102 protein-coding genes and 1 pseudogene (2 of these 103 only partly in view) are annotated in these 113068 nt (G+C 61.9%); 50 read left to right on the top strand and 53 right to left on the bottom strand.

From position 1 onward, the window contains the following. The 4 genes from ACQKEK_RS19445 to ACQKEK_RS19430 form a co-directional block, all read left to right on the top strand. Positions 1–571, top strand: partial view of a peptidylprolyl isomerase gene (locus tag ACQKEK_RS19445; protein WP_499143244.1) — the 3' portion only. 386 nt of this gene lie to the left of the window's left edge; 571 of the gene's 957 nt are visible here — the last part of the coding sequence; the start codon falls outside the window, past its left edge; it ends in the stop codon at positions 569–571. A gap of 162 nt (positions 572–733) precedes the next feature. Then, on the top strand, positions 734–1723 hold the full coding sequence (gene moaA / locus ACQKEK_RS19440) for a GTP 3',8-cyclase MoaA (RefSeq protein WP_499143246.1): 990 nt from the start codon (positions 734–736) through the stop codon (positions 1721–1723). Positions 1724–1953: 230 nt separating this feature from the next. Next, a complete protein-coding gene (gene moaB, locus ACQKEK_RS19435) occupies positions 1954–2499 on the top strand; it encodes a molybdenum cofactor biosynthesis protein B (protein ID WP_014821507.1) in 546 nt (181 codons plus the stop codon). Then, on the top strand, positions 2496–3728 hold the full coding sequence (locus ACQKEK_RS19430) for a molybdopterin molybdotransferase MoeA (RefSeq protein WP_499143248.1): 1233 nt from the start codon (positions 2496–2498) through the stop codon (positions 3726–3728). Before moaB ends, ACQKEK_RS19430 begins: the two co-directional genes overlap by 4 nt. Positions 3729–3781: 53 nt before the next feature. Here the strand turns inward: ACQKEK_RS19430 and ACQKEK_RS19425 are convergent, their stop codons facing one another. The 8 genes from ACQKEK_RS19425 to ACQKEK_RS19390 all read right to left on the bottom strand — a co-directional run bounded on the left by ACQKEK_RS19425 (position 3782) and on the right by ACQKEK_RS19390 (position 10923). Next, positions 3782–4330, bottom strand: a complete 549-nt coding sequence (locus tag ACQKEK_RS19425; protein ID WP_463288182.1) for a cytochrome b — start codon at positions 4328–4330, stop codon at positions 3782–3784. A gap of 201 nt (positions 4331–4531) precedes the next feature. Beyond that, positions 4532–5944, bottom strand: a complete 1413-nt coding sequence (locus ACQKEK_RS19420) for an ATP-binding protein (protein ID WP_499143250.1) — start codon at positions 5942–5944, stop codon at positions 4532–4534. Further along, positions 5938–6597 carry a response regulator gene (locus ACQKEK_RS19415; RefSeq protein ID WP_159969057.1) on the bottom strand — a complete coding sequence of 220 codons (660 nt, stop codon included), beginning with the start codon at positions 6595–6597 and terminating at the stop codon, positions 5938–5940. Before ACQKEK_RS19415 ends, ACQKEK_RS19420 begins: the two co-directional genes overlap by 7 nt. Positions 6598–6647: 50 nt before the next feature. Then, positions 6648–7298 (bottom strand): tetratricopeptide repeat protein, encoded by a 651-nt coding sequence (locus ACQKEK_RS19410; protein ID WP_499143252.1) that lies wholly within the window; start codon positions 7296–7298, stop codon positions 6648–6650. Then, positions 7295–8131 carry an SDR family oxidoreductase gene (locus ACQKEK_RS19405; protein ID WP_499143254.1) on the bottom strand — a complete coding sequence of 279 codons (837 nt, stop codon included), beginning with the start codon at positions 8129–8131 and terminating at the stop codon, positions 7295–7297. Before ACQKEK_RS19405 ends, ACQKEK_RS19410 begins: the two co-directional genes overlap by 4 nt. Further along, a complete protein-coding gene (locus ACQKEK_RS19400) occupies positions 8118–8789 on the bottom strand; it encodes an iron-containing redox enzyme family protein (protein ID WP_499143255.1) in 672 nt (223 codons plus the stop codon). Before ACQKEK_RS19400 ends, ACQKEK_RS19405 begins: the two co-directional genes overlap by 14 nt. Before the next feature lie 15 nt (positions 8790–8804). Then, positions 8805–10250: an AMP-binding protein gene (locus ACQKEK_RS19395; RefSeq protein ID WP_499143257.1), complete on the bottom strand. Its 1446-nt coding sequence runs from the start codon at positions 10248–10250 to the stop codon at positions 8805–8807. Further along, positions 10234–10923 (bottom strand): thermostable hemolysin, encoded by a 690-nt coding sequence (locus ACQKEK_RS19390; RefSeq protein WP_499143259.1) that lies wholly within the window; start codon positions 10921–10923, stop codon positions 10234–10236. The genes ACQKEK_RS19395 and ACQKEK_RS19390 overlap by 17 nt, the downstream gene beginning before the upstream one ends. Positions 10924–11114: 191 nt before the next feature. Between ACQKEK_RS19390 and ACQKEK_RS19385 the strand changes: the two genes are divergently transcribed. The 4 genes from ACQKEK_RS19385 to ACQKEK_RS19370 all read left to right on the top strand — a co-directional run bounded on the left by ACQKEK_RS19385 (position 11115) and on the right by ACQKEK_RS19370 (position 14582). Beyond that, positions 11115–11798 (top strand): response regulator transcription factor, encoded by a 684-nt coding sequence (locus tag ACQKEK_RS19385; protein ID WP_148926928.1) that lies wholly within the window; start codon positions 11115–11117, stop codon positions 11796–11798. Continuing rightward, positions 11788–13065, top strand: coding sequence for a sensor histidine kinase (locus ACQKEK_RS19380; protein ID WP_499143261.1), 1278 nt, complete (start codon positions 11788–11790; stop codon positions 13063–13065). The genes ACQKEK_RS19385 and ACQKEK_RS19380 overlap by 11 nt, the downstream gene beginning before the upstream one ends. 81 nt (positions 13066–13146) lie before the next feature. Next, the gene (locus ACQKEK_RS19375) at positions 13147–13824 is read left to right on the top strand and encodes a class I SAM-dependent methyltransferase (RefSeq protein ID WP_499143263.1); all 678 of its coding nucleotides are present in this window, start codon (positions 13147–13149) and stop codon (positions 13822–13824) included. 2 nt (positions 13825–13826) lie between these two features. After that, entirely contained in the window at positions 13827–14582 is a 756-nt protein-coding gene (locus ACQKEK_RS19370) for a lipopolysaccharide kinase InaA family protein (RefSeq protein ID WP_499143265.1), read from the top strand. A gap of 4 nt (positions 14583–14586) precedes the next feature. Here the strand turns inward: ACQKEK_RS19370 and trmA are convergent, their stop codons facing one another. Both trmA and ACQKEK_RS19360 read right to left on the bottom strand, forming a co-directional pair. Continuing rightward, on the bottom strand, positions 14587–15675 hold the full coding sequence (gene trmA / locus ACQKEK_RS19365) for a tRNA (uridine(54)-C5)-methyltransferase TrmA (RefSeq protein WP_499143267.1): 1089 nt from the start codon (positions 15673–15675) through the stop codon (positions 14587–14589). 251 nt (positions 15676–15926) lie between these two features. Continuing rightward, positions 15927–17222: an NCS2 family permease gene (locus tag ACQKEK_RS19360; protein ID WP_499143269.1), complete on the bottom strand. Its 1296-nt coding sequence runs from the start codon at positions 17220–17222 to the stop codon at positions 15927–15929. 358 nt (positions 17223–17580) lie between these two features. On the opposite strand from ACQKEK_RS19360, the gene ACQKEK_RS19355 reads away from it, so the two are divergent. The 4 genes from ACQKEK_RS19355 (at position 17581) to ACQKEK_RS19340 (ending at position 22101) form a co-directional block, all read left to right on the top strand. Next, positions 17581–18183, top strand: coding sequence for a nucleotidyltransferase family protein (locus ACQKEK_RS19355; RefSeq protein ID WP_499143271.1), 603 nt, complete (start codon positions 17581–17583; stop codon positions 18181–18183). A 200-nt stretch (positions 18184–18383) separates the two neighbouring features. Further along, a complete protein-coding gene (locus tag ACQKEK_RS19350) occupies positions 18384–18917 on the top strand; it encodes a (2Fe-2S)-binding protein (RefSeq protein WP_499143272.1) in 534 nt (177 codons plus the stop codon). Further along, positions 18914–19900 (top strand): FAD binding domain-containing protein, encoded by a 987-nt coding sequence (locus ACQKEK_RS19345; protein ID WP_499143274.1) that lies wholly within the window; start codon positions 18914–18916, stop codon positions 19898–19900. The genes ACQKEK_RS19350 and ACQKEK_RS19345 overlap by 4 nt, the downstream gene beginning before the upstream one ends. Then, positions 19897–22101, top strand: a complete 2205-nt coding sequence (locus tag ACQKEK_RS19340; protein WP_499143276.1) for a xanthine dehydrogenase family protein molybdopterin-binding subunit — start codon at positions 19897–19899, stop codon at positions 22099–22101. Before ACQKEK_RS19345 ends, ACQKEK_RS19340 begins: the two co-directional genes overlap by 4 nt. Before the next feature lie 109 nt (positions 22102–22210). On the opposite strand, the gene ACQKEK_RS19335 is transcribed toward ACQKEK_RS19340, so the two are convergent. The 4 genes from ACQKEK_RS19335 to ACQKEK_RS19320 all read right to left on the bottom strand — a co-directional run bounded on the left by ACQKEK_RS19335 (position 22211) and on the right by ACQKEK_RS19320 (position 25657). Then, the gene (locus ACQKEK_RS19335) at positions 22211–23437 is read right to left on the bottom strand and encodes an MFS transporter (RefSeq protein ID WP_499143278.1); all 1227 of its coding nucleotides are present in this window, start codon (positions 23435–23437) and stop codon (positions 22211–22213) included. A 272-nt stretch (positions 23438–23709) separates the two neighbouring features. Beyond that, entirely contained in the window at positions 23710–24099 is a 390-nt protein-coding gene (locus ACQKEK_RS19330; protein WP_499143280.1) for a carboxymuconolactone decarboxylase family protein, read from the bottom strand. A 56-nt stretch (positions 24100–24155) separates the two neighbouring features. Beyond that, positions 24156–24533 carry a MerR family transcriptional regulator gene (locus ACQKEK_RS19325; protein ID WP_499143282.1) on the bottom strand — a complete coding sequence of 126 codons (378 nt, stop codon included), beginning with the start codon at positions 24531–24533 and terminating at the stop codon, positions 24156–24158. Beyond that, positions 24530–25657, bottom strand: a complete 1128-nt coding sequence (locus tag ACQKEK_RS19320; protein WP_499143284.1) for a methyltransferase — start codon at positions 25655–25657, stop codon at positions 24530–24532. Before ACQKEK_RS19320 ends, ACQKEK_RS19325 begins: the two co-directional genes overlap by 4 nt. A 223-nt stretch (positions 25658–25880) precedes the next feature. On the opposite strand from ACQKEK_RS19320, the gene ACQKEK_RS19315 reads away from it, so the two are divergent. Continuing rightward, on the top strand, positions 25881–26657 hold the full coding sequence (locus tag ACQKEK_RS19315) for a ferredoxin--NADP reductase (RefSeq protein ID WP_499143285.1): 777 nt from the start codon (positions 25881–25883) through the stop codon (positions 26655–26657). Between the two features lie 335 nt (positions 26658–26992). Here the strand turns inward: ACQKEK_RS19315 and ACQKEK_RS19310 are convergent. From ACQKEK_RS19310 to ACQKEK_RS19280, 7 genes and pseudogenes are all read right to left on the bottom strand, one after another. Next, positions 26993–27291: pseudogene (locus tag ACQKEK_RS19310) on the bottom strand (choline dehydrogenase); the annotation flags it as partial. A gap of 79 nt (positions 27292–27370) precedes the next feature. Next, on the bottom strand, positions 27371–28843 hold the full coding sequence (gene betB / locus ACQKEK_RS19305; protein WP_499143287.1) for a betaine-aldehyde dehydrogenase: 1473 nt from the start codon (positions 28841–28843) through the stop codon (positions 27371–27373). A 40-nt stretch (positions 28844–28883) separates the two neighbouring features. After that, positions 28884–29471 (bottom strand): transcriptional regulator BetI, encoded by a 588-nt coding sequence (gene betI, locus ACQKEK_RS19300; RefSeq protein WP_499143288.1) that lies wholly within the window; start codon positions 29469–29471, stop codon positions 28884–28886. Between the two features lie 296 nt (positions 29472–29767). Further along, positions 29768–30622 carry a glycine betaine ABC transporter substrate-binding protein gene (locus ACQKEK_RS19295; protein WP_499143289.1) on the bottom strand — a complete coding sequence of 285 codons (855 nt, stop codon included), beginning with the start codon at positions 30620–30622 and terminating at the stop codon, positions 29768–29770. Between the two features lie 217 nt (positions 30623–30839). After that, a complete protein-coding gene (gene choX, locus ACQKEK_RS19290) occupies positions 30840–31787 on the bottom strand; it encodes a choline ABC transporter substrate-binding protein (protein WP_499143291.1) in 948 nt (315 codons plus the stop codon). Positions 31788–31828: 41 nt separating this feature from the next. After that, positions 31829–32704 carry an ABC transporter permease gene (locus ACQKEK_RS19285; RefSeq protein WP_499143292.1) on the bottom strand — a complete coding sequence of 292 codons (876 nt, stop codon included), beginning with the start codon at positions 32702–32704 and terminating at the stop codon, positions 31829–31831. A 2-nt stretch (positions 32705–32706) separates the two neighbouring features. After that, positions 32707–33903 carry a quaternary amine ABC transporter ATP-binding protein gene (locus ACQKEK_RS19280; protein ID WP_499143294.1) on the bottom strand — a complete coding sequence of 399 codons (1197 nt, stop codon included), beginning with the start codon at positions 33901–33903 and terminating at the stop codon, positions 32707–32709. 1009 nt (positions 33904–34912) lie between these two features. Here ACQKEK_RS19280 and ACQKEK_RS19275 point away from each other — a divergent pair. Then, entirely contained in the window at positions 34913–36289 is a 1377-nt protein-coding gene (locus tag ACQKEK_RS19275) for an L-serine ammonia-lyase (RefSeq protein WP_064481444.1), read from the top strand. Between the two features lie 394 nt (positions 36290–36683). Next, entirely contained in the window at positions 36684–37781 is a 1098-nt protein-coding gene (gene gbdR / locus ACQKEK_RS19270; RefSeq protein WP_499143296.1) for a choline metabolism transcriptional regulator GbdR, read from the top strand. A gap of 183 nt (positions 37782–37964) precedes the next feature. Here the strand turns inward: gbdR and ACQKEK_RS19265 are convergent, their stop codons facing one another. The 7 genes from ACQKEK_RS19265 to ACQKEK_RS19235 all read right to left on the bottom strand — a co-directional run bounded on the left by ACQKEK_RS19265 (position 37965) and on the right by ACQKEK_RS19235 (position 46334). After that, positions 37965–38213 carry a hypothetical protein gene (locus tag ACQKEK_RS19265; protein ID WP_064481446.1) on the bottom strand — a complete coding sequence of 83 codons (249 nt, stop codon included), beginning with the start codon at positions 38211–38213 and terminating at the stop codon, positions 37965–37967. A gap of 40 nt (positions 38214–38253) precedes the next feature. Further along, a complete protein-coding gene (etfB, locus tag ACQKEK_RS19260) occupies positions 38254–39027 on the bottom strand; it encodes an electron transfer flavoprotein subunit beta (protein WP_499143299.1) in 774 nt (257 codons plus the stop codon). Between the two features lie 113 nt (positions 39028–39140). Then, a complete protein-coding gene (gene etfA / locus ACQKEK_RS19255) occupies positions 39141–40376 on the bottom strand; it encodes an electron transfer flavoprotein subunit alpha (protein ID WP_499143300.1) in 1236 nt (411 codons plus the stop codon). Further along, positions 40376–42355: a dimethylglycine demethylation protein DgcB gene (gene dgcB / locus ACQKEK_RS19250; protein ID WP_499143302.1), complete on the bottom strand. Its 1980-nt coding sequence runs from the start codon at positions 42353–42355 to the stop codon at positions 40376–40378. The genes etfA and dgcB overlap by 1 nt, the downstream gene beginning before the upstream one ends. 169 nt (positions 42356–42524) lie before the next feature. Beyond that, positions 42525–44585 (bottom strand): dimethylglycine demethylation protein DgcA, encoded by a 2061-nt coding sequence (gene dgcA / locus ACQKEK_RS19245; RefSeq protein ID WP_064481450.1) that lies wholly within the window; start codon positions 44583–44585, stop codon positions 42525–42527. A 96-nt stretch (positions 44586–44681) separates the two neighbouring features. Continuing rightward, entirely contained in the window at positions 44682–45212 is a 531-nt protein-coding gene (locus ACQKEK_RS19240) for a 4-vinyl reductase (protein ID WP_064481451.1), read from the bottom strand. Positions 45213–45356: 144 nt separating this feature from the next. Next, positions 45357–46334, bottom strand: a complete 978-nt coding sequence (locus ACQKEK_RS19235) for a dipeptidase (RefSeq protein WP_499143305.1) — start codon at positions 46332–46334, stop codon at positions 45357–45359. Positions 46335–46599: 265 nt separating this feature from the next. Between ACQKEK_RS19235 and ACQKEK_RS19230 the strand changes: the two genes are divergently transcribed. Then, positions 46600–47064 carry a thioesterase family protein gene (locus ACQKEK_RS19230; protein WP_499143307.1) on the top strand — a complete coding sequence of 155 codons (465 nt, stop codon included), beginning with the start codon at positions 46600–46602 and terminating at the stop codon, positions 47062–47064. Positions 47065–47231: 167 nt separating this feature from the next. On the opposite strand, the gene fdhA is transcribed toward ACQKEK_RS19230, so the two are convergent. The 8 genes from fdhA to gbcB all read right to left on the bottom strand — a co-directional run bounded on the left by fdhA (position 47232) and on the right by gbcB (position 57825). Next, complete coding sequence (gene fdhA, locus ACQKEK_RS19225) at positions 47232–48431, bottom strand: formaldehyde dehydrogenase, glutathione-independent (RefSeq protein ID WP_064481454.1); 1200 nt, start codon at positions 48429–48431, stop codon at positions 47232–47234. A gap of 87 nt (positions 48432–48518) precedes the next feature. After that, the gene (gene purU, locus ACQKEK_RS19220) at positions 48519–49376 is read right to left on the bottom strand and encodes a formyltetrahydrofolate deformylase (protein ID WP_499143309.1); all 858 of its coding nucleotides are present in this window, start codon (positions 49374–49376) and stop codon (positions 48519–48521) included. A gap of 124 nt (positions 49377–49500) precedes the next feature. Then, positions 49501–50130 (bottom strand): sarcosine oxidase subunit gamma, encoded by a 630-nt coding sequence (locus tag ACQKEK_RS19215; protein WP_499143311.1) that lies wholly within the window; start codon positions 50128–50130, stop codon positions 49501–49503. Between the two features lie 83 nt (positions 50131–50213). Further along, entirely contained in the window at positions 50214–53246 is a 3033-nt protein-coding gene (locus tag ACQKEK_RS19210; RefSeq protein ID WP_499143313.1) for a sarcosine oxidase subunit alpha, read from the bottom strand. Then, positions 53243–53569 carry a sarcosine oxidase subunit delta gene (locus ACQKEK_RS19205; protein WP_101152642.1) on the bottom strand — a complete coding sequence of 109 codons (327 nt, stop codon included), beginning with the start codon at positions 53567–53569 and terminating at the stop codon, positions 53243–53245. Before ACQKEK_RS19205 ends, ACQKEK_RS19210 begins: the two co-directional genes overlap by 4 nt. A gap of 55 nt (positions 53570–53624) precedes the next feature. Then, positions 53625–54875, bottom strand: a complete 1251-nt coding sequence (locus tag ACQKEK_RS19200) for a sarcosine oxidase subunit beta family protein (protein WP_064481459.1) — start codon at positions 54873–54875, stop codon at positions 53625–53627. A 120-nt stretch (positions 54876–54995) separates the two neighbouring features. Continuing rightward, positions 54996–56249 (bottom strand): serine hydroxymethyltransferase, encoded by a 1254-nt coding sequence (gene glyA, locus ACQKEK_RS19195; protein WP_499143315.1) that lies wholly within the window; start codon positions 56247–56249, stop codon positions 54996–54998. Between the two features lie 475 nt (positions 56250–56724). Next, the gene (gbcB, locus tag ACQKEK_RS19190) at positions 56725–57825 is read right to left on the bottom strand and encodes a glycine betaine monooxygenase reductase subunit (protein WP_064481461.1); all 1101 of its coding nucleotides are present in this window, start codon (positions 57823–57825) and stop codon (positions 56725–56727) included. Between the two features lie 396 nt (positions 57826–58221). On the opposite strand from gbcB, the gene gbca reads away from it, so the two are divergent. Beyond that, a complete protein-coding gene (gbca, locus tag ACQKEK_RS19185) occupies positions 58222–59511 on the top strand; it encodes a glycine betaine monooxygenase oxygenase subunit (RefSeq protein ID WP_499143317.1) in 1290 nt (429 codons plus the stop codon). A gap of 196 nt (positions 59512–59707) precedes the next feature. Here gbca and siaD read toward each other — a convergent pair whose 3' ends face one another. The 5 genes from siaD to ettA form a co-directional block, all read right to left on the bottom strand. Then, positions 59708–60493, bottom strand: a complete 786-nt coding sequence (gene siaD / locus ACQKEK_RS19180) for a biofilm regulation diguanylate cyclase SiaD (protein WP_499143319.1) — start codon at positions 60491–60493, stop codon at positions 59708–59710. Between the two features lie 9 nt (positions 60494–60502). Beyond that, positions 60503–60880: a biofilm regulation phosphoprotein SiaC gene (gene siaC / locus ACQKEK_RS19175; RefSeq protein WP_499143320.1), complete on the bottom strand. Its 378-nt coding sequence runs from the start codon at positions 60878–60880 to the stop codon at positions 60503–60505. Between the two features lie 20 nt (positions 60881–60900). Beyond that, positions 60901–61446, bottom strand: a complete 546-nt coding sequence (gene siaB, locus ACQKEK_RS19170) for a biofilm regulation protein kinase SiaB (RefSeq protein WP_499143321.1) — start codon at positions 61444–61446, stop codon at positions 60901–60903. A gap of 28 nt (positions 61447–61474) precedes the next feature. Then, a complete protein-coding gene (gene siaA, locus ACQKEK_RS19165; RefSeq protein ID WP_499143323.1) occupies positions 61475–63466 on the bottom strand; it encodes a biofilm regulation protein phosphatase SiaA in 1992 nt (663 codons plus the stop codon). A gap of 152 nt (positions 63467–63618) precedes the next feature. Next, the gene (gene ettA / locus ACQKEK_RS19160; RefSeq protein WP_499143325.1) at positions 63619–65286 is read right to left on the bottom strand and encodes an energy-dependent translational throttle protein EttA; all 1668 of its coding nucleotides are present in this window, start codon (positions 65284–65286) and stop codon (positions 63619–63621) included. 218 nt (positions 65287–65504) lie between these two features. Here ettA and ACQKEK_RS19155 point away from each other — a divergent pair, with 218 nt between their 5' ends. The 6 genes from ACQKEK_RS19155 (at position 65505) to ACQKEK_RS19130 (ending at position 73095) form a co-directional block, all read left to right on the top strand. Continuing rightward, positions 65505–68510 (top strand): sensor domain-containing protein, encoded by a 3006-nt coding sequence (locus ACQKEK_RS19155; RefSeq protein ID WP_499167674.1) that lies wholly within the window; start codon positions 65505–65507, stop codon positions 68508–68510. Between the two features lie 139 nt (positions 68511–68649). Beyond that, positions 68650–69903 carry a serine hydroxymethyltransferase gene (gene glyA / locus ACQKEK_RS19150; protein WP_128120931.1) on the top strand — a complete coding sequence of 418 codons (1254 nt, stop codon included), beginning with the start codon at positions 68650–68652 and terminating at the stop codon, positions 69901–69903. A gap of 174 nt (positions 69904–70077) precedes the next feature. After that, positions 70078–71430, top strand: coding sequence for a cache domain-containing protein (locus ACQKEK_RS19145; RefSeq protein ID WP_499143328.1), 1353 nt, complete (start codon positions 70078–70080; stop codon positions 71428–71430). 34 nt (positions 71431–71464) lie between these two features. Next, the gene (locus ACQKEK_RS19140; protein ID WP_499143330.1) at positions 71465–72103 is read left to right on the top strand and encodes a response regulator; all 639 of its coding nucleotides are present in this window, start codon (positions 71465–71467) and stop codon (positions 72101–72103) included. A gap of 100 nt (positions 72104–72203) precedes the next feature. Beyond that, entirely contained in the window at positions 72204–72665 is a 462-nt protein-coding gene (locus tag ACQKEK_RS19135; protein WP_499143332.1) for a methyltransferase family protein, read from the top strand. A gap of 58 nt (positions 72666–72723) precedes the next feature. Further along, positions 72724–73095, top strand: a complete 372-nt coding sequence (locus tag ACQKEK_RS19130; RefSeq protein WP_499143334.1) for a PilZ domain-containing protein — start codon at positions 72724–72726, stop codon at positions 73093–73095. 8 nt (positions 73096–73103) lie between these two features. Here the strand turns inward: ACQKEK_RS19130 and radA are convergent, their stop codons facing one another. After that, the gene (gene radA / locus ACQKEK_RS19125; protein ID WP_499143336.1) at positions 73104–74465 is read right to left on the bottom strand and encodes a DNA repair protein RadA; all 1362 of its coding nucleotides are present in this window, start codon (positions 74463–74465) and stop codon (positions 73104–73106) included. Positions 74466–74580: 115 nt separating this feature from the next. On the opposite strand from radA, the gene ACQKEK_RS19120 reads away from it, so the two are divergent. Continuing rightward, positions 74581–75015 (top strand): CopD family protein, encoded by a 435-nt coding sequence (locus tag ACQKEK_RS19120; protein WP_128120928.1) that lies wholly within the window; start codon positions 74581–74583, stop codon positions 75013–75015. Positions 75016–75171: 156 nt separating this feature from the next. Here the strand turns inward: ACQKEK_RS19120 and ACQKEK_RS19115 are convergent, their stop codons facing one another. Then, positions 75172–75441, bottom strand: a complete 270-nt coding sequence (locus tag ACQKEK_RS19115) for an HP1242/YdcH family protein (RefSeq protein WP_045430358.1) — start codon at positions 75439–75441, stop codon at positions 75172–75174. Positions 75442–75651: 210 nt separating this feature from the next. On the opposite strand from ACQKEK_RS19115, the gene mscL reads away from it, so the two are divergent. Continuing rightward, positions 75652–76062, top strand: coding sequence for a large-conductance mechanosensitive channel protein MscL (mscL, locus tag ACQKEK_RS19110; protein ID WP_128120927.1), 411 nt, complete (start codon positions 75652–75654; stop codon positions 76060–76062). Positions 76063–76092: 30 nt separating this feature from the next. Here mscL and ACQKEK_RS19105 read toward each other — a convergent pair whose 3' ends face one another. The 6 genes from ACQKEK_RS19105 to ACQKEK_RS19080 all read right to left on the bottom strand — a co-directional run bounded on the left by ACQKEK_RS19105 (position 76093) and on the right by ACQKEK_RS19080 (position 83011). Next, the gene (locus ACQKEK_RS19105) at positions 76093–78147 is read right to left on the bottom strand and encodes a nitric oxide reductase activation protein NorD (protein WP_499143339.1); all 2055 of its coding nucleotides are present in this window, start codon (positions 78145–78147) and stop codon (positions 76093–76095) included. Between the two features lie 77 nt (positions 78148–78224). Further along, on the bottom strand, positions 78225–79040 hold the full coding sequence (locus ACQKEK_RS19100; protein WP_128120925.1) for a CbbQ/NirQ/NorQ/GpvN family protein: 816 nt from the start codon (positions 79038–79040) through the stop codon (positions 78225–78227). A gap of 7 nt (positions 79041–79047) precedes the next feature. Beyond that, positions 79048–80418, bottom strand: coding sequence for a cbb3-type cytochrome c oxidase subunit I (locus ACQKEK_RS19095; protein ID WP_499143341.1), 1371 nt, complete (start codon positions 80416–80418; stop codon positions 79048–79050). A gap of 45 nt (positions 80419–80463) precedes the next feature. Then, a complete protein-coding gene (locus ACQKEK_RS19090; protein WP_045430347.1) occupies positions 80464–81333 on the bottom strand; it encodes a c-type cytochrome in 870 nt (289 codons plus the stop codon). Between the two features lie 224 nt (positions 81334–81557). Then, positions 81558–81863, bottom strand: coding sequence for a cupin domain-containing protein (locus ACQKEK_RS19085; RefSeq protein WP_499143343.1), 306 nt, complete (start codon positions 81861–81863; stop codon positions 81558–81560). 116 nt (positions 81864–81979) lie between these two features. Further along, positions 81980–83011, bottom strand: coding sequence for a cytochrome-c peroxidase (locus ACQKEK_RS19080; RefSeq protein ID WP_499143345.1), 1032 nt, complete (start codon positions 83009–83011; stop codon positions 81980–81982). Between the two features lie 422 nt (positions 83012–83433). Between ACQKEK_RS19080 and ACQKEK_RS19075 the strand changes: the two genes are divergently transcribed. From ACQKEK_RS19075 to bamJ, 5 genes are all read left to right on the top strand, one after another. After that, positions 83434–85884, top strand: coding sequence for a Lon protease family protein (locus tag ACQKEK_RS19075; protein WP_499143347.1), 2451 nt, complete (start codon positions 83434–83436; stop codon positions 85882–85884). A gap of 175 nt (positions 85885–86059) precedes the next feature. Beyond that, positions 86060–86395 (top strand): PA4575 family protein, encoded by a 336-nt coding sequence (locus ACQKEK_RS19070; RefSeq protein ID WP_499143348.1) that lies wholly within the window; start codon positions 86060–86062, stop codon positions 86393–86395. 165 nt (positions 86396–86560) lie between these two features. Continuing rightward, positions 86561–87049: a TIGR00645 family protein gene (locus tag ACQKEK_RS19065; RefSeq protein ID WP_045430332.1), complete on the top strand. Its 489-nt coding sequence runs from the start codon at positions 86561–86563 to the stop codon at positions 87047–87049. 112 nt (positions 87050–87161) lie between these two features. Then, positions 87162–87467, top strand: coding sequence for a DUF6482 family protein (locus ACQKEK_RS19060; RefSeq protein WP_128120920.1), 306 nt, complete (start codon positions 87162–87164; stop codon positions 87465–87467). 121 nt (positions 87468–87588) lie between these two features. Next, positions 87589–88206 (top strand): BamJ family beta-barrel-assembly machinery protein, encoded by a 618-nt coding sequence (bamJ, locus tag ACQKEK_RS19055; protein ID WP_045430326.1) that lies wholly within the window; start codon positions 87589–87591, stop codon positions 88204–88206. A gap of 9 nt (positions 88207–88215) precedes the next feature. Here the strand turns inward: bamJ and ACQKEK_RS19050 are convergent, their stop codons facing one another. Together ACQKEK_RS19050 and ACQKEK_RS19045 are read right to left on the bottom strand one after the other, a co-directional pair. Next, the gene (locus ACQKEK_RS19050) at positions 88216–88443 is read right to left on the bottom strand and encodes a PA4570 family protein (RefSeq protein WP_045430324.1); all 228 of its coding nucleotides are present in this window, start codon (positions 88441–88443) and stop codon (positions 88216–88218) included. Positions 88444–88596: 153 nt separating this feature from the next. Continuing rightward, entirely contained in the window at positions 88597–89565 is a 969-nt protein-coding gene (locus tag ACQKEK_RS19045; protein WP_128120918.1) for a polyprenyl synthetase family protein, read from the bottom strand. 248 nt (positions 89566–89813) lie between these two features. On the opposite strand from ACQKEK_RS19045, the gene rplU reads away from it, so the two are divergent. The 5 genes from rplU to ACQKEK_RS19020 all read left to right on the top strand — a co-directional run bounded on the left by rplU (position 89814) and on the right by ACQKEK_RS19020 (position 93493). Beyond that, a complete protein-coding gene (gene rplU / locus ACQKEK_RS19040) occupies positions 89814–90125 on the top strand; it encodes a 50S ribosomal protein L21 (RefSeq protein WP_003281576.1) in 312 nt (103 codons plus the stop codon). Between the two features lie 35 nt (positions 90126–90160). Then, the gene (gene rpmA, locus ACQKEK_RS19035) at positions 90161–90418 is read left to right on the top strand and encodes a 50S ribosomal protein L27 (RefSeq protein WP_019339713.1); all 258 of its coding nucleotides are present in this window, start codon (positions 90161–90163) and stop codon (positions 90416–90418) included. Between the two features lie 163 nt (positions 90419–90581). Next, positions 90582–91799 carry an Obg family GTPase CgtA gene (gene cgtA, locus ACQKEK_RS19030; protein WP_499143351.1) on the top strand — a complete coding sequence of 406 codons (1218 nt, stop codon included), beginning with the start codon at positions 90582–90584 and terminating at the stop codon, positions 91797–91799. A 107-nt stretch (positions 91800–91906) separates the two neighbouring features. Continuing rightward, positions 91907–93025: a glutamate 5-kinase gene (gene proB / locus ACQKEK_RS19025; RefSeq protein ID WP_499143353.1), complete on the top strand. Its 1119-nt coding sequence runs from the start codon at positions 91907–91909 to the stop codon at positions 93023–93025. A 9-nt stretch (positions 93026–93034) separates the two neighbouring features. Then, positions 93035–93493, top strand: a complete 459-nt coding sequence (locus ACQKEK_RS19020; protein ID WP_499143355.1) for a CreA family protein — start codon at positions 93035–93037, stop codon at positions 93491–93493. 98 nt (positions 93494–93591) lie between these two features. Here ACQKEK_RS19020 and rpsT read toward each other — a convergent pair whose 3' ends face one another. Further along, entirely contained in the window at positions 93592–93870 is a 279-nt protein-coding gene (rpsT, locus tag ACQKEK_RS19015; RefSeq protein ID WP_003281567.1) for a 30S ribosomal protein S20, read from the bottom strand. Between the two features lie 216 nt (positions 93871–94086). On the opposite strand from rpsT, the gene murJ reads away from it, so the two are divergent. From murJ to ispH, 6 genes are all read left to right on the top strand, one after another. Continuing rightward, the gene (murJ, locus tag ACQKEK_RS19010) at positions 94087–95634 is read left to right on the top strand and encodes a murein biosynthesis integral membrane protein MurJ (RefSeq protein WP_499143357.1); all 1548 of its coding nucleotides are present in this window, start codon (positions 94087–94089) and stop codon (positions 95632–95634) included. Between the two features lie 84 nt (positions 95635–95718). After that, on the top strand, positions 95719–96669 hold the full coding sequence (gene ribF, locus ACQKEK_RS19005) for a bifunctional riboflavin kinase/FAD synthetase (RefSeq protein ID WP_128120913.1): 951 nt from the start codon (positions 95719–95721) through the stop codon (positions 96667–96669). Position 96670: 1 nt separating this feature from the next. Further along, positions 96671–99502, top strand: coding sequence for an isoleucine--tRNA ligase (ileS, locus tag ACQKEK_RS19000; protein WP_499143359.1), 2832 nt, complete (start codon positions 96671–96673; stop codon positions 99500–99502). 189 nt (positions 99503–99691) lie between these two features. Then, on the top strand, positions 99692–100195 hold the full coding sequence (gene lspA / locus ACQKEK_RS18995; protein ID WP_128120912.1) for a signal peptidase II: 504 nt from the start codon (positions 99692–99694) through the stop codon (positions 100193–100195). Further along, a complete protein-coding gene (locus tag ACQKEK_RS18990; protein ID WP_128120911.1) occupies positions 100188–100625 on the top strand; it encodes an FKBP-type peptidyl-prolyl cis-trans isomerase in 438 nt (145 codons plus the stop codon). The genes lspA and ACQKEK_RS18990 overlap by 8 nt, the downstream gene beginning before the upstream one ends. 169 nt (positions 100626–100794) lie before the next feature. Further along, entirely contained in the window at positions 100795–101739 is a 945-nt protein-coding gene (ispH, locus tag ACQKEK_RS18985; protein ID WP_499143362.1) for a 4-hydroxy-3-methylbut-2-enyl diphosphate reductase, read from the top strand. An 18-nt stretch (positions 101740–101757) separates the two neighbouring features. On the opposite strand, the gene ACQKEK_RS18980 is transcribed toward ispH, so the two are convergent. Further along, a complete protein-coding gene (locus ACQKEK_RS18980; protein ID WP_499143364.1) occupies positions 101758–102261 on the bottom strand; it encodes a GspH/FimT family pseudopilin in 504 nt (167 codons plus the stop codon). A gap of 137 nt (positions 102262–102398) precedes the next feature. Between ACQKEK_RS18980 and ACQKEK_RS18975 the strand changes: the two genes are divergently transcribed. From ACQKEK_RS18975 to speA, 9 genes are all read left to right on the top strand, one after another. Next, positions 102399–102968: a GspH/FimT family pseudopilin gene (locus ACQKEK_RS18975; RefSeq protein ID WP_499143366.1), complete on the top strand. Its 570-nt coding sequence runs from the start codon at positions 102399–102401 to the stop codon at positions 102966–102968. Beyond that, entirely contained in the window at positions 102958–103395 is a 438-nt protein-coding gene (gene pilV, locus ACQKEK_RS18970; protein WP_499143367.1) for a type IV pilus modification protein PilV, read from the top strand. The genes ACQKEK_RS18975 and pilV overlap by 11 nt, the downstream gene beginning before the upstream one ends. Further along, positions 103392–104435: a PilW family protein gene (locus tag ACQKEK_RS18965; protein ID WP_499143369.1), complete on the top strand. Its 1044-nt coding sequence runs from the start codon at positions 103392–103394 to the stop codon at positions 104433–104435. Before pilV ends, ACQKEK_RS18965 begins: the two co-directional genes overlap by 4 nt. A 17-nt stretch (positions 104436–104452) precedes the next feature. Next, positions 104453–104944 carry a pilus assembly PilX family protein gene (locus ACQKEK_RS18960; protein WP_052724767.1) on the top strand — a complete coding sequence of 164 codons (492 nt, stop codon included), beginning with the start codon at positions 104453–104455 and terminating at the stop codon, positions 104942–104944. 21 nt (positions 104945–104965) lie between these two features. After that, entirely contained in the window at positions 104966–109948 is a 4983-nt protein-coding gene (locus tag ACQKEK_RS18955) for a PilC/PilY family type IV pilus protein (RefSeq protein WP_499143371.1), read from the top strand. Next, the gene (locus tag ACQKEK_RS18950) at positions 109945–110397 is read left to right on the top strand and encodes a type IV pilin protein (RefSeq protein ID WP_046163874.1); all 453 of its coding nucleotides are present in this window, start codon (positions 109945–109947) and stop codon (positions 110395–110397) included. The genes ACQKEK_RS18955 and ACQKEK_RS18950 overlap by 4 nt, the downstream gene beginning before the upstream one ends. 54 nt (positions 110398–110451) lie before the next feature. Continuing rightward, complete coding sequence (gene thiO / locus ACQKEK_RS18945) at positions 110452–111540, top strand: glycine oxidase ThiO (RefSeq protein ID WP_499143373.1); 1089 nt, start codon at positions 110452–110454, stop codon at positions 111538–111540. Positions 111541–111930: 390 nt separating this feature from the next. Beyond that, on the top strand, positions 111931–112302 hold the full coding sequence (locus ACQKEK_RS18940) for a translation initiation factor Sui1 (RefSeq protein ID WP_499143375.1): 372 nt from the start codon (positions 111931–111933) through the stop codon (positions 112300–112302). 120 nt (positions 112303–112422) lie between these two features. Continuing rightward, positions 112423–113068: the beginning of an arginine decarboxylase gene (speA, locus tag ACQKEK_RS18935; protein ID WP_045430274.1), read on the top strand. Its footprint extends 1268 nt past the window's final position; 646 of the gene's 1914 nt are visible here — the first part of the coding sequence; its start codon is at positions 112423–112425; its stop codon lies off the right edge, out of view.

Raw genomic sequence — 113068 nt, 5'->3', positions numbered from 1 at the left:
CCGCACCCTGATCGAGCAGGAAGTGCCGCTGCCGCTGGCCGATGAGGCGGCCTGCCGGCAGTACTACAACGGCAACCAGCAGCGCTTCTTCAGCGCACCCTTGCTGGCCGCGCGGCACATCTTGCTGGCCTGTCCGGCGGATGACGCCGAGGCGCGCAGCCTGGCTCGCGAACAGGCGCTGCAGTTGATCGCGCAGCTGCAGGCCGAACCGCAACGCTTCGCCGAACTGGCACTGCTGCATTCGGCTTGCCCGTCGAAGGGGCAGGGCGGTGCACTGGGACAGATCAGCAAGGGCCAGACGGTGCCGGAATTCGAGCGCCAGCTGTTCCGTCTTCCGGTCGGCCTGTGCCAGCAACCGCTGGAGAGCCGTTACGGCTATCACCTGGTGGCCGTCGACCAGCGCATCGAAGGCGAGCAGCTGCCTTACGAGGTAGTCGCCGGCTCGATCCGCGCCGAGCTCAACCAGCGCGTCTGGCAGATCGGCGTCAGCCAGTACCTGCAGAACCTGGTGGGTGCGGCGCACATCGATGGCATCCATATGCAGGGCGCGGACACGCCACTGATGCAGTAACGGAGACGTAGGGTGGATGACGCTTCACCCATCCACCTTTGCGGGCTGGCGGTGGATGGAAGCGGCGACACTCGCACCACCCCACCGGGTCGCGCCACCGGGCGGGGGCTCTGGTGGATGAAACGAGTTCATCCACCCTAGGAAGCTTCAGAGGTGTTATCGATGACTCAATTACGCGATGCCCACAACCGCCAGATCGACTACCTGCGCATGTCGGTGACCGACCGCTGTGATTTTCGCTGCGTCTACTGCATGGCTGAGGACATGACCTTCCTGCCGCGCCAGCAGGTGCTCGGCCTGGAGGAACTGGAACGCATCGCGCGGATATTCGTCGGTCTGGGGGTAAAAAAGATTCGTCTCACTGGCGGCGAACCGCTGGTGCGCCAGGGCCTCGTCGGCCTCTGCGAGCGCATCGCTGCACTGCCCGGCCTGCGCGAACTGGTGATGACCACCAACGGCTCGCAACTGGTCAAGCTCGCCACTCCGCTGGCGCGCGCCGGGGTCAAGCGGCTGAACATCAGCCTGGATAGCCTGGATGCCGCAAAATTTCACGCCATCACCCGCACCGGTCAGCTGCAGCAGGTGCTCGACGGCATCGAGGCGGCGCGCGAGGCCGGCTTCGAGCGGATCAAGCTCAACGCAGTCGTGATGAAGGGCCGCAACGCCGAGGAAGTCGCCGACCTGGTGGATTTCGCCATCGCCAGCGGGCTGGACCTGAGCTTCATCGAGGAAATGCCGCTGGGTGACGTAGGTCGTTCGCGCGGCGAGAGCTTCTGCTCCAGCGACGAGGTGCGCGCGCTGATCGCCGAGCGGCACACGCTGATCGATTCGGCCGAGCAGAGCGGCGGCCCGGCGCGTTACGTGCGCCTGCCGGACCATCCGCAGACGCGTATCGGCTTCATTTCGCCGCATTCGCACAACTTCTGCGCCACCTGCAACCGCGTGCGGCTGACGGTGGAAGGGCGCCTGCTGCTGTGCCTGGGGCACGAGAACGCCATCGACCTGCGTGCCTTGCTGCGTCGTCACCCGATCAGCGATCAGCCGGCGATCGATGCGATTCACGCCGCGTTGCAGCGCAAGCCGCTGCGCCACGAATTCTCTAGTGGCGGTGAGGTCCAGGTATTGCGCTTCATGAACGCCAGCGGTGGTTGAGCCAATGCCCCATGGGCTACGAGTCGACCGCTTAATTCGCTACCATCGGCCGGCATTGCCGGCTTGACTCACATGCCAGGTGCCACAGTCGGGCCTTGTCGCAGAAACCGCTCGTGCCATCGCCTGCAACGCTCACGGCACCACTCAGCGCGCACATACCTCCAAAGGTAATGGGTTCGCATACGGCACGGGTGCAGCCTGTGCACACATCTTCAAAGGAGTTTCGAGCCATGGCTCATCTGTCCAACACCGAATTCCAGCCCCTGAGCATCGCGGTGCTTACGGTGAGCGACACCCGCAACATTGATTCCGATACCTCCGGCCAAGCGCTGATCGATGGGCTGCAGAGCGCCGGCCATACCTTGGCCGAGCGGGCCATCGTCAAAGACGACATCTGGCAGATCCGCGCCCGCGTCTGCAGCTGGATCGCCAGCGAGAATGTGCAGGTGGTGCTGATCACCGGCGGCACCGGTTTCACCGCCCGCGACAACACTCCGCAGGCGGTGCAGCCACTGCTCGACAAAGATGTTGACGGCTTCGGCGAACTGTTCCGCTACGTTTCGCTGGGCGAGATCGGCACCTCCACCGTGCAGTCTCGCGCGCTGGCCGGCATGAGCAACGGCACCCTGGTTTGCTGTCTGCCCGGTTCGACCAACGCGTGCCGCACCGCCTGGAACAAGATCCTTGTCGAGCAGCTGGACAGCCGTACCAAGCCCTGCAATTTCGTGCCGCACCTCAAGGCTAGCGCGGTCGAATACTGCGGGCCACGCTCATGAGCGCCTGTGGCTGCGACACCAGTGGCCTGAAGCCGGTCGATGAGGCCGTTGCCGAACTGCTGGCGCGGGTGCCTGCGCTGCCACCGGTCGAACAAGTGGCGCTGCCCGATGCCCTTGGTCGGGTGCTGGCCGAATCCCTCGATGCACCCTTCCCGGTGCCGGCTTGGGACAACAGCGCGATGGACGGCTACGCCCTGCGCGCGGCTGACCTGCCGGCAGACGGCGGTTGGCTGCCGCTGGCCGGGCGCATTGCCGCCGGTGATGCTGCCGACCAGCAACTGCCCGTCGGCCACGCCGTGCGCATCTTCACCGGCGCGCCGCTGCCGCCGGGCGCCGATACTGTGGTGGCGCAGGAGGATTGCCAGATCGAGGCCGATCGCGCGCATTTCCCTGGGGTCATCCCGGGTGCCCATGTGCGTCGGCAGGGCGAAGAAGTGAAGGCCGGTGAGGCCGTGCTGCAGGCCGGCAAGCGCTTGCGACCGCAGGAAATCGGATTGCTGGCAAGCTTCGGCGTGGCCCGCGTGGCGGTCTATCGTCGTTTGCGTATCGGTCTGCTCTCCAGCGGTAACGAGCTGCGCGAACCCGGCGAGCCGCTGGCGCCGGGACAGATCTACAACTCCAACCGTTACTGCCTGCTCAGCGTGCTGCGCAGCCTCGGGATGGAAGTACACGACTACGAAATCCTGGTCGACGAACTGGCTGCCAGCCGTGACGCCCTGGCGCTGGCCGCTTCTGAGTGGGACATGCTGATCACCTCTGGCGGCGTCTCGGTCGGCGAGGAGGATCACCTCAAACAGGCCATTCGCGAACTGGGCGAGCTGCACATGTGGCGCCTGGCGATCCAGCCCGGTAAGCCGTTGGCCTTCGGCGAGGTCAATGGCAAGCCGTGGATCGGCCTGCCGGGCAATCCAGCTGCGGCGTTGATCACCTCGCTGGTGGTGGCGCGGCCGTTCCTGCTCAGTGCCCAAGGTTGCACCGAGGTGCTGCCCAAGCCGCTGCGCCTGACCGCCGGCTTCGCCTGGCGTAAACCGAACAACCGCCGCCAGTACCTGCGCGCGCGGCTGGAGCAGGTCGATGGCGAGATGCGCGTGTGCCTGCACCCGCGGCAGGGCTCGGCGATGCTGACCTCGGCCAGCTGGGCCGAAGGGCTGGCTATCGTCGAGCGCAACCGCACGCTGGAAGAAGCGGAGACGGTGGAGTATCTGCCGTTCAGCGAACTGCTCGGCTGACAAACGAAAACGTCCGGTCGATGACGAGTCGACCGGGCGTCTTCGTGCCTGAGTCAGATTTGTCGCTGCGGCAGCATCCGTCGAAGGACGTCGTCGCGGCGAACGTAGTGGTGAAACAGCGCTGCTGCAGCATGCAGACCGATCAGCCAGTAACCGAGCACGGCAACGGTTTCGTGAACTTCCTTGATATCACCGGCTAAGGCCTTGTCAGGGCCCAGCAGAGCGGGTAATTCAAGACCGAAGAACGGAATGGGTTTGCCAGCGGCGCTCAAGGTCAGCCAGCCCAACAGCGGAAGGCCGATCATCAGCGCGTAGAGCGCCAAGTGCGCCAGCTTTGCCAACCGTTGCTCCCAGGCTGCGCTGGCAATGGCGAGCGGCGCCGGTCGCAGCCATCGAGCCAGCAAACGCAGCCAGACCAGCATGAACACCGACAGGCCGAGCATGAAATGCCACTGCTTGAGCAGCTCTCGCGGCTCGCTGCCCTTGGCGAAATTACCCTTCAGCTCGATCGTTGCGTAGACCGCTGCAATCAGCAGCACCATCAGCCAGTGCAAGCCAATGGACAGCCGTCCGTAGCGGATCGGCATCAGTTTATCGTTCATTTCACCTACTCCTCGTGTGGATACTTGCCGCCGAGTCTAGGCCTCGAAACTTAAGCGAAGCTTATCTGGGCAAGCGTCGCGACGATTCGACGCGGTGTTGTGCCCGGCATGTCTCAAGGCAGCGCAGCGACGGCTGATACGGGGCGCGACGATCGGATACCGGTGCTGCGCGAAGGGGATGGCGAAGGATTGGGGACAGGCTCAGGTACGCGGGATACGCACAATCGCGCGTAATCCACCCAGTGCCGAATCGAGCAATTCAACAGTCGCACCGTGCAGCTCGGCGATGCGCGCCACAATCGACAGGCCGAGCCCAGCACCCTGACCGTCGCCGAGGCGAACGAAGCGCTCGAACAGTTGCTCACGCAGCTCGGGCGCAATACCGGGCCCGCTATCCGAGACCTCAATAATCAACTTATCCGGGGTGCTGCGCAGCTGTACCTCGATCCGCCCGCCGCTGGGGGTGTAGGTCAGCGCGTTACCGACCAGGTTCTGCAACAGCGTGGCCAGGCTTGCGGCATCGCCGGTCAGTGAGCAGTCACCGTGCTCATCGATTTCCAGCGTTAGTTCCTGATCGCGGGCGATGGCCAGTGGCGTCAGCTCGGCGAGGGTGTCGCGTGTCAGCCGACGCATGTCCAGCGGTGCCAGGCGCAGTTGCTGGGCGCTGGGTTCCAGTCGCGCGAGGGTCAGCAGCTGAGTGACTACGCGTGTCGTACGGTCGACCCCGGCGAGGAGTTGCCTGAGGGCTTCGTCACGATCCGCCTCGCTGCCGGCCTGTTGTGCGTTCTGGGCGTGAATGCGCAGCACTGCCAGGGGCGTGCGCAGTTCATGAGCCGCATCGGCGATGAAGCGTTTTTCCCGATCGACCAGTTGATTGACCTGCTGCAGCAGGCGATTGAGCGAGGCGGCCACCGGCTCCAACTCCTGCGGCAGCGGTGCCAGCAGCAGCGGCGCGAGGTTGTCCGGATCGCGATTCTTCAGCAGCTGTGCCATGTGCGCCAGCGGGCGCAAGCCCCAGCCCACCGCCAGCCAGATCAGCAGCGCCAGTAGAGGCAGACCGATCAGGTCAGGCAGCAGGCTGCGCCGGGCGATCTTGCCGACCAGCTCGCCGCGCACATCGTCGCGCTCGCTGACCAGAATCCAGAGTTCGTCCTCGGGATCGTGCAACAGGAACAGGCGCCAGGCATGGCCGTCTAGCTGCACGTCGTGATAACCGCCACTCAGGTCGCTGAATGGCGACGCCGAGTCTGCCTTGGCCAATTCCTGCAAGGCGCCGTTCGGCGCACCGGCCGACTGCAGCACGCTGCTGCCATCCGCGGCGTAGACCTGAAAGCCGAGTTTGGTTTCGTAATCATGCCCGGGCACCCCCTGATTCCGCCGCGCGTTCACGGCTGCGTCCAAGGCGCTCTGCAGCGCGTGGCGGGCTGATGGCTCCATTTCGCGCATCACCAGCCCCTGCACAAGCCGCGCGCTCTGCGCCAGCTGAGCGTCGAACAGCTCCTCGATCTCGTGGCGGGCGTCGCGATAACTGCGCCAGGAGATCAGGCTCAGCGACAGCAGCAGGATGCCGAGCACCAGCACCAGGGTGCGGTTGCGGATAGAGCGCCTCAGCATTTGTCCACCAGATAGCCGACCCCGCGCACGGTGCGGATCAGCTCGGGGAAGAATTTTTTCCTCAGATGATGGATATGCACCTCCAGCGCGTTGCTCTCGACCTCCTCGTCCCAGCCGTAGAGCACCTGCTGCAGCCGATCGCGGGTCAGCACCCGGCCGGGCTGGGCGATCAGCTCGTGCAACAAGACGAACTCCTTGCGCGGCAGGTTGATCGGGGTGCCCTGGTAGCTGACCTGCTGATTGACTGGATCGAGCAGGATGCCGCGGTACTCCAGTACCGGCTCAGGGCGATTGAAGCTGCGTCGGAGCAGAGCGCGCAGGCGGGCCTTGAGTTCGGCGACATCGAAGGGTTTGACCAGGTAATCGTCGGCGCCGGCGTCCAGGCCGGCAATGCGGTCACTGGTGGCATCGCGCGCGGTCAGTACCAACACCGGTACGGGGTTGGCGCTGGCGCGCAGCCGCTTGAGCACTTCCAGCCCGTCCATACGCGGTAGGCCGAGGTCGAGGATGGCCAGCTCGAAGCTTTCGTGGCTCAGCGCATGCAGCGCGCTGGCGCCGTCCTGCAGCCAGTCCACCGTGTAGCCCTCGGGCTTGAGTGCGGTGCGGATGCCCTCGCCGAGGGCGCGATCGTCTTCCACCAGCAGAATGCGCATGTCGTTCCTGTCGTCCTGGGTTGCTTTGCATTCAACGCCGCCGCTCGCGGTTATTCCAGCTTTTCCTTGACCTTGGCCAGCAGCGCGCGAGCTTCGTCGCGGCGGCCGGCATCGGCGGCCTCACGACCGGGGCGGGCAGGCGCCGCGAGGGCCTTTTCCAGCGCGGTGCGCGCTTCGTCATAGCGTTTCTGGCGCAAGAGGAAGTCTCCGTGGAAGTAATTCGGGTCGATGCCGTTCGGGTTCAGCGCCAGCGCCTGCTTGAACAACGCCTCGGCCTTGTCCTCGTCACCGAAGCCGATCGGCCAGCCAGGCACCTGATAGTAGAGGCTGGCGAGGCTGGTGTAGGCAGAGCCGTCCAACGCCTGTGGCTCAAGTTCGATGGCTTTTTCCAGTTCCGCCTTGGCCTGTTTGACCAGCCCCAGGGCGCCAAGCCCGCCCTTGGCGCCGGCCCAGGTGCTGAGCACGATGCCATGCCAGATGTGCAACTCGGCAGCCTGGGGTTCGCCGGCCACCGCGCTTTCAGCCTCCGAGGCGAGCCTGGCGAAGGCCGCCTGGCGCTGTGCTGCGGGCAGCTGGTAGTTGATCTCCGCCCAGCGCGTCTGGATATGGCGCAGCGACGATTCGCCGGCCGGGCTGAGGGCGAAGGAGGGTTGGCTGGTCAGGGCCAGCATCAGGGCGCAGAGGCCGAGCAGACGCTTCATGGGAGTTCTCCGGTAGAGGTAGGTTGCGATGCGGGTGGCGTTGGCTGTTCGGCGCGGGCGAAGCGCTTGATCACCGGCAGCTGCTTGCGCAGCGCCTGATCGACCAGGCGCGGCAAGAGGCCGTTAAGGCGCACGAAGAGTTTTTCCGGCCAGCCAAGGTAGAGCTCCTCCCGCTCGGCGGTGATGGCGTGGACGATCTGCCGCGCGACTTCTTGCGGATCATCCATCTCCACCTTCAGCTCGTTGTTCATCGCCACCACATCCGCGCTGTTCATTGCCGTACGGGTGGCGCGCGGTGCGACGTAGAGCACCTTGATGTGGCTGTCGGCCAATTCGCGCCGCAGCGCTTCGGAGAAGCCGCGCAGGGCGAACTTGCTCGCGCAGTAGGCGGTGAAACCCGGGTAGCCGATGGAGCCGAAGGTCGATCCGAGGTTGACCAGGAGCGCCTGCGGTTGCTGGCGCAGCAGCGGCAGCAGCAGGTGGGTCAGCTGCAGCGTGGCGGTGACGTTTACGCCGATCAGGCGGGCGATGGCGTCCTCGTCCTGCTGTTCGAGCAGGCTGAACTGGTTGATTCCGGCGGCATTGATCACGCAGTTGAGGCCGCCGAAACGCCGCGCGGCATCCAGCACCGTGTACCGGCCGCTGCGCTGGGCGAGGTCCGCGCAGACCAGGCTGACCTGCCCTGGATAGCGGCGCGCCAGCGCTTCCAGGGCAAGACTGTCGCGTCCCACCAGTAACAGCCGTGCGCCGTTCGCGCAGAGCCGCTCGACCAGCACCTGGCCGATGCCGCCGCTGGCGCCAGTGAGCAGGATGCGCGCGTCACGCAGTTGCATGGCTGTGCTCCGGCGCGCTCAGGTTGCGGAAGATGTCGCCGTAGAGTCGGTAGACGACGCGAGCGGTGTGCACCACGGCGGCCTTGTCGTCCTCGTCGCCGAGGCGGTTCATCAGCTTCTTGAAGAACTCGATGTGCTCCATGTCCAGGCTGCCGTGGGAGGTCAGGTAGCTGAATGCCTTGGTCGGCAGCTGAAGTTTGTCCTGCAGCACGCCGGCGGCCTGGGTCGCCAGCGCGATGCTGGTGCCTTCCAGCACGTTGACCATGCCGAAGAAGCTCGCCGGGTTGTGCCGCGCGATGCGGTCGTAGACGTAGGCGACCATCAGCTCAGTGGGCAGCGCCGGTTGGCCGTGGCGCACCGCTTCGGCATCGCCGCGGCAGGCGCGGATATCGTTGAGGATCCATTCCTGATGGCCGATCTCTTCCTCGATGTACTCGGCGATCGCCTCGCGCAGCCACTCCAGCCGTTCCGGCAGGCGCGCACCGCAGGCCATCAACAGCGGCACGGTGTGTTTGACGTGGTGGTAGGCCTGGGTGAGAAAGGCGATGTACTGCGCGCGGGTCGCGGTGCCGGCGAGCGCGGCGTGGATGATCGGCGCGCCAAGCAGGTATTCGCGCTCGGCATTGGTCTGGTGTTGCAGCCGGTCGAAGAAATCCATGATGAACCTCGAAAGTCAGGACAGAAGGGCGTTGATCGCCGATTGGTAATGGTTGAAGAGGGCGTTGCGACGCAGCCGGCCGTTGGCGGTGGCCAGGCCGTTGCCGGCGGTGAAGGGCTCGGCGGCGCGCAGCCAGTGGTGCACGCGGGCGTAGTCCGGCAAGCCGGCGTTGACCCGCTCGACCGCCGCCTGCAGCTCGGCATCGCTCAGCTCGGGGCGGCGAGGTACGAGCACGGCGACGTTCTGCGCCAGCGCCTCGCCATGCAGCCAGGCCTGGGCGATCGGCGCCTGCTGCACCAGCTCGGCCTCCACCCACTCGGGATTGACGTTGCGTCCGTAAGCGGTGACGAATTGATGCTTCTTGCGTCCGTGCAGCACCAGGAAACCGTGCTCGAAATGGCCGAGATCGCCGGTGGCCAGCCACTCACCGGTCAGCGGCGGTTCGCCGAGGTAACCGAGCATGTGCGGGCCGCGCACCAGTACCTCGCCATCGTCGGCCAAGCGCAGCCCGACGTGTGGCAGCGGCCGGCCGACCGTGCCGATGCGCCGCGCCTCGGGTGTGTTCAGACAAACCACCGAGGCGCACTCGGACAACCCGTAGCCCTCGAACACCGGCAGGCCGAGACGCTCGGCGCGCTCTAGCAGTTGCGGCGCCACGCGACCGCCACCGACGGCGATGAAGCGCAGCGAAGTCGGCAGCGGCGCGCCCTGTTCGGCGGCGCTGACCAGCGCCAGCAACAGCTGCGGCAGCAGGATCAGGCTGTGCGGCTGGCTTGCCTGCAGCGTGGCCAGCAAACGTGGCAGTTCGAAGCCCGCCGCGCCGCTGAAGCCGATCTCCGCCAGCGGGCGCAGCTCGACCCGTGCACCCGCCAGCAGCGGCGCATAGAGCCCGGCGATGTTTTCCAGCAGGGTCGCCAGCGGTAGCACGCACAGGTGCTGGCGCACATCACACGGCAGGCTGGCCCGCCGCAGGCTCTCGGCCACCGCCAGCTGCGCTTCGGCATCCAGGCAGACGCCCTTGGGCTGGCCGGTGGTGCCGGAGGTATAGGTGATCTTCAGGGTGCCGTCGGGCACCGGCGTGACGGTATCCGGCTGGCGCTGTAACAGGTCGCCGGCGGTCGGACGAAAGCCGCAGCGCTCGCTGAGCGGGCTGACTGCGCCGATCAGGCAGTCGATGCCGGCATGGTTAAGCACATGCTCCTGCTGCGCCGGGGAAAAGAAATCCGGCAGCGGCACGCAGACCAGACCGGCGCGCAGCAGGGCCAGATCCCACAGCGCCGACTCCAGACCGTTGTCCAGCGCCAAGGCGACGCGCTGCACGCCGAGCCGTTGCAACTGGGCGGCACGCGCCGCGACCTCGTGGCGCAATTCGGCATAGCTCAGCTGACGCGGCCCTTCGCTCAGCGCGATGCCGGCGTGCTGGTCGAGCGTCGTCCAGAAGCGTTCAGCTGCAGGCTGCATGGGGCACCTCCGTGGCATCGAATAACGGCTGGTAGCCGAGTCGCGCATAGAGGCCGAGTTGCAGCAGGCGCTGGTGGCCGGGCAGGATCTCGCCGGCCATCAGCTGCGGGCGGCTGGCGTAGTAGCTGCCCCAGTCGGCCAGCTCATCGCCCATGCGCGCCGGATCGGCCAGGCCCAGTGGCAGCGGATCGAGCGCGAGGCGCTGAAAGCTGTTGAGCAAGGCCGGCGTGCCGGTGAACACCACCCAGCGAAATCCCTGGGCGACCAGCAGATCGGTCAGCGCGACGATCAGCAGGCGCGCCGAGGCATTGCCGAACGCAGCCAGGTTGCCGACCTCGACGATCTCCTCGCGCGGCACCGTACGCCCATGGCGCTGGCTCACGGCCTGCTCGATGGGTTCGTCCAGATAACGCTCGAGAAACAGCGGCCGACGCTGGGCGCTGCGCAGACCGACCGCGCCCTGCACCTCGCCGTTCTGGTCATGCAGGCCCAGCAGGCAGGGCATGAAGTGCCGCACCCGTGCCTGATAGTGCTCGGCGAACCGTTGGTGGATGAAGCGTTCCAGTGCTGCGCGCCGCTCGCCTGCATCGGCCTGCGCCAGTTGCAGGGTCAGCGCCGGCTCACGGCCGATACACGCCAGTACGTCAGTTTGATCAACCCAGGGCAGTTCCATCGGGGAACCTCGGTTAGAAGCCTGGGGCGATTGTTGGGCGGCAAACTTAAGGCAGCCTTAAGCCGCACGGCGCTAAATGCGGGGCTGGCGAGGCGACGTTTTTTTCACATCGTCTCGGCTATGTTCTGCGCCGCGCGCAGGCGTAATACGCAGCGTCTGCCGTTCCGAAACTTCTAGCGAGTACCCCAGCGATGCGCATCCTGGTCATCGAAGACAACCGTGACATTCTCGCCAACGTGCTGGATTACCTCGAGCTCAAGGGTTACGTGGTCGACTGCGCGCAGGATGGCCTCAGTGGCCTGCACCTCGCCGCCACTCAGGACTACGACCTGATCGTGCTGGACCTGATGCTGCCGGGCATCGACGGCCTGCAGGTGTGCAAGCGTCTGCGCGACGATGCCGGGCGCGACACGCCGATCATCATGCTCACCGCCCGCGATGCCCTGCCTGACCGCATCAAGGGTCTGCAGGCCGGTGCCGACGACTATCTGATCAAGCCGTTCGCGCTGTCTGAGCTGGTTGCCCGTATCGAGGCGATCCTGCGGCGCTGCCAGGGATCGCGGCGCCGGCAGCTGCAGGTGGCCGATCTCTGCTACGACCTGGATACCCTGGAAGCCACCCGTGGCGGCCAGCCGATCCGCCTCAATCCCATCGGCCACAAGCTGCTGGCGATTCTCATGCAGCGCAGCCCGGCGGTGGTGCGCCGCGAAGCGCTGGAAGAAGCCGTCTGGGGTGATCACGTGCCGGACAGTGACGCTCTTCGCAGCCATATCCACCAGCTGCGCCAGGTGCTCGACAAGCCCTTTGCCAAGCCGCTGCTGCATACCGTGCACGGCCTCGGATTTCGCCTGGCGGAGGACTGCAATGCTCGCTAAGCAGCCGCTGGCGCGGCGGATCGTCATCGCATTCACGCTGATGACGCTGATGGTGAGCGGTGCGTTCGCCCTCGGCATCGTCGGCGTGGTGCACTTCATCGAAGAGCAGCTGGTCACCGAGGAGCTGAGTCGCGACCTGGACATCGTGCTCAACGAGGACCTGCCAAAGGGACGGACACCGCAACTGGATACCAGCACCCACTTCTTCGCCTCGCATCTTCCCGAGCACCCGATGCCGGAGGCATTCGCCGGACTCGGCGAGGGGTTCACCGAGCTGGTTCGCGGTGACGATGCCTACTACGTCTATGTGCGCAACGTCGGCGCTGACCGCTACGTGCTCGTGCAGGAACAGCACGAGTTCGAGGCCCGCGAGGATGCGCTGTTCAACGTCGTGCTGGCCGGCTTTCTGCTCAGCGTGCTCGGCGCCTGGGCGCTGGGGCGGCTGATGGCCAACCGGGTGTTGGCACCGGTCAGCCGCCTGGCCAACCAGGTGCGCCACCGCGACCAGTTGCATCCGTTGGCGCCGCCGCTGGCCTTGCAGTATCCCGATGACGAGGTTGGACATCTGGCTGCGGCATTCGACAGCACGCTGGGCCAGCTGCGCCAGACCCTGGAGCGCGAGCGGCTGTTCACCGCCGATGTCAGCCACGAACTACGCACCCCGTTGATGGTGGTGCTCGGCGCCTGCGAGCTGCTCGAGCAGCAGGCCGCGCTATCGCCAGCCGCGCAGCGACCGCTGGCGCGCATCCAGCGCGCCGCGCGGGAAATGCACGAGCTGGTGGAAACCTTCCTGATGCTGGCGCGGGCGCGTCCGCAACAGACGTCCTTGGCCGGCGACGCCAGCTTGCGGAGCGTGGCGACCGAGCAGAGCGAGCGCTGGGCACCGTTGCTGGCGGAGAAGGGCCTGGCCTTCGAGCTGCTGGAGGAGGGCGAGGACCGCGGCGTCTACAACCACACCCTGCTCGGCACGGTGATGTCCAACCTGCTGCGCAACGCACTGCATTACACCGACCGCGGCACGGTGCGGCTGGTCCTCGACGACGGTGGCTTTCGCGTCGAGGACAGCGGCGTCGGCATTCCCCTGGCGGAGCAGGAGCGCATGTTTCAGCCTTTCGTGCGCGGCGCCGAGGGGCGCGGCGAAGGGCTGGGGCTGGGGCTGTCGCTGGTCAAGCGGATCTGCGCCCAAAAGGGCTGGCAGGTAGGCGTGGTGCCGCGGCAACCGCAGGGCAGCTGCTTTCAGGTGCGCTTTCATGACGGCGTGGTTTGACGTTTTTTTCACATCCCGTTGACGGGCCCTTGATGTCTGTCTGGTTAGTTTGGCGTTTCGTTTCCAACCGGAATGCCCGCCATGACCACATCGAGCCCCATCGAACTGGAGTTCTCGCGCAAGTACGACCGCCAGCACGCCTACGAATACCTGCACAAGCATCAGGATGGCTTGGCCCGGCGGCTGTCGCACTGGCGTGACGAGCAGATGGCGCGCCGCGCACTGAAGATCGCCCGCGAGCCTGATCTGGTGCTCGACCTGCCGTGCGGCGCCGGGCGCTTCTGGCCGCTGCTGGCCGAGCACCCGAGCCGGATGATCTTCGCCGCCGACAACTCCGCCGACATGCTGGCGATCGCCGAATCGGCGCATTCGCTGGAAGTGCTCAAGCGGGTCGAGACCTTTCAGACCTCGGCCTTCGCCATCGACATGGGCGACAACGCGGTAGACAACATCTTCTGCATGCGCCTGCTGCACCACATCGCCGACCCGGCGCATCGCCTGGCGATGCTGCGTGAGTTCCACCGCGTCACCCGTGACACGCTGATCGTCTCGCTGTGGGTCGATGGCAACTACAAAGCATGGAAGCGCAAGCGCCTGGAGCGCCGCCGGCCGGCCAAGGACAACCAGAACCGCTTCGTCGTCGCGCGCTCGCTGATCGAGGCGGAATTCGCCGAGGCCGGTTTCGACATCCTCGACCGTAATGACTTTCTCCCGGGCTACGCCATGTGGCGGGTCTACGTGCTGCGCAAGCGGGGCTGAACATGAGCCGACCACTCGTACTGCCGGCCCGCGAAGCGCGTACCAGCACCTTCCAGCGCTGGTGGAGCACGCAGGGGGAATGGGTCGAGGAACCCAACCAGCGCCGTGCCGGCGAAAGCGGCGTGCAACGGATACGCCTGCGCGATCTGCAGCAGCCTCTGCTGTACTGCAAACGGCAGATTGGCCACCTGTATCGCTCGCCGCTGCATCCTTTCGGCCGGCCCACGGTGCTGCGCGAACTGCAGGCGCTGCAAGCATTCGGCCGGCTCGGCGTGCAGGTGCCGGAACTGGTCTACTGCGGCACGCGACAACAGGCCGGGCAGTGGCAGGCGCTGCTGGTGACGGCGGAGCTGGAAGGCTTCGTCAGCCTGGAGGACTGGTATCAACAGGACTTGCGGGAGCGCTTCGGTCCGACGGTACAGGAGCGCATGCTCGCGGCGGTCGGGATCACCCTGGCGCGCATCCATCAGGCACGCTGGCAGCATGGCTGCTGCTACCCCAAGCACATCTTCGTCAGGGTTCAGGGTGAAGATGACGCGGCCGAAGTCGAAGTCGCTCTGCTCGATCTGGAAAAGAGCCGTCGCCGGCTTCGTCGCAGCGCCGCGGCACGGCATGACCTGCGCCAGCTCAAGCGCCATCGCCAGACCATGCCGGAGCAGGACTGGCAACGATTGCTGGCTGCCCATGATGCGTTCAGCGACCTGCGGGATTCCTGTCTCGATCAGGGGCGTCAGGCTCGACACCCGGCGTTCAGTTAGCTCTTCACCTGCGAACCAGCAACACGCCCGATTCCATGTGATGGGTGTAGGGAAACTGGTCGAACAACGCGCAGCGCTCGATGCGGTGGGTGTCGTGCAGCTGGGCGATGTTTGCCGCGAGGGTTTCCGGGTTGCAGGAGATGTAGAGGATGCGCTCGAAGCGGCGGGTCAGTTCGCAGGTGTCCGGGTCCATGCCGGCACGGGGCGGATCGACGAAAACGCTGCCAAAGTTGTAGCTCTTCAGGTCGATCCCGGCCAGGCGGCGGAACGGACGCACCTCGTTCAGCGCCTGGGTCAGCTCTTCAGCCGAGAGGCGTACCAGGGTGACATTGTCGATGCCGTTGTCGTCGAGGTTGGCCAGCGCCGCGTTCACCGAGGATTTACTGATCTCGGTTGCGAGCACCTTGGGCACACGGGTGGCCAACGGCAGGGTGAAGTTACCGTTACCGCAATAGAGTTCGAGTAGGTCGTCGTTTCGCTCGCCAAGAACGTCGTAGGCCCAGTTCAGCATCTTCTGGCATACGTCGCCATTGGGCTGGGTGAACGCGCCTTCGGGTTGCCGGTAGCTGAAGGTGCGGCCGGCAACGGTCAGCCGCTCAGTCACGTAGTCGCGGCCGATGACGATGCGCTTGCCTTTAGAGCGGCCGACGATGCTGGCGCCCAGCGCCTCGGCTAGCTTTTCTGCCTCCTGCTGCCAGGCATCGTCCAGCGGCCGGTGATAGGCGAGAGTGATCAGCGCATCGCCGGAGAGCGTGGTCAGAAACTCGACCTGGAATAGCTTGAAACTCAGGGTCTCGCTGGCTTGCCAGGCGGCCTTGAGCTGCGGCATCAGGTCGTTGATACGACGGCTGGCGATGGGGAAGCTATCGATCAGGATCGGGGTGTGCTTGTCGCCCTGCTCGAACATCGCGTAGTGGCGTTGGCCGTCCTCGCGCCACAGGCGGAATTCCGTGCGAAGCCGGTAGTTTTCACGTGGCGAGTCAAAAACTTCCGGCGCGGGTGCGTCGAAGGGCGCCAGCAGTTCCACCAGCCGCGCGGCTTTCTCGGCGAGTTGGGCGTCGTAGGTGGCGGGGTCGAATTGCGGAGCGCTCATGAAGACTCTTGGAATGGTAGGTAAATCGTAGGGCGCGGATTGTACGGTCGTCAGCTGTGGTTGTCAGGAGCGGGCTGGTGCCGCTCTGGGCTGCTTTGGTGGGCTGAAGCCCACCCTACAAAACTCATGAACACTCTTGGAAGGGCAGGTCAAAACGTAGGGTGGATCGGGGCGCGCAGCTGACGCTTCACCCATCCACCGTTACCGCACGGCAGGTGAATGATGGAAGCGTCATCGTGCCCATGGCGGCATCAGCCGGCGAACCAGCCCAGCTTGACCACGAACAGGATCGAGAGGATCCACATCGCCGGGCTCAGCTCACGCCAGCGGCCGGCGAGCAGCTTGATCGCGGTCCAGGCAATGAAGCCGAAGGCGATGCCGTTGGCGATGGAGAAGGTCAGCGGCATGGCCAGCGCGGCGATGGCAACCGGTGCGGCGACGGTGAGGTCGTCCCAATCGATGTTGGCGAGGCTGCTCATCATCAGCACGGCGACGAACAGCAATGCCGGTGCGGTCGCATAGGCGGGCACGGCACCGGCCAGCGGGGCGAAGAACAGGCTGAGCAGGAACAGCAGCGCCACCACACAGGCAGTCAGGCCGGTGCGGCCCCCAGCGCTGATGCCAGCTGCCGATTCGATGTAGCTGGTGGTGGTCGAAGTGCCGAGTGCGGCGCCAGCCATGGTTGCGGTGCTGTCAGCCAGCAGCGCGCGGCCCAGGCGCGGCATGCGACCGTCCTTGTCCAGCAGGTTGGCTTTCTGCGCGACACCGATGAGGGTGCCGGAGGTGTCAAACAGGTCGACGAAGAGGAAAGCAAAGATCACGCTGAGCAGGCCGATATCCAGCGCGCCCATGATGTCCAGTTCCATGAACGTCGGCACCAGCGATGGCGGCATCGACACCACGCCGTTGAGCTCGGAAAGGCCCAGCAGGATCGACAACCCGGTCACCACCAGAATGCCGATCATCACTGCACCGGTGACCTTGCGATAGGCCAGCGCGGCGATCAGGAAGAAGCCGAGGCAGGCGAGCAGCGGGCCGCCGGCAGTGAGGTCACCCAGACCGACGAGCGTGGCCGGATTGTCGACGACGATGCCGGCATTTTTCAGCGCGATGATCGCCAGGAACAGGCCGATACCCGCCGCGATGCCGGAACGCAATGCCAGCGGAATGCTGTGAATGATCCACTCGCGGATCTTGAAGATCGACAGCAGGAAGAAGATTGCGCCCGAGAGGAACACCGCACCCAACGCCGTCTGCCAGGTGTAACCCATGGTCAGCACCACGGTGTAGGTGAAGAAGGCGTTCAGGCCCATGCCCGGAGCCAAGGCGATCGGGTAGTTGGCAACCAGGCCCATGATCGCCGAGCCGATGGCGGCGGCCAGGCACGTGGCGACGAAGACCGCGCCGTGATCCATGCCGGTTTCAGCAAGAATGCTCGGGTTGACGAAGAGGATGTAGGCCATCGTCAGGAAGGTGGTGAGACCGGCCAGGATCTCGGTGCGCAGCGTGGTGTTGTGCGCCTTGAGTTGGAACAGCTTCTCCAGCATGGTGATTCCTCTTCTTGCCGGTCTTTCGTGCGGTTGGGGTACAGCAAAGCTTATCCGGGCGAAGCCCGCAAAAAGCGGGGCATCTTACACCGTCGCTCGAGCGGGTTGAATTTCCATTCGGTGACTTGTGAGTTCTGCTTTTCATGGTGGGATCGCCCCGGCCTGTACCCAGCACCGGGCGAGATTGTGAAGCAGGCGCGCAACGGTTGTACTCGCGACGGTGTCTGTGTGACTGACGGCCCGATTGGCACGGTTCTGCGAGGAGGGAACATGACCGAACACCAGACCGACCGGCGGCTGGGTGGAAGCCACAGGCGCCTCGGCATGCACAGCTCGCTGCGCATGAGGGAACACCCGCATGGTTGAACCCGTACGCGGTGTATGCGCGCTGGTGCTGGCGGCGGGGCAGGGCAGCCGTTACCGCGAGCATGCCGATCAGGACAAACTGCTCGCTCCCTGCAATCGCACGGCTGATGCCCCGCCCGTGCTGGCGGCGACGCTTGGCGCGCTGTGCGGGGTCGCCGAGCGGCTGGTCGTCGTGACCCGTGACGACAACAGCGAGCTGCTTGCCTGGCTTGGGCAGCAGGCTGACCGGTACGGTGCCGAGGTGCTCGCCGTGCACACCCAGGGGTTGGGCCACAGCCTGGCGCAGGCGGTCAGGCAGTACCCGAGCGACAAGGGCTGGCTGGTCGCGCTCGGGGACATGCCCTATGTGCGGCCCGCCACCTTCCGTCGCATCGCTGAGCAGATCGAGCCACCGCACCTGGTGGTGGTAAGTCATCAGGGGCAGCGCGGCCATCCGCGGGGGATCGGTCGCGACCACGCGTTGCAGGTGATGTCGCTGGACGGTGAGCGCGGTGCTCAAGTGCTGTTTTCGAGTGGTGCCGCCTGGGCAGTCGAGGTCGATGACTCCGGCGTGTTGCAGGACATTGATCGCCCCGATGATCGACGCAACAGCTGACCGGCTGTAGCTGCCTGCCGGTGGGGCGCCCCGGCGGCTCTATAGCGCGCCTTGCATGGCCATGTATGCGCTCGGCTGAACGATTTTTCCGCGTGGGCAGTCGTACTTCCTAGGCGCACGGAAAGCGCATCGAATGCCTGAGGTCTTCGGCGATCCTGCATAGAACAGGCATCCGAAGCCCCCCAAACCGTGAGGCTGCCATGAGCGAAACGTCTTCCGTCCCAGGTGGGATTACCGCCTGTTCCATTTCCCTCCAACTGAACGGCCAGCGCCGTGAAGTCGAGGTCTATCCCTGGACCACCTTGCTCGATCTGCTGCGTGAGCAACTGCACCTGACCGGCACCAAGAAAGGCTGTGACCACGGCCAGTGTGGCGCCTGTACCGTGTTGCTCAACGGCAAGCGGATCAATAGCTGCCTGACCCTCGCCGTGATGCACGACGGCGCGGAGCTGACCACCATCGAAGGGCTGGCGCAGGGCGAGGAACTGCACCCGATGCAGGCCGCTTTCGTCAAACACGACGCCTTCCAGTGCGGCTATTGCACGCCCGGGCAGATCTGCTCCGCTGTGGGCATGATCGCCGAAGGACGGGCAGAAACCCGTGATGATCTGCGCGAACAGATGAGTGGAAATGTCTGCCGTTGCGGCGCCTACCCGAACATTGTCGCCGCCATCGAGGACGCGACGGTGGACACTCGCGAACGCCTGGCCGGTGCGAAGGAGGTGACGCCATGAATCCCTTCAGCTATGCACGCCCGAGCAGCGTCGAGGAAGCCATCGGCCAATTCCGTCCGGACAGCCGCTACATTGCCGGTGGCACCAACCTGCTCGACTTGATGAAGGAAAACGTCACCCGTCCTTCCCAGCTGATCGACATTACCCAACTACCGCTGGCCGACATCGAAGAGACGGCGGATGGTGGCCTGCGCATTGGTGCGTTGGTGAGCAATGCGGATCTGGCCTGGCACCCTCTGGTGGAGCAGCGCTACCCGCTGCTGTCACAAGCGATCCTGGCCGGCGCCTCGCCGCAGCTGCGCAACATGGCCACCACAGGCGGCAACCTGCTGCAGCGCACCCGCTGCTACTACTTCTATGACAGCACCACGCCGTGCAACAAGCGTGAACCGGGCACCGGCTGCTCTGCGCGCGATGGGCTCAATCGCATCCACGCGATTGTCGGCCACAGCGACGCCTGCATCGCCGTTCATCCCTCCGACATGTGCGTGGCGATGGCGGCACTAGAGGCAGTGGTGCATATACAGGGGCCGCAGGGCGAGCGGCAGATCGCCTTTGCCGATTTCCATCGGCTACCCGGCGATGCTCCCGAGCGTGACAACACGCTGAATGACGGCGAGCTGATCACCGCGGTCGAGTTGCCGCCCCAAGACTTCTCCGCCCACAGCAGCTACCTCAAGCTGCGTGATCGCGCGTCCTATGCGTTCGCGCTTGTTTCCGTTGCCGCTGCACTGGAGATGGACGGCAGCAACATCAGCAGTGCCCGTATCGCCATGGGCGGGGTGGCGCACAAGCCCTGGCGCAAGGCCGAAGCCGAGGCGGCGCTGGTCGGCAAAACGGCTGACGAGGCCGCGTTCACGACCGCTGCGAACATCCTGCTCGAGGGAGCCAGTGGCTTCGAACACAACGCCTTCAAGATCGAACTCGGCCGTCGCGCCATCGTTCGCGCCCTGACCGACGCCGCCAGAGGAGCCGCTCAATGAAACCCGCCACTTCCCCTTTTGGCCAGCCCCTGAATCGCGTCGACGGTCCCAAGAAGGTTACCGGCCAGGCCCAATACGCCGGTGAGTTCGATGTGCCCGGCCTGCTCTACGGCAGCGTGGTCAACAGCAGCATCGCGCGTGGTCGAATCATCAGCATCGATGCCAGTGTGGCCGAAGCAGTGCCTGGCGTGGCGCTGGTGCTGACCCACCAGAACCGTCCGCCCATTGCCAGCTATGACGAGCCCTACGAGGACGACGATGCTGCCGATGGCTCGCCGTTCCGGCCGCTGTTCAACGACCGTATTCTCTACAGCGGCCAGCCGATCGCGCTGGTGGTGGCGGAAAACCTCGAACTGGCCCGCTACGCCGGCAGCCTGGTGCGCGTCGAATACGAGCCCGAGCCCCATCACACCGACCTGCTCAGCGAGCTGGAAACCATGCACAAGGCACCGGCCGACCTGCCGGAGCCCCGCGGTGATGTGGACAGCGCCCTGGCCAGCGCGCAATTCAAAGTGGATGTGCAGTACACCACGCCGGTCGAGCACCACAATCCGATGGAGCCGCATGCCTCGACTGTTCACTACTTTCCCGAAGGCAACCTGGAGATCTACGACAAGACCCAGGGCGTGCAGAACTGCATGCGCTATCTGGAAGGCGTGTTCGACATGGAGGGCAAGATCCGCATCCTCTCGCCGTTTGTCGGCGGTGCCTTCGGTTCCGGCTTGCGTCCTCAGTATCAGCTGACGCTAGCAGTGATGGCGGCGCTCAAGCTCAAGCGCTCGGTGCGTGTCACCCTCAAGCGCCAGCAGATGTTCACCTTTGGCTATCGTCCGCGCACCGTGCAGCGGCTGTCGATCGGCGCAAACGCCAGCGGAGAACTGCAGGCCATCACCCACCAGGCGATCGGTCAGACCTCCAGCTTCGAGGATTTCACCGAGCATGAGGTCGAGTGGTCCGGGATGCTTTACAAGTGCCCGAACGCAAGGCTCGACTACCAACTGGTGCCGCTGGACGTCTACACGCCGCTGGATATGCGCGCACCGGGCGCGACCATTGGTGTCTACGCCCTGGAAAGCGCGATGGACGAACTGGCCTACGCAGCGAATGTCGATCCGCTGCAGTTGCGCCTGACCAACTACTCCGAGCGCAACGCCAACGAGGACAAGCCTTATTCGAGCAAGGAGCTGCGCCAATGCTACGAGCAGGGTGCTGAGCGCTTTGGCTGGTCGCGCCGCTCGATGGCGCCACGCTCTATGCGCGACGGCAACCAGCTGATCGGCTGGGGCATGGCCACCGGAGTGTGGGAGGCGATGCAGATGCCGGCCGCCGCCAAGGCGTGCCTGGAGCCCGACGGACGCCTGGTGGTCAGCAGCGCCACCTCCGACATTGGCACTGGCACCTACACGGTGATGACCCAGATTGCGGCGGCGGCCATGGGCCTGCCGATGGAGCAGGTCGAGTTTCGCCTGGGTGATTCGAACCTGTCGCAGGCGCCGCTGGAAGGCGGCTCCTTCACGGTGTCGTCCGTCGGGACAGCCGTGCAGCAGGCATGTGAGGGGCTGCAGGCCAAATTACTCGACGCGGCTCAGCAGTCGCCGGTATCGCCGTTCACCGGGGCCAAGCTCGAGGATGTGGAGTTCGTCGACGGCCAGATGCGCTTGAAGGCCTCGCCCGAGCAGCGGGTCGAGCTGGCGAAGATCGTCTCCGCCAGCGGCGTGCTCGAAGCGGAAGTCAGCGCCAAGCCGGGCGAGAAACGCAACGAGTATTCAATCTCTACTCACTCGGCGATATTCGTCGAGGTGCGTGTGGACGAATCGCTGGGCACGGTAAAGGTGAGTCGCGTGGTCAGTGCTGTGGCCGCTGGGCGCGTGGTTAATCCGAAGACCGCGGGTAACCAGATCGCGGGTGGTGTGGTCTGGGGCATCGGGCAGGCGCTGCATGAGGAAACCATGATCGACCACAACCTGGGTCGTTACATGAACCACAACCTGTCCGAGTACCACGTCCCGATCAATGCCGATATCAACGACATCGACGTGTTCTTCGTTGAGGAGAAAGACGAAATCGTCAACGCGCTGGGCTCCAAGGGCGTGGGCGAGATTGGCATCGTGGGTGTGGCGGCGGCGGTGGGTAACGCCATCTTCCACGCCACCGGTAAGCGGGTCCGCGATCTGCCGATCACCATGGACAAGGTGTTGTAACCGACTAGGCGCGTGGAAAAGGCGTTGCCGTTTTCCACCCTACGGGTGCGCGACTTTCGAGTGTGCGGGAGTAGGGTGGAAGACTGCGGAGCGTCTTCCACCGAAACCGCTAATCCAGATCCCGATGCAACTGGTCGCGGTTGGCCAGCGTCGGGAAGACTTTCATCCAGGTGCCGGTAACTATCAGCGTTCCGACGCCACCGATCACCACCGCAGGCACCGTGCCGAACCAGTGAGCCGTCAGCCCTGACTCGAATTCACCGAGCTGGTTGGACGCTCCGATAAACAACCCATTCACCGCACTCACCCGGCCGCGCATCGCGTCCGGCGTTTCCAGCTGCACGAACGCGCCGCGGATCACCATGCTGATCATGTCCGCCGCGCCCAGCACTACCAGCACGCCCATGGACAGCCAGAACGATGTCGACAGACCGAAGGCGATGGTTGCCAGGCCGAACACCCCGACAGCCGCGAACATGACCCGGCCGACCCTTTTGTTGATCGGATAGCGCGCAAGCCACAGCGACATCAGCAGCGCACCCACCGCCGGTGCCGAACGCAACAGCCCTAGGCCCCAGGGGCCGGTGAGCAGGATGTCCTTGGCGAAGACCGGCAGCAGTGCCGTGGCGCCGCCGAGCAGCACGGCAAACATATCCAGGGAAATGGCGCCGAGAATGTCCGGCCGGCTGCGGATGAAGCGCATACCCGCGAGCAGGTTGTCCATCGCCGGGCCGGTTTGCTTGGGCGGCGCCGGGCGTTTCGGCAGGCTCAGCATCAGGCTGCAGGCCAGGGCGAACAGCAGCGCCACCGGGCCATAGACCCACAGCGGGCCGATGGCGAACAGCAGACCGCCGAGCGCCGGTGCGACGATAGTGGCGGTCTGCATGGCCGACGACGAGGCAGCGACGGCTGCCGGAAATAACTGCGCAGGCACCAGACTCGGCAGCAGCGCCTGAGTCGCCGGCCCCTCGAACGCCCGCGCCGTGCCCAGCAGGAACGCAAGGACAAAGATCATTTCGCGCGTCACCCCCAGCCCACCAGCGCCAAGCACCAGCGACAGAGCGATCAGCCCCTGCAAACCCTGACACAGCGCCGCCACTCTTCGACGGTCGAAGCGGTCAGCGACATGGCCGGTCCAAAGAATGAACAGCAGGCGAGGGAAGAATTCGGCCAGGCCCACGAGACCGAGGTCGAGCACGCTGCCGGTCAGCTCGTACATGTGCCAGCCGATGGCGACCGCCAGCATCTGGAAGCCGCTGGCGGTGAACACGCGGGCGAACCAGAATTTGATGAAGGGGCGTTGGTGGCGCAGCAATAGTTTAGCGTGGGTGGACATCAGGTCGAGGCGCAAGGTGGGCAGTGGGGCAGATTAGCATTCAGCCCCGGTGGCGCTGAGGCAATCTGCCTGCAGAAAGCCGAACGGAGTGGACGAGCGGCGTTTTGCTTTGGCCCGCCAGCAGTCGAGACATGGTGCTCTGGTGGGCTGAAGCCCACCCTACATAGAAGGATATGCGTTGGCTTTCCCCGTAGGGTGGGCTTTAGCCCACGGTGGACGCGTGTGGTGTCGCGGGCTGGCCCCGCCGTGCGTACGAAGTCAGGCGTCGGGCTTCATTCAGGCAACAACCCGCGCTCGGCAAACACCGCCTTGGCGGTCGCCATGCCGTTCAATGCTGCAGGAAAGCCGGCATACACCGCCATCTGGATGATCACCTCGACGATCTGCTCCGGCGTGCAGCCGACGTTCAATGCGCCGTGGATATGCACCGCTAATTGCGGCTGGCAATGCCCGAGTGCGGTCAATGCTGCGACGGTCGCAAGCTCACGCTGTGGCAGGTCGAGGCCAGGACGCTGGTAGATATCGCCGAAGGGAAACTCGATGACGTAGCGGGCCAGGTCCGGTGCGATGGCTTGCAGGCTCTCGATAACCTTACGGCCGGCCTCGCCGTCGATCTCTTCGAGTTTGGCCAGGCCTTCGGTGTAGCGGGTGGATGCGGACATGGAGCGTTCCTCTTGATTGGGTAGAGGAAAGCCTGAGGGTTGGAGTGGACTCCAGGTCAAGGGGTTGTTTGTTGGCGGTACAGCTCGATCTTTGCCTGCAGCGCGGCCAGATGCTCGCGGTCGCGCTCGAGGCGATCTTGCAACTTGGCGGCATGGGCTTCCAGCAGGGACTGTCGTGCCGCAAGGGTAGATTCGCCGCGTTCACGCAGATCGGCGTAGCGAATGATGTCGTCCAGCGCCATGCCGGTGTCTTTGAGACGCAGGATGAAGCCGACCCATTCCAGATCGCGCGGGCCGTAGACGCGAAAGCCGCTGACGTCCCGTGGGACGTGGCGCAACAGGCCGATCTTTTCGTAATAGCGCAGAGTGTCGGCGGAAAGGCCGGTTCGCGTGGCGAACTGCTGGATACTCAGCCGAACCGGCGCTTCGCTCACGGCTTGATGGCTCGCAGGATGACGAACTTGGGCGTGGCCGCGACCTGCTCGACCTTGCCGAACAGGCGCTTGAGTTTGAGGTGATAGCCAAGGTGGCGGTTGCCGACGATCCACAGCTCGCCGCCCTTGGCCAGCGCCGTCTTGGCTTGGGTGAACATCCGCCAGGCGAGGAAGTCACCGACCACCTGCTGCTGGTGGAAGGGCGGATTGCACAGCACCAGATCCAGCGAATCCATCGGCTGTTCGGCCAGCCCGTCGCCGGCACGGATATCGGCAGGGCGCTCGCCAAGGATGGCCAGCCAGTTCTCGCGTGCCGATTGCACTGCCATGTAGCTCTCGTCCACCAGTGTCATCTGCGCTTGCGGATTGCTAAGGGCGTAGACGATACCGAGCACGCCGTTGCCGCAACCCAGGTCCGCGACACGCAGGTTGCCGAGCGCCTTGGGTAGGTGCGGGAGAAAGGCTCGGGTGCCGATATCCAAATCTTCCCGGCAGAACAAGTTGGCGTGGTTGACGAGTTCCATGCCCGGCTGATTCAGGCGGTAGCGGGTCGGATAGGGCGAGCGCGGTGCCGGCTTTTCGCTCGGAGTCGCGGTCAGCAGACGCGCTTTCTTCACCGCCAGCGAGGCTTGCATTGGGCCGATGTACTTCTCCAGCAGATCGCCCGCTGCACGCGGCAGATGCTTGATCATCGAGCCGGCGATCACCTGGGCACCTGGCGCGAGTTGGCCATGCAGGCGGATCAGCTGTTCCTCCAGCAAGGCGAGCGTCTTGGGGACGCGAATCAGCACCCGGTCGAACGGCCCTTGCGCCACCTCACTGGCGGGAAGGAAGGTCACCGCGTCAACCGGCATGGCGTTGCGCTGCAGGTTTTTTTCCAGCGCCAGGTGCGCCAGGTGAGAGTCGCCGCTGCTGGTGACCTGCACCTGCTTCGCCAGCGAGCAGGCCAAGGCGCCAAAACTGTCGTTGAGGATCAGCACCCGCGTTGTCGCAGCCAAGCCTTGCTCGTACAGCTGCGCCAATAGGTATTCGTCAGCCGCATCGAACGCCTGCAAGGGTTCGTTGGGCTGTTCCGGCTGGCGGATCAGATCGAGGCGTGCGTAGGCGGATTCGAGAATAGGCATAAGAACTGGCGGTGTTTACATGCGTCAGAAAGGAGTATCAAGGGTCCAGGCCGCGGAAAACTACCTGCGTTGGCAATACTGCGTTAGAAACAGCCTCAGAATGCTCATTTAGAACGCCTAAACTCCGCTTCTTCGGCTGTTTCTGCCTTGTCTTGCCTGCCTCGCCTACGTTTTCCGCGGCCCGGACACGCTGGTGTCCCCCGATGTCCGGAAGGAGCGAAGTATGACCGTCAGCGAAGAGAAGTTCACCCGCCAGCGTCTGCTCGAGGTGCAGACGCTGACGCCCAGTCTGTTTACCCTGCGCACCACCCGCGACCCCGGCTTCCGCTTTACTGCCGGCCAGTTCGCCCGCCTCGGCGTTCGTAAGCCCAGCGGCAGCATCGTCTGGCGGGCGTACTCGATGGTATCGGCGCCCCATGACGAGTTTCTCGATTTCTTCTCCATCGTGGTGCCGGATGGTGAGTTTACCAGCGAGTTGAGCCGGCTTAAGCCCGGCGACGAGTTGCTCATAGATAAGCAGTCGTTTGGTTTTCTGACCCTCGACCGGTTCATCGACGGGCGCGATCTCTGGCTGCTGGGCACCGGTACCGGCATCGCGCCGTTTCTCTCCATTTTGCAGGATTTCGAGGTCTGGCAGCGCTTCGAGCGGATCATCCTGGTGTATAGCGCGCGCACCGCATCGGAGCTGGCCTATCAGAACCTGATCCGCGAGCTGCCGCAGCGCGACTATCTGGAAGGGCTCGGCTCGAAGCTGACCTACCTGCCGGTAGTAACCCGCGAGCAGATCCCCGGCGCGCTGCACGGTCGTATCACCACGCTGATCGAAAACGGCGAACTGGAGCGAGCGGCGGATCTGCAGCTCGAGCCCGAACACTCGCGGATCATGCTCTGCGGCAATCCGCAGATGATCGAAGACACCCGCACCCTGCTCAAGACACGCGACCTCAACCTGAGCCTGACCCGGCGGCCGGGTCAGGTGGCGGTGGAGAATTATTGGTGAAAAGTCTCGCTCTGAGGCTGTGCTGCATGCTGGACAGCGGCGTAAGGCGTAAGGCGGACAAGCGGGGCTCGGTATTGAAAGCCGCCCCGGCAATGTCAGCTTCGTAGGGTGGATCACGCTTCACCGATCGACCGAGCGGTGGCAAAGGTGGATGAAAAAAGCGTCATCCACCCGCCATTTGCGCGCTAACTGGCTGTGCGACACGTTGCGCGCCGGGGCGTTTGCGGCGACGTAGTTGGGCGCGGTGCTGCGCGGTAACGGCGTGTGCCGTAGTAGTTAATCGCCACCGGCAGGAAGTGGTACTGGATGTTCGGCTATTCGAACTTGCCGCGCGAGCGAATGAAGCCGCCGGCCTCGAACCTGTTGCTGGCGCCGACACCCTTGCCGAGAAACAGCCACTCGGCGCCGATCAGCGGCTGGTTGTGCATCTGCAGGGTGGGATAGAGATCGGTCTCGTAGGCCCAGTTATAGCGCCGGCCCTGCAGCGGAAAGGCGAGCGCGGCGGGCATCTGGGTGCGGTAGTCCGCCCTCTCGCTTCGAGGAGCAGCACGCTGATATCCGCGTCCTCGGTCAGGCGGGTAGCCAGCACGTTACCGGCCGAGCCGGCACTGATGATGCAGTCGTATTCCTTCAAAGCAGTATCCTCCCGAATGGACACCGCCAGTCTCGAGCCATCAGCAGCACGAGAGCACCGCCGTTGCTTGCGTCGCCCGTCAGAACGCCGAGACGAATTCGCCCAGTTCGACCTGGATCGACTTGGTGCGTGTGTAGTGCGCCAGGGTCGTCAAACCGTTCTCGCGGCCCACGCCGGATTGCTTGTAGCCGCCCACAGGCATTTCGGCTGGCGATTCGCCCCAGGTGTTGATCCAGCAGATGCCCGCTTCGAGCTGATGAATGACGCGGTGGGCGCGGGCCAGATCCTGGGTGACGATGCCTGCAGCGAGGCCGTAGTCGGTGTCATTGGCACGGCGGATCACTTCCGCTTCGTCGTCGAAGATCAGGATGCTCATCACCGGGCCGAAGATTTCCTCACGCACGATGCGCATGTCATCCCGGCAGTCGCTGAACACGGTCGGTGCAACATAGGCGCCCTTGGCGTATTCACCTTCGGTCACCCGCGTTCCGCCGCAGAGCATCCGCGCGCCCTCGGCACGGCCCGACTCGATGTAATCGAGCACGCTGTCCATGTGTGCGTAGCCCACCAGCGGGCCGAAGTTGGTCCGCTCGTCCAGCGGATCACCCAGGCGGATACGCTTGACCCGCTCGAGGACCTTGGCTTCGAACCGCGCCTGCAGCGAACGCGGGATGAACACGCGGGTGCCGTTGGTGCACACCTGGCCGGAGCTGAAGAAGTTGGCCATGACCGCGATGTCTGCAGCACGGTTGAGGTTGGCGTCTTCGAAGATGATCAGCGGCGACTTGCCGCCCAGCTCCATGGTCACGTCCTTGAGCGAGGAGCTGGAGGCGCTGGCCATGACCTGCTTGCCGGTGCGGGTGCCTCCGGTGAAGGATATCTTCGCTATGCCCGGGTGCTCGGTGAGCCAGGTGCCGACTTCCCGGCCGCTGCCGGTGAGGACGTTGAACACGCCGTCTGGCAGGCCCGCTTCGGTATAGATCTCTGCCAGCTTCAGCGTGCTCAGAGAGGTCATTTCGCTGGGCTTGAAGATCATGGCATTGCCGGCTGCCAGTGCCGGCGCGGACTTCCACAGGGCGATCTGGATCGGGTAGTTCCAGGCGCCGATGCCCGCCACCACACCCAGCGGCTCGCGGCGGGTGTAGACGAAACTGGTGTCGCGCAACGGGATTTGTTCGCCTTCGATGGCCGGTACCAGGCCGGCGTAATACTCCAGTACATCGGCCCCGGTGACGATGTCGACCGCGCGGGTTTCAGTCAGCGGCTTGCCGGTGTCGAGGGTTTCCAGTTCGGCCAGTTCGTCGTTGCGTTCGCGCAGGATGTCCACCGCGCGGCGCAGGATGCGTGATCGCTGCATGGCGGTCATGGCGGCCCAGACCTTTTGTCCGGCCGCGGCGCTGGCGACCGCCTTGTCCACGTCGTCACGCGAGGCTCGCTGCAGTTCGGCGAGCACTGCGCCCGTCGCCGGGTTGACCGTCTCGAAGGTCGTGCCGCTGGTGGCGTCGACGTAACGGCCATCGATATAGAGTTGCTGGTGCTCGAAACGGGGCATGGTCATCCTCGCGCGGTGCGTGTGGGGGGTGGGGAGCAGCTCAGCGGTTGGCCAAGAGCTGATCCAGGTAGTCGTCGGCCAATTGCAGCGCCTGCTCGATATCGAAGTCATCGCCGGCCAGCGCGCCGCGCAGCCAGAGGCCGTCGATCAGTGCTGCCATGCCGCGTGCGGCCGAACGTGCCTTATCCTGCGGCAGGACGCGGCGGAACTCGCAGCAGAGGTTCGAATACAGGCGGTGGTCATTGATTCGCTGCAGGCGGTGCAGAGAGGGCTGGTGCATGCTGAATGCCCAGAACGCCAGCCAGGTTTTCATCGCCGGGCCATTGACCTGGCTGTCGTCGAAGTTGCCTTCGATGATGGCTTTCAGATGAGCGCGAGGACTGTCGTCGGCAAGCTGCTCGCGCCGCGTACGAACGGCCTGGTTGAGAGCTTTCATCAGGTGCCGCATGGTTGCTTCGAGCAGGCCGTTCTTGTCCTGGAAGTAGTGCGCGATGATGCCGTTCGACACGCCTGCCAGGCGCGCGATCATGGAAATGCTGGCGTCGCTCATGCCGACCTGGTCCACCGCCTCGAGCGTCGCGTGTATCAGCTGCTTGCGCCTTATAGGCTGCATACCAAGTTTGGGCATTTTTTGAGAATCCGGTCAGGTTTAGACTTGCAGCCAGACTAGAGTCTTCTTATTGAACGCTCAATCAATAAAGGAGCGGTTGTCGATATTCGGTATATGCGTGTCGCGCATCGAGTGCGGTGGACAAATGCACGGCCGATGTCACCAGCGCACCCGCGCGCAATGGCGTAGCGCATGCCGCAAGAGAGGTTATTGATATCGCCATACCCCATCTGACTGCGTGCCTGTATACGACTGCAGGGTGTCGAGCGACGCCCGCCAAAGGCATCGCTCGTGATGGGTAAAGAGCGGGGCGGTTATTCGAGCCACTCGGCGACGCGGTCCGGATGCTTTTCCACCCACTCGCGGGCGGCAGCTTCAGGCTTGGCGCCGTCGCGGATCGCCAGCATCACCTCGCCAACTTCCTCGGCGCCCCAGCTGAATTTCTTCAGGAAGGCCTCGGCTTCGGGAGCCTTGCTGGCGAGCCCCGGGTTGGCGACCGTATCGACGTGCTCGTCGTCACCGAAGACCTTCTTCGGGTCTTCCAGGAAGCGCAGATTCCACTTGGCGAACATCCAGTGCGGGATCCAGCCGGTGACGACGATCGGTTCTTTGGCCTTTTCCGCACGGGTCAGCGCGGTGGTCATGGCTGGGCCCGAGCTAGGCATCAGGCGCAGGTCCAGGTCGTATTGCTTGATCGCGTCCTCGGTGCGCCGCATGACACCGGCCCCGGCATCGATACCGGTGATCTTGCTGCCGAATGCCTCGCTGTACTGGTTGAGGTCCTCGATGCTTTTCGCCTCAACGTAGTCCGGCACGATCAGGCCGATCTTGGCGCCTTCGTAGTTGGTCCCGAGCACCACGATCTTGTCCTTCAGTTTCTCGAAGTATTCGCCGTGGGTGGCTGGCAGCCAGGCGGAGAGGGTGGCGTCGAGGTCACCGCGCGCCACGCCCTGCCACATGATGGCCGGTTCCACCGGTTGCAGCTTGACGGTGTAGCCCAGCTTGCTTTGCAGGATCTCGCCCGCCACGTGGGTGGCGGCGACGCTGTCGTCCCAACCGTTGACGTAGCCGATTTTCAGCGCGGGCTTATCCGCCGCCATGCTGGCCGCCATGCCGAGCGCCATGCTGGCGGCGCCGAGACCGCAAAGGAAATGCTTGATCAGACTCATGCGTGTTAGCTCCATGTCAGGAAAAGTGGCAGTGATGCCGACCGGGGCCCATACCAGGGCTCAAGGTTGTTGCCGGAGCCACACTTGCTAAGTGAGGCCCCACGCGCGGTTCCGATGCGCAGTCTGCGCACCGATAAGGGTGAAGCGGAGTGGGTTGGCTCTAGCCGAGCAGGGGCCTGGCGTGTCTGCCGAGGCGTCCTGGCTGGCTAGGTTCCGGTCAGAGACCGACGAACTTCTTCACGGCAGGGACGCCGTCCTGACCGTCCCGGGTGGTCACCCCGGCCAGCCACTGGTCGAGGGCGTCCGGATTGGCCTTGATCCATTGCTTCGCGACGGTCTGCGGATCGTCACGCTCGAGTGCCATCTGCATCAGCTCGCTTTCCATCGGCACGCTGAAGTGCAGGTTCTGCAGCAGCTTCCCGACGTTCGAGCAGCGCTCCAGATAGTCCTGCGGCACCACGGTAAACACCTTGGCGGCACCAAAGTCAGGCCCGAACACCTCGTCGCCACCGGCGAGGTAGGTCAGGTCATACTGGGAGTTCATCGGGTGAGGCGCCCAGCCGAGGAAGACCACGAGCTCCTTCTTCCGAATGGCGCGTTGCACCTGGACCAGCATGCCGGCTTCGCTGGACTCAACCATGCGGAAGTCACCAAGGCCGAACTGATCGCTCTTGATCATCTTCTCGATCAGCAGATTGCCGTCGTTGCCCGGCTCGATCGCATAGATCCGGCCGCCCAGCTGATCCTTGAACTTGGCGATGTCCTGGAAGCTTTTCAGCCCCGCGTCGGCCGCATAGGTGGGCACCGCCAGGGTGTATTTGGCGCCCACGAGGTTGGGCGATTCGAGCACCTTGACGCCACCGTCCTTGGCGAACGGCTCGATGACCGCGTCCATCGAGGGTGACCAATAGCCGAGAAACGCATCGATCTGCTTGTTCTTCACGCCGGTGAAGGCGATCGGCACGGACGCCATCACCTTGCTCGGGTCATAGCCCAGGCCTTCGGTCAGGACCATCGCCACGCCGGTGGTGGCAGCGATGTCCGCCCAGCCGATTTCAGCGAAACGCACCTTCTCACAGCTCGCCGGTTCCTGGCCCCATGCGCTCTGCAGCGCCGCGCAGGCGAGCAGGCCCACAGCCGTCGATATCGTCTTGAACGTCTTCATTCCGATTGCCTTATCTAGGAGTTGTGGGGCTATTGGCGCTGTTACTTGAGCTTGGCGCTTACCCAGGAATACCAGGTGGTCTTGTGCGTCACTTGCCTAGCGGTGCCAAAGCTTTCGGTGATGCGGTCCAGGATGATCGCCAGCAGAACCACCGCCATGCCGCTTTCGAAGCCGAGGCCGATGTCCAGTCGCTGAATGCTCGCCAGCACGTCATTGCCCAGGCCTCCGGCACCCACCATCGAGGCAATAATCACCATCGACAGCGCCATCATGATGGTCTGGTTCACCCCGGCCATGATCGACGGCATGGCGTTCGGCAGCTGCACCTTGAACAGCAGCTGCCGGCTGTTGCAGCCAAAGGACTGGCCAGCTTCTACGATTTCCTTGTTGACCTGGCGGATGCCCAGGTTGGTCAGGCGCACGGCCGGCGGCATGGCGAAGATCACCGTGGCGATGATGCCGGGCACGCGGCCGAGGCCGAACAGCATCGCCGCCGGGATCAAGTAGACGAACGCTGGCATGGTCTGCATGAAGTCCAGAATCGGACGGGTCACCATGGCCACCCGCTCATTGCGAGCCGACCAGATACCCAACGGAATGCCCAGTAACAGGCTGATCAGCGTGGCGGAGAAGGTCAGCCCCAGGGTTACAACGGTCTGTTCCCAGAAACCGGTGAGCACGATGAGAATGAAGGAAACGGCGGTAAAGGCCGCGAACCGAGCGCCAATGCGCCACAGGCCGAGGCCGACGAAAATGGCGATGAGCAGCCAGGCTGGCGGCAGCATCAATACAGCCTCGATGCCTTCGGAAAATCCGCTGACTACGCCGCCCAGGCTGTCGAAGGCGCCGCTGTAATTTTCCAGCAAGTGCTGGACGACGTTGTCGACCCAGCTACCCAGATCCAGTTGCTTATCCACGGTCAGTCCTCCTGCAGACGAGTCAGAAGGCGACCTTTACTGATGGCGCCCGCGTAAAACCCTTGGCTGTCTACCACTGGCATCGGTCCTTCGTTGCCCACCAGGCGCTCAATTACTTGGTCGAGCGGCTGGTCTTCGGTGAGCGGGTCGATCTGTTTCAGTACTTGTGCGTCGAGGCCGCAGGTCTGGCCGTTCTCGACCAGCAGGGCGATCCGTTCGAGGCTGATGGAACCTTGAAACTTGTTCTGTTCATCGACAACGAAGGCGTAGTGCTTGTCCAGGGCCTGCAGCTCCTGGCAGACCTGCATGGCGTCCGGCGCTTTGCCGTTGTGCACGTAGAGCGGAACGCTGTCGGCCTTGAGCTGGCCGGCTGTGAGGTAACGGGTGGTGTTGACGGTATCGAAGAAGTTGCGCACGTAGCTGCTGGCGGGATTGTCGATCAGCTCCTGCGGCGTGCCGACCTGGATCAGCTTGCCGCCTTCCATGATGCCGATGCGGTTGCCGATGCGCATGGCTTCCTCAATGTCATGGGAGACGAAGATGATGGTGCGCCGATGGATCTTCTGCAGCTCCAGCAGCACATCCTGCATTTCCCGACGTTTTAGCGGGTCGAGCGCGGAAAAGGCCTCATCCATGATGATCATCGAGGGGTTCACCGCCAGTGCTCTGGCCAAGCCAACCCGCTGCTGCATGCCGCCGGACAACTCGTGCGGGTATTTATGTGCAAAGGTATCGAGGCCGACCTGTGTGAGTACGGTCATGGCGCGCTCTTCACGATCCTTGCGGCTGACACCCGCAACCTCCAGGCCGAAGGCAGCGTTGTCCAACACCGAGCGCGAGGGCATCAAGGCGAAGGACTGAAAGACCATGCTCATATCGCGGCGACGTAGCTCGATGAGCTGAGCGTGGGGCAGTTTGGCGACATTCTGACCATCGATGAAGACATCACCGGCGCTGGGCTCGATCAGACGATTTATCAGGCGTATGAGGGTGGATTTGCCAGAGCCGGACAGGCCCATCAGGACGAAGATTTCGCCTTCCTCGACGCTGAACGACACATCGCTTACGCCGATGACCGCGCCGCGCTCGGCGAGAATCTTGTCCTTGCTCCAGCCTTGCTTGAGCAGGGTGATGGCTTCTTGTTCGTGGGGGCCGAAGACCTTGTACAGGTTCTCGACGACGATCTTTCCAGACTGCATGGGACGGTTCCCTCAGTAGACATCCAGCTCAGCTAACGGAGGCCGCAAGCGCACGCAGCGCTCGACGGCTGTCGCCGACTGCTTAATGGCGTAATCGGTTGTCATGTACCGGGCTGAAGTGGTCTTGCGGTCGCTCGACGGGCAGCAGTCGCCAGGCGAAATGAGCGACTCATCTCGCGCGTCTGCAGGCTCGGCGTCGTGGCGTTTCACCGCTGTGTCGTGACCGCTTCTACCCTTGGCAGTGCTAGTAAGTTCATCGTGGTTCGTACGCCCCCTGCGGAGCGGAACCGGTACCCATTATTGTTATCTGCTCAGACGTTGGGGACGGCTGAAGCTACATCGTGCAACGCCTCCAATCACCGCCGCATTAGGCGCCGGCTGTGGAACATGACTCAACGATAGGCCGCTTTGGGCGCGACAATTGCCGAGTTACGACGCCTACATACTGAACGGCGACATGGGGCCTTTTTTATTCAATAGCGAAAAAAATTCATCACGACGATGGTGCAGATTTCCGGCGGTTTGCTGGGAAGTGAACCATTACGGCGCATTCAGCCAGTAAAAGAAGCACTGGGGTGACGGAACTATGAGCGTAGGTCATGTTGCGGGCTCGGCTTGTTTCGCGTGACTCGGGACATCAGGGGTCTGCTCTGCCTCGATGGCCCTTGACGTGGCCGCGCAGTGCGGAACGGGGCAAGGGCCGCCGCAGCGACCCGAATCAGATGGCAGCAAAGGAGAGGCGCGGCCCTTCGTTTATCTGTAGCTAACGGTCTCGTAGTAAACGACCGGCTGGTGGCGATGGCCGTGCCGCCATCATTCATACGTCTCCAGGGTAATTGCGGCATGGCTGGTGGCAGCTTGGACAGCGGTTGCGCGTGGCAAGACCGGCTGGTCATAAACTGGGCAACCTGACGGGATTGGGCATGACCACGTCGGTGCCAGACTTCGATGTGTTCGCAAAACCACCATGATGGCGCCTGTCTTCAGGGCTTCCAGTGGAGCGTTTAGCGTGGCGATCAGCGTATTCGACCTTTTCAAAATCGGCATCGGGCCTTCCAGTTCCCATACCGTCGGACCGATGCTCGCCGGGGCGCTTTTTGTCGATGCCTTGCGCGAGCGCCAGATGCTCGAGCGGGTATGGCGAGTCGAAGTGCGCCTGTATGGCTCGCTGTCGGCCACCGGGGTCGGGCATGGCACCGACAACGCCGTGATCATGGGCCTGATGGGCGAGCGACCGGACGTTATCGATCCGGAGCAGATCGCCCCGCGCATCGCCGCGCTTCGATCCTGCGGCCAGCTACGGCTCGACGGGCACTGGCCGGTCGCGTTCGACTGGTCCAGAGACCTGCTCCTGCTAGAGGAAAATCTGCCGTATCACCCCAATGCCGTCACATTCATCGCGTACGGGCATTCCGGTGTGCTGCACGAGGACACCTATTACTCCGTCGGCGGCGGATTCGTGGTCAACGCCGAACAGGCCGCCGCCGGGCTGCTGGACCAGGACCACACCGTACTGCCCTATGATTTTTCCAATGCCGTCGAACTTCTGGTGCTGTGCAAGCGCCACGGCATGCGCGTCAGCGAATTGATGATGGCCAACGAGATGGCCTGGCGCAGCGAGGCGGAGATTCGCCAGGGGCTGTTGCGCCTGTGGGAGGCAATGAAGCTGTGTGTCACCAATGGCTTGCGGCATGAAGGCATATTGCCCGGCGGACTGAAGGTGCGGCGGCGTGCCGCCAGGCTGCACCAGAACCTGTTGGAGCTGGGCAAGCCGAATGTCATCGGCACGACCATGAGCGCCATGGAGTGGGTGAACCTGTTCGCCCTGGCGGTCAACGAGGAAAACGCAGCGGGCGGACGCATGGTTACGGCGCCCACCAACGGCGCGGCGGGCATCATTCCGGCTGTACTGCACTACTACATGAAATTCCATCCGGAAGCGTCCGACAACGACGTGGTCGACTACCTGCTCGCCGCGGCGGCGATTGGCATTCTGTGCAAGAAGAACGCATCCATTTCGGGCGCTGAGGTGGGTTGTCAGGGTGAGGTGGGTTCCGCCTGCGCCATGGCCGCGGCCGGCCTGGCCGAACTGCTCGGCGCGACCCCCGAGCAGTTGGAGAACGCGGCGGAAATCGGTCTTGAGCACAACCTGGGACTAACCTGCGACCCCGTCGGCGGGTTGGTGCAGGTGCCCTGTATCGAGCGCAACGCGATCGCCGCGATGAAGGCGATCAATGCGGCGCAGATGGCGATGCGCGGTGACGGCGAGCATTTCATCTCGCTCGACCGTGTCATTCGCACGATGCGTGACACGGGGGCCGACATGCACGACAAGTACAAAGAAACGTCCCGTGGCGGCCTGGCGGTCAATGCCATCGAGTGCTGAGTCGAACGGGTGCATCGGGCCCTTCGTGACGGCCCGTTGCGGTGCATTCATCGCCCAGCGCGGGCGCTCGAAGCCAGTCACTGCACCCTGACTGTTACCCATCCCTGTTACCTGAAAGCGACAGTGTGCGAATCGCGCCAATAGGCGCCCCACACTGCTACCAAAGTGCTCACAGGCAGATAACCCCCGACCTTTACACTGTTCTGTCTGCGTCACGCGAGGCGCATGACGGGGGCGTTTCAGAAGGTGCTTAGTTTTAATTGAACGCGCATTCAAAGTAGGCACGCTGTTTGCCTTCTTTATAAGCAAAACCCGGCGCTAGCCAGCGCTGCACACTACAAGAAAAAGAGCCTCTTCAAAGGCTCGTGAAAATTGCCTACCGTGAGGGTCCGTCATGTCACAGATCAACCCCGGGTCACAGCCCCCGAACCGGCTCCCACAGACCATCGGCTTTCTGCTGCTGGAAAATTTCACCCTGATTTCCCTGGCCTCGGCCGTGGAACCGCTGCGGATGGCCAATCAGCTGTCCGGCAAAGAGCTGTACCGCTGGTTCACCGTGACCCAGTCGGGACTGCCCGTCAGCGCCAGCGACGGCCTGCAGATCACGCCGGACGCCAGCTTCGAGACCGCGCCCAGCCTGGACAGCGTCATCGTTTGCGGCGGTGTGGATATTCAACACAGCGTGACGCGCGAGCATCTGCATTGGCTGCAGACGCAAGCGCGTCATGGCCGTCAGCTGGGCGCGGTGTGCACCGGCAGTTGGGCGTTGGCCAAGGCCGGCTTGCTCGATGGCTATGACTGCAGCGTGCATTGGGAATGCCTGGCCGCGATGCAGGAAGCCTTCCCGCGTACCTCCGTCACCCCCCGGCTGTTCTCCATCGATCGCAATCGCCACACCGCCTCCGGCGGCACTGCGCCCATGGATCTGATGCTGCAACTGATTGGCGCCCGGCATGGACGTGAACTGGCCGCGGCCATCTCCGACATGTTCATGTATGAGCGCATCCGCAGTGAACAGGATCTACAGCGCGTTCCTCTCAAGCACATGCTGGGCACCAACCAGCCGAAGCTGCTCGAGATCGTGGCCCTGATGGAGGCCAACCTCGAAGAGCTGATCGACCTGGACGAACTGGCCTGCTACGTGAACGTATCGCGGCGCCAGCTCGAGCGACTGTTCCAGAAATACCTGCACTGTTCGCCGTCGCGCTATTACCTCAAGCTGCGGCTGATTCGCGCGCGTCAGCTGCTCAAGCAGACGCCGATGTCGATTATCGAAGTGGCTTCGGTGTGCGGCTTCGTCTCGACCCCGCACTTCTCCAAGTGCTACCGCGAGTTCTTCGGCATTCCGCCGCGTGACGAGCGTTCGGGCCAGCAGTCGGCGCAGGTGGTTGCGCTGATACCGCGCCCGGGCGAGGCCAACAGAAATCCCGCCACTGTCGCAGCGTTGCAGCGTGCTCAGGGTGAGTCGACATTCGCCAGCGTGCGCATCTGACGTAGCGCACGCTCTGGTTGATAAAGGTGGGTGACGCTGTCATCCACCTTTTTTTGCGGTTTTTGGCTAGAGGCTGCGCGCTGTTTTGTTACGACACTGCTTGCTTCGGAACTGCTTGTTTCGAGCTGTGGCCATGGCGCACCTGTGACGCCGCCATGCAACGTCACAGGTGACCGGCACGGTCTAGTTGGCGCGCACCAGTGCGGGAAGTAGATTGCGGCATATGGCCTCGCGGACCGACGGTAGCAGGGTGGCAGAGCCGCCCAGCAGTTCCTCGACCAGTCGACGTAGCGCCTGCGCGCGTTCCCGGGACAGACCGACAACGGCGCGCTCACAGGCTTGTTCAGCCGACACCCCACACGGAATCTCAAAGCCCAGCGCCACCAGGCGGTCTCGGAAATCGTCCTGGTCGATCAGGTCGGCATGCATCATCGTTCTTGCTCCTTTGGCTTCGATAGGCGAGGCGGCTGGCTCAGCGCAGCACGCCTTCTTCGCGCAACAGTTTGAATATGGCTTCGGCACCGGCTTGCGGCGACACATCCTTGAGTACCTGTCCTGCACCGCCGGAGGTCTTGGCGGTGGCCGCTTTCATCCGTTCGGCGCCAGTCTTGGCCTTGATCACCTTGAGCCGCTTGGGGCGCGGGCGCGCCGGCTGTAGCTGCGCCTCGTCCAGCATGCTGTCTTCGATGACGGCGACGTCCTCGGCGTGCAGCTCGCCACGGCGAGCCGGGCCAAAGGCGTTCTGGCGTGCCACCGGGGCAGCATTGTCGACGCTGGCAACGAACGGCAGGCGTACCTTCAGCCGGCGCCGCTGACCGCGGGGCAGGGCCTGCAGGACCTGCGCCACACCGTTTTCGATCTTTTCTACCTCGGCCAGGCCGACCACCAGTGGCCAGCCCAAACGCTCGGCCAGTAGGTAAGGCAGGAGGCCGGAACCTTCGCCGGTTTCCGCCTGACTGCCGGTCAGCACCAGATGGACCCCGGCATCCAACAGGTAATTGTTCAGCAGTGGCAGGGCGTCGCAATGGCTGGGCTGTTCGAGCACAGTCATCTCGCTCAGGCCCATGCCCAGGTAAGCGCGCAGCGCCTCCTCTTGCGGATTGCCGGCATGCAGCAGCTGCAGTTGGTCGCCCACCAGTCGCAGGCCAAGCTCGACTGCGCGGGCATCCTGCTCGGCACGGCGGGGGCGGCCCGAGGTCGGATGAGCGCCGATCGAGACCAGGGTGATGACGTTCAGGTCAGTCATGGCGCGACTCCGTAGGGTGGAAGACGCTTCCTTCTTCCAGCATCAATGTGCAGTCTTTCCCGGCGGATGGGTGAAGCGTCATCCACCCTACGGGGTTTTCGTGAGCTCGCTGTTCATGCCGCATCGCGGGCGCCTCCTTGGCGGTATTCAGTGACCAGCTCGACCAGCGCAGCGAGGATCTCCCTGGAGTCCCCGATGACCGACAGGTCGGCACGCTTGATCATGTCGCAGCCAGGATCCATGTTTATCGCCACGACCTTGTCGCAGGCGCTGATGCCCTGCAGGTGCTGAATGGCGCCGGAAATGCCGATGGCCAGGTAGACCCGCGCGGTGACCCAGGTGCCGGTTGCGCCGACCTGGCGGTTGCGCGGCATGAAGCCATCGTCGACTGCCACGCGGGAGGCGCCTTCGGTGGCGCCAAGCGCCTCGGCGGCCTGGTGGAACTGGTCCCAGTCCTTGACGCCGTTGCCGCCGGAGAGAATGAACTCGGCTTCGGCCATGGGGATCAAGGCCGGGTCGACTGCTACCGCACCGAGGTCTTCTATGCGTGGCAGGCAGCGGGTGATCGGGTGCTCGAGGGGCAGGGCACGCGCTTCGTGGCGGGTGTCGCTGACCGGATCGGCACACTCGACGGCGGCGAGAATCAGGCGTGGCGCCTGGCGTACCAGGTCCTGCTGGCCAGCTCCGGCGCGGCCGATGCACTGGTTGTCGGCGACCTGCCAGACGCGGGTGGCCGCACGCTCGCCGAGCTTGGCGCCGAGGCGGCGACCCAGTTCACCCCCGCCGGTGCGGCTGTCTGGCAACAACCAGTGGCGTGGCGCCAGCTGGCTTTCCACCGCGCTGAGGGCCAGCACCCGCGCTTCCGGCGCGTAGCCGTCGAAGGCCTCGCCCTCGATGTGCACCAGGCGGTCGATGCCGGCGGTATCGAAGGCGGTTTCCTTGTAGTCGCCAAAGACCACGGCGACCACGGCGCCGGTATCGCCGGCCAGTTTGTTGGCCAGGCCGAGCAGATCCTTGTCGTGACTGGTGAGGCGGCCGCCGACCATGTCCGGCACCACCGCGATATGAAAGGCCGGCTGCTCGACTACGTGCAGTGGCAATTGCACCACCGCGTTGGCCGCACTGCGCTTGGCGCTGCCGCCTTGCTGGGCGCCGCTGCGGTCGATGCGCTTGAGGCCATTGGGCCCGATGAAGCCGACCGCGTGGGGATTTTTGCGCAGGATGCCGTTGGGGCCGGTCCAGCTGGTTTCGCCGCCCGCTGCGGCCGAGGCCATGGCGGCGTGCAGCGGATGCAGGCGGTTACGGGCGATCCACTCGGCGCGAGGGTCGCGGCGGATGATGTCGCTCATCAGTGCACCTCCAGGGATTCAGACTTGGCCGCTGCGGGCTTTTTTGCTGGCGCAGGTTTCTCCAGCAATACGTCGGCGACCAGTTCGGCGATGTCTTTGATCTGCGGCCGCGGCTCGACAACACCTTCGAGCATCGCGGTGCACTGCGGGCAGCCCACGGCGACCAGCTCGGCGCCGGTCTCCTTGATGTCCACCATGCGCATGTCGGGAATCCGTTGCTTGCCGGGAATATCGGTAATCGGCGCGCCGCCACCACCGCCGCAGCAGCGCGAGCGGAAGCCGGAACGCTCCATTTCCTTGACCTCGATGCCGATGGCCTTGAGCACGCTGCGCGGCGCTTCGTACTCGCCGTTGTAGCGGCCCAGGTAGCAGGGATCGTGATAGGTCACGCTGCCGCCCTTGTGCTGACCCAGGCTGAGTTTCTGCCCGCGGATCAGCTCTTCCATGTAGGTGCTGTGGTGCAGTACCTGATATTCGCCACCCAGTGCGCCGTATTCGTTCTTCAGCACATGGAAGCTGTGGGGGTCGCAGCTGACAATCTTGTTGAAGTGGTACTTGGCCAGGGTCTCGATGTTGCGTTTGGCCAGCGACTGGAAGGTCGCTTCGTCACCCAGGCGGCGTGCCACGTCACCGCTGTCACGCTCCTCCAGGCCGAGGACGGCGAAGTCGACGTCGGCAGCTTTTAGAACCTTGACGAAAGCGCGCAGGGTGCGCTGGTTGCGCATGTCGAAGGCACCGTCGCCGACCCAGAACAGCACGTCGACCTGTTTCTTCTCGCTCATCAGTGGCAGGTTGAGGTCGGCGGCCCAGTTGAGGCGACCACCGGGAGCGAAGCCGCCCGGGTTATCGGTGGCGATCAGGTTGTCCAGCACCTCGGCGCCCTTGTTGGGCGTCGCACCCTTTTCCAGGGTGAGGTGGCGGCGCATGTCGACGATGGCATCGACGTGCTCGATCATCATCGGGCACTCCTCGACGCAGGCGCGGCAGGTGGTGCAGGACCACAGCGTTTCCGCCTCGACCAGGCCCTTGCCTTCGGCGAAGACGATGGGCTGGTGCGGGTTGCCGCCGTGCTCTCCCACCGGGATGCCGGGGTAGGGGCTGCCGAAGTAACCCTTGTCACTGCCACCGGCGAGGCCGACAACCATGTCCTGAATCAGCTTCTTCGGGTTCAGCGGCTGGCCGGCGGCGAAGGCCGGGCACGCTGCCTCGCAACGACCGCACTGCACGCAGGCATCGAAGCCGAGCAGCTGGTTCCAGGTGAAGTCCTTGGGTTTTTCCACGCCCAGCGGTGCCTTCGGATCGGTCAGATCCAATGCCTTGAGGCCGCTGGAACGGGCCGCGCTGGCGTTGTGCGGGGTGCGGAAACGCTCAGGACGGCGGTGCCAGGCCAGGTGCAGGGCACCGGCGAAGGCATGCTTCATCGGCCCGCCCCAGGTCATGCCGAAGAACATCTCCGAGACACCCCAGGCCACGCCAAGTGCCAACACAGCTGCGAGGATCCAGCCACCGAAATCTTCCGGCAGGATGCCGGCCACCGGCAGGGTGGCGATGAAGAAGCTGAACGAGAACATCAGCAAGCTCTTCGGAAGGCGCATCCAGGGGCCTTTCGACAGCCGTGCCGGCGGGTTGCGGCGGCGTTTGGCGACGAACAGCGCACCGACGAACATCAGCACGCAAGCGGCGAGCAGGGCGAAGCCGAGAATCCGGCTCTGCAGACCGAAGCCGTGCACGATGATCGCCAGTACAGCCGCCAGGACAAAGCCGCCAGCCGTGGCGACGTGAGTCTTGGACATGTACTTGTCGCGTTCGACCACATGGTGCAGATCGACCAGGTAGCGCCGTGGCATGGCCATCAGGCCACCGAGCCAGTCGACCTTGGCCGGCCGACCGCGGCGCCACATGGCAAAGCGCCTGCCTGCGCCGAGTACGGCAAGCGCGAGGGCGGCGAACAGGAGAATGGGAAGAATGGTGTTCAACATGTGAGGCTCCCACCGCCAATGTCAGGGGGTGATGCGTTTCAGTCCTTCGCCCCTCCGGAAAGAGGGTCAGGGTGAGCAGTTGGTCTGCGGGACCGACCCTCACCCCAGCCCTCTCCCCAAAAAGGGAGAGGGAGCCAGACCGGGTCAGACCGTCAACGTTGCGCTGGACTTAAAAGTCCTTGCACAGCCGTAGCGCGTCATAGATCGCCGCGTGGGTGTTGCGTTGCGCCACGCAGTCGCCGATGCGGAACAGCAGGTAACCGTCGCCGCTCTGCGAAAGGCAGGGCTGCGGCTGGATCGCGAACAACGCCTCGACGTCGATCTGGCCCTTATTGCGCGAGCCTTCCTTGAGTGCGTAGTACAGGCGCTCGTCAGGACGCACACCGTTCTCCACCACCACCTGATCGACCACCCGCTCTTCCTGTGCGCCGGTGTATTCGTTCTCCAGCACTGCAACCAGCTTGTCGCCCTCGCGGTAGACCTTTTCCAGCATCAGGTCGCCGGTCATGATCACTTCCTTCGGGTACAGGCTGCGGTAGTAGGTCGGGAAGCTGGTGCCGCCAATCGCCACGCCGGGCTTGATGTCATCGGTGACGATTTCCACCTTGGCGCCTTTCTCGGCGATGAAGTCGGCCACCGACATGCCGGTGAACTCGCAGATGGTGTCGTAGACCAGCACGTTGTTGCCGGGCGCCACCTTGCCGTCGAGGATGTCCCAGCTGCTGACGACCAGGCCTTCTTCCGCACCCCAATGCTCGTTCTGCTCGATGAACGGGTGGCCGCCGTTGGCCAGCACCACGATGTCCGGACGCAGATCGAGAATGGTCTCCGAATCTGCACCGGTGCCCAGGCGAAGGTCGACGCCGAGGCGTGCGATTTCCAGCTGGAACCAGCGGGTGATGCCCGCCATCTGGTCACGTTGCGGTGCCTTGGCGGCGAGGTTGATCTGCCCGCCGAGGCTGTCCTTTTTCTCGAACAGGGTGACGTCATGGCCGCGTTCGGCGGCGACGCGCGCGGCCTCCATACCGGCCGGACCACCGCCAACGATCACCACCTTGCGCTTGGGCCCGGTGGATTTTTCGATGATGTGCGGCAGGCCCATGTATTCCCGGCTGGTGGCCGCGTTCTGGATACAGAGCACGTCCAGACCCTGATACTGACGGTCGATGCAGTAGTTGGCGCCGACACACTGTTTGATCTGGTCCACCTGGCCCATCTTGATCTTGGCGATCAGGTGCGGGTCGGCGATGTGGGCGCGGGTCATGCCGACCATGTCCACGTAGCCGCCCTCGAGGATGCGCTGGGCCTGGTTCGGGTCCTTGATGTTCTGCGCATGCAGGACCGGGACGTTGACCACTTCCTTGATGCCGGCGGCCAGGTGCAGGAACGGCTCCGGCGGATAGCTCATGTTTGGAATGACGTTGGCCAGGGTGTTGTGGGTGTCGCAACCCGAGCCGATCACGCCGAAGAAGTCGACCATGCCGGTGGCATCGTAGTACTTGGCGATTTCTTTCATGTCCTCATGGGTGAGGCCGTCCGGGTGGAACTCGTCACCGGTGATGCGCATGCCGACGCAGAAGTCGTCACCCACCTCGGCGCGCACGGCCTTGAGCACTTCCAGGCCGAACTTCATGCGCCCTTCGAAGGTGCCACCCCACTCGTCGGTACGCTTGTTCACCCGCGGCGACCAGAACTGGTCGATCAGGTGCTGGTGCACGGCGGACAGCTCGACGCCGTCCAGGCCGCCTTCCTTGGCGCGGCGTGCGGCCTGAGCGTAGTTGCCGATGATGCGCCAGATCTCTTCCGGCTCGATGGTCTTGCAGGTGGCGCGGTGTACGGGTTCGCGAATACCCGACGGCGACATCAGGGTCGGCCAGTTGAAGCCGTCCCAGCGCGAGCGACGGCCCATGTGGGTAATCTGGATCATGATCTTGGCGCCATGCTTGTGCATGGCGTCAGCCAGGTTCTGGAAGTGAGGGATGATCCGGTCGGTGGCCAGGTTCACCGAAGACCACCATTCCTGCGGGCTATCGATGGCGACGACCGAGGAGCCGCCACAGATCGCCAGGCCGATGCCGCCCTTGGCTTTCTCTTCGTAATACTTCACATAACGCTCGGTGGTCATACCGCCGTCGGTGGCGTAGACCTCGGCGTGGGCGGTGCTGATCACGCGGTTGCGGATGGTCAGTTTGCCGATCTGGATCGGCTGGAACATTGCTTCGAAAGCCATTGCGGCACCCTCACGGAAAAGCAGCCTAGCGTTTTCTTTGTGGGGAGCTTGCGCGGCGATACTGTCGCCACGAAGCCCCTCTCACATACCTTTTTTTTAGAGTGGTTTGACGCGGAACAGGCCGTGGTCGTGGCCTTCCTGCGAGGCGCCGTAGACCTGTTCGGCGACGGTACGGATGCTGCTGCCCTGCGCTTGGAGAATCTGATCCATGGCGCCGGCGAACCAGCCGGTGAACATGTAATCCACCGGACGCCCGCATTTGCCGTAGACGTAGACGAAAGCCGAGTGGTCCAGGCGGACCTCGCAGGTGCCGGCGTCCAGGTCGATTGACTCGATCTTGAACAGGCCCCAACCGCGCTGCGAAAGGCGCTTCATGTAGTGCTCGAAGACTTCCACACCGACCAGCCCGTGGCATTCGGCTTCCTTCTCGCACCAGTGCCAGGCGGACTTGTAGCCAGCCTTGTAGAGAATCTCGGCGTACTTCTCGGCGCCGAGCGCTTCCTCGATGCCGATGTGGTTGTTGACGAAGAAATGCCTCGGCACGTAGAGCATCGGCAGGGCGTCGGTGGTCCAGACGCCGGTTTCGTCGTCGACCTGGATGGGCATTTCGGGGGCGTGGGTGGACATGTGGATAACTCCGAATTCAAGTCTGGTGTAGGGTGGATGGCGCGTTATCCATCTACCAGGAAGTTCAGTCACCATGCGGTGGGGTGGTGGATGAAAACAGCGTCAACTACGCGTCCCGATCCACCCTAGGGTGTCGTGTCAGGCTTACTCGCCCCAGACGTCCTTCAGGACGCGTACCCAGTTTTCGCCCATCACCTTGCGCACAATGCGCTCGGGCATGCCGCGCTTGAGCAGGGTCTCGGTGAGGTTGGGGAATTCGCCCACGGTGCGGATGCCCAGCGGGTTGACGATCTTGCCGAAGCTGGTCAGGCGGCGTGCATAACCCTTGTCGTGGGTCAGCCACTCGAAGAAGGTCTGGTCGTGGCCCTGGGTGAAGTCCGTGCCGATGCCGATCGCGTCTTCGCCAACGATGTTCATCACGTACTCGATGGCCTCGGCGTAGTCGTCGATGGTCGAGTCGATGCCCTTGGCCAGGAAGGGCGCGAACATGGTCACGCCGACGAAACCGCCGTGGTCGGCGATGAACTTCAGTTCTTCGTCGGACTTGTTGCGCGGGTGTTCTTTCAGGCCGGATGGCAGGCAATGCGAGTAGCAGACCGGTTTTTCCGACGCGAGGATGACTTCCTCGCTGGTCTTGCTGCCGACGTGGGAGAGGTCGCACATGATGCCGACGCGGTTCATCTCGGCGACGACCTCATGCCCGAACCCGGACAGCCCGCCGTCGCGCTCGTAGCAGCCGGTGCCGACCAGGTTCTGGGTGTTGTAGCACATCTGCACGATGCCGACGCCGAGCTGCTTGAACACTTCGACGTAGCCGAGCTGGTCCTCGAAGGCGTGGGCGTTCTGGAAGCCGAACAGGATGCCTGTCTTGCCCAGTTCCTTGGCTTTACGAATGTCGGCGGTGGTGCGCACCGGCATCACCAGGTCGCTGTTTTCGCGGATCAGCTTCTGGCTGGCGGCGATGTTGTTGACTGTGGCCTGGAACCCTTCCCATACCGAGACGGTGCAGTTGGCGGCCGTCAAACCACCCTTGCGCATGTCCTCGAACAGTTCGCGGTTCCATTTGGCGATGATCAGACCGTCAATGACGATGCTGTCAGCGTGCAGTTCGGTTGGGTTCATCAGGTAACTCCCCAGTGCGGCTCATCGAATCGTTTGTCGATGCTTGGCGGCAGCTTATCCCTGGGGGGGATGTCGTCCCGATGCAAAAACGACTGGGGTATTGCTCAAAACGTCAACACGCGATAACCAGGCCGCTGGGGCAGCCATAGTGCTGATCCCGGCGCACGCTGCGGCGACCGGCTATCGGCTACAGTGCGGGCGGTAGGCCATCTCCGGCACATTGGTCGCGCTCGGAAAACACCGACTCAACGAAGGACACCCTTGGATGCTCACGACCTATCGCACCCCCATCCGCCCCGAGTGGGTCGACTACAACAATCACCTGCGCGACGCCTTCTACCTGCTGATCTTCAGCTTCGCCACGGATGCGTTGATGGATCGGATCGGCCTCGACCAGGCCGGGCGCGAGCGCAGCGGGCATACGCTGTATACCCTTGAGTGTCATCTGAACTACCTGGCCGAGGTCAAGCTTGGGGCGGAGGTAGAGGTGCGCACGCAGCTGCTGAATCACGACCGCAAGCGGCTGCAGGTCTACCACGGTCTTTATCGGGTTGGTGAGGAACGCCTGCTGGCGGCCAACGAGCAGATGCTGATCAACATCGATCGACAGGCAGGTCGCTCGGCGCCGTTCGATGAGGCGGTGCTGGCGCAGCTGCAGGCGTTGCAAGAGGCGCAGCAGGACTTGCCCAGGCCCATTCACATGGGTCGGGTCATCGGCTTGCCTGGCTGAGGGCGGGAGAGCGCGACCGGGCGTGCAGGGGCAGGTATGCCTCGGCCGCACTGAAACGCTAGCGATATGCTCACCAAAAAAGGGGGAGCCAAAAGGCTCCCCAAAGTGCTCAACATCAGCGTCCTGCAGGCGCCGATCCGCAAGACAAAACAACTGCTAGCGACGGATCAGGCGGCGCTGAACATCTTGTGCGGGTCAATGACGAATTTCTTCGGCACGCCGGCATCGAACTCGCCATAGCCCTGGGGCGCTTGGTCCAGGCTGATCACCTGCACGCCCACCACTTCGGCGATGTTGATGCGGTCCCACATGATTGCCTGCATCAGGGCGCGGTTGTATTTCATGACCGGAGTCTGGCCGGTGTGGAAGCTGTGCGACTTGGCCCAGCCGAGACCGAAGCGGATGCTCAGGGCGCCCATCTTGGCTGCGGCATCCACTGCGCCCGGATCTTCTGTGACGTACAGACCGGGAATACCGATCTTGCCCGCGACCCGAACCACACCCATCAGTGAGTTGAGCACAGTGGCCGGAGCCTCGTGCTTGGCGCCTTCATGGCCATGGCCACGGGCCTCGAAGCCTACGCAGTCAACCGCGCAATCGACTTCCGGCTCGCCCAGCAGGGCGGCGATCTGCTCGTGCAGCGGAGTATCCAGCGACAGGTCGGCGATTTCGAAACCTTGCGCCTTGGCGTGGGCCAGACGGGCCGGGTTGAGGTCACCGACGATGACCACCGCAGCGCCCAGCAGGCGCGCCGAGGCGGCAGCCGCCAGACCGACCGGGCCGGCGCCAGCGATGTACACAGAGCTGCCGGGGCCGACGCCGGCGGTAACTGCGCCGTGGTAGCCGGTGGGCAGGATGTCCGACAGGCAGGTCAGGTCGCGAATCTTTTCCATCGCCTTATCGCGGTTGGGCAGCTTGAGCAGGTTGAAGTCGGCATAGGGGACCAGCACGTATTCGGCCTGGCCACCGGTCCAGTCGCCCATGTCGACGTAGCCGTAAGCGCCGCCGGCACGCGCCGGGTTGACGGTCAGGCAGACGCCGGTGTGCTGTTCCTTACAGGAACGGCAACGGCCGCAGGCGACGTTGAAGGGTACCGAGACCAGGTCGCCGATCTGCAGGTGCTCGACATCGCTGCCTTTCTCGATGACTTCGCCGGTAATCTCGTGACCGAGCACCAGGCCGACCTGGGCGGTGGTGCGGCCGCGCACCATGTGCTGGTCCGAGCCGCAGATGTTGGTGGAAACGACGCGCAGGATCACACCATGCTCGATCTTGCGTCCGCGGGGGTCCTGCATCTTCGGATAGTCGATTTTCTGGACTTCGACCTTGCCTGCGCCGAGGTAAACGACGCCACGATTGTCAGCCATCTGCCTTTCTCCTTTGTTTTTGTGAATACAAGGCGCGACGGGAGGTCACGCGGGCTTGTAGTGGAGCTATCAAATTGCGACTGGGACCTACAGCACCACCGTTCGGTTGGCGTGCAGGAATACCCGGCGTTCGAGGAAATAGCCGACCGCCTTGGCCAGGGTCAGGCATTCGATGTCACGGCCCTTGGCGATCAGGTCTTCGGGATAGTGTGTGTGGTCCACCGGCTCGACGCCCTGGGCGATGATCGGTCCTTCGTCGAGGTCGTTATTGATGAAGTGCGCAGTTGCGCCGACCAGCTTGACGCCTTTCTGGTACGCCTGATGGTAGGGCTTGGCGCCTTTGAAACCGGGCAGCAACGAGTGGTGGATGTTGATGGCGCGCCCGTCGAGCGTGCGGCAGAGCTCGGGTGAGAGCACCTGCATGTAGCGTGCAAGCACCACCAGCTCCGCCCCGCTGTCCTCGACCACCTGTAACACCTGGCGTTCCTGGGCCGGCTTGTCGTGCGGATCGAGCGGGAAGTGGTGATAGGGAATGCCGTGCCAGCGCGCCAGGGGTTCCAGATCCGGATGGTTGGAGACCACCGCGGCGATATCCATCGGCAATTGGCCGATACGCTGGCGGTAGAGCAGGTCGTTCAGGCAATGATCTGACTTGGACACCATGATCACCACCTTGGCCCGGTAGCCCGGCGGTGTCAGCTCGGTATGCATCTCGAACGGCGTGACGCGATCGATCAGGCCGGTGCGGAACTGCGCCTCGTCAAAACCGTCAGGTGCACGGAACTCGACGCGGATGAAGAAGCGGCTGACCAGCCGATCGTCGAAGCTGTGGTGCTCGGTGACGTAGCAGCCCTGTTCGAACAGGTAGCGGGTCACCACGTCGACCGTGCCAAGCAGGCTAGGGCTGTGTGCGGTAAGGATCCAGGTGTCGGGCGTGCGGCTCATGGTGTTCTCCGAATGCTGCACAAACTCAGGTTGGCGCCAAGCGCCGCGCCCGAGGGGCGGCGCCTGCTCTGTTCAGCCTGCAAAGGTTCGCCCTCACGCTTAACGGAGCAGGCTGAAAGTAGTCTCACGCCTCGATCGCCAGCCCGTACTCTGCGCTGGCGTCCTGCAGCCAGAGCCAGATGTAGTCAGCGAAGCTGCGGCGCACCACCAGTTCCCAGACCTCCTCGCCGGTGCGCCGGATCACCAGTTGGCTCTTGGCGAAATGGGTGCCCACCGCCTTGCCCACCGGGAAGTTGCTCGGATGCACGTCGTAGGGCGTCGACTTCATCAGCAGCTCGCGCACCTTTTCGCCGGAGAGTTCGACCAGGGTTTGCCCGCCGCTGACATTGACCACTTGGATGTGCTGGCCGGCCAGCGCGTCGCGCAAGCGCTGTTCGGTGGCGAATTCCTCGCCCTGCGGCACGATCAGCAGCCACTCGTCCGGGCCCATCCACTGCAGCGAGGTCTCGCCGTTGGCCACCAGCGTCAGCGCGACCGGCAGTTCCATTCCGATCGCTTGGTTAACGCCTTTGACGAAGGCCGGGTCGTGTGCATCGCCGCGCAAGGACAGGTGCCCGCGCAGCTTCTTTTCCCGCAGGCGAATGCCGGCGCCGGCGCGGCCCTTGCCGACCAGCTCTTTCAGGCCAGCGTGGTGCAACGGCGATTGCCCTTGGATGTTGTCCGGACGTTGTTTGTACACGTTCACTGCGGTCATGGTTTACCTGCCTGGCGCCCTGGGGCGCCGTAGAATTCCGGGTGTACCGAGTGTGAGGCTGGCGCGCCAGCCTCACGTTCACCTCACACGTTCTGCTGCTCGCCTTTGGGGTCGTAGAACACCGAGCTGACGATCTCGGCCTCGATCACGCTGCCATCGACCAGCGGCGCGTAGACCCGCTCGCCGATGCGCTTGAGGCCGCCCTTGACCAGGGCCATGGCGAAGGAATACCCCATGGCTGCGCTCATGTAGCTGGAGGTCACGTGGCCCACCATGGTCATCGGGATGGGCTGCTTGGGATCGAATACCAGCTGCGCGCCCTCGGGCAGTACCTTCTTCGGATCCAGCGGTTTCAGGCCGACCAGCTGCTTGCGGTTTTCCTTGAGGCAATCCTCGCGGTTCATGCCACGCCAGCCGATCCAGGAGAACGGCTTGGTACGGCCGACACACCAGCCCATGTTCAGGTCGTCCGGGGTCACTGAGCCATCGGTGTCCTGGCCAATGATGATGAAGCCCTTCTCGGCGCGCAGGACGTGCATGGTCTCGGTGCCGTAAGGCGTCAGGCCGTGCTTCTTGCCCGCCTCGATGACCTGCTCCCACACATCCAGCGCATAGTCAGCCTGGACGTTGACTTCGTAGCTCAGCTCACCGGTGAAGGAGATGCGGAACACCCGTGCCGGAACGCCGCCTACCTTGCCTTCCTTCCAGGTCATGAAGGGGAAGGCTTCCTTGTCCAGATCGATGTCGGTGACCTCGGCCAGCAGCTTGCGGCTGTTGGGGCCGGTCAGCGTCATGGTTGCCCAGTGATCGGTGACCGAGGTGAAGTACACCTTCAGCTCCGGCCACTCGGTCTGGTGGTAGATCTCCAGCCATTCCATCACCCGTGCGGCGCCGCCGGTGGTGGTGGTCATGAGGAAGTGGTTGTCGGCAAGGCAGGCAGTCACGCCGTCGTCGAAGACCATGCCGTCTTCCTTGCACATCAGGCCGTAACGGGCTTTGCCCACATCCAGCTTGGTCCAGGCGTTGGTGTAGACGCGGTTGAGGAACTCGCGCGCATCCGGGCCCTGGATATCGATCTTGCCCAGGGTGGAGGCATCGAGAATGCCCACTTCGTTACGCACGGCCAGGCACTCGCGGGCCACCGCGGCATGCAGGTCTTCACCCTTCTTGGGGAAGTACCAAGGACGCTTCCACTGGCCGACGTCCTCGAACTCGGCACCGTTCTCCAGGTGCCATTTCTGCATGGCGGTGTAGCGCTTGGGCTCGAACAGCTCGCCACAGTGACGACCGGCGACGGCACCGAAGGTGACCGGGGTGTAGTTCGGGCGGAACATCGTCGTGCCCATCTGGGCGATGCTGATGCCCATCGAATGGGCGGCAATGGCCAGGCCGTTGATGTTGCCGAGCTTGCCCTGGTCGGTACCGAAACCCAGAGCGGTGTAGCGCTTTACATGCTCGACCGACTCGAAGCCTTCGCGGGTGGCGAGCACGATACCCGCCGCGGTGACATCGTTCTGCAGGTCAACGAACTGCTTGGGCGCACGCTCAGTGGGCTTTTCATGGGGCACCTGGAACAGCGCGACGCTCGCTTCCTGGACGCGTTGTTCGACCTTCGGCAGGTTGCTGGTGACCGCCCCGAAGCCAGTGTCGGCGGCTGCCTTGGCACCGGCCTCGAAGCCATCGGCGAGGGCATCGCCGAGGACAAACACGCCATTCACCGCGCCAGCGCAGCTGCGCTGCTGGAAGCCCTCGCCGGGAACGAAGGCAAGAATGTCTTCGCGCCAGGTCGGACGCCCACCAAGGTGAGAGGCGAGATGGACCACGGGGCTGTAGCCGCCGGAGCTGGCAATCAGGTCGCAATCGACCACTTCGCCTGAGCTGGTGACTTTGTGGCTGGCGATATCGATTGCACAGATGCGTGCGCCAGTGACCCGCTTGCTACCGCGCGCTTCGACCACTGCGCTGCTGGCGAGAATGCGTACGCCGCGCCGGCGTGCTTCCTCGACCCAGGCACCACGTGGATTGCTGCGCGCATCGGCAACGGCAACCACCTGATGGCCCGCGTCCAACCAGTCGAGCACCACACGGTAGGCGTAATCGTTTGTGGTCGACAAAACCAGCTGACGGCCAGGCGCCACGCCATAGCGGCGCACGTAGGTGGAAACCGCATCGGCGAGCATGTTGCCGGGCACGTCGTTGTTCGAATAGACCAGTGGACGCTCATGGGCGCCGGTCGCCAGCACCACACGCTTGGCCCTTACGCGGTGCATGCGCTGACGGACGATTCGCTGTCCAAACGCCCCCATGGGCGCTACCTCACCGAGGTGGTCGGCCAGGCGCTGGTGAATGGTGAGGAAGTTGTGGTCGTGGTAGCCGGTCACGGTAGCGCGCGGCAACAGCGTCACTTCCGGCATTGTTTCCAGTTCGGCGATGGCGCTGGCGGCCCAGTCGGCAGCGGGCTTGTCGTCGAGCGTCTCGCGTGTGGCGAGCAGGCTGCCTCCAAACTCTTCCTGCTCGTCGGCCAGGATCACCCTTGCGCCACTGCGACCGGCGGCGAGCGCCGCGGCCAGACCAGCAGGGCCGGCACCGACCACCAGCACGTCGCAGTGCTGGTTCAAGTGATCGTAGCTGTCCGGATCATTGGCCAGGGGTGCGCGCCCCAGGCCTGCGGCCTTACGAATGTACTTCTCGTAGGTCAGCCAGAGGTTCTGCGGGTACATGAAGGTCTTGTAGTAGAAGCCGGGCGGCATCATCCCGCCGCCGACCTTGCCGAGAATGCCCATCAGGTCGGTGTTGACACTCGGCCAGCCGTTCACGCTGTTGGCGGTCAGGCCGGCGTATAGCGCTTGCTGAGTGGCACGTACGTTGGGGATCTGCGCAGCTTCGGTACCACCGAGCTGCAGCACGGCATTTGGCTCCTCGGCGCCAGCGGCGACGATACCGCGCGGACGTGAGTACTTAAAGCTGCGACCCACCACATCGACACCGTTGGCCAGCAACGCAGCGGCCAGGGTGTCACCGACGAAGCCCTGATAGGTTTCGCCATTGAAGCTGAAGGTCAGGGGCTGGCCGCGGTCGATGCGGCCACCCTGGGAAAGACGATTGACCTGGCTCATGCCGTTACTCCTTGGTCGACAGCCTTCTTCGCAGCGAGCGAAGCCTCGGTCACGCTGGGCTGCTCGCCGATCTTGTAGGTTTCTAGAATTTCGTAGCTCACCGTGTGACGGGTGACGTTGAAGTACTGGCGGCAACCCGCAGCGTGGATCCACAGCTCGTGGTGGATGCCGCGCGGGTTGTCGCGGAAGAACAGGTACTCGCCCCATTCCTCATCGGTGCAGGCGTTCGGGTCCAGCGGGCGGGGGATGTGGGCTTGGCCGCCGGCGTGGAACTCTTCTTCGGAGCGCAATTCGCCACAGTGAGGGCAGAAAATATGCAGCATGGTCGGTACCTCCAGAAAACCTACATCCCTCCGCCGCCGGCGGAGGGGCACAAAATCAGTGTGCGACCCCAGCCGCGCCGTGTTCGTCGATCAGCGCGCCGTTGTAGAAGCGCTCGATCGAGAACGCCTTGGCCAACGGGTGCATTTCGCCCTTGGCCAGGCTGGCGGCAAAGACGTGACCCGAGCCCGGCGTGGCCTTGAAGCCGCCGGTACCCCAACCGCAGTTGAAGAACAGGTTCTTTACTGGTGTCTTGGCGATGATCGGGCAGGCGTCTGGGGTGGTATCGACGATGCCGCCCCATTGGCGATTCATGCGCACCCGCGAGAGGATCGGGAACATCTCGACGATCGCCTGCAGCGTGTGTTCGATGGTGGGGTAGGAGCCACGCTGACCGTAACCGACATAGCTGTCGATGCCAGCGCCGATGACCAGGTCGCCTTTGTCCGACTGGCTGATATAACCGTGTACCGCGTTGGACATGATCACGGTGTCGATAATCGGCTTGATCGGCTCGGATACCAGCGCCTGCAGCGGATGGGACTCGATCGGCAGGCGGAAGCCGGCAAGCTTGGCCATGTGTCCGGAGTTACCGGCAGTGACCACGCCGACGCGCTTGCCGCCAATGAAGCCCTTGTTGGTTTCAACGCCGATGCATACGCCGTTTTCCTTGCGGAAGCCGATCACCTCGGTTTGCTGGATCAGATCGACGCCCAGCGCGTCGGCGGCGCGGGCATAGCCCCAGGCAACCGCATCGTGACGGGCAACGCCGCCGCGGCGCTGTAGCGACGCGCCGAGTATCGGGTAGCGGGTGTTCTTCGAGCAGTCGAGGTGGGGGATCATCTCTGCCACCTGCCTGGCATCCACCACTTCGCCGTCGACGCCGTTGAGGCGGTTGGCACTGACCCGGCGCTCGATGTCGCGCATGTCCTGCAGCGTGTGGCCCAGGTTGAACACGCCGCGCTGGGAAAACATCACGTTGTAGTTGATGTCCTGAGACAGGCCTTCCCAGAGCTTCATCGCATGCTCGTAGAGTCGCGCCGATTCGTCCCATAGGTAGTTGGAACGCACGATGGTGGTGTTGCGTGCGGTATTGCCGCCGCCCAACCAGCCTTTCTCGATTACGGCGACGTTCTTAACGCCGAACACTTTCGCCAGGTAATAAGCCGTGGCCAGGCCATGGCCACCGCCGCCGACGATGACTACGTCATATACCGGCTTGGGCTTGGGGTTGCGCCACATGCGCTGCCAGTTTTCGTGATGGCTGAATGAGTGCTTGAGCAGGCCGAAGCCGGAATAACGTTGCATGTCGAATGCTCCTGAAAAACGACCGCCTCGAAGCGGTTTTGCGACTCGTAGCGGGGTCACCCCCTCAGCGATCCACTAACAACTGGCGGTGGAAGGCAGCAGCGCCTTCCACCTCACGAATCAGCGGTACACCGGATAGTCGGCGCACAGCCCGGCGACCTGGCGAGCCACCTGGGCCTCGACATCGTCATCACCGAGGTGATCGAGGATGTCGCAGATCCAGCCCGCGAGCTCGACGCTCTGGTCTTCCTTGAGTCCTCGGGTGGTGATGGCCGGTGTTCCGATCCGTAGCCCGGATGTGACGAACGGCGATTGCGGGTCGTTGGGTACGGCGTTCTTGTTGACGGTAATGCCGGCGCGACCTAGTGCAGCGTCTGCGTCCTTACCGGTGATGCCCTGCTTGATCAGACTGACCAGAAACAGATGGTTATCGGTACCGCCGGAGACCACGTCGAAGCCACGTTCGATGAATACCTTGGCCATGGCCTGGGCGTTAGTGATCACCTGCTGCTGGTAATCCTTGAAACCAGGCTCCAGCGCTTCCTTGAAGCACACCGCCTTTGCCGCAATGACGTGCATCAGCGGGCCGCCTTGAGCACCCGGGAAGACCGCAGAGTTGAGCTTCTTCTCGATATCGGCATTGGCGCGGGCCAGAATCAGGCCGCCCCGCGGGCCACGAAGGGTCTTGTGGGTGGTGGTTGTGACCACGTCGGCAAACGGAATCGGGTTCGGATAAAGGCCGGCGGCCACCAGGCCTGCCACGTGGGCCATATCGACGAAGAGCAATGCACCGACCTTGTCGGCGATGGCGCGGAACCGCGGGAAGTCCAGGGTCTTCGAGTAGGCAGAGAAGCCGGCAACGATCATCTTCGGCTTGCTCTCGACCGCGAGGCGCTCGACCTCGTCGTAGTCGATCAGGCCGGTGTCGGTGTTGATGCCGTACTGAACGGCGTTGTACAGCTTGCCGGACGAGCTGACCTTGGCACCGTGGGTCAGGTGGCCGCCATGGGCTAGGCTCATGCCGAGAATGGTGTCGCCTGCGTTGAGCAGCGCCAGGTAGACGGCGCTGTTGGCCGAGGAACCCGAGTGCGGCTGGACGTTGGCGAAATCGGCGCCGAACAGTTGCTTGGCGCGATCGATGGCCAGCTGCTCGACCTTGTCGACGTGCTCGCAACCACCGTAGTAACGCTTGCCCGGATAGCCTTCGGCGTACTTGTTGGTTAGCCCGCTGCCCTGGGCCTGCATCACGCGCTTGCTGGTGTAGTTTTCCGAGGCGATCAGTTCGATGTGATGTTCCTGACGCGTTTCCTCGGCATCCATCGCCGCCAGAAGTACGTCGTCATAGCCCTGGATTTTGTCTTGCTTGCTGAACATCGCGGATCTCCTAAAGGCGCAACGGCGCCATTCGCCTCGGTTAAGGCCTTGGTGTGTCTGGATGCGATGGTAGGGCTGGGCCTTGCCGGGAAGATGCCTGCCTGCGTCTTGCGGGAGTTCGTTTGCGACATGCTGTCGTCGCTCTCGGAAATCTCGCGCAAGTAATCGGTCGCGCACGCCGGCTGGCCGTTTGTGCGCGCCGATTGCGCAGCGGAGTAGTCGCTTGTGCGTTGGGTTGGATGGGGTAAAGCAGGGGCGACGAGGGTCGCGATGGGGCAGGGGTGAGGTGTCAGAGGGGCCGATTGCGAGGTGATGCGCTGGCTGTGGCCGGCGAATCAGCCAGTCGAACAGGTCGCTTCTCTGAGCGACCTGCGTGATGAACCGGCGCTACGCTGCCTGTCGATTGCAGCGCAGCGGCCGGGGTCGTGCTGGGGATGCTGCGCGGGGGGACTGGCTCCGCCCGTGCAGCCCTGGCTCAGTAGTCGATGACCACGTCGCCCTGTGGCACGCTGCAGCACGACAGGATATAGCCCTCGGCCACGTCCTCATCGGTGATGCCGCCGTTGTGCTCCATGACCACCTCGCCGGAGGTCTTCAATACCTTGCAGGTACCGCAGATGCCCATACCGCAGGCCTTGGGGATGTGCAGGCCGAGCTGCGCGGCGGCCGAGTGGACGGTGTCGCGCGGGCCGACGCGAATGCTCTTGCCGGTCGCGGTGAACTCCACCTGATTCAGGTCGGCAAGCGGTACATCGGGCGCCTCGGCTGCCTGTTCGGCCAGTTCCTTGACGTCTTCGCGCACGTCTGCCGGCGTCGCACCGAAGGACTCCTCGTGATAGTGCTGCATGTCGAAGCCATTGGCCTGCAGCAGTCGCTTGACCGCGTTCATGTACGGGGTCGGTCCGCAGCAGAAGATCTCCCGGTCGGCGAAGTCCGGCGCGATCAGCTCCAGCATGCGCTGGTCGAGGTAGCCGCGATAACCGGCCCAGGCCTCGCCCATGCCGTGTTTCTCGCAAATGATGTGCAGGCTGAAGTTGTTGACCCGCGAGGCCATGTGCTCCAGCTCGCGGTGAAAGATGATGTCCTTCGGCGAGCGCGCGCTGTGGACGAACACCATGTCGACGTTGGCATTGGTGTCGAAGTACCAGCGGGCCATCGACATGACCGGTGTGATCCCGACTCCGCCGGACAGAAAAAGGGCTTTCTCTGTCGGGAAGTCGATGGCGTTGAACAACCCGACGGGGCCGTGCACCGGTAGCTGATCACCCTCACTGAGGTTGTCGTGCAGCCAGTTGGATACCTTGCCGCCGGGGATGCGCTTGATCGTCACCGAGAAGCTGTAAGGCACCGAGGGTGAGCTGGCGATGGTGTAGGAACGCATCACCTGCTGCCCGTCGATTTCAAGCTCGAGGGTCACGAACTGGCCCGGCTTGAAAAAGTACATGATTGGTTGATCGGACATGAAACAGAAGGTGCGGACATCCCAGGTTTCCTGGATCACCTTCACGCAGCGCACCAGATGGCGGCCGTTGGTCCATGTCTGGGTATTGACCGGATTGAGGAAATTACTGGACATGCTCACCTCGATTGCGCGCTGCTACATCGACCCGTTGGGCCCCTTTGCGGGGACTGCGACTGCACGCCGCATAGCCCTCATGGCACAGAATTGTGCGTAACGCGCCGCGGCGTCACTTACCTACCCGCGACATCGGCATGCTTATCGCGACCAGCCCGATGTCATGGGCGTTTGCGCGTCGGAAACTGATGCGCGCCTGTCGCCCATGGATAAGGTTTGCCTCTTGCGCCGCGACACACTCGGTCCCAGCCGAGCAGGGGGGTGATTCGCTGGAGCCGCTTCTCTATTTGACGGCGCTAATACTGTCCGGCTCGCCGCCTTGCGTCTTAACCGAATAGCCACTTTTGTCGCCAGCCACAGACGCCTGCAAGGCGCGGCCGGCTTGAGGAGCAACCGATGGATGTCACTTCCAACCTGAGCCTGGGCGATCCACTCGAAGCCGCGCGCAAAGCCACGGCCGAGATGTTGCAGGCACGCGAGCCGAGTTTTTCTCTGGCGCAGCCGTTCTATAGCGATGAACGCCTGTTCCAGATCGACATGCAGGAGATCTTCCATAAGGAATGGTTGATCGCCGGCATGACCTGCGAAATACCAGCGAAGGGCAACTTCCTGACCTTGCAGATCGGCACCAATCCAATCCTGGTCGTGCGCGGTGCGGAAGGTGCGGTCCATGCCTTCCATAACGTCTGCCGTCATCGTGGTTCACGGCTGTGCACCAGCGACAAGGGCAAAGTTGCCAAGCTGGTGTGCCCCTACCATCAGTGGACCTACGAGCTGGACGGTCGGCTGCTGTTCGCCGGCACCGAGATGGGCGCTGACTTCGATCTCAACCAGTACGGGCTGAAGCCGGTGCAGTGCAAGACGGCTGGCGGCTACATCTTCATTTCCCTGGCCGAGAACCCGCCAGCGATCGACGACTTCCTGGCCACCCTGTCGCATTACATGGAACCGTACGACATGGAGAACGCCAAGGTGGCGGTGCAGAGCACCCTGGTGGAAAAGGCCAACTGGAAGCTGGTGCTGGAAAACAACCGCGAGTGCTACCACTGCAACGGCGCGCACCCGGAATTGCTCAATACCTTGCTGGAGTGGGACGACGTCACCGATCCACGGGCCAGCCAGGCGTTCAAGGATCACGTCGCTGATTCCGCCGCCAAGTGGGACGCCGAGAAGATTCCCTATGCTCACGCCAGCTTTGGCCTGCGTAACCGCATCGTGCGCATGCCGTTGCTCAAGGGCACGGTCTCGATGACCATGGACGGCAAGCAAGGCAGCAAGAAACTCATGGGTCGCATCCAGAACCCCGATCTTGGTTCCATGCGTATTCTCCATCTGCCGCATTCCTGGAACCACTGCATGGGCGATCACGTGATCGTCTTTACCGTGTGGCCGATCAGCGCCCAGGAGACCATGGTTACCACCAAGTGGATCGTCCACAAGGACGCGGTCGAAGGTGTCGACTACGACGTGGCGCGCCTGCGTCAGGTGTGGGACGCGACCAACGACCAGGACCGTCGCCTCGCGGAAGAGAACCAGCGCGGAATCAACTCGACGGCCTATCAGCCCGGCCCTTACTCGAAGACCTACGAGTTCGGTGTGGTCAACTTCATCGACTGGTACAGCGAGCGCATGCTGAACAACCTCGGCGCCGAGCCTGCGAGCTACCTGAAGCAGATCAACGAGTAAGCGCTGGCGTTATCCGGTGGCGTGCCTGCCTGCTGGCGGGTGCGCTACCGGTACTTCCTGGTTGCGATGAGATTCATCTCGCCGATGAACAGAAGGTCGCCAGCGGTATTGCGCTGGGCGATGGGGAACGCCGGACCGAGCGGCAAACCGGCGTTTCTCGAGCGCCTGAGCGCTGCCAATGCGAAGTGTTGTACGGTCAGTCCGCCAGCTCGTAGCGGTCACGGCCGTTGCGCTTTGCCCGCAGCAGCGCCACGTCGGCGCGGTTGATGGTGCTCGAATAGTTTTCATCGGCTCTTAGCTGCGCCATGCCCAGGCTCACCGTGACCGACAACGAGTCGTCATTGACGCGCACCCGCAGCTTGGCGACGGCTTCACGCAAACGCTCGATCACCCGGACCGCGTTTTCGGTGGAGGTCTCCGGCATCAACAGGAGGAATTCTTCGCCGCCCCAGCGGCCGCAGAGGTCATGCTCGCGTATCTCCGCCTCCATCACCCGCACCACTTCCATCAGCACGTTGTCGCCCACTTCGTGCCCGTAATCATCATTGATGGCCTTGAAGCGGTCGATGTCGACCATGACCACACACAGCGGCCGCGAATAGCGCTTGGCCCGTTCGGTTTCTTCACGCAATCGCTCGGTGAGCAAGCGCCGGTTGGCGATGCCGGTAAGGGCATCATGGGTAGAGGCTTCTTTCAGAGCGATGTTCAGATCACGCAAAATCGTCTGATAGCGATCGGAAATGCGTGCGACTTTCTCCAGCTGTCGGAGCTGCTTGTCGAAGCGTGCCGAGAGGGTCATTTCGCGGTCACGCACGATGCTCTGGTACCCGTCAGAAACTCGGGCAATCCGTTCGATGCGGTTGAGTAGGCTGTGGTGTGCTTCCCACAACTGGCTCAGCGTTTCATGCAGTGGATGGCCTTGGTTCTGTGGATCGGACAGCGATTCCACAACCTGGCTTTCCAGCGGATTCTGTCCGCGCATAAGAACCTTCTAATCGTGGCTGAGGATCATGAATGGAAAGGTGCAGTCTTCCTTGAACTCTTCGGCCAACTCCACCACACGCTCGTTGCGGCGATCATAGTGCCAGTTGACGGCCACCGCCTTTCCCTCTTGATGGGCGGCCTCGAGCATGTCGAAGATGTCCATCACGGCCTTGATGCTGCTGGTATTGAGGTACAGCAGATGCAGTTCCAGGCGCAGCGGACGGCCGGCTTCCGCCAGGTAGCCTTCGATCCACTCGATGACTTGGTGGAACAATTCATAGGAGTTTTCCGGGTAGGAGTCGCCTTGCATGGCGAGCACGCCGTTTTCCCAGTCGGACTGAATGGATGGCGATGACTGGCTGCCGGCGATGGAGAAATCATTCATGTGCAGTTGGCTCTTGTAAGTCAGATGACCGCGCTCAGGCTGATGAACGAGCGGCCGTTGGCGACGGTTTGCAGCGACGCTTTCAGCGGTTCGCTGGATTTGCGGGCAATGTCGATCAGGCCGAGTCCTGCGCCGCTGGCACTGTTGTCTTCGCGTGGCTTGCGCAACTGTTCTTTGTAACGAGCCTTGAGTTGCGCCTTGTCCAGGCGGGCCAGCTCTTCGATGCTGGCGATCAGGGCTTCGCCATCGGCCGTTTCGATCAGGTTGCCGGCGGACACCACATAGCGGCCGTCGGCATCGTTGCGTGCGACCACGACCGTGGCGCCCGCTTCCTGGTCGGCCCAGTTACGGACCTTGGCGTAGTGGCGGATGTTCTGGGTCATCTCGATGTAGACCGCAAAAACATCCATTGCCGACGATGGGTTGGCATGATCAGCGGCGAGGTAGTTACGCAGCGCATTGCCGATTTCCTCGATCAGGCTGCGCGAGATCGGGCCGTTGAAGCACAGCATGATCTGCTGTCGGTTGTAGCTTTCGCGCATGGCGAACAGGTCAAGGGTTTCCATGGGGCAACTCAACTCCGGTGGATGGCGCTCAATCGAAACGGAAACACAACATCGTAATGTCGTCACGCTGGGGGTAATCGCCCTGATACTCGTCCAGGGTCGCTTTGAACGCCGCACCCTGTTCGCCCATAGGGAGGCGGGCATGCCGCAGGATCATCTCGGCGAAGCGGCTGTTGCCGAATCCATAGCCCAGCTCACCACCCGCCTGATCGAGGAAGCCATCGGTGGCCAGGTAGAAGGTTCGCCCGGGCTGCAACTCTACCTCAGCATTCTGATATTCGCCGATGCGTCGGTCGCCGATGGCGCGGCGCCCGGCTGGTAATTCGTCGAGGCGTTCGCCATCGCTGTAGTAGAGCGCGATCTTGGCGCCAGCATAGACCACCAGACGACGCTGGAAGTCGACGTAGGCGAGGCCCACATCCATGTTGGTGGCGAGGGCGTGTTGGGTTGAGTCGTCACGCAGCATCTTGCGCACGATGCCATCGGTACGCGCGAGGACGGCGGCTGGGTCGGCGGGCCCGGCGTCGGCAATTGCCTGTTCGATTGCGGCATGAGCGAGCATGGTCATCAGCGCGCCGGGCACGCCATGGCCGGCGCAGTCGACCACGCCGAGCAGGCAACCTTGCTCGGTGGCGCGATAGACGTAGAAGTCGCCGCCAACCACGTCGCGGGGATGCCAGAGCACGGCGTGGCGTTCGTCGAGGTCGGCCACCAACTGGCGCTTGGGCAGGATGGCGTGCTGGATCAGGCTGGCGTAGTCGATCGAGTCGTCGATCTTTTTATGTGCGGCGGCCATGTCGCGGTTGGCCTGCTGCAACTCCCGCGTGCGCTCGTTGACACGACTTTCAAGCTCGCTGGTGTGGCTATGGATTTTCAGCGCCATGCTGCGAAACGCAGCGCTAAGCTCGCCGATCTCGTCATCCCGATCGGTCGGCAGCGGCGCGTTGTATTGTCCAGCGGCGATAGCCTGGGCGCTCTTGCGCAGTTGCCGCAACGGGCTCAGCACACGGCGATCGACCAGCCAGGCGCCAACTGCAATCAGCAGCAGCAACAGCAGCAATACAGCACCGAGGGCGGGTAGCAGGGGCTTCAGCTCGATGACTTGGGCGGTTCGCAGATCCACGGCGCTGGCGACGAACCATTGCAGTTCCGGAATCCAGGTCAGGGCCAGCAGGCGAGGCTCGCCATCGAGGCTCACCTTCAACGTGGCCGTCTCGCCAGGATGTTCGCGGCCGTAGCTCATCGCCTGGCGCAGCGCCTTGGCCTGGTCGATATCGTCGAGCAGGCCAAGCAGGCTAGTGGACAGCGAGCGACCCTGCGAGGTGTCGGCGTTCAGGGTGACGAGATTATGGTTGGGGTGGACCAGGATCGAGCCGTGGCTGTCGAGCACCATCGACTCGACGCCGGTCTTGTCTTCTTCGATGAACTGGGTGACGAACGCGTTCAGGCTGATCCCGGAGCCGACGATGCCGAGCGGGCGACCGCCATCACGGACCACGATGTTGAACCAGATCTTCAGGTCGCCGCTGACGGCCGAGCGGTCGACATTGAGATGATAGGGCGCGTCCGAACGCAGGGTCACATAGAACCACTCGTCTTCCGGCGCATCGGGCTTCATCTCATAGCGGGGCGCCTTGCTGGGAGGTTGTTGGTCGTCGTTGGAGTAGTAGCGATTGGAGGCTGCCGATGCGGCGAAGTAGGAGTGGTCACTGAGTGCCCGCTGATAGCCAGCCGCTTCGCGGAAAAATAACTCTCGCTTGACCGGATCATTCTCATCGAGCAGCCAGGCGCGGGTAATCTCTGATTCCGCCAGCCGCTGCGCCAGCGCCAGTTCCCGCGTGACCGGTGCGAACAGTCGTTCACGGTTGAGCTGAACCACGTTGCGCGCATAGGCTTCGCCAAAGCGGCTTTGCACGCCCTGCAATGCTTCGCGGCCAACCAGTACAGCCACCCCGATTGCCAGCAGGAAGGTCAATAGCAACGCCAGCAGTGATTTGCCGCGTAATCCCAGTGCTGCCATGGTGACCGTGACCTTCCCTTGCGATTGCTGCCGACCTGACAGCCAAGTGTCGTGCCAAGCGTCGAAAAAGTGCGATTATCCGGTATTGGGCAAGTTGCCACCAGAGGCGCTTCGCCACACAAAAACGGAGCCTTTCGGCTCCGCGGTTGATGCTACTGGGCAAGCTTCTTGTATTTCACCCGATGCGGCTGGGAGGCGGCATCGCCGAGGCGCTTCTTGCGATCGGCTTCGTACTCGGTGTAGTTACCTTCGAAGAACACGATGCTGCCGTCATCCTCATAAGAAAGGATGTGCGTGGCGACGCGGTCGAGGAACCAGCGATCGTGGGAGATCACGATGGCGGCGCCGGGGAAATCCAGCAGCGCCTCTTCGAGTGAGCGCAAGGTTTCCACGTCGAGGTCATTGGAGGGTTCGTCGAGCAGCAGTACGTTGGCGCCTTCTTTGAGCGTCAGCGCCAGGTGCAGGCGACCGCGCTCACCGCCGGAGAGATCCTTGACGAACTTCTGCTGGTCACCGCCCTTGAAGTTGAAACGCCCTACGTAAGTGCGTGACGGAACTTCGTAGTTGCCGATACGGATCATGTCGGCGCCGTCGGACACTGCTTCCCACACGCTCTTGCTGCCGTCGAGATCTTCGCGGCTCTGATCGACACAGGCCACCTGCACCGTATCGCCAATCTCGATGCTGCCCGAATCCGGCTGTTCCTTGCCCATGATCATGCGGAACAGCGTCGACTTGCCCGCACCGTTGCCGCCGATCACGCCAACGATGGCGCCCTTGGGCATGCTGAACGAGAGGTCGTCGATCAGTACCCGATCGCCGTAGCCCTTGGTCACGTTGTGGAAGTCGATGACCTTGTCACCCAGGCGCGCACCGGCCGGAATGTAGATCTCGTTGGTTTCGCTGCGCTTCTGGAATTCCTGCGACTGCAGTTCCTCGAAGCGTTGCAGACGGGCTTTGGACTTGGCCTGGCGAGCCTTGGCGCCTTTACGCACCCACTCCAGTTCTTCCTTCATGGCCTTTTCATGGGCCGATTGCTGCTTGGATTCCTGCGCCAGGCGGTTAGATTTGGCTTCCAGCCAGCCGGAGTAGTTGCCCTCGTAGGGGATGCCCTGGCCGCGGTCGAGTTCGAGGATCCAGCCGGCGACGTTGTCCAGGAAGTAGCGATCGTGGGTGATCGCGACGACGGTGCCGGTGAAGTCGTGGAGGAAGTGTTCCAGCCAGGCCACCGAGTCGGCGTCCAGGTGGTTGGTTGGTTCGTCCAGCAGCAGCATGTCGGGGGCCGAGAGCAACAGACGGCACAGCGCCACGCGGCGCTTTTCGCCACCGGACAGATGCTCGACCTTGGCGTCCCATGGCGGCAGGCGCAGGGCGTCGGCGGCGACTTCCAGCTGGCGCTCGAGGTTGTGGCCGTCGCTGGCCTGCAGGATCGCTTCGAGCTTGGCTTGTTCGGCGGCCAGCTTGTCGAAATCGGCATCCGGCTCAGCGTAGGCGGCGTAGACTTCGTCCAGGCGCGCCTGGGCATCCTTGATGCTGCTGACGGCTTCTTCCACGACTTCGCGAACCGTCTTGTTCGGGTCGAGCTCCGGCTCCTGCGGCAGATAGCCGACATTCAGCTCGGGCATCGCCCGCGCTTCGCCGTCGAATTCTTTATCGACCCCGGCCATGATCTTAAGCAGGGTGGACTTGCCCGAACCGTTGAGACCCAGCACACCGATCTTGGCGCCGGGGAAGAAGGACAGGGAAATGTTCTTGAGAATTTCACGCTTCGGTGGAACGACTTTGCCGAGCCGATGCATGGTGTAGACGTATTGAGCCATGGAGACGAGTGCCCGTGACGAGGAAAAAGTGAGGCGAATCCCGCCGCTGTGGGCGGGTCGAACCGAACTCGCAAAGCTACCGGAATGCACCTGGCAGGGCAAACCGGGGTGCTGACTCGATGCTGGCGCTTTGATGGCTCTCAGGGCATTCTTGACGCCGTTCGGGCGTTGGTCCGATGCCGCGCTCGCCGCAACGCCACAAAGGACTTAATCGTTTGATCGATCAACATCCTTCCCCATCAGCGTCAGTCCGCCTCGACAGGCTTGTCCGCAGGATTGCTGTGACCTGTGCGCGCCTTCTTGTGCCGCTGCGCCTGCGTGCTCGTTGGCAACTGTTGCGCTATTCGGCGACAGCGCTCGGGGCGATCGAAGAGCGGATTCTGATCAGCGACTTCGGCGGCCGTCTGCAATTTCTCAACAGCCAGGCCGAGACAATGTTCGGCCTGAGTAGCCGCGAGGCTCCACGTTATCGTCTGCAGGAGCTGCTGCCGAATCTGGATCCCCTGGCGTTCGACGCGGCCAATTCGACGGTTGATCTGTGCCTTGAGGCCGTGCGACTGCTTCAGGAGGGGGAGAGCCGTCTTTTTTCGATCACGCGGCGGGCTTTGCGCCTGGCAGGTGAGCTGGAGCCGTCTGGTTTTGTCTGGGTCATGCGCGATATCACCCGTGAGCGGGCGGCGCAGACGGCACTGGTTGAGCGTGAGCGGTTCTGGTCAGAGGTGCTGCGCGCAGTGCCGGACACCCTTTATGTGCAAGATCTGGAGGCCGGCAAGCTGCTGTTCAGCAACAGCAACCTGGCCGCGCGGCTGGGCTACAGCGAAGAAGAGCGCGGCGTCGACAGCAACCAGTTCTGGCGACGCATCAGCCACCCGGACGATCAGGAGTACATCTGGCGGCTGCTGGCCCTGCGCGGTTCGATGATTGACGGCGTTGTTCAGGAATCGTTATTGCGCTGGCGCCACCGTGACGGTAAATGGCATTGGTTCTGCGTGACTGAACAGGTCCTGACGCGCAATGAACAGGGGAGGGTGCAGCGCTTGATTGGCGTGGCCCGGGATGTCACCACGAACATGGAACACAGCCATTCCCTGCGGGATAGCGAACGCCGCTACCGGATGCTCGCCGGTAGCCTGCGCGATGTGGTCTTCACCACTGACAGTTCGCTGCGCATCGACTACATCAGTCCTTCGGTGCAGACCGTGCTTGGCTACAGCCCGGAGTGGGCTGCGCAGCATGGCCTGGATCGAGTGGTGACCAAACCGCGCCAGGCGGCACGCTTCTATGACCTGATGAGGCAGGTGCGCGATGCTTCGGCCAGCCCGGTTGAACTGGCTAAGCTGGGGCTGACCTTGCAGGCGCAAACCCTGTATTTCGACTGTCTCGCGGCCGATGGCCGGTCGGTGGCGATCGAGCTGCGAATGATGCTGATCTCCGACGAGAACAACCGGTTCGATGGAACCCTGTGCATTGGTCGGGATGTCAGCGAACAGCGCCAGGCCGAGACGGCATTGCGCCGCGCGGCGACCGTGTTCGACCATTCCACGGCGGCCATCGTCGTCACCGATCCCGCCGGCAAGATCGTTCAGGTCAATGCGGCATTTGTCCGGATTACCGGCTACAGCGTCGACGAGATCAAAGGCGAGCTGCCGATGGTGCTCAGCGCCGACCGTCAGCAGGCCAACCAGATGGACTATGTGCACAGCCAGGTCCTGCAGACCGGCAGCTGGGAAGGGGAGTTCTGGCTCAAGCGCAAGGGTGGCGAGACTTACCCATGCTGGATCGGCATTACCGCCGTTCGCGACGATGAGAATGAGCTGGTGAGCTATGTCTGCTTTTTCAGCGACATGAGTGAGCGCAAGGCCAGCGAAAAGCGTATCCACCGGCTGGCCTATTACGACGGGCTGACTCAGCTGCCCAATCGCACGCTGTTTCAGGACCGTCTGCACAGCAGCCTGCAATTGGCCGCCCGGCGCCGTGGCTGGGTGGTGCTGATGTTTCTCGATCTGGATCGCTTCAAGCCAATCAACGATTCGCTCGGTCACGCGGCCGGTGACCGCATGCTCAAGGACGTCGCAGTGCGCCTGGCGTCGTGCGTTGATGAAGACGACACGGTGGCGCGCATGGGCGGCGATGAGTTCACCTTTCTGTTGCGCCCCGGTGGTGATCGCGACGAGGCGCTGAGCCGGGCAATCCATGTGGCTGAACGGGTCCTGGGCAGTCTCGCCGAACCCTTCGTGCTGTCTGGCCGAGAGTTCTTCGTCACCGCCAGCATTGGCATTGCCCTGAGCCCACAGGATGGCAACGACATCAGCCAGCTGATGAAAAATGCCGACACCGCGATGTATCACGCCAAAGAGCGCGGCAAAAACAATTTCCAGTTCTACCAGGCCGAGATGAATGCCAGCGCACTGGAGCGTCTGGAGCTGGAAAGCGATCTGCGCCACGCCCTCGAACAGCAACAGTTCGTGCTGCACTACCAGCCGCAATACCTCGCCGACGGCCATACGCTGACCGGTGTCGAGGCATTGCTGCGCTGGCAGCACCCGTCGCGTGGTCTGGTGCCGCCCGGCGAGTTCATTCCGGCGCTTGAGGAACTGGGGCTGATTGTCGAGGTAGGCGACTGGGTAATCGGCGAAGCCTGCCGGCAGATCGGAAACTGGGAGCGGGAGGGCGTGGTGGTGCCGAAGGTTTCGGTGAACCTTTCGGCTCGTCAGTTTGCCGATGGTCAGCTGGGTCAACGCATTGCCGGGATTCTCGCGTTCAGCAAGGTCGCACCGAGCCGGCTGGAACTGGAGCTGACCGAGAGCATCCTGATGCAGGATGTCGGGGGCGCGATGCGTATGCTCGATGCGCTCAAGCAGCTCGGCCCCTCGATTGCCATCGATGATTTTGGCACCGGTTACTCTTCGTTGAACTACCTCAAGCAATTCCCCATCGATGTGCTGAAAATCGACCGCAGTTTCGTCGATGGTCTGCCCGAAGGCGAGCAGGATGGGCAGATAGCCCGAGCGATCATTGCCATGGCGCATAGCCTCAGCCTGTCGGTAATCGCCGAGGGCGTCGAAACCCAGGCGCAGCTGAATTTTCTTCGCGAGCACGGCTGCGACGAGGTGCAGGGTTTCTATCTCGGCCGGCCGGTGCCAGCGGCAAAGTTGAAAGCGTCAATTTCAAGCTGCAAGCAACAGGCCTCCATCGGCCAGCTAGAACCAGGACCTGTGTTGTAGCTGGCCTGAAAGCCGCAACCTCGACTCGCTTGCAGCTTGTCTCATGTTGTAGATGACCACGGCTCATACCCGCGCTCGGGCGGATGAGGTAGAATCCGCGCCTCTTTTATTACCGCCAGCTGATTCTCAGGGGACTGCCATGTTCAGCCGTGATTTGACCCTCGCCCGTTTCGACGCCGATCTCTTCGCTGCCATGGAGCAGGAAGCCAAGCGTCAGGAAGACCACATCGAGCTGATCGCCTCGGAGAACTACACCAGCCCGGCGGTGATGGAAGCCCAGGGTTCGGTACTGACCAACAAGTACGCCGAAGGCTATCCGGGCAAGCGCTACTACGGCGGTTGCGAGTACGTCGATGTGGTCGAGCAGTTGGCCATCGACCGTGCCAAGGAACTGTTCGGCGCCGACTACGCTAACGTCCAGCCGCATGCCGGCTCCCAGGCCAACAGCGCCGTCTACCTCGCCCTGTTGCAGGCCGGTGACACCATCCTCGGCATGAGCCTGGCCCACGGTGGCCACCTGACCCACGGCGCCAGCGTCTCGTCCTCGGGCAAGCTGTACAATGCCGTGCAGTACGGCATCAACGACCAGGGCCTGATCGACTATGACGAAGTCGAGCGCCTGGCCCTGGAGCACAAGCCGAAGATGGTCGTCGCCGGTTTCTCTGCCTACTCGCAGAAACTGGATTTCGCCCGTTTCCGCGAGATCGCCGACAAGGTTGGTGCCTACCTGTTCGTCGACATGGCCCACGTAGCTGGTCTGGTTGCTGCAGGTGTCTACCCGAACCCGGTGCCGTTCGCCGACGTAGTGACCACTACTACTCACAAGACCCTGCGCGGCCCACGCGGTGGCCTGATCCTGGCCCGCGCCAATGCCGAGATCGAGAAGAAGCTGAACTCTGCAGTGTTCCCAGGCGCCCAGGGCGGCCCGCTGGAGCACGTCATCGCCGCCAAGGCGGTGTGCTTCAAGGAAGCGCTGCAGCCTGAGTTCAAGGCCTATCAGCAGCAGGTCGTGAAGAATGCCCAGGCCATGGCCGAAGTGTTCATCCAGCGCGGCTTCGACGTGGTTTCCGGTGGCACCCAGAATCACCTGTTCCTGCTCAGCCTGATCAAGCAGGACATCACCGGTAAGGACGCGGATGCTGCCCTGGGCAACGCGCACATCACCGTGAACAAGAACAGCGTACCGAACGACCCGCGTTCGCCGTTCGTGACTTCCGGTCTGCGCATCGGTACACCGGCCGTCACCACCCGCGGTTTCGGCGAAACCGAGTGCCGCGATCTGGCTGGCTGGATCTGCGACATCCTCGACAACATGGGCGACGAGTCGGTAATCGAAACAGTCCGTGCCAAGGTCGAGGCGGTCTGCGCCAAATTCCCGGTCTACGGTCAGTAAGACGCTTCGTGCAGTAACGAAAGCCCGGCTCTGTGCCGGGCTTTTTCGTTTCAGTGAGGAATCGCCCGCGTCACGGCGCGTCAAGGCTAAGTGCCATCTGGTACTGTGCCTGCCGCGCCGCCTGGGTTAAGTTTCACTCACGTTTTGCCAGATTTAGGTCATCGGAGAGGCTCGATGCAGCTCAAGCACAAGATTGCCGCGCTCAGCATCCTGCCCCTGCTATTGGCTGTGGCGGTGGTCTGCGCGCTGGTGCTGTTCCAGAACCAGCGGCTCGGCGAGCAGCAGGCGAAGCTGATCGAAAGCAGCATCCTGGCGAGCAAGCAGGCCGAGCTGAAGAACTACGTCGAGATGGCCTTGAGTACCATCGCGCCGTTCTATGACAGCGGTCTGAACGATGAGGCGACCAAACAGAAGGTGCTCGCTGCTTTGGGGCGCTTCAGTTTCGGCAGCGATGGCTACTTCTTCGTCTACGACCGCAGCGGGCGCAACCTGATGCATCCGCGCCAGAGCGAGCTGGTCGGCAAGGATCTGTGGAACATGACCGATCCTAACGGTTTGCCAGTGATCCAGGCACTGATGCGCAGTGCCGAGACAGGTACCGGATTCCAGCGATACGCCTGGCAGAAGCCGTCGACCGGACAGTTCGCCGCGAAACTGGCCTATGTCGTGATGCTGGAGCGTTGGGGTTGGATGCTGGGCACCGGCATCTATCTCGAGGACGTAGATGAGGCGATTCTGCAGGTGCGCGAAGAGGTCGCCAGTGGCATCTACACCACCATGCTGGCCATCGCCGGCGTCGCGCTCGTCGCGGTGTTGCTGGTGTTCGCCAGCGGCCTGACGCTCAATGTCAGCGAACGACGACTGGCCGACCGCAAGCTGCAGTTACTGACCCAGCGCATTGTCAGCTTGCAGGAAGAAGAGCGTTCACGGGTTTCTCGCGAGCTGCATGACGGCATCAGTCAGTTACTGGTGTCGATCAAGTTCCAGTTTGAACTGGCCAGTCACGAGCTCGCCAGCGGTAATCCCAATGCGCTGGCAACGCTGGATCGCGGCACCGAGCGGCTGGCGGGGGCAATTGGCGAGGTGCGGCGCATCTCCCATGATCTGCATCCGTCGCTGCTCGACACGCTGGGCCTGTCGGCGGCTGTTGGCCAGCTTGTGGCCGAGTTCGAACAGCGCAGCGGGCTGAAAATGCTATACAGCAACGGGCTCGGTGAGAACGATCCTGACGATTCGGTGGCAGTTGCGCTGTTCCGGGTGTTGCAGGAAGCGCTTGCCAATATCGAACGTCACGCTGCAGCGCAGTCGGTGCACATCAATCTGGACGGCAACGACGCGTCGGTGCGCCTGCGGGTGAGGGACGACGGAGTCGGCTTCAATCCGCGCCATCTCGACAGCATCAAGGGCGGCGGCATCGGCCTGCGTAACATCCGCGAACGGGTGGAGCACTTCGGTGGGCGTTTCAGCCTGCTATCTGAATCCGGTGGCACCGAACTGGATGTCACCTTGCCGGCCCGGGCCGGCTGAATTATCGAATTATCAATAATAAGAGGCTCGCTCGATGAACCCGCAAGCGTGTATCAAGGTGGCTTTGATCGACGACCATGCTTTGGTTCGGGACGGCATCCGGGCCTTGCTGATGGCCGTGCCCGAATTGGACGTCGTCGGCGAAGCTGGCAGCGGCGCCGAGGCGCTTGAGCTGCTGGGTCGTGTCACGGCCGATGTCGTGTTGATGGACATCGGGCTGAAGGATGTAAATGGTCTTGAACTGACGCAATCACTGCGCCAGCAGCTTCCCGGCTTGCGCGTGCTGATTTTGAGCATGTACGACAACCAGGAATACGTGAACACTTCAGTCAAGGTCGGCGCCAGCGGCTATGTGCTGAAGGATGCGCCCTCACGGGAAATCATTGTCGCAATCCAGGCGATTGCCGCCGGAGGCACCTATTACAGCGAGGGTATTGCCGAGAAGCTGGCCAGCCGGAGCGCCGAGGAGCGCGAGCTCACGCCTCGTGAGCGTGAAGTGCTGCTGATGCTGGCCCAAGGGCATAACAACAAGACCATGGCGCGTACCCTGCAAATCAGCGTACGGACGGTCGAAACGCATCGCCTGAGCATTCGCCGCAAACTGGATATCGACCGCCCGGCGGATCTGATGAAGCATGCAATGGTGCATGGCTGGCTCCCAGGGCAGCATTAACTTGGCAACTGTCAGCGCCGCCGGGATGCGCTACTAAAAGCAGGCGGCGTTACGCGGTGGCTTCTGTAGGATAGGCGCATCCAATACATCGGGATGCGCCATGAGCCACGCCTCTGCCAGAATGATTCCGCCTCCACCCCTGGTCTACCTGGCCTTCATGGGTGGTGCATGGGGGGCGTCGAAATGGGTGCCTCTCGACCTGCCTGAACACGAACTGGTGTTTTATGCCGGCTGGGTATCGATAGCGGTCGGCATCGTGCTGATGCTCTGGTCGGCGCTGGAAATGCATCGCTATCGCACCACTATCAACCCCTACGGCAAGCCGAGCAGTCTGTTGCAGAGCGGGCCGTTTCGTTTTTCGCGCAACCCGATTTATCTCGCCGACACCTTCATCTATTGCGGTGTTGGGCTGTTGCTCAACAGTGTCTGGCCGTGGCTGCTATTGCCCTTGTTGATCGTCTGCATGCAACGCACCGTGATCGTTCACGAAGAGCACCTGCTGATGCGGCTGTTTGGTGACGACTATCGAATCTACCGACGGCGTGTACGGCGGTGGCTCTGAGCAGGTGGGTGATGATGTCGCCTATAGTGAGAAATGAAGTCTTCGGGGAGTGGACATGATGAATGAGACAACCAGCGACCGCCGGCGCTTCCAGCGCTTTGAATTCGATGCCGAAACGGAGCTGGTGCAAGGCCAGCGTCGCTGGCCTGTCCAGCTGCACGATCTTTCCCTGAGGGGCTTGTTGGTGCACCGCCCGGCTGGCTGGGATGCCGATCCCTCCCAGCCGTTCGAAGCCCGCGTTCGGCTCTCGGATGACGCCGAGGTGCGCATGGCAGTAGAGATGACTCATGGCGACGGTGAGTTGGTCGGGCTGGTCTGCCGGCATATCGATGTCGACTCGATCAGCCACCTACGGCGGCTGGTCGAACTTAACCTGGGCGACGAAGCGCTGCTCGAACGTGAGCTGGCAGCGCTTGGCGAGCCGCGATAGAACCGGGATTACTCGAACAGGGCGTCCAATGCTTGTTCAAGGCGCGTCACGGCAATTACTTGCAGCCCGGCAGGCGCCTCCTTCGGCGCGTTGCCCTTGGGCACGATGGCGCGCTTGAAACCATGCTTGGCGGCTTCCTTCAGTCGCTCCTGGCCGCTCGGCACCGGACGGATCTCTCCGGACAGACCGACCTCGCCAAACACCAGCAAGTCGGTATCCAGCGGGCGGTTGCGCAAGCTGGATATCACTGCCGCCATCAGCGCCAGGTCTGAGGCCGTCTCCAGCACTTTTACGCCGCCCACCACGTTGATGAACACGTCCTGATCGTAAGTCGGAATGCCGCCGTGGCGATGCAGGACGGCCAGCAGCATGGCCAGGCGGTTCTGGTCGAGACCAAGGGTGACGCGGCGCGGGTTGGCCATGTGGCTGGTATCGACCAAGGCCTGCACCTCGACCAGCATGGGGCGGGTGCCTTCCCATGTGGCCATTACGACGCTGCCGGGCACCGCTTCCTGAGCGCGGGTGAGGAAGATTGCCGAAGGGTTGGTGACTTCCTTGAGGCCTTTGTCGGTCATGCCGAACACGCCCAGTTCGTTGATCGCGCCGAAGCGATTCTTCACCGCGCGCAGCAGGCGCAGACGACCATCCGACTCGCCCTCGAAATACAGCACGGTGTCGACCATGTGCTCGAGCACGCGCGGCCCTGCCAGCGCGCCTTCCTTGGTGACGTGACCAACCAGAAAGATTGCGGTGCCACTCTGCTTGGCGAAGCGCACCAGCAGCGCGGCGCTTTCACGGACCTGGGCGACGCCGCCGGGGGCGGACTGCAACTGCTCCGTGAAGATGGTCTGGATCGAGTCGATGACCATGACCTTGGGCTTTTCCAGGCGGGCGGTGGCGATGATTGATTCGATGCAGGTCTCGGTCATGACTTTGAGTTTGTCCTGCGGCAGATCCAGGCGGCGAGCGCGCATCGCGACCTGCTGCTGGGATTCTTCGCCGGTCACGTAAAGGGCCGGAAACTGGCGGGCAATGTTGCAGAGGGTCTGCAGCAGGATGGTCGACTTGCCGATGCCAGGATCACCGCCGATCAGCACCACCGATCCGTCCACCAGGCCACCGCCGAGCACTCGGTCGAGTTCGCCTGATGCCGTGGAGAAGCGCGGCACTTGCTCAACGCTGACTTCAGCGAGGGTCTTGATGTTGGCCTGTTCTCCGGCCCAGCCGGCCCGCCCGGACGGGGGGGCTGCGCCATCGATAATGGTCTCCACCAGCGTGTTCCAGGCGCCGCAGTCACCACATTGGCCGGCCCATTTGGGAAAGGTCGAGCCGCATTCGGTGCAGCCATACATGCGCTTGGCCTTGGCCATGGGGGACTCCGCGTCGGATGAGTGGAGCCGCATGATAGCGGCTGACTTGATCGCCATCAGCCACAAGCGCCACATAACCCTCCAGACTGTAAACAAACCGAACAGGAGTCATCCCATGCGCCACTTGTTGTTTCTGCACCTGCTAGGTGCCAGCGTCTGGGTAGGCGGCCACTTGGTTTTGCTGTTCAGCGTGTTGCCCGGTGCTCTGCGCCGGCGTGATGTGCAGCCGGTGCGGGCCTTTGAACAGCTCTACGAGCGGATCGGGATCCCGGCGTTGCTGTTACAGATTGCCACCGGAATATGGCTGGCCGGGCAGTGGTTGCCGCACGCGCAATGGTTTGGCGACTCGCCAATCGCTCATCTGGTTCAGGCCAAGCTGGTGCTGCTGGTTTTCACCGCAGCGCTGGGTGTACATGCAAGGCTGGCAATCATCCCGAAGCTCGATGCGCAGCGTTTGCCGCAATTGGGTGTGCATATCGTGCTGATTACACTGACAGCGGTGGCCTTCGTCTGGGTTGGGTCGGGCTTTAGATTCGGCGGGTTGTTCTAACCGCCACAGCGCGGTCTATCAGTTCTCGCAGAAGAGAGAAACCGGCTGGATGCTAGCGGCTGAACGCCTTTGAAAGGTTAGCCAAGGGGGAGGAGATATCCGCGACCCGTCACGCCAGGCGAACCGAGGCTGACGGGTGGGGAGGGCCGAACAGGATTAGCCGCAGCAGCCACCGCAGCAGCTGCCGCTGGCACGCTTGAGGTCACGCGCAATGTCGTCCTTGAGTGATACACGCTCCAATTTGAGCGCGCTCAGGGCTTCGTCATCGAGCAGTTCAACACCGTCCTCGACACGGCAGATCTGCTTGTCCAGTGCCTCGTAGGTTTCAGCCTTGCGGGCGAACTTGGGATCCTGCTGACGCAGCTGATGAAGCTGCTCGAGCTTTTCGGGGAAATCCTTGACCAGGGGGTGATGTTCGACGTGCATGGTGCCGCTCCGGTTGGATGAGAAGAGCTGTACCTTAGCGTTGCGCCACGCGATTCTTTTTGACGGCGATCAAGCAGTCCGTACTGTTGCCTGCCGCTCATCGCTGAAGGTCTCTGGCTCGCGACTTGAACCCAATCTATGCTGCAGCATGTCGAAGTGCTACGGCGGACGATCCGACCGCAAAAAACTATCCGATTGAAGGAAAGCAAGATGGGCATGATCAACGAATTCAAGGCATTTGCCGTCAGAGGCAACGTCATCGACATGGCGGTGGGGATAATCATCGGCGCCGCCTTCACCAAGATCGTCTCGTCCTTTGTCGCCGATGTCGTGACGCCGCCGTTGGGTATGTTGATCGGCGGTGTTGATTTCTCGGACCTCTCCATTGTGCTCAAGCAGGCGGTTGGTGATTCGCCCGCAGTGACCTTGAGCTATGGCAGCTTCCTGCAGACAGTATTCGATTTCATCATTGTGGCCTTCGCCATCTTCCTCGCCGTCAAGGGCATCAACAGCTTGAAGCGCAAGGAGGCGGCGGCCCCGTCTGCACCGCCAGCGCCGAGCAAGGAGGAAACGCTGCTTACCGAGATCCGGGATGCACTGCGTGCGCAAAACCGACCCTGAGCCTGAGCGGGTTCCAGCGGCGTTCGATCTCTAAACACTTTGGCCTGATAAGGTCGCGATCAGCCGCTTGAGCCACTCCAACAGTACGCTCGGCAGCAGTTCCGGTTTTGGCAGCAGGGCGTATTGGTGAGCGCCGAATACTGTCGGTAAGTAGTTGGCTGCCTGGCGGTCGATTGTCAGGCAGAACGTCGAGATGCCCTGCAGATTGGCCTCGGTCACGGCCTGTCGCATGTCCTCTACGCCGTAGCGACCCTCGTACTCATCCTTGTCGTTCGGCTTGCCATCGGAGAGCAGCAGCAGCAATCGATGCGTGGCAGGCTGCTGCAATAGCTCGCTGCTGGCATGACGGATCGCCGCGCCAGCGCGGGTGTAATGTTCCGGCTCGAGCGCGCTGATGTGCAGGGCCACTTCCTGGCTGAAGGGTTCGTCGAAGCGTTTCAGTTGGCGCACGATCACGGCGTCCGGGCCTTCGCCCGAAAAGGCCTGCACCGCGTAAGGCTCACCCAGGCTTTCCAGCGCAATGCAGACGACGAGCAGCGCTTCACGCTCCACATCAATGATCCGGCGCCCGGCTGATACCCAGCCGTCCGTCGAGCCGCTGACATCGATCAGCAAGGTAATCGCCAGATCCCGTTCTGCTATGCGTCGGTTCTGATATAGCGCATCGGACAGCGAGCCGCCGGCTCTGAAATCGGCGTAGCTGTCGATGTAGGCTTGCAAGTCAATCTCATCGCCATCCAGCTGGCGCCGTCGCGTCACGCGGCGGGCCCTCAGCATTTCGAAGCGCCGGCGGATCTGGTTCAGCATCGAACGGTGTTCATCCAGCGTGGCTTCTACCCATTGCGGGGAGCCGGGCAGATTGGGCAGCACGCGGACGATGGCGCCGGGCTGGCGGTAGTGCCTGGTGTGGTAATCCCATTCCGGATAGGAAAGGCCTTGGCCGTCGGCGATGGCACGTTTGAGCTGCAGGGCCGTGTTGCTGTCTGGCGGATCGTCCGAAATCATCACCTCTTTTGGACGCCCGGGTGTCGAGACCAGGCGTGCCTCGGGCAGTTCGGAAAGCATGTCGCCGTATTCGTCTGCGCTGGTGTCCTCGTCATGGTCGACTGGGCGACTCAGGCCAAGTGGGTCCTCTGCGTGCTGGTGCGGCTCATCGGCCTGCACCATGAAAACTCCCTCGTCGTGTTTGTCCTCGTCCTCGGCGGCGTTGCGGATATCTGGGCGCCTGGGCAAGTGAGCGCTGCGCGGCGGTGCTGTGTCGGTGGAGGTTTGGCCGTCTGCGGGCAGCGCGTTTGCTGACCCTTCCCCTGCGCTGCTGGGCCGAAAAAGGTGGCCGGTCCAGCAGTCCTGCAGTAGCGGGGCATGGCCCAGTGAACAGTCCTGGGGTGACAACCCCAGCGTGCTCAGCAGGGGCTCGATCAGCCGCTGTGAATGCGTAGGCGATTCGCTGAGCGGGAAATCTTCCAGCGTTCGACCGCACGGGCTCGCGAGCAACTGACGCAGCAGCGATTCGAGCGGCTGGCGCGCCGGAGAGAACGCGGTGAGTAACGGGCGTTGCCGCAAGGCCTGTCGCCGTAAATGCTCAATGGCCGAGCCCATGCCTGGCAGCATTTCGACCAGCGTTTCATCGACCGCCCAGGCTTCAAGTAGCAGATAGACGTCGGCCTGTAGCGGTGAAAGCGTTCCATCGATGAAGCTGGCACTGCCACGTTGAGCACGTATCGCCTGTTGCAGTGCCATGATTCGATAGTGTTCGTGACCGCCCTCGATGTCCTCGATACCGGAGTCGGCGGGCAGCCACAGGTGCTTGCCGTCGGTGGCCGGAATTGCCTGGCTCTGCCAGGGGTGCTGAGCCCGGCGAAACAGCCGAGCCAGCACGGTGGGTATCGGCGGGAGCTGCGCAATTCGGATCGGGTAGCTTGTACCCGTGACGGCGGTAATCAGCAGGTCAAGGCGAGGCGCCGCATCAGCAAGCGTTACCGTAGGCGGGCCTTTCGGCAGCGGACGATGACGGCGCCATAACCTCTGCACGAACACCGTGGCATGGCGTGCGGCGTCGCTGACAAGCTCCTCGGCTTCAGCCATGCCGACAGGAACCGTCGCGGCGAGGTTGCTCGGCGTATTTGTTAGCCGCGGCTGGGTGGCAGGGGAAGATGCAATACCTAGACAAAGGTGCCGTTAACCAGATCGCGCAGGGTGCTGACCATCGAGGGCTCGTCGGACAGCGGTGACACAACAGCTGCATAGCAAGCCTCCCGTACCGGAATGCCGCAGAGGGTCAGCGTGCCCGCCGCAATCAGCAGGCGGGTGCTGGGGACCTCTGCCAGCCCTCGGTCACGCAGCTGGCGGATACGCCCTGCGAGGCTGACCAGTCCCTTGGCCAGGGCTGGCTCGACGCCACTTTCATGCTGCACGATCAGCGCCTCGTGCTCGGGTGCCGGGAAATCCAGGTCCATCGCGACGAAGCGCTGACGGGTGCTGGGTTTGAGGTCTTTAAGCATGCGCTGGTAGCCGGGGTTGTAAGACACGACCAGCTGAAAACCGGGTGCTGCCTGGACGTTCTCACCGGTCTTGTCGATCGGCAGAGTGCGCCGGTAATCGGTCAGTGCGTGCAGCACCACCACAGTGTCCTGCCGCGCCTCGACGACCTCATCGAGATAGCAGATCGCACCCTCACGAACGGCTCGGGTCAGCGGTCCATCCTGCCAGACGGTACCGTCATGTCGGATCAGGTAACGACCGATGAGGTCGCTCGCCGCCAGGTCGTCATGGCAGGGAATGGTGATCAGCGGCCGACCAAGCCGCCAGGCCATGTGTTCGACGAAACGCGTTTTCCCGCAGCCGGTAGGGCCCTTGAGCATGACTGCCAGGCCCCGCTTGTGGCAATGCTCGAACAGCGTGACCTCGTTACCCGCCGGCCGATACCAGGGCTCGTCCTGCGGTCGGCGAGCGGTGAGGTCATGAACAGACTGATCCACGCCCACCTCAGATGGTCCTGTCTGCAGGCATGCCGGTTTCTGTTGGCTCGTGTTCCTCTACCTCGAAACGCGGTCGGTAACTGAAGAAGTCGTAGATAAATAAGCCGACGCCGACGGAGAAGATGCTGGCGGTGGAGATGAGCATCACGAAGTGAATCTGGATTTTCAGCTGCGCATCCAAGTAACCCATGCCCATGATCCGCTCCAGATACACCTGGCCGATCCCCGCCGTGGCGAAAGAAAGGGTCATGCCGAACATGCCGGCCAGCTGCAGCCAGAAGGCCCAGTAACCGATCGTTGTGCCTTGCTCCGGCCGCTTGTTGGTCAGCGATGGCAAGGCATAGGTGATCATCGCCAGCACGATCATGGCGTAGGCGCCGTAAAAAGCTGCGTGGCCGTGCATGGCGGTGATCAGCGTGCCGTGGGTCCACTTGTTGACGCTTGGCCATGTGTGCGCCAGCCCCAGCAGGCCTGCACCGAACAGCGTGAAGATGGTGCTGCCAAGGGTCCAATGCAGCGCCAGCGAGTTAGGATGCGCCATGCCCGAGCGGCGCATTGCGCTGTAGGCGTACATCGCCATGCCGATGATGGCCAGCGGCTCCAGCGCGCTGAAGAAACCGCCAATCGGTAGCCAGTAATGAGGCACGCCGACCCAATAGTAGTGGTGCGCCGTGCCGAGAATACCGGCAATGAATACCAGGCCGACGATGACGTACAACCATTTCTCCAGCACTTCACGGTCCGCTCCGGAGAGGCGAATCAGCAAATAGGCGAGGAAGGCCCCCATGATCATCATCCATACGCCTTCGACCCACAGATGGATGGTCCACCAGCGGTAGAAGATGGAAACCGTGTAGTTCTCGTAGTGCAGCAGCGCGGGAAAGAACAGCACGGCGGAGCTGACCAACCCCAGTAGTAGCACGCCTTCGGTGGTTGTGAATCGGCCGGATTTCTTGATGGTCATGCCGATGTTGTAGAGGAATATCAGCATGCAGATGACGATGACGATCTTGTGCGGCAGCGGCTGCTCCAGAAGCTTGTTGCCTGTACCGTAGCCGAACAGGTAACCGATGACGGCAGTAACCCCCATGGCGGTCCAGAGTCCCAGCTGGATGTAAGCGAGCTTGGTGCTGTGTAGTTCGGTGCGCGATTCATCGGGCACCATCCAGTAGGTCGCGCCCATGAAGCCGGTCAGGACCCAGACGATCAACAGGTTGGTGTGGATCACCTTGGTGACATCGAACGGCAGGATATTCAGCAGCGGGTCCGGCCCCAGGTATTTGGTTGCCGACAGCAGGCCGAACACCAATTGCAGTCCGAAAAGCACCATCGCTACGGCGAAGTACCAGTAGGCGACCGATTGTGATTTATAGCGCATGGCTGAACCCCTGCATGTTCGTCCGGCGGGCTTTGCGCACCGCACTCATTTGAATGACGCCAGGTACTGCACCAGTTGATCGACTTGCTCGTCGGTCAGCGATTCGCCATAACCGTTGGGCATGAACGACACGCCCTCGGCCGAATACATCTCGCCAGGATGCAGGTACGCGCTTGGCGAAACGATGGATTCGCGGATATAGCCCTCGACGCTGTCGGCTTCGCCCTCGTAGCCGGGTGAGTCAAGGGTTTGCTGGGCCCGTGTTGCTAGCCCAGCCAGTGTTGGCCCGGCGAGGTTCACACCGGGAGCGATGGAATGGCAGGCGTTGCACGCCGGGGTAGCGGTGCGGAACAGCGCCTCGCCGAGGGCAATCGGGCTTTCGTCTCCGGTGACTGGTCGAGCGCCCGGCGGCATCTGGTTCTCAGTCTTGCCGGGTCCGGAAATGTCCTGCTGGGCGATGGTCAGGCTGGTGCCGGGGATCGAGGAGCCGGTGACCAGGATCGGTCTCGGTGGCCAGCCCTGGTTGTCGACATTAGCGACCCAGTCGAGGAACGCGATGAGGTCGTCGATCTCCTCGTCTTCAAGGTTGGGGTTGGGCATCAGTCGGCGATGCTGTTCCTCGTTGTAGAACCGCTCCGGCTCCTTCATGAAGGCCTTGAGATAGGGCGCACCGCGAAGTTGCGTGATCTTGGTCAGATCAGGTGCGTAGTACGCGCCTTCGCCAAACAGCGTATGGCAATTGATGCAGTTGTTCGCGTGCCATACGTCGTTGCCGCGGGTGACGGCTGGGGTAATGCTGTCGGCATTGGTCAGCTTCGGGAACTGTCGGTGGCTGTCAATCGTCAGCCCAAGGAATACCAATGAGGCAACCAGGGTTGAGATGATGGCGAACAAGCGGGTCTGTCTTTTGTTCATCGTAGGCTCCGCTCAAACACCGATACCGGCCCAATGGACGATACCCATGACGCCGGCGTAGACGACTGCAGCTGCCATCAGCGCCAACACCACAAAACTGAGAACTCTGAAGAACTTCACCAAAGTGATGATCCTTTCGTTGGCCGAAGCGTTGTTGCATGGCTGGCGTTAGCCAGGGCTTGTCTGGCTTGCGTCCGCTCAGGTTTCAGGCCGGCGCTGGATGTTCACCAGTACCACGGATCGGAGAGTGCCTGAAGTGCGTGTTCAGCGTGACCCTGGAGATAGAGGTGATCATTCACCTGCATGGTGTGCCAGGTGCCGTGCGCATGGACGTCTACCGTGCCTTGCAGGCACAACAGCGTAATGGCGCCGGCGACGGCGTGGGGCGGGAGCTGTTTGCCTTCCGGCATGCACAGGCGCATGACTTCGAGATCGGGTGTGCTGACGATTGCTTGCGATTGAACTGCTGATAGTTCTGAGTGGGTGAGGACGTTGACCACTTCCCCGGATTGAGCATGGTGCAAAGCCATCGGCGTTCACCGTTCTGGTGCATGTCACCGGAGGCTAGTTGACGAAGGGGGATGCGTCGAGGCAGGTTAGGGTTTCGAGCCCGCGGCCTGAGGCCGCAGGTTCGACTTTCTGCCTCTTATTCGGGGCGAGGGGTGTTTGACGTGCTGGCTGGTAAAACCGGGTAAGCCACGTGAGGCTGTTCGCCCGTCAGGCTGCGCAGGAAGGCCGCGATGGCACCGACCTCGTCTTCCTTGAGTGTGCGACCTAGTTGGCTGTCACCCATGATCGCCACTGCCTGTTCCAGGTCCCAGACCTCACCGCTGTGAAAGTAGGGTGGCGTCAGCTCTACGTTGCGCAGGGGCGCGGCGCGGAACACGTACTCGTCAGTTGCCGTATTGGTTACGGTGAAGCGGCCTTTGTCCCCAGCGGGCAGGATTTCAGCGCCAGGCTTCTTGATCACGCCAAACGGAAAGTAGCCCTGGCCGCCCACGTTGACGCCGCTGTGACAGGCGGTGCAGCCCGTGTCCATGAACAAGGCGAGGCCTTCTTTCTGCTTGGCGTCGAGCGCCGTGTCGTCGCCCTTGAGGTACCGGTCGAAAGGCGCGTCTGGCGTGATCAGGCTGACTTCAAACGCCTCCAGTGCATAAGCCATGTTGTCGAAGCTGACCGGGTCTTTATCGTTCGGGAAGGCCTTCCGGAACTCAGTTGCGTACTCCGGAATGCTCTTGAGCGTTGCAACGACCCGTTCTGGGGTGTTGTTCATCTCGACCCCGGCCTGAACGGGCCCCTTGGCCTGGGCCTGGAGGTCTTCGGCACGGCCATCCCAGAACTGGGCGGCGTTGAATACCGCGTTGAGCACAGTGGGCGAGTTACGTGGCCCTTTCTGCCAGCCGTGACCGATCGAAGTGGTGACGTTGTCGCCCCCGCCGAGGCTGAGGTTGTGGCAGGTGTTACAGCTGATGACGTGGCTGCGCGACAGGCGCGGGTCGAACCAGAGCTTGTGGCCCAGTTGTGCCTGATCAGGGCTGACGGCTTTGCCGCGAACCTCCGTGACCTTTGCCGGGATCGGCTTGAATATCGCATTGGCGCGTTCACGCAACTCGTCGGCGTGGGCCATGTTTGAGATCAGCATCAGTCCGCTGAGCAGGACGGGTACAGAGCAGCGCATCACGGAGTCCTTTTTCTATGTTGGCCGCCCTATGAGGCGCTTCTTGCGCGCCAGGCAAGTTGACTTGAATCAAGGCGGCGGTCGTCATCGCCTGACCGTCTGTCGCAGGGATGGACCCAGGCTCTGACTTGCTCCCAGCGCTCGGACATTCTCGGCCTACGCACGCCGATGGCAGACAACAGATGCGGTCGCTGAGACGGAGATTCGTCAGGCGTCTTTTTGTAAAACGCTGAGCCCTACGAAAACGAAACCCATAGGGAAATAGAAAGTTGGCAACAACGCCAGGCAGGCGTCTTTGCGCTGGGGCCTACGCTGCCGGCAAGTCTTCAAGTCGCATCTTGCTGGACCTTGCAGCCAGCGGGAGGCATCGCCAGAATGGGAGCATCAATCGTGGTCACAAGGCCACTCTGCAAGGATTTCCAATGCCCGAAACTGTCGCTGCCGGCCTGCGCCTGGCGCCTGATGCGCTCACCCGTCCCTTCGAACCCAGCCAGTTCGCCTTCAAGACCACCGATGAGCTGGAACCCTTTCTTGGCGTGCTCGGGCAGGAGCGGGCTGTCGAGGCGCTGCAGTTCGGCGTGGCGATGCCGCGCCCTGGTTATAACGTTTATGTAATGGGTGAGCCTGGGACCGGGCGGTTCTCGTTTGTACGTCGCTACCTCAAGGCTGAAGGCAAGCGACTGGATACTCCGTCGGACTGGCTCTACGTAAACAACTTTGACGAGCCACGCGAGCCGCGCGTGGTAGAGCTGCCGCAGGGCGGAGCGGGCGAGTTCATTGCCGACATTGGTCAGCTGATCGACAACCTGATGGCGACCTTTCCGGCGGTATTCGAGCATCCAAGCTTTCAGCAGAAGAAAAGTGCGATTGATCGTGCCTTCAACCAGCGCTACGACAAGGCATTGGATATCATCGAAAAGCTGGCGCTAGAGAAAGAAATCGCGCTCTACCGGGACAGCACCAACATTGCCTTCACGCCCATGAAAGACGGCAAGTCGATGGACGAGGCGGAATTCGCCCAGTTGCCGGAAGCCGAGCGCGAGCGTTACCACGAAGACATTTCCGCGCTCGAAGTTCACCTTAATGAAGGGCTGGCCAGCCTGCCGCAATGGAAGCGCGAATCCAGCAATCAGCTGCGGCAGCTTAATGACGAAACCATCAGCCAGGCGTTGCAGCCTTTGCTGGCACCACTTTCAGAGAAATACGGGGAAAACGCCGGCATCGAGGCCTACCTCCAAGCCGTGCAGGTCAATCTGCTGAAAACGGTGGTCGAGCAGCTGGTTGACGAAAACCGTCCCGATGCCCAGACCCGTCAGCTTCTCGAAGAGCAGTACAGCCCGAGCCTTGTGGTCGGCCATCCGCTCGATGGCGGTGCGCCGGTGGTGTTCGAGCCGCATCCGACCTACGACAACCTGTTCGGTCGCATCGAATACAGCACCGATCAGGGCGCGCTTTACACCAGTTATCGTCAGCTGCGTCCCGGTGCGCTGCATCGGGCCAATGGCGGCTTTCTGATGCTTGAGGCGGAAAAGATGCTCAGCGAGCCCTTTGTCTGGGAAGCGCTGAAACGTGCCCTGCAGTCGCGCAAGTTGAAGATGGAGTCGCCGCTGGCTGAGTTGGGGCGGCTGGCCACGGTGACGCTTAATCCTGAAGTCATCCCGCTCAATGTCAAAGTGGTGATCATTGGCTCGCGCCAGCTCTATTACACCTTGCAGGACCTGGATCCGGACTTTCAGGAAATGTTTCGCGTGCTGGTGGACTTCGATGAAGAAATTCCGCTGGCCGAGGACAGCCTCGAGCAGTTCGCACAACTGATGAAAACGCGCACTTCCGAAGAGGGTATGGCGCCGTTGACTGCCGCGGCCGTGGCGCGCCTGGCCACTTACAGTGCACGTTTGGCTGAGCACCAGGGTCGGCTGTCGGCAAAGATTGGTGATTTGTTCCAGCTGGTTAGCGAGGCGGATTTCATCCGACAACTGGCCAAGGATGAAGTCACCGATGTCGGCCACATCGAGCGTGCGCTGAAAGCCAAGGCCACTCGAACCGGACGTGTCTCGGCGCGCATCCTCGAAGACATCCTTGCTGGCGTGATCCTGATCGATAGCGAAGGCGCTGCGATCGGCAAGTGCAACGGTTTGACCGTTCTCGAAGTGGGCGATTCGGCGTTTGGCATGCCAGCGCGGATTTCCGCCACTGTTTATCCGGGTGGCTCGGGGATTGTCGACATCGAGCGTGAGGTTAACCTCGGTCAACCGATTCACTCCAAAGGCGTGATGATCCTGACCGGCTTTCTCGGCAGCCGCTACGCGCAGGAGTTCCCGCTGGAGATCTCCGCCAGCATCGCGCTTGAGCAGTCTTATGGGTACGTCGATGGCGACAGTGCTTCGCTGGGAGAATGCTGCGCACTGATTTCGGCCATTTCGCGGACGCCACTCAAGCAGTGCTTCGCGATCACTGGTTCGATCAACCAGTTCGGCGAGGTGCAGGCGGTCGGTGGCGTCAATGAAAAGATTGAAGGTTTTTTCCGACTGTGCGAAGCACGCGGGTTGACCGGGGAGCAGGGCGCAATCATTCCCTTTGCCAACGTTACGACGCTGATGCTCGACGAGCGTGTGCTGGAAGCCGTGCGTCAGGAACGGTTCCATATCTATGCGGTGCGTCATGTCGATGAGGCGCTTTCGCTGTTGGTGGGGGAGCCGGTAGGCGGGGCGGACAAGGACGGACAGTTCCCCAAGGGCAGCGTCAACGCGCGGGTGGTCGAGCGTTTGCGTGACATCGCCGAGATCGAGCTTGAAGACGATCATCGAAGCGATGCGGCGTCACCCGAGGAAGTACTGGCGGCGGCGCAGGCAAAGGGAGCAGAGCAAGAGTAATCGGACGAATGATCCGAGCAATAACTGGACGGAACGATACGGCGTTCGGCGGGTCTGCAATGGAAGAGAGTTTCCACTCTCTATCCACATAGTTATCCACAGCTTGTGTGGGTAACGGACTTGCGGCCCTTTCCTCCTGAATGAGGGCGCGCAACCGAGCGCGAGGATCGCCGTCATGTCTCAAACACTCTGCTTGAACCGCCAGTGCCTGGGTTTGGTTACCCGTATCGAATGCATCATTCGTCCGCTGTCTGGCGGCAATGGCTTGTGGACGTTGCTTTGCGCGGCTGGAATCGACGCAGGGCAGCCTACCGCTATCAAGGCGCAAGGCCCGTTCCACGGGCCACGCGAGGCCGAGTCGGTACTGAAGGCGATTGCCGAAAACCTCTATGGACAAGGTTATACAGAATCGAAGTCGCCATCGATCTGGCAACTGCACATGCAGGCTGAGCTGCGCAAGGTCAACGCAAACCAGGCGCGCTATCTCAGCGGCTGGGGCGCTAAGTCCTGACCGTCCGATTCAAGTATGGCTGTCTGGCCCCTCGTTTCGGGGCCGGCAAATACCCACTGCGAATTCTTATCCACAACGGAAACATGCCGCCATAGCGTCTTCTTGAAGACTCGACCGCGCTGCGTATACTCGCTTGCCGAAACCCGCCACACCCAGTGAGAACAGATGGAACGCTTGATCGAAAACACCATGTACGCCGCCCGCTGGTTGTTGGCGCCTATTTATTTTGGCCTGGCCTTTGCCCTGCTGGCCCTGGCGATCAAGTTCTTTCAGGAAATTTGGCACATCCTTCCTGCCGTGCTTTCGCTGAGTGAAGGCGATCTGATCCTCAAGCTGTTGTCGCTGATCGATATGGCCCTGGTTGGCGGTTTGCTGGTGATGGTGATGCTGTCTGGTTACGAGAATTTCGTCTCGCAGCTGGACGTGGAGGAGGGTAAGGAGAAGCTCGACTGGCTCGGGAAGATGGACTCCGGCTCGTTGAAGATGAAGGTCGCTGCTTCGATTGTGGCGATCTCGTCGATCCATCTGTTGCGCATGTTCATGGACGCGCAGCAGCTCGAAAGCGAGCAGTTGATGTGGTACGTGATCATCCACCTGACGTTCGTCTTTTCAGCCTTCGCCATGGGCTATTTGGATAAGCTCACCAAGCACTGAGGTGACTACGATTCGTAGCGTGCTGCGGCAGATATGGAAACGCGGTTAGTGGTTGTGATTGGCTCTCCTGATGTTGTACAAGAGGTTCGTTTCTGTACATGGAGAAGATCGCATGAATCTGCAGGCATTGCTGGAAGGCGTACAAGCGCACCATGTCGACGCGCTGGATTTGGTGTCACTTGAGGGCGGCTTCTATCTATTGAGTGTCCACTCCCGAGGCAAATCGCATGTGTTGCGCGACGAAGAGAGCAACGTGATTCATCTGCGATCCGTAGAGCATGCGCGTGATCTACTTAGCGAGATGCCAGTAATCCCCTTCTTTCTGGTTCACAGCTCGGCATACGATGAAATGTGCGGCCTGGCCGAGGGCGTTCGCGAACCGTTGCGTGTGCCGATCAGCCTGCGTTCCGCCTGGTAGGCCCGGTTTGTGCCGCTGTGTGCCGTTCGAAAAACAGTCTTGCGTGCCGCTGCTGGTCGCTGCTGGTCGCTGCTGGTCGCTGTGCTAGGCTGTGCGGCCTTTTTTCCAGTGGAGCCGATGCATGACTGAACTGAACCTATCAACTGACGAAACGCGCGTGAGCTACGGTATCGGTCGTCAACTGGGTGATCAGCTGCGTGAGAACCCGCCGCCTGGGATCAGCCTGGATGCTGTGATTGCAGGTATTCGCGATGCCTTTGCCGGAGCGGCCAGTCAGGTCAGTCCGGAAGATCTGAATGCCAGCTTCGCCGTCATCCGTGAACGTATGCAAGCCGAGGCACAGCAAAAGGCAGAAGCTGCTGCAGGCGAAGGCAAGGCCTTCCTGGCTAAAAACGCCCAGCGTGAAGGGGTTTCGACCCTGCCATCGGGTCTGCAGTACGAAGTGCTGACAGCGGGAGAGGGCGCCAAGCCCAGCGCCGAGGACCAGGTGCGTACGCATTATCACGGCACGCTGATCGACGGCACTGTATTCGACAGCTCCTACCAGCGCGGCCAGCCGGCCGAGTTTCCGGTGGGTGGCGTGATCGCTGGCTGGACCGAAGCGCTGCAGCTTATGGGCGTTGGCAGCAAATGGCGGCTTTACGTGCCGAGCGAGTTGGCTTACGGCGCGCAGGGTGTTGGCAGTATTCCTCCGCACAGCGTGCTGGTGTTCGACGTCGAGCTGCTGGCTGTTCTGTAAACGCTGCTGCTACGGGCGCAACGCCCTGGCATAGGAGAACAGGAACAGGTTTCGCACCTGTTCCTTGAGCACGCAAGGTTCGCTGGTGCTCAACTCCTGCAGATCCAGATCGCCCTGGTCGCGAAGCTCGTCCAGGGCGTCTCCCTCTAAGGTAACGCACACCGCACCGGTGCTACGGTCGAGTATCCGCAGGTAAGGTTGCGGGCGGTCCAGCCAGGCATCAATCAAATAAGTCATGGGCACCTCCAATTAATCTCGTTAATGAGAATAATTGTTATTTACAAAGATGCAAGCGTAAAGATGCCGGTGCGACTGGTGGCGGTCAGGAGGCAAGTGCGACGATAGCGTGAATTCAAGGGTGCCCAATCGCACCCTTACTAAGCGGCGTGTTCAGTGAGTGCGCGCAACAGCGAAACGGCTTAATTCGACCAGGGCGTCGCGATATCTGTTAGCAGGGATCAACTCGAGGCAGGCTATGGCTCGATCGGCGTAGTCGCGTGCCAAACGGGCCGTGTAATCCAGTGCGCCGGCGGCTTCTACAGCGCCGCGGATGCTCTCAAGATCCTCGATGCCGCCTTTCTGTATGGCCTGACGCACCAATGCGGCCTGTTCTGCTGTGCCCTCGCGCATCGTGTAGATCAGCGGCAGCGTCGGCTTGCCTTCGGCGAGATCATCACCGACATTCTTGCCCAGTGCTTCGGCATCGCCCTGATAGTCGAGCAGATCATCGACCAGCTGGAACGCAATGCCGAGGTAGTCGCCGAAGGTGCGCAGCGCCTCGCGTTGCGCCTCGTTAGCGCCCGCCAGAGTGGCTGCGCTATGCGTGGAGGCCTCGAAGAGCATCGCGGTCTTGCCGCGGATGACCTCCATGTAGACCTCTTCTGTGGTGCTGGCGTCGCGCACCTTGGACAGTTGCAGTACTTCGCCTTCGGCGATGACGCGAGTGGCCTGCGAGATGATCCGCATGACTTCCATCGAGCCCAGATCGACCATCATTTCGAAAGAGCGCGCATAAAGAAAGTCGCCGACCAGCACGCTGGGCGCGTTGCCCCAAAGGGCATTCGCCGTAGAGCGACCGCGGCGCATGCCTGACATGTCGACTACGTCATCGTGAAGCAGGGTCGAGGTATGCAGGAATTCAATGATTGCCGCCAGCAGGCGCAGCTGCTCGCCTTTGAGTCCCAGGGCATTGCCGCTGAGCAGGACCAGCAGAGGTCGCAGGCGTTTGCCGCCAGCCGAGGTAATGTAGTCCCCGATTTTTTCCACCAGCGGTACGCGGGACGTCAGCTGGTTGCGGATAATGCCGTCAACGGCGGCAAAATCTTCAGCCACTACTTGGTAAAAGGCCTGGGGTTGCATCGGGGACGAGTACTCCTCGGAGATTGCGCGGCATGCTATGGGGCGGGTCATGCAGTGTCAAGGCGAGGCCCGGCGGCTATTGCGCAGGGTCAGGTGGATGCGTACAATCGCGGACCCTGAACTTTCCCCCTGGGCATTTCCCTGCCTTACGCAATTGCAAGGGCGTCCTATCCGGCCCCGAGCAGCCATGCCAGCCTCCAACTATTTCACTTAAGCGCTGGGTGAGCAGGATCAACGGAGATACACAGATGTACGCAGTTATCGTTACCGGCGGCAAGCAATACAAGGTCGCCGAAGGCGAATACCTCAAGATTGAAAAACTCGAAGTTGCCACTGGCGAAGCTGTCACTTTTGACCGCGTTCTGCTGATTGGCAACGGCGAAGATGTAAAGATCGGCGCTCCGGTGGTCGATGGTGCCAAGGTCACTGCTGAAGTGATCGCTCAGGGCCGTCATGACAAGGTCACCATCATCAAATTCCGCCGTCGTAAGCACCACATGAAGCGTCAGGGCCACCGTCAGTGGTTCACTGAGGTCAAAATCACCGGCATTCAGGGCTAATCGGGCCTGAATCCCCTTATAGGAGTATTGAACTCATGGCACACAAAAAAGCTGGCGGTTCTACCCGCAACGGTCGCGACTCAGAAGCCAAACGTCTTGGCGTGAAGATGTACGGCGGCCAGGTCATCAAGGCCGGTAACATCATCGTGCGTCAGCGCGGCACTCAATTCCATGCCGGTTACGGCGTTGGCATGGGCAAGGATCACACCTTGTTCGCCAAGGTGGAAGGCGTGATCAAATTCGAAGTGAAAGGTCAGTTTGGCCGTCGCTACGTGAGCGTCGTCGCGGCCTAATCGCGGCGTTGCTGGAAAAGCCCTGTCATGCGACGGGGCTTTTTTGTTTCTGTATCCTCTGTAGGGCTCTTGCAAAACACTGCTGTGCTCTAATTATCGCCGGGTTTTGCAAGACCCTTATGTTCCTGTTTTCTAGCCCGTCCTTGCGGCGGGAGGCGTTCCCATGAAATTCGTCGATGAAGTATCGATTTTTGTAAAGGCCGGCGACGGCGGCAACGGCATGATGAGCTTTCGTCGTGAAAAGTTCATCGAAAAAGGCGGCCCAAACGGTGGCGATGGCGGCGATGGCGGGTCCGTGTATCTGGAGGCTGATGAGAACCTCAATACGCTCGTCGACTACCGTTACACCCGCCGCTTCAATGCGCCCAATGGTCAGAAGGGCGGCAGTACTGAATGTACGGGTGCCAAGGGTGATGATCTGATCCTGCCGGTGCCGGTCGGCACCACTGTGATCGATGCAGCCACTCAGGACGTAATCGGTGACCTGACCAAGGCTGGTCAGCGTCTGCTGGTGGCGCAGGGCGGTTGGCATGGTCTGGGCAACACCCGATTCAAGTCGAGTACTAACCGTGCTCCACGCCAGACTACACCCGGTAAGCCGGGCGACGCTCGCGATTTGAAGTTGGAGCTGAAGGTCTTGGCTGACGTTGGTCTCCTTGGGTTGCCGAACGCGGGTAAGAGCACCTTTATTCGCTCCGTCTCGGCGGCTAAGCCCAAGGTTGCCGATTACCCGTTCACCACGCTAATACCAAACCTTGGGGTGGTGAGCGTCGGTCGCTATAAGAGCTTCGTAGTAGCTGATATCCCTGGCCTTATCGAGGGTGCGTCAGAGGGTGCGGGGCTTGGCATCCGTTTTCTCAAGCATCTGGCGCGCACGCGTCTGCTGCTGCATCTCGTGGACATGGCGCCGCTAGATGAAAGCGATCCGGCCGATGCGGCGGAGGTGATCGTGAATGAGCTGGAGAAATTCAGTCCGGCGCTGGCGCAACGAGATCGCTGGCTGGTGTTGAACAAGGCTGATCAGCTGCTCGAAGAAGATCACGACGAGCGGGTTCAGCGGGTAGTTGATCGGCTTGAGTGGGACGGCCCCGTATTCGTCATCTCTGCGCTCGAGCGCGAGGGTACCGAGGCGTTGAGTCAGGCCATCATGCGCTATCTGGATGAGCGCGCGGTGCGTATTGCCGAGGAGCCAGCATACGCGGAAGCGCTTGCCGAGCTGGATCGGCAGATTGAAGACGAGGCGCGTGCTCGCTTGCAGGAGCTGGATGATCAGCGAGCCTTGCGGCGTGCCGGTGTCAAGCCTGTCGACGAGGTCGACGAAGACGACTTCGATGATGATGACGACGATGAAGGCGGTGCTGAGATCTTCTACGTGCGTTGATGGTGCATGCTCGTATCGTCGCGGGCGTCGCTAGCAAATGGTTGCGGGTTGGCTTATCAGCCGCTTGCTGAGTGGTTTGGCCGGGTACCGATTGGAAGGCAGGATCGATGCGGGACAAGGTGAGCGGCGCGCGGCGCTGGGTGGTGAAAATCGGCAGCGCCTTGCTGACTGCTGATGGGCGCGGGCTGGATCAGGCGGCAATGGCTGTCTGGGTCGATCAGATGGTGGCGCTGCGCGAGGCGGGTGTCGAGCTGGTGCTGGTGTCGTCTGGCGCTGTCGCTGCTGGTATGAGTCGTCTCGGTTGGGTCGCCAGGCCAAAGGCCGTCCATGAGCTACAGGCTGCAGCGGCGGTCGGGCAGATGGGGTTGATACAAGCCTGGGAAGCCAGCTTTGCGCGCTGCGAGCAGCAGACCGCGCAAATCCTTGTAACCCACGATGATCTGTCCGACCGCAAGCGTTATCTCAATGCGCGCAGCACCCTTCGCACGTTGATCGATCTGGGTGTGGTGCCGGTTATCAATGAGAACGACACCGTGGTCACCGACGAGATCCGCTTTGGTGACAACGATACCCTTGCTGCCCTGGTGGCGAACCTGGTTGAGGCGGATCTGCTGGTCATCCTTACCGACCGCGACGGCATGTTTGATGCCGATCCGCGCAATAATCCTAACGCCAATTTGATCAGTGAGGCGCGTGCCGATGATCCCGCGCTGGATGCGGTGGCGGGTGGCACAGGTGGCGCGCTCGGGCGGGGCGGTATGCAGACTAAGTTGCGCGCGGCGCGTCTGGCGGCGCGCTCTGGTGCCTATACAGTCATTATTGGGGGCCGAATCGAGCGAGTGCTGGCGCGGCTGAAGGCGGGTGAGGCGCTCGGCACGCTGTTGGCGCCTGAATGTAATCGTCATGCTGCGCGAAAGCAGTGGTTGGCTGGTCATCTTCAGACGCGTGGTACGGTCGTTCTCGATGACGGTGCGGTACACGCCTTGAAACAGGGTAATCGCAGCCTGTTGCCTGTCGGAGTTAAAGCGGCGCACGGTGGTTTCCGGCGTGGCGAAATGGTGGTCTGTGTCGGGCTGGATGGTCGCGAGGTCGCGCGCGGTCTGGCGAACTACAGTGTGGCTGAAACGCAACGAATCCTTGGTCGCCCGTCGGACGAAATCGAGAAGCTGCTCGGTTATGTTGATGAGCCAGAGCTTATTCATCGCGACAACATGATTTTGGTCTGAGGTGGTTTGATGCGGCTGGCAAAAGCGTTAATGGTGTTGCTGGCGTGGCCAGTGGTTGGTATGGCGCGAGAGGTGGGTGAGGTCGATACGGTTTTCAAATGGCTCGGACCGAATCATAAAATCGTGGTCGAGGCGTTTGACGATCCCAAGGTTGAGGGCGTGACCTGCTATCTGTCGCGTGCCAAGACGGGCGGCATAAAGGGTGGGCTCGGTCTGGCTGAAGATCGCGCCGAGGCGTCGATCGCTTGCCGGCAGGTGGGGCCGATTCAGGTGGGTGAAAAGCTCAAGGATGGTGAAGTCGTCTTTAAGGAGCGGACGTCTCTAGTGTTCAAAACCATGCAAGTGGTGCGCTTTTTCGATGAGGCGCGCAACACGCTGGTCTATTTGGTGTATAGCGATCGTGTTATCGAAGGGAGTCCGCAGAACGCCGTTACTGCGATTCCGATACTGCCATGGGCTCAGCCATAAAGGTGCCTGGTTGTGCTCGCTGAGATCGATGCCTTGGCATCGAATCGCAGACATAAAAAAACCGGCTCAAGGCCGGTTTTTTCACAAGAGCGTACAGCTTAGGCTGCAGCAGCTTCGCCGAGGGCCTTGATATGGCCGTTCAGGCGGCTTTTATGCCGAGCTGCTTTGTTCTTGTGGATGATGCCTTTATCGGCCATGCGGTCGATTACAGGCACGGCTGCAGTGTAAGCAGTACGAGCTTTATCCAGATCTTTTGCATCAATGGCTTTGACCACATTCTTGATGTAGGTACGAACCATGGAGCGCAGGCTGGCGTTGTGGCTGCGACGCTTCTCAGCCTGAATTGCGCGTTTTTTGGCGGAAGGGCTGTTGGCCACCGTCGAACTCCTCGAAAACGTGGGATTACAAAGCAAATAAGGCCGCGAATCATGCCGATACGGCGATGGCTTGTCAAGCCTGCTTAGAGATTGATCATGCTGGCCGGACAGAAGGGCTGCCGCTAAACTCGCGGCCTCTTTATCTGTCGTAATTGCCCTTCGATTCCAATGGCCTGCGCCATTGCGGAACCTCTGCAGCAACTTCTAGGAAAACAAATGTCCGAGACATCCGGTAAAGGCGGATTATTGCGTTCCAGCGCGGTAGTCAGCGTCATGACGCTGCTGTCCCGAGTGCTGGGCATGGTACGCGATATGGTGGTGGCGAGCTACTTCGGGTCCGGTGCGGCAGCGGATGCATTCTTTATCGCTTTCAAGATTCCTAATTTTCTCCGCCGCCTGTTCGCGGAAGGGGCGTTTGCTCAGGCCTTCGTCCCTGTACTGTCCGAGTACCGGACCAAGCGGACGCTGCTTGAGGTCAAGCTGCTGGTTGATCGAACGGCAGGCATGCTTGGGTTGATATTGACCGGTATTACAGCAGTCGGAGTGCTTGCCTCGCCCTATGTGGTCATGGTCTTCGCGCCAGGTTTTCACGATGACCCGGCAAAGATGCAGCTGGCCGGCGAGCTGTTGCGTATCACCTTCCCTTATCTGTTGCTGATTTCGCTTACCGCCTTTACCTCGGGCGTGCTCAATACCTATGGGCATTTTGCGGTTCCAGGCTTCACGCCGGTACTGCTCAATGTGTGCATGATCACCTCCGCGGTTTTTCTCACGCCTTATTTCGATCAGCCGATTATGGCGCTGGCTTGGGGTGTATTCATCGCCGGCTTCGCCCAGTTGGCCTTCCAGCTTCCTTACGTTGCCAAGCTGGGATTGCTGCCGCGGCCTCGGGTGAAGTTCGGGGACGAGGGAGTGCGGCGAATCATGCTGTTAATGGTGCCTGCGCTGTTTGGCGTGTCGGTCAGCCAGATCAATCTCCTGCTCGATACGGTGCTTGCCTCGTTTCTGCAGACCGGCAGTGTGTCCTGGCTGTATTACGCCGACCGCCTGTCGGAGCTGCCGCTGGGTGCGTTTGGCATCGCCATAGGCACGGTCATCCTGCCAAGTCTTTCGCGTCAGCATGCGGGCGAGGACCCAAAAGCTTTTTCCAATACGCTTAACTGGGCCCTGCGGATGGTATTGCTGGTGGGTATTCCTGCGGCACTGGCCCTGGGAATTCTGGCCGAGCCGCTGATTGCCAGTCTGTTCTTCTACGGAGCAATGAGTGAGGAGGCTGTTGTTCAATCCGCTAACGCACTAGAGGCATATTCGCTCGGCGTCCTGGCATTCATGCTGATCAAGGTGCTGGCGCCGGGCTTCTTTGCTCGGCAGGATTTAAAGACGCCGGTGCGTATTGCAATCATCTGCATGATCGCCAACATGGTGCTGAACCTAATGCTGATCTGGCCGCTCAAGCACGTCGGGCTGGCGCTGGCGACCTCTCTGTCGTCCATGCTCAACGCCGGGCTGCTGTTCTGGGGGCTCTATCGCGTCGGTGTATTCCAGTTTGCGCCGGGCTGGGGCGTGTTTCTGCTGCGCCTGGCTGGAGGCTGTGCGGCGATGGTGGCGATTGTCTGGTGGCTGAATGCGCCGTCGGTCGAATGGTTCGCCTGGAATTGGCAGCAGCGAGCGCTGCAGCTGGCTCTGCTGGTTTTCGCTGGGCTGGGTGCGTTCGCGGCCGCGCTGGTTTTGCTCGGTTTGCGGCCGCGCCACCTGCGCCATTGATTGAGGGCTTAAGCGGGTGGCAAACCTGTCCGCGACTGCCGCCGCATGCGTATAATCGACGACTTTTCAAGCAAGAAGTGCGGTATGCAGCTGGTTCGAGGTCTTCATAACCTGCGGCCCCGACATCGGGGTTGCGTCGCCACCATCGGCAATTTCGACGGGGTTCACCGGGGGCATCAAGCCATCCTGGCGCGTCTGCGTGAACGAGCCGCCGAGCTTGGATTGCCCAGCTGCGTGGTGATCTTCGAGCCGCAGCCTCGCGAGTACTTTGCGCCCGATAAGGCGCCCGCTCGGCTGACCCGCCTGCGCGAGAAACTGCAGTTGCTGAATGAGCAAGGTGTGGATCTGGTGTTGTGCCTGGCGTTCAATCGCCGTTTACGCGAGCTGAGTGCTGCCGAGTTCGTCCATGCAACGCTGGTCGAAGGCCTTGGTGTCCGGCACCTAGAGGTGGGCGATGACTTCCGTTTCGGTTGCGACCGAGCTGGTGATTTTAACTTTTTGTTGAAGGCTGGCGCTGCGGAAGGGTTTACCGTCGAGGCCGCCACCACTATCGAGGTCGACGGTGAGCGAGTCAGCAGTACGCGGCTGCGCCAGGTTCTCGCCGCTGGTGATCTACAGCTGTCAGAAAAACTGCTGGGTCGGCCGTTTAGTATCACCGGTCGGGTCATGCATGGGCAGGCGCTAGGGCGTCAGCTCGGTGCGCCGACCGCAAACATCCAGCTTAAGCGCAAGAATACGCCGCTTAGTGGTGTGTTCATGGTGAGCACAGAAGTCGATGGCGTAGTGCAGCCTGCAGTCGCCAACATCGGTATGCGTCCCTCGGTCGAAAGCGACGGCCAACCGCATCTGGAAGTGCATCTGCTGAATTTTCAGGGCGATCTTTATGGTCGTCTGCTGCGCGTAACCTTTCACCGAAGGCTGCGAGACGAGCAGCGCTTTGCCTCGCTGGAGGCACTCAAGACGGCGATCGAAGCGGATATCGCCGCGGCTCGCGAATACTGGCGAGCTTCACCCTTTACCACGAGTCAGGACTGAAATGACCGATTACAAAGCGACCCTCAATCTGCCGTCCACGGCATTTCCGATGAAGGCCGGTCTGCCACAGCGCGAGCCGGAGACCCTGCAGCGCTGGAACAGCATTGACCTCTACGGGAAGCTGCGGCAAATCGGAGAGGGTCGCCCGAAGTTCGTCCTGCATGACGGCCCGCCCTACGCCAACGGCAGCATCCATATCGGTCACGCGGTAAACAAGGTCATCAAGGACTTCATCGTCCGTTCCAAGACCCTGGCTGGATTCGACGCGCCCTACGTTCCGGGCTGGGACTGCCATGGTCTGCCGATCGAACACAAAGTGGAAATCACCTACGGCAAGAACCAGCCAGCCGACCTGACCCGTGAGCGCTGCCGCGCCTACGCCGCGGAACAGATTGAAGGGCAAAAGGCCGACTTTATCCGTCTCGGCGTGCTCGGTGAGTGGGACAACCCCTACCGCACCATGGATTTCGCCAACGAGGCCGGCGAAATCCGTGCCCTGGCGAAGATGGTCGAAGGCGGGTTCGTCTTTAAAGGCTTGAAGCCGGTGAACTGGTGCTTCGATTGCGGATCGGCACTGGCCGAGGCGGAAGTTGAGTACCAGGACAAAAAGTCCGATGCCATCGACGTCGCCTTCCAGGTCGAGGATGCGGACAAGCTGGCGGCGGCGTTTGGCGTGCCTGCATTGGTCAAGCCGGCCAGTATCGTCATCTGGACCACAACGCCCTGGACCATTCCGGCCAACCAGGCGCTGAACGTACACCCCGACTTCGTCTATGCCCTGGTCGACACTGGCGATCAGCTGTTGGTGCTAGCCGAAGAGTTGGTCGAGTCCTGCCTGCAGCGCTACGAACTGCAGGGCGAGATCATCGCCCGCTGCGAAGGCCGGGCGCTGGAGCTTATCCGCTTCCGTCACCCCTTCTATGAGCGTTTCGCACCGGTCTATCTGGCTGACTACGTGGAAACCGGCGCCGGTACTGGCATCGTTCATTCGGCTCCGGCTTATGGTGAAGACGACTTCCGCTCCTGCAAGCACTACGGCATGGAGAATGACGACATCCTCAGCCCGGTGCAGAGCCACGGGGTCTATGTAGCGGACTTGCCGTTCTTCGGTGGCCAGTTCATCTGGAAAGCCAATCCGGCCATCGTTGAGAAACTGCGTGAAGTCGGCGCACTGCTCAAGCACGAGTCGATCCAGCATAGCTATATGCATTGCTGGCGGCACAAGACGCCGCTGATCTACCGCGCCACGGCGCAGTGGTTCGTTGGCATGGATAAAGTGGCGCTTGACGGCAGCTCGCTGCGTCGTCGCGCGTTGGATGCCATTGAGCAGACCGAGTTTGTTCCTGCCTGGGGCCAGGCGCGGTTGCACGGCATGATTGCCGGGCGGCCGGACTGGTGCATCTCGCGTCAGCGTACCTGGGGCGTACCGATCCCGTTCTTCCTGCACAAGGAAAGCGGTGAACTGCATCCGCGTACCGTCGAGCTGATGGAAGCCGTCGCACAACGCGTCGAGCAGGGCGGCATCGAGGCCTGGTCGAAGCTTGAGGCAGCCGAGCTGCTGGGCGAAGAGGCTGCACAGTACGACAAAATCAGCGACACGCTGGATGTCTGGTTCGATTCGGGCACCACCCACTGGCATGTGATGCGCGGCTCGCATCCGATGGGGCATGACAGCGGTCCGCGTGCCGACCTTTATCTGGAAGGCTCCGATCAGCACCGTGGCTGGTTCCATTCGTCGCTGCTCACCGGTTCGGCCATCGACGGTCATGCGCCGTACAAGGGGCTGCTGACCCATGGATTCGTGGTCGACGAGAATGGCCGCAAGATGTCCAAGTCATTGGGTAACGTCGTCGCCCCGCAGGAAGTGACCGATAGTCTGGGCGCCGATATCCTTCGCCTCTGGGTCGCCTCTACCGACTATTCCGGTGAAATGGCGGTTTCCAAGGTGATCTTGCAGCGCAGCGCGGACTCCTATCGCCGTATCCGCAACACAGCGCGCTTCCTGCTCTCCAACCTTGACGGGTTCGATCCGGCGCAGCATCAGGTTCCGGCCGACCAGCTGATCGCTCTGGACCGCTGGGCCATTGATCGCGCCTTACTGCTGCAGCGGGAAATTGAGGAAGCCTACGGCACCTACAAGTTCTGGAACGTCTACCAGAAAGTGCACAACTTCTGCGTACAGGAGTTGGGCGGTTTCTACCTCGACATCATCAAGGATCGTCAGTACACCACTGCCGCAGACAGTCTGCCCCGCCGCTCCTGCCAGACCGCGCTGTACCATATCGCCGAGGCGCTGGTGCGCTGGATTGCGCCGATTCTGTCGTTCACCGCTGATGAGATCTGGCAGTACCTGCCGGGCGAGCGCAACGAGTCGGTGATGCTCAACACCTGGTACACCGGGCTTGCCGAGCTGCCAGGTGATGTCGAGCTGGGTCGCGAGTTCTGGGAAAAGGTCATGGCCGTCAAAACGGCGGTGAACAAGGAGCTGGAAACCCAGCGGGCCGCGAAAACCATCGGTGGCAATCTGCAGGCCGAGGTCACCTTGTACGCCGAAGACGCGCTGGTTTCCGATCTGGCGAAACTGGGCGGTGAACTGCGTTTCGTCCTCATCACCTCTGCAGTGACCGTGGCGCCTCTCGCCGACGCACCGGCCGAAGCCGTGCAAAGCGAACTGCCGGGCCTGAAGCTGCAGATCAGTAAGACTGGCCATGCCAAGTGTGGTCGCTGCTGGCATCACCTGCCCGACGTTGGTACCCACCCGGCGCATCCGGAGATCTGCGGTCGCTGCGTTGAGAACATCGAAGGCGCTGGCGAGGTCCGCCACTATGCGTGACCGCGCACCCGTCTGCACGGGCCAGCTTGCTGAAAATCACGGCTTGATGATCGTCGAAGGATGGGTTGGGCTGCACTTGTGGGAGGCGCGCCCTCGCGGCGAATGCTCTGTAACAGGACAGCGGCAGAGCTACTTCAGCCTCGTAGGGTGGGCTTCAGCCCACCGGCATCTTTCTTCGAGGGCAGCAGCATGACCGCCCGCCTTGGCAAGCTCGCCTGGCTCTGGCTAAGCGTGCTGGTGATTGCACTGGATCAAGCAACCAAGCACTACTTCGAGGCCAACTTCAGCCTGTATCAGAAGGTCGATGTCATCCCCGATTATTTCGCCTGGACGCTGGCCTACAATACCGGCGCTGCCTTCAGCTTTCTCGCCGATCATTCGGGTTGGCAACGCTGGTTGTTCGCAGTAATCGCCATGGGTGTCAGCGTCGTGCTGGTGGTCTGGATGAAGCGTTTGAAGGCTGGTGAGACTTGGCTTGCCGTTGCCCTGGCGCTGGTTTTGGGTGGCGCGCTTGGTAACCTCTATGACCGCGTTGTGCTTGGTCATGTTGTCGATTTCATCCTGGTGCATTGGCAGAACCGCTGGTACTTCCCTGCGTTCAACATCGCCGACAGCGCCATCACCATAGGCGCTGTCATGCTAGCGCTGGATATGTTCCGTAGCAGTAAAACGGGAGAAACCGTAAATGAGTGAGCAGCGCATCGGGCAGGATATGCAGGTGACACTGCATTTCTCCCTCAGCCTGGAAAACGGCGAGCAGGTCGACACGACTTTTGACAAGCAGCCAGCCACCTTTAAGGTGGGCGACGGAAACCTGCTACCGGGTTTTGAGCAGCAGCTGTTCGGACTCAAGGCAGGCGACAAACGCACCTTCCAGATCGCTCCGGAACAGGGGTTTGGCCAGCACAACCCGCAGAACGTGCAAACCATGCCGCGTAATCAATTCGAAGGTATGGAGCTGTCCGAGGGCTTGCTGGTGATCTTCAACGACGCCGCCAAGACGGAACTGCCGGGTGTCGTCAAAAACTTCGATGATCGTCAGGTCATCGTCGACTTCAATCATCCGCTGGCAGGCAAGGCACTGACTTTTGAAGTGGAGATATTCGAAGTCAAGCCGGTCTGAGTGACCGGCTCACGTATGTGAGCTGCTTGTTGTAGGAGCCAGATCGTAGGGTGGATTACGCTTCACCGATCCATCGCAGACCGCAAGGGTGGATGTAAACGCGCCATCCACCCTACGGGTCATAATCTGTCCATCCATCCCGCGTGCCGCGCGCATCGAGATACCCACCATGCAAATTAAACTCGCCAATCCTCGTGGCTTTTGTGCCGGTGTCGACCGCGCCATTGAAATCGTCAACCGTGCGCTTGAGGTATTCGGTCCGCCGATCTACGTGCGGCATGAAGTCGTGCATAACAAGTTTGTGGTGGAAGACCTGCGCGAGCGTGGCGCCATCTTCGTCGATGAGCTGGACCAGGTGCCGGACGGCTTCATCGTCATCTTCAGTGCGCATGGCGTCTCCCAGGCGGTGCGGGTAGAGGGGGAAAGGCGCGGTCTCAAAGTATTCGACGCGACCTGTCCATTGGTGACCAAGGTTCATTTGGAAGTGACCAAGTACAGCCGAGAAGGGCGCGAATGCATCCTTATCGGCCATGCAGGCCACCCGGAAGTAGAAGGCACCATGGGCCAGTACGATACCGCCAATGGCGGCTCGATCTATCTGGTGGAAGACGAGAAGGACGTTGCTGAGTTGCAAGTACGCAACCCGGAGGCCCTGGCGTTCGTCACCCAAACGACCCTGTCGATGGATGACACCAGCCGCGTGATTGATGCGCTGCGTACGCGTTTTCCCAGTATCGGCGGCCCTCGCAAGGACGATATCTGCTATGCCACGCAGAACCGCCAAGATGCGGTCAAGCAGCTGGCTGGTGAGTGCGACGTGGTGCTGGTCGTTGGCAGCCCCAACAGCTCCAACTCCAACCGCCTGCGCGAACTGGCTGAGCGCATGAGCACACCGGCTTATCTCGTTGACGGCGCGGAAGACCTAAAGCGGGAGTGGTTCGAGGGCATCCAGCGCGTCGGCATCACCGCTGGAGCTTCAGCGCCTGAGGTGCTGGTGCGTGGCGTGATTGAGCGGCTCCGCGACTGGGGCGCCACAGATATGGATGAGCTTGACGGGCGACCGGAGAACGTAACGTTCTCGATGCCTAAAGAGTTGCGGTTAAAGGCAGTGTGACCGAGCTGGCGCTTTTGCTTAGCGGCAGTTCGTCAGCTCCTGCCGCAGCCGGCCGCCGCTGCTTAGCACCAGCTTTATGCCCTGCGAGTTTCCAGTCGCGTGACAAAGCGTCAGGGTTCCAGCTTGAAAGGCGCCGCTATATAGTCGGGCGGTGCCGTCGGGCATATAGCGGATGTAGTTGCTAACTGGCGTATTTCCACTAAGGGTAATGTCCCCCTCCGGCCCGGCCTGCTGGCGGATGACAATGTCCGTGGTGTCAAGCGCACCGTTGCCATCAAGGTCAACCATCGTGGTCCAGCCATTGGACCAGTCACCGTTGCGTTGTAACAGCGTTACTGCGCGGTTGCGATAGACCGCTTCCTGCCGGGTCATCTTTATTGCGCTCACTAATTTCATCCGGGCCGCATCAAGAGCCTGTTTATGCAGCATCTGGTCGAAGCTCGGCACAGCCAGGCCGAGGACAACGGAAATAATGACGAGCGCCACCATGCACTCAATAAGCGTGTATCCCTGTTGTTTCATATGGCTTCCTGCCGTGTGATTTTGTTCTCAATTATTCATGTCGCCGGCCCGCTAAGCTGCCAACCATCGCCCCGAGAGGCCATCTCGTCCCCTTGCGAGTGTCATGCTGATCGGCGGCGGTTAGGCTTAAGCCGTCGATGAAGGATATCGGAATGAAGTTCTTGAGAGGATTTACGCTGCTCGAATTGATGATCGCGATCGCAATTTTAGGAATTGCGTTAGGCATTGCTGTTCCGGGTTTCACTGATCTGCTGCGATCCTACCGGGCCCAGAGCCAGAGTTCTGAAATCACCCGAACGGTGGCGCTTGCCCGTAGCGAGGCCATCAAGCGCGGCGGCAACGTTTATGTAACCGCGTTGACTGACGGTGATAACTGGGAAGCTGGTTGGCGTGTCTGGCACGACGCCGACAGTAATGGCATTTATGCGGCAGCCGAGCTGATTCGCGCGTTCGGCCCGCTGGGTGGAAATGGCGTTTCCCTTGAGGGCAAAAGCTACACAACTGTCGGCGGTGTCGTCACGCCGGGCAGCGCCTCCGAACAGTTTCGCTTTACCGCGCAAGGATTGCAGCAGGGCGTACCGCCAGGACAGGGCCTCCTGTTTGCGTTCAGCATGGGCGACAACTTTTGCCCGCTCGCACGGGATATGCAGATCAACCATATAGGGCGCGTGTCCACCGCTCGCAAGGATTGTGACGATGATGACTAGTAAGGGATTGCATCGGCGAGCTGCTGGCTTCAGCCTGATCGAAGTGCTTGTCTCGATGCTGGTGCTAGGCATCGGTATTCTGGGCATGGCTGCGCTGCAGCTCAATTCGATGAAGTTCAATCAGACGGCGGCAGTTCGCACCCAGGCGACATTTTTAGCCTACGACATGTTGGACCGCCTGCGTGCCAACCGAGCGGACGCCCGGGGTGGCTCCTACGACACGGACCTCGATGACGCCGCTCCGGCGGGCGCGAACATCACTGCAACTGATCTGCGGCAGTGGAAAGCCGCGCTGGGTACCCAGCTTCCGGCCGGGTCCGGGTCCATCGAGCGCAGCGGCAACGTGATCTCGATTACGGTGCAGTGGAGCGAAGGACGCATAGGCGAAAGCGAAACCCAGCAGTTCGTATTCGAGACGCAGCTATGAGTCGACCTACCTTTCACCATTCGCGAGGCATTGGCCTGATAGAGCTGCTGATTGCCCTTGCGCTGGGCCTGATCATCAGCGCCGCCGTAATGCAGGTATTCCTCACTAGTCGCACAACGTATCGGATGCAGGAGGCGATGGCCCGCGTACAGGAGAACGGCCGATTCGCTGTGGGCTACATGGCGAACGATATCCGTATGGCTGGGTATATGGGATGCGGCAATCTGGGCAGCCTCACCGTGAATGACATTATCGACCCGGCCGATGTGCCGGCTGGGTTCGACTTCGACATTAGCCAGGAGGCCGTAATTGAAGGGCACGATGCGGTTGCCGCCGTCAATGGCTGGGGCGCCAAGGTTGGAACCGATGTGATTGAGATCCGGCGTGCGGCCAGTACCGGCGTGACGCTGACCGGCAACATGAGTGCCGACAACGCGCAAATTCACGTGACCAACAATGCGCCCGGTTTCGATGCCGGCGATGCGCTGTTTATCACCGACTGCACGACGGCCGATCTTTTTCGAGCCACTACTGTTTCAAATGGCGGCGGTTCGACAATCAACATCGCACATGCAGACAACTTAAATATCGACAACCGGCTGAGTAAGCCGTACGGCGAAGAGGCGGAGGTGCTGGCATTCGAATACAGCGTCTTCTTCGTTCGCAATACAGGCCGTACGACGCCAAATGGCACCGCCATTCCTTCTCTTTACGTAGAGACGATGCGTGCAGGCAGCGGAGCGACTACCGAAGTGCAGGAGCTCATCGAGGGGGTCGAGGATATGCAGCTCGAATACGGTGTCGACACCTCCGGCAATCGGGCTGCCAACGAATACAGGCCCGCCGATGAAATCGCCGACTGGTCGCGCGTGGTCAGCATCCGGATGAATCTGCTGATGCGCAGCACCGAGGAGAACGTTGCTCCCCCGTCTGGCGAGGCAAGCCAGATTCTCACCTATAACGGCAGCGCGGTTGCCGCGGATGGATTCCTCAGGCAGGTGTTCAGCTCCGTGGTCACCGTGCGCAACCGGGTTCCCTAGTCATGGTCGGATCAATCATGCGTGTATCGAAATCTCAGCGTGGTTCGGCCCTGCTGGTCAGCCTCGTGTTTCTTCTGTTGCTAACCATGATCGGCATCAGTTCGATCCAAGATTCGATCCTTCAGGAGCGGATGGCGGGTAACAACCGCGACCGCGAAGTCGCCTTCCAGGCGGCGGAGGCCGGGCTGCGGACGGCCGAGCGTTACCTGCAGGGTGCCGTGGTCGGGCCCTTCGAGACCAATGCCAGTGGTTTGTTTACGGCCGGTAGTGTCTCCGTGCCGGATTGGGCCATGAGCGGCAGCACCAACTGGCTCGCTTTGCCGGCCGACACCCTTGCCGGTGTCGACAGCCAGCCCCAGTACATCATCGAGGAAGTCACCCAGACAGGTATGTTCGGCCTGGGCGCGGATGAACCGGAGGAGTCCATCTCTTCCTATCGAGTGACCAGCCGTGGCTACGGGGCCAGCCCCGACGCTCGCGTCGTGTTGCAATCAACCTACCGTAGATAACGGCTTGGCAGGGAGCAGAAAATGCCGGTAACCAGCAAAAGTAAAGTTCGTGTTGGCGTGTTCATAGCTGCGCTCACAGTCGTTAGCGGTTCGGTACAAGCCGCGATCGATATCGCTCAGACACCACTTTTTATCAATGCAGCGGTGCCGCCGCTGAACATGCTGGTGATGGGGCGTGACCACACGCTGTATTACGAGGCCTATAACGACGCTTCGGACCTTGACGGTGATGGTTTGCTCGATACCCGGTTTAAGCCGGACGACATTGACTACTACGGCTATTTCGACTCGGCCAAGTGTTACCAATACGTCGAAGGCGATACCCGTTTCGAGCCGGTTGGCGCCACCAGCAACAGCCGCTTCGATGGCAGTTGCAGCGGTAATTGGAGTGGTAATTTCCTCAATTACGTGACCATGTCCCGCATCGATGCGCTGCGTAAGGTGCTTTATGGCGGCAAGCGCGTCGTTGATACTGGTACTAGCGCCGGTGCGGGCGCGACCGTGCTCGAACGCAGCGCGATTCCGCAAGACGGGCATAGTTGGGGCAAGGAGTACACCAGCGTCGCGGTCGATGGGTATGACATCTCGAATTACACGCCGCTGGCCGTCCCTCAGGCTGGTACGCGTCATCTTTTCGCCAACGTGACCATCGGGGCTTCACCTGCAACCAGCGGCAATGCGCCTCTTCTGCGCGTCCTGCGCAACTCGCGTTTTCGCATCTGGGAGTGGGTTTCCATCGAAGCCCCGGTGGCCGGTGACCGTTGCGAACATGGTAGTAGCGGGCCGACCTGTGTGTATGGCGCCGGGGTGGATACGAGCCATCCAAGTTCCAGCCTTGAATTTGCGGATCTGATCAAACGGATGGAGGGTAATGTACTCATTGACGGCGTTGCCCGGACCCGTATTAACAAGACCGCAAACGGAGCGGGAGCGCTTGCGGACAGCGGGACGACCGCAGGACAAGCTGATAACTACGTCTCCGTGTTGAAGGGCACCATCACGATACCGACCGCTGGCACCTATCAATTCGCAGTTGATGGCGATGACGCCGTTGAGGTGCTTATCGATGGCCAGCTAGTTGCCGGTTGGTATGGTGGGCACGGTTCCGGTGCCTTGGGTGACCACCCTGGAAGCATAACGCTCACGGCTGGTAAGCACGATCTCGAGTTTCGCCATGAGGAAGTAGGCGGGGGCGATAGCTACAGACTTGCTTGGAGGAACGGAACGACGTGGGAGGTAGTGCCTGCATCCTGGTTTGAAGACCTTAAGCTCTGGGTATATGGTCGTACCGTACCGGCCTCTACGCGTGACGATCCCGACTATGTCGTGCGGGTTCAGGTCTGCGCGACCGACCTGCTGGAAGACAACTGCCAAAGCTACACACGTGTTGATGACGGCATTAGCTACGTCACCCACAAGCCGGTAGGCCTCTTGCAGGAGTTCGGCACGGCCACTGAAGAAACCTCGGTGGCGCGGATGAAATTTGGCCTGCTTACCGGGAGTTATCGCAACAACCTTAGAGGTGGCGTGCTGCGGCGCACGGTCGGTGACATCAGCGACGAGCTTGATCTTGAAACGGGTGTGTTTGACGACGACGTCATCGGCGTCATTGAAACCATCGATCGCTTGGGGTTCATGGGCTACAACGGATCCCAGCATGGTTCGAACGGCAACAGCGGCGGGTGTGGCCTGATCACCAACCGGGCTATCAACAACAACGAATGCAACATGTGGGGCAATCCGGTCGCCGAAATGATGTACGAAACCCTGCGCTATTTTGCCGGGGCGAGTTCGGCGACGTCGGCTTTTTCCAACAATGTCAGCTCCAACGGTTACGAAACCGGGCTCGGGCTGCCGTTGGCGACCTGGGACAACCCCTATGTCGGCCAGGGCGCGTATAGCTGCGCTGCGCCGGTCCAGACGATAATCAGCGACATTAATCCCTCCTATGACACCGATGACCTGCCCGGCACGGCGTTCGGTGATGGCGTGACAGCGTCTCCTTCACGCCTGTCGTCACTCAATGTGGCGAACGAGGGGCAAACGATCTGGAACGGTGAGTTTGGCTCGGGTTTCAGCCGCCAGCATTTCATTGGCCAGTCGGCTGCGGTCAGCGACGGCGCTCCAACGGCAAAAACCGTGACTTCGTTCGGCAATATTCGAGGCCTCGCTCCGGCCGAACCGACCAAGATGGGCGGCTACTACTCGGCCGGCCTGGCTTATTACGGTTTGCGCAACGACCTCAGCGCTGCCACAGGCGACCAGAAGTTGAGCAGTTATGTGGTGGCACTTGCCTCCCCCCTTCCGCAATTCCGTATTCCTATAGGCGACCACTTCATCACGCTGGTACCTTTCGGCAAGTCCGTTGGCAGTGGATCGACGCCATACAGTGCGTATTACCCGACCAATACCATTGTTGATTTCTATGTCGAGGACATCGCCGAGGATGGACGCAGCGGTACCTTCCGCATCAACTTCGAGGACGTCGAACAGGGCAACGACCACGATATGGATGCGATCGTGCGCTATGAGTACGAAGTGATCGGTGACAGCCAGTTACGGCTGGAACTGACCTCCGAGTACGCGGCCGGTAGCGTGGTGCAGCATATGGGTTACGTCATTTCAGGTACCACCGCAGATGGGGTCTATCTCGAAGTTCGGGACGAGGACACTCCCGCTGCCGACGACGTCAGCGCTGCCTATACGCTGGATACACCTCCGAGCCGTGCAACGCCATCGGATCCGCGGGGTGCGGGCGAGCTGCCCTTGCAGGCGACTCGCACTTTCACAGTCAATACATCGAGTGGCGCCAGCACGGCCTCGCTCCTCAAGGGCCCGCTGTGGTACGCGGCCAAGTGGGGTGGTTTCAAGGACCGTAACGGCAACGGCATTCCGGACCTGCGCGAGGAGTGGACGAGTGCCGCCGCCGGTGAGTCCGATCCCGATCCAGACAACTATTACCTGGTTACCAACGCGCTAGGCCTGCGTGATCAACTGACCAGCGCCTTCAACAATATCCTCATCCAGACATCTTCGGCTTCGGCGGTTGCGACCAACTCAACGCGATTGGATACCGGAACCCAAATTTTCCAGGCGCGCTTCAATAGCGAGTTCTGGTCTGGTGAGCTGCGTGCGCTTAACGTCAACGCCAATGGGTCTATTGGCTCGACCGCCTGGGAAGCCTCTGAGCTGATTCCGGCTGAGAACGACCGGATGATCGCGACCTGGGACCACGCCGCCGAAGAGGCTGTCGAGTTTGAGTGGGGAGAGCTTAGCGAGACTTATCAGACCGCGGTGGGTAGTGAGGCATTGATCAACTATCTGCGTGGCGACACCGCGGGAGAGGAGCGCAACGGCGGCAGCTTCCGTGACCGTCCTTCCGGCCTGCTGGGTGACATCGTCAACTCAGACCCGGTATTCGTTGGCAATCAAGACTACGGTTTCAGCCGCCTGCCAATCGGTGAGCCGGAGCGGCCGACGGCCGACAGTAACCCCTATCGCACCTTCAAATCTGGCATCAGTCGCAAGGCGATGGTCTATGCAGGCGCTAACGACGGCATGTTGCATGGATTCTGCGCAGGAGGCTGCGGCAGCGCGAGCCCGGGGCAGGAAATTCTTGCTTATATACCTGGCGCCCTTGCCAGCGGGCTCAGCCAGTTAGCCAATCCCGCCTACCAGCATCGCTACTATGTGGATGGTTCGGCACGGGTGGTGGATGCCTACCTTGGCACCGGAAGCGCTGCCGGCTGGGCCACCGTGCTGTTGGGCAGCCTGGGAGCTGGCGGGCGTTCGGTGTTCGCCCTGGATGTAACCGATCCTGATAGCTTCGGGCCGAACAAGGTCTTGTGGGAGTTTCCGAATGCCGATACTCCGGAAGCGGACAGTGTAGAGGTTGGGCAGGGCATCACCCAGCCGACCATCGCTCGTCTCGCCGCTAATGACAAATGGGTCGCCATCTTCGGCAATGGCTATAACAGCCAGAGTGGCCAGGCTGCTCTGTTCATCGTCGACCTTAATTCCGGTGAGCTGCTCAAACGAATCCCCGTCGGCGTAGCCGGGGACAACGGCTTGTCGGCGGTGTTTCCGGCCGACCTGAATGCCGATGGAATTACGGATTATGTTTACGCGGGTGACATGAAGGGGAACGTCTGGCGATTCGACCTCAACGGATCAACTCAGGCCTCGTGGGCGGCTGGGCTGTCCGGCAAACCGATCTTTACAACTCAGGCCAGTCAGCCGATCACCACCCGTCTCGTCGCCGGCAATCACCCCAGCGGTGGTGTGATGCTCTATTTCGGCACGGGCCGCTACCTGGGCGACACCGACCGGATCGTCGGGGACGAACCGCCGGTCCAGTCGTTCTACGGTGTGTGGGACCACGATGTGCACACCTCGGTCAACATGAACAGAAAGACCCAGCTCGTGGCACTTAGCGATTTGCAGCAGCAAACGATTGTCTACGAGTCCTCGTCGGCCACCACCCGCTCTGGTTCAGCTGCTGATTTTGCGGTGCGTGTCATGTCTGACTCCACGTTTGAATACGGCACTAATAGCAGCCGCAAGCAGGGTTGGTATTTGAATCTGGTGTACCCCACCGGGACCACGGGAGACGGCGAGCGGGTCACGTCTGCCGCAACATTGCGCGGTGGCAAAATCATCTTCGCCACCAGTGTTCCCTCCGGCGACGCGTGCGCCTATGGAGGGAACAGTTGGCTGATGGAGGTCGACGCAATGTCCGGTGGTCGCCTCGAAGGCTCGGTGTTCGATGTGAACAACGACGGCGTGATAAATGACGACGATTTCGCCGAGTGGGGTGATGATGGCGAAAATCAAGGCAGCGTTGGCGGCAAGGGCTTTGAGGAGCTGATCCGCAACCCAGGGATTATTTCGGGTGGCGAAGTCGAGTACAAATACACCTCCGGCTCCAGCGGCAACATTGGCGTGACGTTGGAAGATGCAGGCACGGCCGCCACTGGTCGACAATCTTGGAGACAGTTGCAATGACAGGAGCACGTCACCGCGCTACTAGGCAATTCGGGTTTACCCTCATCGAACTTATGATTGTGATTGCCATCATGGGTATCCTCGCTGCGATTGCCTTGCCGGCATATCAGGAATATTTGCGTAAAGGAAAGCGCGCAGAGGTCAAGGCCACGCTCCTTGAAGCAGCGCAAGCGCTTGAGCGGCACTACTCGCTAAACAGCACGTATCTGAACGCAGATGATTCTGGGCTGGCTGCAGTATTCCCTACCCAATCCCCGCAAAGCGGAAGCGCAAATTACACCATAGCTGCGGAAGGAACTCCGACTCGCTCAACCTACGTTTTGAGGGCTACCCGTGCTGGAAGCATGGCTGGAGACCTCTGCGGCGATTTTCAGATTGACCACGCCAACAACCAGACACTCAATCAGACAGGTATTCAGAACCCGATGTCGCTGGAAGCGTGCTGGTGACCTTAACTGAAGTGTTTTATAACCTCGCCATTTGAAATAGGTGAGTAACGGTTTATGAATGTCTTGGTCATCGGAGCTGGAGCGATAGGGCTCCAGTCTGCTTTTTTGCTAGCACAGGCTGGTTGTAAGGTCCTGGTAATTGATCAATCCGCGGCCGGCCAGGAAGCCTCCTGGGCAGGCGGAGGTATCGTTTCTCCTCTTTATCCTTGGCGTTACAGCCCGGCGATAACGGCGCTAGCACACTGGTCACAGGACTACTACCCGAAGCTCGGTGAGACGCTGTTACAGCAGAGCGGGGTCGACCCGGAGGTTCACGAGACTGGGCTGTACTGGCTGGATCTGGAAGATGAAGACCAAGCCCTGGCCTGGGCACACCGCCATGGTCGACCGCTGCACCCCGTAGACATGGAGCAGGTACATACCGCTGTGCCTTCGCTTGGCGATGGTTTCTCAAGCGCGGTGTACATGCCAGGCGTGGCCAATGTCCGCAATCCGCGGTTGCTACAGGCGCTGCGTGCAGCGTTGGCGAGGCTGCCCAATGTGACGATCATCGAACATTGCCCTGTAAGCGGTTTCATCAATGACGGAGCGCGAGTCGTCGGTGTGCAAACTGCGCAGGGTGAGATGCGTGCCGAGCAGGTTGTCGTCGCGGCGGGCGCCTGGAGTGGGCGGCTGCTTGCAACGCTTGGGCTCGAGCTTCCGGTCAAGCCGATGAAGGGCCAGATGATCTTGTTCAAGTGCGCCGAAGATTTCCTGCCGAGCATGGTGCTGGCCAAGCGGCGTTATGCGATTCCGCGACGTGATGGTCACATTCTCGTGGGCAGCACTCTGGAAGATGTCGGTTTCGACAAGACGCCAACCGAAGATGCCCTGGAAAGCCTCCGAGAGACGGCCATTGAGCTGCTTCCTGGGCTGGCTGATGCAACAGTGGTCAAGCATTGGGCGGGTCTGCGTCCTGCTTCGCCTGAGGGCATTCCTTACATAGGGCCGGTGCCGGGCCACGAGGGGCTTTGGCTTAACTGCGGACATTTCCGAAACGGGCTGGTATTGGCGCCTGCTTCATGCCAGCTATTGACGGATCTGATTATGAATCGGTCGCCTTGCATCGATCCCGAGCCGTACGCTCCTGCTGGTCGACTCTGATTCCGATACTGCCAAGGATCTGGTGCGTACGGTGAATTGATGACCACCTCGGCGCTGGTTGGGTTTGATTGTCGGGCGCGTCGTTTCGTTGAATCGTCATGTCCGGCACCGATACTGTTGGGCTGAGGCGCGTCGGCATTCGCCGCGGATTGAACCTCACACAAACGCCCGTCGTTTACGTATGCGTGACCGATGTTCAAGAGACAGAGCGGCGGGTCTTTCAGCAGTCTGAACGCAGCATTCATCACAGTACGGTGCTGTCGTGCTATTCGGCGGTGTTTGCAGCAAAGCGCTGCGCAGCCCTTCGAGTGCGCCGGTTTTGCTGTTAAATTGGACGGCTTTATGGCGCTGAGCCTTGTCGCGCCGATTTCTGTGTTCAAGAGGTTGTGTGTGGCCAAGAAAACCACGTCCCTTGCCGGCCTTGGCGGTTTGGTGTTTTCCACCGACGCGGGGCGCCACTGCCCAGATTGCAGTCAACCGCTAGATGCCTGTATTTGCAAGACGACCACGATACCCGAAGGCGACGGCATCGCTCGTGTTCGCCGGGAGAGCAAAGGACGGGGTGGCAAGACGGTCACGACTGTTACAGGTGTGCCACTTGCCGAAGCTGAGCTGAAGGACTTGGCGAGCGCACTCAAACGTCGCTGCGGTACAGGCGGCTCGCTCAAGGAAGGCGTGATCGAGATCCAGGGCGACCATGTTCAATTGCTCATCGATGAACTGATCAAGCGCGGATTCAAAGCCAAGAAGTCAGGCGGTTGAACGTCTGATCAATTCAATCAGGCGCGTGTGCTTATTTCCCGGCGCGCCGGCTGTCCAACCCAGATAGCCCTGTTGTCGCACCATGCTCGACAGACTCATCCCATTTCGCAGGAGGCCTAGATGCCTGTAAGACGCACACGTAAAGATGACGGCAGCCAGTGGACCGCAGCGGATAGCCGAAGCGTCTACGGTATTCGCCACTGGGGGGCCGGCTATTTTTCGATCAGTGATGACGGTCATGTCGAAGTGCGCCCGCAAGGTCCCAATGGCGCGGCGGTTGAATTCACCGGGTTGATCGAGCAGCTACGCGACGCTGGCTTGACCCTGCCGCTGCTGGTGCGCTTCCCGGACATTCTTCAGGACCGTGTGCGTCATCTAACCGGTGCCTTCGATGCCAATATCGAGCGCCTCGAATACCAGAGCAAGTACACCGCGCTGTACCCGATCAAGGTCAACCAGCAAGAGGCGGTGATCGAGAACATCATCGCCACGCAGAATGTTTCGATCGGCCTCGAAGCGGGTTCCAAGCCGGAGCTGATGGCCGTGCTGGCGTTGGCGCCGAAGGGCGGCACCATCGTCTGCAACGGCTACAAGGACCGTGAATTCATCCGCCTGGCGTTGATGGGGCAGAAGCTCGGTCACAACGTCTTCATCGTCATCGAGAAGATGTCGGAAGTGGGCATGGTCATCGAGGAAGCGGCGGAGCTGAAGGTGATCCCGCAGGTTGGTTTGCGCGTGCGGCTTTCGTCGCTGGCTTCGAGCAAGT

Origin of the sequence: Pseudomonas sp. NPDC077408 (assembly GCF_050269105.1) — a bacterium.
Taxonomy (GTDB): Bacteria; Pseudomonadota; Gammaproteobacteria; order Pseudomonadales; family Pseudomonadaceae; genus Stutzerimonas.
The sequence above is the reverse complement of the archived record's forward strand: the minus strand, read 5'-3'. Positions and strand labels throughout refer to the sequence as shown.

What these genes read in the sequence shown, in the direction of transcription:
- ACQKEK_RS19235 (WP_499143305.1), bottom strand. Translation starts at nt 46,334, where the DNA reads ATGAACCCAACCGAACTGCACGCTGACAGCATCGTCATTGACGGTCTG.
- ACQKEK_RS19200 (WP_064481459.1), bottom strand. Translation starts at nt 54,875, where the DNA reads ATGCAACGTTATTCCGGCTTCGGCCTGCTCAAGCACTCATTCAGCCAT.
- ACQKEK_RS18980 (WP_499143364.1), bottom strand. Translation starts at nt 102,261, where the DNA reads ATGAAACAACAGGGATACACGCTTATTGAGTGCATGGTGGCGCTCGTC.
- ACQKEK_RS19360 (WP_499143269.1), bottom strand. Translation starts at nt 17,222, where the DNA reads ATGCTGGAGAAGCTGTTCCAACTCAAGGCGCACAACACCACGCTGCGC.
- siaC (WP_499143320.1), bottom strand. Translation starts at nt 60,880, where the DNA reads ATGAATGATTTCTCCATCGCCGGCAGCCAGTCATCGCCATCCATTCAG.
- gbca (WP_499143317.1), top strand. Translation starts at nt 58,222, where the DNA reads ATGGATGTCACTTCCAACCTGAGCCTGGGCGATCCACTCGAAGCCGCG.
- gbdR (WP_499143296.1), top strand. Translation starts at nt 36,684, where the DNA reads ATGTCACAGATCAACCCCGGGTCACAGCCCCCGAACCGGCTCCCACAG.
- ACQKEK_RS18975 (WP_499143366.1), top strand. Translation starts at nt 102,399, where the DNA reads ATGAAGGATATCGGAATGAAGTTCTTGAGAGGATTTACGCTGCTCGAA.
- ettA (WP_499143325.1), bottom strand. Translation starts at nt 65,286, where the DNA reads ATGGCTCAATACGTCTACACCATGCATCGGCTCGGCAAAGTCGTTCCA.
- ACQKEK_RS19205 (WP_101152642.1), bottom strand. Translation starts at nt 53,569, where the DNA reads ATGCTGCATATTTTCTGCCCTCACTGTGGCGAATTGCGCTCCGAAGAA.
- siaA (WP_499143323.1), bottom strand. Translation starts at nt 63,466, where the DNA reads ATGGCAGCACTGGGATTACGCGGCAAATCACTGCTGGCGTTGCTATTG.
- ACQKEK_RS19375 (WP_499143263.1), top strand. Translation starts at nt 13,147, where the DNA reads ATGACCACATCGAGCCCCATCGAACTGGAGTTCTCGCGCAAGTACGAC.
- ACQKEK_RS19215 (WP_499143311.1), bottom strand. Translation starts at nt 50,130, where the DNA reads ATGACCGCAGTGAACGTGTACAAACAACGTCCGGACAACATCCAAGGG.
- choX (WP_499143291.1), bottom strand. Translation starts at nt 31,787, where the DNA reads ATGAAGACGTTCAAGACGATATCGACGGCTGTGGGCCTGCTCGCCTGC.
- ACQKEK_RS19240 (WP_064481451.1), bottom strand. Translation starts at nt 45,212, where the DNA reads ATGTCCACCCACGCCCCCGAAATGCCCATCCAGGTCGACGACGAAACC.
- moaB (WP_014821507.1), top strand. Translation starts at nt 1,954, where the DNA reads ATGGCTCATCTGTCCAACACCGAATTCCAGCCCCTGAGCATCGCGGTG.
- ACQKEK_RS19020 (WP_499143355.1), top strand. Translation starts at nt 93,035, where the DNA reads ATGCGGCTGGCAAAAGCGTTAATGGTGTTGCTGGCGTGGCCAGTGGTT.
- purU (WP_499143309.1), bottom strand. Translation starts at nt 49,376, where the DNA reads ATGAGCCGCACGCCCGACACCTGGATCCTTACCGCACACAGCCCTAGC.
- ACQKEK_RS19410 (WP_499143252.1), bottom strand. Translation starts at nt 7,298, where the DNA reads ATGAAGCGTCTGCTCGGCCTCTGCGCCCTGATGCTGGCCCTGACCAGC.
- murJ (WP_499143357.1), top strand. Translation starts at nt 94,087, where the DNA reads ATGTCCGAGACATCCGGTAAAGGCGGATTATTGCGTTCCAGCGCGGTA.
- betI (WP_499143288.1), bottom strand. Translation starts at nt 29,471, where the DNA reads ATGCCCAAACTTGGTATGCAGCCTATAAGGCGCAAGCAGCTGATACAC.
- ACQKEK_RS19345 (WP_499143274.1), top strand. Translation starts at nt 18,914, where the DNA reads ATGAATCCCTTCAGCTATGCACGCCCGAGCAGCGTCGAGGAAGCCATC.
- ACQKEK_RS19050 (WP_045430324.1), bottom strand. Translation starts at nt 88,443, where the DNA reads ATGACTTATTTGATTGATGCCTGGCTGGACCGCCCGCAACCTTACCTG.
- ACQKEK_RS19330 (WP_499143280.1), bottom strand. Translation starts at nt 24,099, where the DNA reads ATGTCCGCATCCACCCGCTACACCGAAGGCCTGGCCAAACTCGAAGAG.
- rplU (WP_003281576.1), top strand. Translation starts at nt 89,814, where the DNA reads ATGTACGCAGTTATCGTTACCGGCGGCAAGCAATACAAGGTCGCCGAA.
- trmA (WP_499143267.1), bottom strand. Translation starts at nt 15,675, where the DNA reads ATGAGCGCTCCGCAATTCGACCCCGCCACCTACGACGCCCAACTCGCC.
- mscL (WP_128120927.1), top strand. Translation starts at nt 75,652, where the DNA reads ATGGGCATGATCAACGAATTCAAGGCATTTGCCGTCAGAGGCAACGTC.
- ACQKEK_RS19335 (WP_499143278.1), bottom strand. Translation starts at nt 23,437, where the DNA reads ATGTCCACCCACGCTAAACTATTGCTGCGCCACCAACGCCCCTTCATC.
- etfB (WP_499143299.1), bottom strand. Translation starts at nt 39,027, where the DNA reads ATGACTGACCTGAACGTCATCACCCTGGTCTCGATCGGCGCTCATCCG.
- ACQKEK_RS19430 (WP_499143248.1), top strand. Translation starts at nt 2,496, where the DNA reads ATGAGCGCCTGTGGCTGCGACACCAGTGGCCTGAAGCCGGTCGATGAG.
- lspA (WP_128120912.1), top strand. Translation starts at nt 99,692, where the DNA reads ATGACCGCCCGCCTTGGCAAGCTCGCCTGGCTCTGGCTAAGCGTGCTG.
- ACQKEK_RS19135 (WP_499143332.1), top strand. Translation starts at nt 72,204, where the DNA reads ATGAGCCACGCCTCTGCCAGAATGATTCCGCCTCCACCCCTGGTCTAC.
- betB (WP_499143287.1), bottom strand. Translation starts at nt 28,843, where the DNA reads ATGCCCCGTTTCGAGCACCAGCAACTCTATATCGATGGCCGTTACGTC.
- ACQKEK_RS19145 (WP_499143328.1), top strand. Translation starts at nt 70,078, where the DNA reads ATGCAGCTCAAGCACAAGATTGCCGCGCTCAGCATCCTGCCCCTGCTA.
- ACQKEK_RS19095 (WP_499143341.1), bottom strand. Translation starts at nt 80,418, where the DNA reads ATGCGCTATAAATCACAATCGGTCGCCTACTGGTACTTCGCCGTAGCG.
- cgtA (WP_499143351.1), top strand. Translation starts at nt 90,582, where the DNA reads ATGAAATTCGTCGATGAAGTATCGATTTTTGTAAAGGCCGGCGACGGC.
- ACQKEK_RS19380 (WP_499143261.1), top strand. Translation starts at nt 11,788, where the DNA reads ATGCTCGCTAAGCAGCCGCTGGCGCGGCGGATCGTCATCGCATTCACG.
- ACQKEK_RS19080 (WP_499143345.1), bottom strand. Translation starts at nt 83,011, where the DNA reads ATGCGCTGCTCTGTACCCGTCCTGCTCAGCGGACTGATGCTGATCTCA.
- ACQKEK_RS19340 (WP_499143276.1), top strand. Translation starts at nt 19,897, where the DNA reads ATGAAACCCGCCACTTCCCCTTTTGGCCAGCCCCTGAATCGCGTCGAC.
- ACQKEK_RS19085 (WP_499143343.1), bottom strand. Translation starts at nt 81,863, where the DNA reads ATGGCTTTGCACCATGCTCAATCCGGGGAAGTGGTCAACGTCCTCACC.
- dgcA (WP_064481450.1), bottom strand. Translation starts at nt 44,585, where the DNA reads ATGGCTTTCGAAGCAATGTTCCAGCCGATCCAGATCGGCAAACTGACC.
- bamJ (WP_045430326.1), top strand. Translation starts at nt 87,589, where the DNA reads ATGACTGAACTGAACCTATCAACTGACGAAACGCGCGTGAGCTACGGT.
- proB (WP_499143353.1), top strand. Translation starts at nt 91,907, where the DNA reads ATGCGGGACAAGGTGAGCGGCGCGCGGCGCTGGGTGGTGAAAATCGGC.
- radA (WP_499143336.1), bottom strand. Translation starts at nt 74,465, where the DNA reads ATGGCCAAGGCCAAGCGCATGTATGGCTGCACCGAATGCGGCTCGACC.
- ACQKEK_RS19230 (WP_499143307.1), top strand. Translation starts at nt 46,600, where the DNA reads ATGCTCACGACCTATCGCACCCCCATCCGCCCCGAGTGGGTCGACTAC.
- ACQKEK_RS18955 (WP_499143371.1), top strand. Translation starts at nt 104,966, where the DNA reads ATGCCGGTAACCAGCAAAAGTAAAGTTCGTGTTGGCGTGTTCATAGCT.
- ACQKEK_RS19405 (WP_499143254.1), bottom strand. Translation starts at nt 8,131, where the DNA reads ATGCAACTGCGTGACGCGCGCATCCTGCTCACTGGCGCCAGCGGCGGC.
- ACQKEK_RS19370 (WP_499143265.1), top strand. Translation starts at nt 13,827, where the DNA reads ATGAGCCGACCACTCGTACTGCCGGCCCGCGAAGCGCGTACCAGCACC.
- dgcB (WP_499143302.1), bottom strand. Translation starts at nt 42,355, where the DNA reads ATGTTGAACACCATTCTTCCCATTCTCCTGTTCGCCGCCCTCGCGCTT.
- ACQKEK_RS19350 (WP_499143272.1), top strand. Translation starts at nt 18,384, where the DNA reads ATGAGCGAAACGTCTTCCGTCCCAGGTGGGATTACCGCCTGTTCCATT.
- ACQKEK_RS19400 (WP_499143255.1), bottom strand. Translation starts at nt 8,789, where the DNA reads ATGGATTTCTTCGACCGGCTGCAACACCAGACCAATGCCGAGCGCGAA.
- ACQKEK_RS19265 (WP_064481446.1), bottom strand. Translation starts at nt 38,213, where the DNA reads ATGATGCATGCCGACCTGATCGACCAGGACGATTTCCGAGACCGCCTG.
- ACQKEK_RS19320 (WP_499143284.1), bottom strand. Translation starts at nt 25,657, where the DNA reads ATGCCTATTCTCGAATCCGCCTACGCACGCCTCGATCTGATCCGCCAG.
- moaA (WP_499143246.1), top strand. Translation starts at nt 734, where the DNA reads ATGACTCAATTACGCGATGCCCACAACCGCCAGATCGACTACCTGCGC.
- ACQKEK_RS19385 (WP_148926928.1), top strand. Translation starts at nt 11,115, where the DNA reads ATGCGCATCCTGGTCATCGAAGACAACCGTGACATTCTCGCCAACGTG.
- ACQKEK_RS19295 (WP_499143289.1), bottom strand. Translation starts at nt 30,622, where the DNA reads ATGAGTCTGATCAAGCATTTCCTTTGCGGTCTCGGCGCCGCCAGCATG.
- ACQKEK_RS19070 (WP_499143348.1), top strand. Translation starts at nt 86,060, where the DNA reads ATGTCTCAAACACTCTGCTTGAACCGCCAGTGCCTGGGTTTGGTTACC.
- ACQKEK_RS19130 (WP_499143334.1), top strand. Translation starts at nt 72,724, where the DNA reads ATGAATGAGACAACCAGCGACCGCCGGCGCTTCCAGCGCTTTGAATTC.
- ACQKEK_RS18960 (WP_052724767.1), top strand. Translation starts at nt 104,453, where the DNA reads ATGCGTGTATCGAAATCTCAGCGTGGTTCGGCCCTGCTGGTCAGCCTC.
- gbcB (WP_064481461.1), bottom strand. Translation starts at nt 57,825, where the DNA reads ATGTCCAGTAATTTCCTCAATCCGGTCAATACCCAGACATGGACCAAC.
- ACQKEK_RS19140 (WP_499143330.1), top strand. Translation starts at nt 71,465, where the DNA reads ATGAACCCGCAAGCGTGTATCAAGGTGGCTTTGATCGACGACCATGCT.
- ACQKEK_RS19425 (WP_463288182.1), bottom strand. Translation starts at nt 4,330, where the DNA reads ATGAACGATAAACTGATGCCGATCCGCTACGGACGGCTGTCCATTGGC.
- ACQKEK_RS19090 (WP_045430347.1), bottom strand. Translation starts at nt 81,333, where the DNA reads ATGAACAAAAGACAGACCCGCTTGTTCGCCATCATCTCAACCCTGGTT.
- glyA (WP_128120931.1), top strand. Translation starts at nt 68,650, where the DNA reads ATGTTCAGCCGTGATTTGACCCTCGCCCGTTTCGACGCCGATCTCTTC.
- thiO (WP_499143373.1), top strand. Translation starts at nt 110,452, where the DNA reads ATGAATGTCTTGGTCATCGGAGCTGGAGCGATAGGGCTCCAGTCTGCT.
- ACQKEK_RS18990 (WP_128120911.1), top strand. Translation starts at nt 100,188, where the DNA reads ATGAGTGAGCAGCGCATCGGGCAGGATATGCAGGTGACACTGCATTTC.
- ACQKEK_RS19060 (WP_128120920.1), top strand. Translation starts at nt 87,162, where the DNA reads ATGAATCTGCAGGCATTGCTGGAAGGCGTACAAGCGCACCATGTCGAC.
- siaD (WP_499143319.1), bottom strand. Translation starts at nt 60,493, where the DNA reads ATGCGCGGACAGAATCCGCTGGAAAGCCAGGTTGTGGAATCGCTGTCC.
- ACQKEK_RS19390 (WP_499143259.1), bottom strand. Translation starts at nt 10,923, where the DNA reads ATGGAACTGCCCTGGGTTGATCAAACTGACGTACTGGCGTGTATCGGC.
- glyA (WP_499143315.1), bottom strand. Translation starts at nt 56,249, where the DNA reads ATGTTCAGCAAGCAAGACAAAATCCAGGGCTATGACGACGTACTTCTG.
- ispH (WP_499143362.1), top strand. Translation starts at nt 100,795, where the DNA reads ATGCAAATTAAACTCGCCAATCCTCGTGGCTTTTGTGCCGGTGTCGAC.
- ACQKEK_RS18965 (WP_499143369.1), top strand. Translation starts at nt 103,392, where the DNA reads ATGAGTCGACCTACCTTTCACCATTCGCGAGGCATTGGCCTGATAGAG.
- siaB (WP_499143321.1), bottom strand. Translation starts at nt 61,446, where the DNA reads ATGGAAACCCTTGACCTGTTCGCCATGCGCGAAAGCTACAACCGACAG.
- ACQKEK_RS19280 (WP_499143294.1), bottom strand. Translation starts at nt 33,903, where the DNA reads ATGCAGTCTGGAAAGATCGTCGTCGAGAACCTGTACAAGGTCTTCGGC.
- pilV (WP_499143367.1), top strand. Translation starts at nt 102,958, where the DNA reads ATGATGACTAGTAAGGGATTGCATCGGCGAGCTGCTGGCTTCAGCCTG.
- ribF (WP_128120913.1), top strand. Translation starts at nt 95,719, where the DNA reads ATGCAGCTGGTTCGAGGTCTTCATAACCTGCGGCCCCGACATCGGGGT.
- ACQKEK_RS19120 (WP_128120928.1), top strand. Translation starts at nt 74,581, where the DNA reads ATGCGCCACTTGTTGTTTCTGCACCTGCTAGGTGCCAGCGTCTGGGTA.
- ACQKEK_RS19420 (WP_499143250.1), bottom strand. Translation starts at nt 5,944, where the DNA reads ATGCTGAGGCGCTCTATCCGCAACCGCACCCTGGTGCTGGTGCTCGGC.
- ACQKEK_RS19075 (WP_499143347.1), top strand. Translation starts at nt 83,434, where the DNA reads ATGCCCGAAACTGTCGCTGCCGGCCTGCGCCTGGCGCCTGATGCGCTC.
- ACQKEK_RS19315 (WP_499143285.1), top strand. Translation starts at nt 25,881, where the DNA reads ATGACCGTCAGCGAAGAGAAGTTCACCCGCCAGCGTCTGCTCGAGGTG.
- ACQKEK_RS19105 (WP_499143339.1), bottom strand. Translation starts at nt 78,147, where the DNA reads ATGGCTGAAGCCGAGGAGCTTGTCAGCGACGCCGCACGCCATGCCACG.
- fdhA (WP_064481454.1), bottom strand. Translation starts at nt 48,431, where the DNA reads ATGGCTGACAATCGTGGCGTCGTTTACCTCGGCGCAGGCAAGGTCGAA.
- ACQKEK_RS19115 (WP_045430358.1), bottom strand. Translation starts at nt 75,441, where the DNA reads ATGCACGTCGAACATCACCCCCTGGTCAAGGATTTCCCCGAAAAGCTC.
- etfA (WP_499143300.1), bottom strand. Translation starts at nt 40,376, where the DNA reads ATGAGCGACATCATCCGCCGCGACCCTCGCGCCGAGTGGATCGCCCGT.
- ACQKEK_RS18950 (WP_046163874.1), top strand. Translation starts at nt 109,945, where the DNA reads ATGACAGGAGCACGTCACCGCGCTACTAGGCAATTCGGGTTTACCCTC.
- ACQKEK_RS19415 (WP_159969057.1), bottom strand. Translation starts at nt 6,597, where the DNA reads ATGCGCATTCTGCTGGTGGAAGACGATCGCGCCCTCGGCGAGGGCATC.
- ACQKEK_RS19355 (WP_499143271.1), top strand. Translation starts at nt 17,581, where the DNA reads ATGGTTGAACCCGTACGCGGTGTATGCGCGCTGGTGCTGGCGGCGGGG.
- ACQKEK_RS19395 (WP_499143257.1), bottom strand. Translation starts at nt 10,250, where the DNA reads ATGCAGCCTGCAGCTGAACGCTTCTGGACGACGCTCGACCAGCACGCC.
- ACQKEK_RS19210 (WP_499143313.1), bottom strand. Translation starts at nt 53,246, where the DNA reads ATGAGCCAGGTCAATCGTCTTTCCCAGGGTGGCCGCATCGACCGCGGC.
- rpmA (WP_019339713.1), top strand. Translation starts at nt 90,161, where the DNA reads ATGGCACACAAAAAAGCTGGCGGTTCTACCCGCAACGGTCGCGACTCA.
- ACQKEK_RS19065 (WP_045430332.1), top strand. Translation starts at nt 86,561, where the DNA reads ATGGAACGCTTGATCGAAAACACCATGTACGCCGCCCGCTGGTTGTTG.
- ileS (WP_499143359.1), top strand. Translation starts at nt 96,671, where the DNA reads ATGACCGATTACAAAGCGACCCTCAATCTGCCGTCCACGGCATTTCCG.
- ACQKEK_RS19045 (WP_128120918.1), bottom strand. Translation starts at nt 89,565, where the DNA reads ATGCAACCCCAGGCCTTTTACCAAGTAGTGGCTGAAGATTTTGCCGCC.